Here is an 82547-nt window from a genome sequence, read left to right as displayed (position 1 = left end):
GACGGAGCTCACCGAGTGGCCGGACCTCGCCGCCGAGTTCCTCGAACGTGAGCACGTACACGGCGATGCGCGTCCTCGAGACCCGGGTCGGCGACGTCGGCGCGTTCGTCGCGGACCGCCTGTTCACGCCGCTCGGCGTCGACGGCGTCACCTGGGAGCGCTGCTCCCGCGGGTTCGTCGCCGGCGGGGCCGGCATCGCGCTCCGCACCGAGGAGGTCGCCCGCCTCGGCCGCCTGGTGCGCGACCGCGGCGTCGTGGACGGACGGCGCGTCGTCGGGGCGCGGTGGTGCGACGCGATGCACACGGACTGGGTCGTCCGACCCGACGCGGACCCCGGCTACGACCGGTACGCGATGGCGGGTTGGGGCGGGCCAGGGCGGCTCTGGCGCCTGCACGGCGCGTACGGCCAGATGGTCATGTCCGCCGACCACGCCGTTGTCACGGTCACCGCCGACGACCACGGCGGGGCGGACGCCTTCGCGGTCGCCGTGGACGCGGTGCTCGCCCCCTAGCGGCGCGGCCCGTCACCGGGGCGGGGACCACCGGACGGGAGGCACGTGGCGGGGCCGCACCGTGCCTCCCGTCCGGTGGGTGGTCGCGTCACGCGACGGGCGGGGCGAAGGCGGCCCCGGCGGACGCAGCCGAGCCGTCCCACCCGGTGGCACCGGCGGCGACCGCTGCACGGAGCAGGACCTCGCCCGTCCGCGAGCCGTCGCAGACCACGCGGACGCCGAGCGCGCGACCGACCCGGACGATCGACGCGACGGCGGCGGCGTCGCGGTCCGTGAGGGACGCGACCAGGAGCACGTCCGGGGCCGGCGCGAAGCCGCGGAGCGCGGATCCCCAGGTGTCCGCATGCAGGAGGGTGCTGCAATACTCCTCGGAGACGAGCCACCCGTACCGCTCGGCACGGTCGTGCGCGTCCAGGACCACCAGCGTGCCGTTCACGGGTGACCACCGTGGCGGGGGAGGGGGACTCCGTCGTGACGGACCCGGGACAGGAACGACGCGTCGCCGTCGTCATCGAGGACGACCTCGACATCCGCTACCTGCTCGAGCAGGTGCTCATGCAGGCCGGTTTCTCGACGGTCAGCACCGGCAACGGCGAGGACGGCGTGCGCGCGGTCCTCGCGCACGAGCCCGTCGTGACGACGCTCGACGTGTCGCTGCCGGGGATCGACGGCTTCGAGGTGGCGCGGCGCATCCGGGAGTCGAGCAGCACCTACATCGTGATGATCTCGGCGATGGGTGACGAGATCGACATCCTGCAGGGCCTCGAGGCCGGTGCGGACGACTACCTCGTCAAGCCCTTCCGGCCGCGGGAACTCCGGGCCAGGCTCGGGGCGATGCTCCGGCGTCCGCGCATCGCGGAGCCCGCGGCGCCCGAGGTCGGCGACCCGGACGGCACCGGTCCGCTCGCCGCGAGCGAGGTCCCGGTCGCGTCCGCCGCGCCCTCGGCCGTCCTGTCCGTCGCGACGGTCACGCCCGAGGTCCCCGCCCCTCCGGTGGCCGCGGACCCGCCGACCTCGCCCGACGGTCCGGCGTCGCCGGGCTCGCCGGCTTCGCCGGTCGGTCCGGCCGACGTCGACGGTGCGTGGGTGCACCACAACGGGCTCGCGATCGACCAGGAGGCCCGGCTCGTCCGGGTGGACGGCGTCCCGGTCGAGCTGACCAAGACCGAGTTCGACCTCATCGCGACGCTCGTCGAGACCCGTCGCCGCGTCCGGTCCAAGGCGGACCTGGCGCTGGCCGTCCGGAACGACGCGTACGTCACCACCCACTACATCGGCGACGCCGACCGGCGGAACAAGCTCGCCGACGACCCGAACGCGCCACGCTTCGTCGTGACGGTCCGGGGCGTCGGCTACCGGCTGACGGGGGAGGCGGCATCCCTCAGACCCGGTACCCGAACTGGCGGCGGAGCAGCTTGCCGACCATCCCGAGGGTCTGCATCGCCGTGATCACGGCGAGCACCGGCCAGCCGAACCACAGGATCGTGGACTGCGCGACGACGTCGAGCTGCAGCCATCCGTACACCGCGGCGGCCATCACGAGCAGGACGATCGCGACCGGCGCCAGGTGCGCGTTGCCCGAGCCGCGCTCGGCCTTCGCCTGCTCGGCCCAGTTGTCGGTCTGCTTCTTGCTCGCGAAGCGGGTCCACGCGCGCAGGAAGTGGCCGAGCCGGATCCACATGTAGACCTCGGCCGGGGCGATGAGCGCCGCGAACAGCACGTCGCGCCACGTGCGGTGCTTCATGGACGCGACGACCCGCAGGTTCAGCGCGACGGCGACCACCGGCGGGACCAGCCACAGCGGGCTGAACACGAACGCGTGGATCGACAGGGACGCGACGAGCAGCAGCACGAAGAGCACGCGCGTCAGGAAGTTCATCGCCATCGAGGCGTGCTCGACCCAGCGCAGGCGCAGGTTCGGGTGGAACGGCTGCCCCTTCGTGTCACCGCGCTGCCCGGGCCACATGAGCTAGGGTGTGCATCCCGCCGACGTCGGCGCGGGCGCGGGCGCTGATCTTGGTGAGGTACCCGGCGCTCTTCACCTGGAGCGAGAGCAGGGAGTCCTCGACCTCGCTGTCCTTCACCCACGGCGAGCCCTGGTGGTTCGCGTCCATGACCTCGTGCAGGGCGCGCATCGAGAAGATCGAGAACTGGCCGCCGAGGACCGCCATGTTCCGGCCCTTGAGCATGTTCTGCATGTTGAACGCGGCGAACCGATCGAGTAGATCGCGGAGATGCCGCCGATGCGCGCGTCGGAGACGATCTCCTGCGCCAGCCACTCCACGGCGTCCGGGTGCGCCGTGGTGTCGCCGTCGACGCCGAGCATGTAGTCGCAGCCCTCGATGAGGCTGAAGCCGTAGTTCAGGGCCCCGACCTTCTTGTCCGGGTTCTCGCCGATGTCGTGCACGTAGACCTCGGTGCGCTGCTCGACGCCGTCGCGCTCGACCACGTGCGGGCCGGCGAAGTCCGCGGCGACGTCGAAGGTCCGGTCCGTCGTGTTGTTGATCACGACGTGCACCACGTCCGGCAGCCGGGTCTGCTCGAGGAGCGAGGTGAGCACGGCGGCGATGCTCTCCTCCTCGTTGTAGGCCGGGATGACGCAGCCGATGGACGGGCGGTACTCCGGCAGCGCCTGCAGGTCGTCGAGGACCGACGCGGCCAGCTCGGGGTCGTGGCGGCGCGTGTAGCGGCTGCGGTCGGCGGCGGTCGAGGTGGTGGGGACCGTGCGGGGGGCCTCGGTGGGTCGGGTGGCGGACACGGGGTGCTCCTGATCGTTCGGGTCGATGCGGTTGCACCGAGTCTCCGGGCCACCGCTCTGCGCCGGCGCTACCATGGCGCAGCGGATCCTCAAGATCTGCTCTGGACGCAGGAGTGGGGGCGACGATGACGGTTCGGCGGGGGTCGGTCGTGGGGCGGCCGCCGACGGGGCGTCCGGTCGTGGCGCGGGCTGCAGCCGTGTCGGCGCTCGCGGTCGGTGCGGTGCTCGTGCTCGCCGGGTGCGGGACGCCGCCGTGGGAGGTCGCGGCATCGGCGTCCGCGTCGGCATCGGGGGCACCGTCCGCGTCGGCGTCCGGGGCGCCGTCTCGCACGCCGTCCGCGAAGCCGTCCGCCGTCGGTGGGGACCTGGCCTCCGGGGCGGCGAGCCGGACCCTGCAGGCCGGCGACCTGACGGTGGACGTCCGCTACTGGTCGACCCTGCCGATGGACGAGTGGACCCCGGGAGCGGACAAGCCCCTTTCGATGTCCGTGACGACCCGGTCCGGCGGCGATGCCGAGGTCCGGCTCGTGCGGGCCGCCGTCGCCGTGTCGTACCGGACGGGGTCGGGCGCCGACGTCGCGTCGGACGGCTCGCCCGCCGAGCAGGCGGACGGTCAGGGCTACGCGGTCGCCGCGCCGCAGTCGTGGTCCGGGACCTTCGTGCTCGGGGCGGCTCCCGCCGAGGCCGCGCGGCTCCGGGCGATCGTGACGCTCGTGTTCACCGAGACCACGGCGGGGAGCGGCGGCGCGACGGCACAGCAGACCGCGACCGACACGCTGTCGATCGACCTCGCACCGGCGGGCTGACCGCACCGGAGGACGGGCGGTCGCGGGGCGTCGTCAGTCGTCGGTCTCGAGGTCGTCGAGCCGGTAGCCGAGGTCGTCGGTCGAGGTCGTGCGCCAGGTCGCCGTCGGAACGGTCGGGACGCGGTCCGGCGAGACCGCCACGAGGGCCGTCTCGACCTCGGCGCGCCAGGCAGTCAGGTCGCACTCCTCCTGCCGGACGAGCGCCACGACCCGGTCGTGCTGCTCGGTCCACAGCGGGGCGTCCGGCGGGACGACGTCCCGGAGCGCCCGGGCCAGGGCAGCACGAGCGGCGTCGACCGTCTCGGAGCCGAACGCGGTCCCGAGCAGCGCGGCGTCGCCGACGGTCACCGCGAGGCGGACGACCGACACCTGGTGGTAGTCCGCGCGGTCGAGCATCCGCAGCGCCGCCGGGAGCGCCTCGGCCCGCTGCGGGACGCCGTCGCCCGCGGCCGCCGCCTTCCCCGGGCGGACCCGGAGCACCGTGCAGACGAGCCCGACCGTGAGCAGCACGACGAGCCACACGACCAGCACGCGGGTGGCCGACCCGGCGAAGAGCGCCGCGGCGATGCAGACCAGGAACGCCCCGACGATGCCGACCGCCGCGTCGAGGGCACTCCGGGGGACGTCCGGCCGTCGTGCGCCCGATCGACGGCTCACCAGCGCGGTGGCGAGCAGGACGAGGCCGCAGCCGACCGCGGTCCAGAGCAGGTAGGGGTTCACGCGACGGGCTCCGTCCGGTCAGGTCCCGCTGCCGGGATCGTCATCGTCGCGGTGGTGCCCTCGCCGAGCACGCTGAGAACCGTGAGGTCCCCGCCGTGCCGCCGGGCGATCTGCCGGCAGATGGCGAGGCCGAGCCCGGTGCCGTGGATCCCCGTGCTCCGGACGCTCTCGGCGCGGAAGAACCGCTCGAACAGCCGGTCCTGGTCGGCGTCGGCGATGCCGATCCCGTCGTCGCGCACGATGAGCCACACGAGGTCGCCGACCGCGTGCGCCCCGATCTCGACCCAGCCGCCGTCGTGGTTGTACTTGACGGCGTTGCTCACCAGGTTGTCGACGACCTGCCGGATCCGGAAGGCGTCGGCGACCACCGTCACGGGGGACGCCGCCGCGCTCGTCCGGAGCGTCACCCCGGCGGCGCGGGCGGCGGGCTCGGCGGCCTCGACCGCGGCGTCGACGACCTCGAGCAGGTCGCACGGTGCGAGCACGAGGTCGACACGTTCCTCGCGGGCCGCGTCGAGGATGCCGCCGACGAGCTCGACGAGTCGTTCGGCGTTGCGGGAAGCCACGTCGAGCAGGCGCTCGGCGTCCGCGGGCAGGCCGTCCACCTCGCGCGCGAGCTCCACGGAGCCGAGGACCGCCGTGGTCGGTGTGCGGAGCTCGTGCGACACCGAGGCGACCAGGTCGTCCCGGGCCTGCAGGGCACTCCGCTCGGCGGTGACGTCCCGCGCGACGAGGACGCCGCCCCCGCCGCCCTCGTCGGGCAGCAGGCGCGTGCTGACCGTGTACGTCCTGGCTCGACCGTCCTCGCGCCGGACCGGCACGAGCTCCTCCTCGAGCTCGGCGCCGTCCAGGGTCCGCCGCACGAGCGACCCGACCCCGTCCGCCGTGGTGCGGGCGGCGAGGTCCCGGGCGGCCGCGCCGCTGCGCCCGGCGTTCGTGACCGTGGTGTTCCCCTCGGCGTCGAAGGCGAGCACGTCGAAGTCCACCGACTCGAGCACCGCGCGGACGAGTTCCTCGCGCGCGGTGACCTCGCCGAGGCGCCGACGGAGCAGTTCGGCCTGGTCGTGCAGGAGCGCCTGCCGGGCTCGGGCACGGCGAGCCAGGGCGGCCGCGGTCCCGCTGACCGCGGCGATCACGAGGGGGAGTGACACCAGCCGGGCGGTGTCGCCGGAGTCGATCGTCACCCACTCGCCGGGCGCGCCGACCCAGAGCAGGCCGACCGTGAACGCCGTGGTGGTCGCCGCACCGGGGAAGCCGAATGCGTACCCGGACCACAGCGCGGGGAGTGTGAACAGCGCGCTGATCCCGACCGACGGCACGTCCCCGCGGATCAGGGCGATCGCGGCGACGTCGACGGCGAGCACGGCCGCGAACCACCGCGGGTCGACGGTCGTGGGGACCGCGGCCGCGACCGCGAGGGCCGCCAGCGGCAGCGCGGTCCCCAGGGCGGCGAGCACCCCGACCGACTCGCCACGGCGAGCTGGTTGCGGAACGCCCGCAGGCCAGCCCGCTCGTCCCGGTCCGTGCGCGTCCCCATGTGGACATGCTGGCACGCGCGCGGCGTGGGAGGATCGTCCGGTGCACCAGGAGTCCCGACCCGTCGCCGTCGTCATCGCGGCCATGAGCGAGGAGCTCGCCGCCGTCGCCGACCTGTTCGGCGGTGTGGTCCTGCAGGACGGCCCCGTCGGCGGACACGACGAGCACCACCTGCTCGACGTCGGCGGCCGGACGGTCGCCCTCCGCCGCAGCGGCATCGGCTTCACGAACGCCACCGCCGCCGTCGCCCACTGCTTCCACGACTTCGGCGCCGTCCCCGTGATCAGCGTCGGCACCGCCGGTGGGCTGATGCGCGGGATCGCCATCGGCGACGTCGTCGTCGGCGACCACTACGTCAACGTGAACGCGGACGCGACCGCCTTCGGGTACGCGCTCGGCCAGGTGCCGGGCATGCCGCCGGGCTACGCGCCGGACGCACGGATGGCCGACGTCGCCGCTGCCGCCGAGACACCGTACCGGGTGCGATCGGCCACGATCGGCTCGAGCGAGGTCTTCGTGACCGAGGGACGGGCGCGCGTCCTGCGCGAGGCGTTCCCCCAGGTCGCGGCCGTCGACATGGAGTCCGCGGCGATCGCCCAGTTCGCCCACGTGCACGACATGCCGTTCGTGTCGATCCGCGGGATCAGCGACCTCTGTGCGCCGGACGGCGACGAGTTCAAGGAGCACCTCGACGACGCGTCCGCGCGTGCGGCGCGCGTCGCGCACGACGTCGTCACCGACCTGACCGTCTGACGGGCCGACGTCCGCGCCGGACCGGGCCCCGTGCCTCCTGGCCGGTGGGGGATGCCGCGTCAGCGGCGGCGCCTGCTCGCGATCAGTCCGCCGAAGACCAGCACCACCGCGATGACGAAGACGATCAGCTGGGCCGGTTCGAAGCCGTCGAGGTTCATGGTGTGCTCCTCCCGCGCGTGTCCGCGCTCTGTTCGTCGCCGACGGTAGGACGCCGTTCCTGTACGCGTCGAGGTGTCGGGGTACAGCGAACGGCAGGCCGGTCTCCGCACGGCTGTCCACAGGTGGAGGTCGCCTGCGAACCGGAGGCGCCCGTCGGTGCGATGATGATCCGCGGTCGTCGCCCGGACGACCCTGACGGAAGAGACGCGCGTGACCGAGACCCGCTCACCGTCGCCCACCACGGACACCGTGGCCGACGACGGCCACGTCCCCGGCAAGGGCGTCGTCGCGCTGGCACTGGCGGCGCTCGGCGTCGTCTTCGGCGACATCGGCACCAGCCCGCTCTACGCGCTGCGCACCGTCTTCACGATCGACGGCGGCATCGTCAAGGCGACGCAGGAGGACGTCTACGGCGTCATCTCGATCATGTTCTGGAGCGTCACGGTCGTCGTGTCGATCAAGTACGTGCTCGTGCTCATGCGGGCCGACAACAACGGCGAGGGCGGGGTGATGGCGCTCGCCGCCCTCGCACGGCGGCTATACGCCGAGCGCCGCGGCGGGGCGACGATCTTCCTGGTGGCTGTTCTACGGCGACTCGGTGATCACACCGGCGGTCTCGGTGCTCTCCGCGGTCGAGGGCCTGTCCACCGCGGCGCCGTCGGTCGAGCATGATCCTCGTGCTGCTGTTCGCCGTCCAGCGGTTCGGCACGGGCAAGGTCGGCAACCTGTTCGGTCCCGTGATGCTCCTGTGGTTCGTGGTGATCGCGGTGGCCGGCGTGCCGCACATCATCGCGCACCCGGGCGTCCTGCAGGGGCTCTCGCCGACCTGGGCGGTCACGTTCCTCGTCGCGCACCCGTACATCACGTTCGTGGCGATGGGGGCGGTCGTCCTCGTCATCACCGGGGCCGAGGCGCTGTACGCCGACATGGGGCACTTCGGTCGCCCGGCGATCCTGCGCGCGTGGTTCTTCGTGGTGTTCCCGGCGCTCGTGCTCAACTACCTCGGCCAGGCGTCGCTCGTGCTCGAGGACCCCTCGGCGGCGAAGGACCCGTTCTTCCTGCTGTTCCCCGACGGTCTGCGGCTCCCCGTCGTGGTGCTCGCCACCGCGGCCACGGTGATCGCGAGCCAGGCGGTCATCAGCGGGGCGTTCTCGCTGACACGGCAGGCCGTGCAGCTCGGGCTGCTGCCGCCGCTGACGATCCGGCAGACCTCGCGTGAAGAAGGCGGCCAGATCTACCTGCCCGCCGTGAACCTGCTGCTGTTCATCGGCGTGATGGCGATCATGCTGGCGTTCCGGTCGTCCGCGAGCCTCGCGACCGCGTACGGGGTGTCCGTGACCGGCGCGCTCGTCGTCGACACCCTGCTGCTCCTGCTCGTCGTGAAGCCGCTCTGGCAGTGGAAGACGTGGAAGCTCGTGCTCGCCGCGGTCGTCTTCGGTGGGCTCGAGCTGACCTTCCTCGCCGGCAACCTGTCGAAGATCCTGCACGGCGGGTGGGTCCCGCTCCTGATCGCGCTGGCCGTAGGAGCGCGAGGGGTCCCTCGCCGAGTTCATCGAGCGCGTCAACACGAAGCACATCCCGCGGGTCGAGGGGATCGCGATCTTCCCGCACCCGAACAAGGAGACCACCCCGCTCGCGCTCCGGGCGAACGTCGAGCACAACCACGTGATGCACCGGACCGTGCTCATCGTGTCCGTGCTCACCGCCAACGTGCCGCACGTCCCGCACGCCAAGGCGTTCTTCCGCGACGACCTGGGATACGAGGACGACGGGATCGACCACATCACCGTGAAGTTCGGGTTCTCCGACGACCAGGACCTGCCCCGTGCCCTGCACGCCGCGTGCCTGGCCGAGGTGCTCGACATCGACCCGGACGAGATGCAGCACGCGTCGTACTTCATCTCCCGCGGCGCGCTCCGGCCGCAGCCGGGCAACCGGGGCATGGCGCGGTGGCGGAAGAAGCTGTTCGTGGGGCTCGCGCACAACGCCGCCGATCCCGCCGCGCGGTTCGGGCTGCCGGCGCAGCGCACCGTGACGATGGGCAGCGACGTCGAGATCTGACCGCGGCCGTGGGCTGCGTGCCGCGGTGCTGCTCGTTGCTCCGATGCTGAGCACCGTCCAGCCGGACGGCGTAGCGTCCGAGCAGTCGTTCCGCCATCCGGGCTCCTGCGGCACCGAGCGGAAGCCGCCCCCGATGGCACACGTGCACCCCCTCACCTGGCGACAGGACTCCGCGACGACGTGGTGTGCGCTCGAGGGGGACACCGTGCTCGGGACGATCGTGCTCGAACGGCAGTACGAGCTCGCGTCGGTGGACGGGGCCGTCCGGGGATCGCACAGTGCGCTCGGGAGTGCGCAGGCGCAGCTCGAGGCGTGGTACCAGTGGTCGACGTCGTCGCCGGGGGACGGCGGACGCTGACGCGCGCGCGTGCGATGTGCGGTGCGCGTGCGGCGCGCGGCGCGCGCGAGTCCACGTGCTCAGCGACACTTCACGTGCACTCGCGGCCGTGAGGTGTCGCTGAGCGCGTGAGGTCGCCGCCGCCGTCAGTGCGAGCGGCGCCGCAGCCGACCGACGCCGAGCACGATGCCCACGACGACCATGCCGAGCACGAGCCCGAGGACGGCGGACACGGCCGTGTCGACGATCCAGGTGACGACCGGTCCGGCAGCCTCCACCGCGTGTTCGACCACGTGCAGCAGGTCGTAGGGTCCGGACCAGAACGTCTCGGCGAGGTTCGCGATCACCAGGTGCCCGCCGACCCAGAGCATCGCCACGGTCCCGACGATGCTGATCACGCGGAACACCGTCGGCATCGCGGCGACGACCCGGGCGCCCACACGTCGGGTGCGGCGCGACTCCTGCTTCATCATCTGCAGGCCGATGTCGTCGACCTTGACCAGGAGCGCCACCGCGCCGTAGACGAGCGCGGTCATGCCGGCGCCGATGAGCGCGAGGGCCCCGACGGTCGGCCAGAACCCGAGGCTCGTGTCCAGGCTCGCGAGCGCGATGAGCATGATCTCGGTGCTCAGGATGAGGTCCGTGCGGATCGCGCCGAACACGAGCTTCGGCTCGGTCGTCGGCTGCTCGTCGCCGTGCGCCGCGTGGTGCACCCCGAACCACTCGGTGACCTTCTCGGCGCCCTCGAAGCACAGGTACGTGCCGCCGATCACCAGGAGCCACGGGAGCACCCACGGCGCGAAGGCCGACAGCAGCAGGGCCAGGGGGATGATGATGACGAACTTGTTGAACAGGCTGCCCAGGGCGATGCGCCCGACCACCGGCAGCTCACGCGCGGGCTCCAGGCCCTGCACGTACTGCGGGGTCACCGCCGCATCGTCGATCACCACGCCGGCGGTCTTCGCGCTGGCCTTGAGGGCCGCGGAGAGGATGTCGTCCACCACGGCGAGCAACCCGACTGACATGTTCCTCAGACTACTGGGCCGGAACCTGCGAACCCGTGGTGTCAGACCGTCGGCTCGGGCGTGATCGTCCCGGGTCCGAGGGGCAGGACGCCGCTGCGGTAGCGCAGGGTATCCGCGGTGCCCACCGTGGCGTGCGCGGCGCCGAACCGCCAGACCCGGTTGTACAGGTAGACGCCCACCTCGGTGTCGCCGGACTCGGCGACCGCCCACGTGCCGGTGCCCCACTGCGCGGGGTGCCCGACGCCGTCGATCGTCACCGTCGGGCGGGCGCCCCAGGTGCACCAGGGCCGGTCGATGGTGAGCGTGATCCGGCGCCTCGTCGTGCCGGACGGCTGCGGGGCGTCCATGCGTTCAGGCTAGGGGATGGCGTCGGGCGGAGGTGCTGTTCGAGAGCGCCCTCCGCCCGTCGCGCTGGTACGAGGTCAGTCGTTCAGGTGCGCCATGGCGTAGTCCGCTTCTGCAGGGAGGAACTTCTCCCCGAACTCGGACGTCAGCTGGTCGCGGATCGCGTCCGGCGACATCGACATCGATGACTGGTAGTCCTTCGCCTTGGCGAGTGCGTTCGCGTTCCAATCGACCTGGACGGTGTCGACGGCGTACTGCGCGGCCTCTGGCGAGAACTTCTCTCCGTACTCGGACGTGAGCTGGTCGTAGATGCCGGCCTTGCTCATGTGCATGAGTTCGGAGTAGCTCTCGGCCTTGTTCAGTGCTGAGGTGAAGTCAGCAGGGACGTCGGGCTGCGCCGGTGCGGCCTCGGCCGGAGCTGCTTCCTCCGACTCCGGAGCGGCGGGCTCACTCGACGGCGACTCCTGCTCCTGGACAGGTGTCGGGGATGCAGCCACGACCGCTGCCTGCCGCACCTCGTCCGAGCTGAAGAGCGCGCCGAGACCTGCGGCCGTGCCGACGGACGAGAGCGTCGCCAGGATGCCGAGGACCAGTCCGGTGACCGCGAGGCCCTTCGACTGCTGTCGTCGGATCGCGAGCACAGCGAGGATGATCGCCGCGATGCCGACGAGTGCCCCGAACACCGGGATGAGCCCGAAGAGGAAGGCCGCGATGCCGACGACGAGTGCAGCGATCGCCAGCCCAGCAGCGCGTTTCGGGGTCAGGCCGCCCGGCTGGGACGGCGGGAGCCCAGGGCCGTGACCCTGGTACTGGGGGAACGGGGGAGGCGTCTGCGACATGCCGGCTCCCTGCGGCTCGGGTGTTGTCATGCGAGGAGTATGCCTCAAGTCTGTGATTTCCCAGAGAATTGCGGCGAGTCTTGCGGTTCCCCACTCTTCGGTGATCGCGGGACGTCGACCTGAACGGCCGCAGGATCCCGTCCGTATGCTCGCGACATGGCTGACTTCTCCGCTGCACAGGCCGCCGTCGTCCGGATCGAACGCGCCGAGCCCGGTCGCTGGGACCTCTCCGTCATCGGCGACGCGGGAGTCGCGATGGGGCACGGCGTCTACCTGTTCGACGCCGCACAGGACGACGCCGAGGACGAGCAGGCCGCGGCCCTCGACTTCGTGCGCGAGTACGGCTTCCGGTTCGATCGGGACGCGGTCGTCGCCGACGGTCCGGACGCGTTCTGGGCCCCGCTGCTGCCCGCCGACGCCGCCTAGGAGGCAGGCGGGGCCGGGGTGATCGTGGGCGCGGTCGCCTCGAAGCCGATCAGCCACGTGACCCCGAAGGCGTCCCGGACGGTGCCGTCCCAGTCGCCCCACGGCCGCTGCTGCAGCGGGTCCACCACGGTGCCGTCGATCGCCAGGTCCCCGAACCACCGCCGGAGGACCTCGGGTTCCGCCGCGCCGAGCAGGGAGAAGAGCAGGCCCGACGCCGCGAAGGACTCGTCGTCGCCGCCGGCGTCCGCCGCGAACAGCCGGAGACCACCGACGAGCTCGCCGTGCGCCACGGCGTCGGCCGGACCGTCGTCGCGGGAGAAGTCGGCGTAGGTGGCGATCCGGAGCTTGCCGCCGAAGACCCGCTGCCACCGGGTGAGCGCTGCCCGTGCCGTCCCGGGGAGCAGGAAGTACGGTGCCGGTCCGCTGACGTCCATGCGCCGACGCTACGCCAGAGCGTCGCGGACCGCGAGCATCAGCCGAGCATCGAGAGGGCGCGGTCGACGGCGTCCTCGGGGCGTCCGTCGCCGTCGACCGCCCACCACGTGAGTGCGGCGCTCGCGGCCGCGACCAGGACGTTCGCCCGCACGACCACCTCGAGGTCGGTGTGCGATCGCCCGTCCCGCTCCGCGACGAACCGGACGACGGTCCTCGTCAGGGCCGCGATCGTCTCCGCGCCGACCAGGCCGAGCGTCGGCTCCGCGCGGATCACCCGGAGTCGGTGCCGAGTCGTCTCGACGACGTCGTCCGGGAAGGTCGCGCCGATCCGGTACGCGGCCCGCAGGGCGTCCGCGGACGTCTCGTTCGTCGGGCGTTCCCGCAGCGCGGCGGTGAAGCGGTCGGCGAACTCGTCGAGGCCGCCCCAGACCAGCGCGGCCTTGCTCGGGAACAGGCGGAACAACGAACGACGGCTGACCCCGGCGGCCGCCGCGACCTCGTCCATCGAGACGGCGTCGAAGCCCAGGTCGTCGAACATCCGGAGCGCGACGAGCGACACCGCATCCGGATCGATCGTGCGCGGGCGTCCGACGGTTCCCATGGCATCCTTTCGGCACTGAGTGCTACAACTAGGTGGTGGACACCGCGCACCTGCGCAGCTCGCGCACTGCGCACCTCGACGAGGAGACGACGTGAGCGACACCACCGCCGGACGGTTCGCCGGCAAGACCATCATCGTCACGGGAGCGGGGTCCGGCATCGGACGCGCCACGGCGACGCACATCGCGCACGAGGGTGGCCGCGTCGTCGCGACCGACGTCGTGCCCGAGCGGCTGGACACGCTCCGGGACGACCTCCCGGGGCGCGCCGTCGAGTCCGTCGTCGGCGACGTCGCCGACCCGGCGACGATCGACGCCCTGCTGGCCGCCGCGGGCCCGCGCATCGACGGACTCGCGAACGTCGCCGGGATCATGGACGCGTTCCTGCCGCCGGACGAGGTCGACGACGCCACCTGGGACCGCGTCTTCAGCGTCAACGTGACCGGTCCGATGCGGCTGACCCGGGCCGTCCTGCCGGTGATGATCGGGGCCGGTCGCGGTGCGGTCGTGAACGTCGCCTCCGAGGCGGCGCTCCGGGCCTCCGCCGCCGGGGCCGCCTACACGGCGTCCAAGCACGCGATCGCCGGCTTCACGAAGAGCGTGGCGTTCTTCCACGGCCCGCAGGGCATCCGCGCGAACGCGGTCGCGCCCGGTGCGGTCGCGACGAACATCGAGGCACCGATGCAGAGCGAGTACGCGGCCGGTCGGGTCGGACCGATCATGCAGGTCGGGCGAACGTCAACGGCGTCGTGCTGCCGTCCGACGGCGGGTGGTCGGTCGTCTGACCCGGTCCGCCGAGCGGGGACCCCCGGTGTCGACGACGACGACGTTGGCGCCGCCGACACGGGTTCCCGCCGACCGTGGTCGGCGGGACCGAGCATAGGGCGGTCCCGCGGCACCGGCGGCTGCATTACGGGAACCCGCACGCTGCTCGCGTGACCCCGCCGAGACGCCCCACGTGCCTCGAGACGCCTCGGCCCCGTCCAGACGGCTCCGGGAGCGGCGGTGTCTCGGCCACCCGGGGGCGTCTCGCCGAGCCAGCGGCAGCGGCAGCGGGTCCGCCCCGAGACGCGCCCTACGCCGAAGCCAGCGCGCCCATCTCCGCCACGACGACCCGGAGCCGCGCGTCGAGCTCATCACTGTCGCCCACGGTGTCCCGGTGTGCGACCTCGGACAGCGCGGACATCACCAGCCCGACCGCAGTCCGCGCGGTCTGCTCGTCGGTCCGGACACCGACGGTGGCGAGGAGCGACTGCCGCGACTCGGCCATCCACCGCATCACCATCGAGGCCATCTCGGGCCGGAGCACGAGCAGCTCCTTCATGCGCCGACGGTCGGGCGACAGCGGGACGGTCGAGGCGATGAGCGTGCAAAGGTCGTCGACCAGCCGCCCGTCGGCCTCGGCGAAGCGCGAGGCAGCCCACGCGGGGACCTCCACGGTGTCGAGGCCGAGCGCGGCGTGCGCCTTCGACGTGAAGTAGTTGAAGAAGGTCCGCGGGGAGACGTCGGCGTCGGCGCAGATCTGCTCGACGGTGACGCCGTCGAGACCGTGCTCGGACACGAGCGTGAGCGCGGCGTCGTGGAGCGCCTGCCGGGTCTGCTGCTTCTTCCGCTCGCGCAACGTGCACGGCGCGGTGGCCGGGTCCGGTGCTGCTGTGGTGGTCACGTGCACTCCTGGGTGGAGGGTGGGTGGGGCGGGAGCGGCCGGTCCCGGTGCGCGGTGCACCCGGACCGGCCGCGTGGTCACCGACGCTGGGTCGGCGTGGAGCCGGTCATCGGCCCCGTGAAGGACCCGGCCTCGGCGGCGGCGAGACCGGCCCGTTCGCCTCGTCGTGCTGCTCTTGCAGCGCCGAACGCTGGCGGAGCGGCGGCACCCGGAAGAACCAGGTGAGGACGAACGCGAGCAGGATCACCCCGAGTCCGACCCAGTAGATCGTCACGGACGAGGCGTTGAACCCCGCCATGAACGGCCGGGTCAGCCGGCTGTCCGCACCGGTCAGGAACGAGGTGTCGTTCGTGCTCGTGGCGTTCGAGTCGGTTACGTGCGCTGCGAGGCGTCCGACCAGTCGACGGTCACCGTGCCGTCCTGCACGCCCGCGTGGGCCTTCGTCGCCACGGCGTCGAGCGCGGCGGCCTCGGCAGCGGGCGTGGCGTCGGCGACCTGCTGGTCGATGACGGTCTGGGCGGCGGCCTCGGGCAGCGCCCCGGCGTCGACCTGGGCCTGGACGGCAGCGCTGACCTTCGACACGACCTGCGCGTCGGCGGCCTGCTTCGCCTGCGCGGTCGCGTCGTCGAGCTGTGACTGCACGGTCTTCGTGAGCGGCGCGGTGATCGGGGCCCAGATCTTGTCGATCGCGCCCTGGTTCTCGGCCTTGCCCGCCACGGTCGGGTCGAGTGCGGCGGAGAGCGCCGGCTTCAGGTCGGCCTTGCCGAGCGTGCCGCCGATCTGCCGGAAGAAGGTCGCCGACGAGGTCGCGACGCCCATGTCCCGGGCCTCGACCGAGCCCTGGGACGCCAGGGTCAGCGACTGCATGACCGAGCCGAGCCCGAGGCCGATGAGGAACATGCCGATCATCAGGAACCAGAGCGGCTTGTCGATCGTCATGAAGGTCAGGACGACGTAGCCGGCGGAGACCAGGAACGTGCCGATGACCGGGAAGATCCGGTAGCGACCGACGCGGGCGACGATCTGGCCGGAGGTGATCGACGCGATCATGAGCCCGCCGACCAGGGGCAGCGTCGCGAAGCCGGACTCGGTCGGGGTGAGGCCGACGACGATCTGCAGGTAGAGCGGGATGGTCAGCATGGCACCGAACATCGCGAAGCCGACCAGGAACCCGATGACCGTGGCCATCGAGAAGGTGCCGGACCGGAAGAGCTTGAGCGGGATGATCGCCGCGTCGCCCATCTTCGCCTCGACGAGCAGCAGCGCGACGAGACCGAGCGCGCCGATGACGTAGCTCGCGATCGCGGCGGGGGAGCCCCAGCCCCAGGTGCGGCCCTGCTCGGCGACGAGCAGCAGCGGCACGAGCGTGACGATCACCGCCGTGGCGCCCCACCAGTCGACCTTCGGCTTGTCGCCCTTGCCGTGCACCTTCGGCAGGTGCAGGAAGACGATCACCATGATGAGCGCGGCGACACCGATCGGGACGTTGATGAGGAGCACCCAGCGCCAGCCGGTGATCCACAGGATCTCGGAGGAGCCGGCGAGCAGGCCGCCGATGAGCGGGCCGATGACCGACGAGATGCCGAACACGGCCAGGAAGTAGCCCTGGTACTTGGCGCGCTCGCGCGGGGCGAGGATGTCGCCCATGATCGCGAGCGGCAGCGACATCAGGGCGCCGGCGCCGATGCCCTGCACCGCGCGGAACGCGGCGAGCATGAGCATCGAGGTGGACATCGACGAGAGCACGGCGCCGAGGATGAACACCACGATGCCGAAGATGTAGAGGGGTCGGCGGCCGAAGATGTCGGAGAGCTTGCCGTAGATCGGCGTCGCGATGGTCGACGTGATCAGGTACGCGGTCGTGACCCACGCCTGCTGGTCGAGCCCGTGCAGGTCGTCGCCGATGGTGCGGATGGCCGTGCCGAACACCGTCTGGCCGAGGGACGACAGGAACATGCCCGCCATCAGGCCGTAGATCACGAGGAGGATCTGGCGGTGCGTCATGAGCGGCTGCTGGCCGGGCGTGCCGGGCGCGGGCGCGGCGGTCGCCGCGGGCGCCTCGGCCGCGTGGCGGCCGTGCTGCACCGGGACGGGTGCGGTGGCGGTCATCGAACTCCTTTTTCTGGCTGTGTAACTTTGCAGACCGCGCAACGATACATCCATTGCTTCCAGCAAGCAACTAATTTGGGCGCCGGTACCCTGGCCGCGTGACCGAGGACCGCGCCGCCGCCGAGCGGCTCCTGCACGCGCAGCTCGACCGGCTCTGGGTCCGCCAGGCGCTCCGCTCGTCGCTCATCGAGTCGCGCGGCGGGCTCGACCCGACGGCGCGCGTGATCCTGCGGGCTGTCGACCACTTCGGTGCCGTCCGTTCGATGGCGATCGCCGACGCGACCGGGCTGTCCCGGCCGGTCGTCAGCCGTCGGGTCGCGTCGCTGGTCGAGGCCGGGTACCTCGACACCTCGCCCGACCCCGCGGACGGACGCGCGAGCCTGGTCGCGGTCGCCGACGCCGGTCGCCGGCTGCTCGACCGGCTCGACGTCGCCGGCGCCGAGGCCGTCGACGAGCTCACGCAGGCCTTCGCGACCGACGAGCTGCGCACGCTGGCCGGACTGCTGGCCCGCCTCAACGACCGTGCGGACACCGTCCTCGGCATCGGCGCGCCGGACCGCGACGACGCGGCCTGACCACGCGGCCCGCGTCGCGGACGAGACCGGGGACGGACCGGAGGCTCGTGGCGGGGCCCGCCACGAGCCTCCAGTCCGGTGCTCCGTCACCACGCGCGGTCGCCGCGCAGGTCGCAGCCGGGGTACCGTTTCCGCATGAGCACGGACACCGCCACCACCACCGAGACCACCGACGAGGGGCCCGTGGTGACCTTCGCCGACCTCGGCCTGAGCGACCCGGTGCTCAAGGCCGTCAAGGAGATCGGCTACGAGACCCCCTCCGCGATCCAGGAGGCGACCATCCCGACGCTGCTCGAGGGGCGCGACGTCGTCGGCCTCGCGCAGACCGGGACCGGCAAGACGGCGGCGTTCGCGCTGCCGATCCTGTCCCGCATGGAGTCGGGCGCGAAGGTGCCGCAGGCCCTGGTGCTGTCGCCCACCCGCGAGCTCGCGCTCCAGGTCTGCGAGGCGTTCGAGCAGTTCGCCTCCCACATGAAGCACGTGCACGTGCTGCCGGTCTACGGCGGCCAGGCGTACGGCGTGCAGCTGTCCGCCCTGCGCCGCGGCGTCGACGTCGTCGTCGGCACGCCCGGTCGCATCATGGACCACATCGCGAAGGGCACGCTCGACCTGTCCGAGCTGAAGTACCTCGTGCTCGACGAGGCCGACGAGATGCTCAAGATGGGCTTCGCCGAGGACGTCGAGACGATCCTCGCCGAGACCCCGGACGACAAGCAGGTCGCGCTGTTCTCGGCGACCATGCCCGCGCAGATCCGCCGCATCTCGCAGCAGTACCTGACGGACCCGGCCGAGATCACCGTCAAGACGAAGACCAAGACCGCGGCGAACATCACGCAGCGGTACCTGATGGTGTCGTACCCGCAGAAGGTCGACGCGCTCACCCGCATCCTCGAGGTCGAGGACTTCGAGGGCATGATCATCTTCGTCCGCACCAAGAGCGAGACCGAGACCCTCGCCGAGAAGCTCCGCGCCCGCGGGTACGCCGCCGCCGCGATCAGCGGTGACGTCGCCCAGGCGCAGCGCGAGCGGACGGTCAACCAGCTGAAGTCCGGCAAGCTCGACATCCTCGTCGCGACCGACGTCGCCGCCCGCGGTCTCGACGTCGACCGCATCACGCACGTCGTGAACTTCGACATCCCCGTCGACATCGAGTCCTACGTGCACCGCATCGGCCGCACCGGTCGCGCCGGACGCAAGGGCGACTCGATCAGCTTCGTCACGCCGCGCGAGCGCCGCCTGCTCTCGGCGATCGAACGCCACACCAAGCAACCGCTCACGCAGATGCAGCTCCCGACGATCGACGACGTCAACGAGACCCGCCTGACCCGCTTCGACGACGCGATCACCGCGGCGCTCGAGCAGCAGGACCGGATCACGGCGTTCCGCGACGTCATCGCCCACTACGTGCGGAACCACGACGTGCCGGCCGACGACGTCGCCGCCGCGCTCGCGGTGGTCGCGCAGGGGGAGTCGCCGCTGCTGCTCGACCCCGCCGACGACCAGCTGCGGAACCAGGTCGACCGCGACGGTGCCCGCGCCGCCCGGCCCGACCGGGACCGCGAGGACCGTGGTCCGCGTCGCTCGCAGCCGATGACCGCCTACCGCATCGAGGTCGGGCGTCGCCACCGCGTCGAGCCCCGGCAGATCGTCGGCGCGCTCGCGAACGAGGGCGGCCTGCGCCGTGACGACTTCGGCGCGATCCAGATCCGGCCGGACTTCTCCATCGTGGAGCTGCCGCGGGACATGGACGCCGGCGTGCTCGACCGGCTGTCGGACACCCGGATCAGCGGGAAGCTCATCGAGATCAAGCCGGACCGCCGGGGTGGTGGCGTGCGGCGTGACCGGGACCGGGACGACCGTGGGCCGCGTGGCGGGGGCCGGGATCGCGACCGCGACCGCGACGACCGCGGGTTCCGTGGTGGCGACCGGGAGCGCGCGCCGCGCAAGCCCCGGTACTGAGACGCGAGGTCGCCGGCTCGGCGCCGTTGCCGAGACGCCCTGCCGTTGCCGAGACGCCCCCGGATCCGGGGCGTCTCGCTCGTTCGGGGGCGTCTCGGTGCGTTCGGGGGCGTCTCGGTGCGTTCGGGGGCGTGTCGGTGCGTTCGGGGGCGCCGTTCGCTACGCCGTCACGAGTCCCGACAGGGTCCGGCGGCACACCTCGTCCCACGGCGTCGGCTCGATGCCGAAGTGCGCCCGCGCCTGCCGGTCGTCGAGCACGTACGGCGCGGTCCACTGGTACCCGAGCTGTGCGAGCTCGCGCATCAGGGGCGTGACCAGGCCGATGGCCCGGACCAGTCCCATCGGCAGCCCGCGCACGCGGACCGGCGGACGACCAGCGGCGTGGAGCACGTCGGTGAGCGCCTGCTCCTGGGTCCGGGGTGGGTTCGACGGGACGTTCCAGGTGCGCCCGTGCGACGAGGGGTCGCCGACCGCCGCGACGAGCGTCCGCGCGACGTCCTGCACGTCCGTGTAGGTGTGCGGCCGGTCGGTCCGGCCGATCACCGTCACGGCCTTCCCCTGCAGGGCGGCGGGCAACACCCGCGTCACGTGCCCGTTCTGGCCGATGCCGGGCCCGACGTAGTCCGAACCGCGGACCTCGACGGCCCGCAGGCGTCCGGCCTCGTGCGCGGCCCGGGCGTCCGCCCACATCCGTGCCCGCAGCACGCCCTTGTGGTCCGTCGCCGCGTCGGGCAGGTCCTCACGCATCGGTCCGTCGACGGGTCCGTACGGGTACAGGTTGCCGGTGATGCCGTACACGGCCCCGGTGCGCTCGGCGGTGGTCAGCAGGGCGTCCGCGAGCGGCGGCCACACCCGCTCCCACTGTGTGTAGTCGCCGGGGTTGGCGCAGTTGTAGAGCGCAGCGGCGCCCTCGGTGACGCGGGTCAGTGCACGGGCGTCGGACGCGTCGAGCGCCTCGTGCCGGACTCCGGGCAGGCCGGTGGCGCGGCCGGACCGCGTGACGACGACCACCTCCTCCCCGCGGTCGGCGAGGTGGGCGGCGACGTGCCGCCCGACGGGACCGGCGCCGACGACGACGTGGTGACGGGACATGGTGGCCTCCTGGATCGATTCGGAGAGCGGTGCTCTCGAAAGCAGTGTGGCGCGCATCGGCTCCGTTAGCAAGAGCAGTGCTCTTGTTTGTGTGCACTGCTCTCGCATGGCATCCTGACGAGATGTCCGACAAGGCCCCGACCGCCCGCGCCCTGGCGCGCGAGACCGTCCGCGCGCGGATCCTCGCTGCAGCTCGGGCGCGCCTGACCGAGGAGGGTCCCGCGCAGCTCAGCCTGCGTGCCGTCGCGCGGGACGTCGGACTCGTGTCCTCCGCCGTCTACCGGTACTTCCCGAGCCGGGACGACCTGCTCACGGCGCTGCTCGTCGCGGACTACGACGAGCTCGGCGCCGCTGTCGAGTCCGCCGAGGCGCCGGTCGACCGGGCCGACCACCTCGGCCGCTGGACGGCGGCGTGCCGGGCGATCCGCACGTGGGCGACCTCCCACCCCGGCGACTTCGCACTGCTCTACGGCTCACCCGTGCCCGGCTACGTCGCACCGCAGGACACGATCGAGCCGGCCTCGCGGGCGACGCACGTGCTCGTCCGGATCGTCACCGAGGTCTGGGACGACCCGGACGAGGGTCCGTCGCGGACCGGGACCGGCCCCGCGGTGGGTGACCCGGCGCGGACGGCCACCGCGATCGCCGACGCCGTCGCCTACACGCGACAGCGGGGCTTCCACACCGACCCGCACCCCGAAGCCGTGCTCCGCCTGCTCATGGCGTGGACCACGGTGTTCGGGGTCCTGTCCTTCGAGCTGTTCGGTCACGCCGTCGGATCGGTGTCCGATCCTGATGCCTACTTCGACGAGGTCGTCGTCCACCTCGCGTACGACCTGGGGCTCGCGGGCCGCTGAGCGTGGTCGGGCGGCGCTTCATCGGGGCGTCGGGCTGACAGGTCCTCGTGTCCTGCGGTAGACAGGCTGGTATGCAGCGCACTCACCAGCGCTGTCCGGCAGCAGCAGGGAAGGATGCCGATGACGGCGCTCGACGTCAGCCGCCAGGACCGGCGACGGCTCACGACCGGCACCCCGACCCGGCGGCTCGCCGTGGTCCGGACGGTCGCCCTGCTCGCCTCGATCGCCGGCGTGAACTACATCGTCTGGCGCTGGGCCGCCTCCGTGAACTGGCACTCGTGGTGGATCGCGGTGCCGCTGATCCTGGCGGAGACCTACAGCGTCATCGACTCGCTCCTGTTCGCCTTCGGAGCGTGGCGGCTGCGCGAGCGGGGGGAGCCGCCGACGAAGCCGGCCGGGGACGTCACGGTCGACGTCTTCGTCACGACGTACAACGAGCCCGTCGAGCTCGTCGTCCGCACCGCCCGCGCGGCGAAGGCGATCACACACCCGCACAGCACGTGGATCCTCGACGACGGCAACCGTCCGGAGATGCGCGCCGCCGCAGAGGCACTCGGGATCGGCGTCATCACCCGCGGTGCCGACTGGGTCGACCGTCCCCGCCACGCCAAGGCCGGCAACCTCAACAACGCGCTGCTCGCCACCCAGGGGGAGTTCCTGCTCATCCTGGACGCCGACCAGGTCCCGGAGCCGTCGATCCTCGACCGCACGCTCGGGTACTTCAAGGATGAGCGGATGGCGCTCGTGCAGACCCCGCAGTGGTTCGAGAACGTCCCGGACGCCGATCTCCTCGGAAGTCAGGCGCCCCTGTTCTACGGGCCGATCCAGCAGTCGAAGGACGGCTGGAACGCCGCGTTCTTCTGCGGCTCGAACGCGATCCTGCGCCGCGAGGCCCTCATGCAGCTCGGCGTCACCCGCTACGTGCGCGAGGTCGAGGAGTCCGTCGAGCGGACGATCAAGACCTCGCGGAAGCTCCTGGCCCGGGCGCGCGAGACCGAGACCGACCCGCGCGTGCTCGACGCGCTCGACGGGGCCGAGCAGGTCGTCGACCGCGCCCGTGACCAGATCGACCGGGGCGAGCCGCTCGGCGACGTCACGTACGACTTCCAGCGCGGCATCGACGCGATCGCCTTCCGGTTCGCCGCCGCCGACCTCGAGGCGGTCCGCCGCGACCTGCAGGAGCTGGCGGCGATGTCGACCGAGGCGGACACGTTCGCCGGGCTCGACGACGCCGCACTCGACGTCCTCGGTCGGCGCGAGGCCTCGCCCGTCGCGGCCATCGAGTCGATCGCCGTCCTGGCCCGCGCGCTCGACGTCAACCGCGACGACGAGGCGCAGCCGATCATGCCGCTCGCCACGATCTCGGTCACCGAGGACATGGCGACCGCGATGCGCCTGCACGGCCTCGGCTGGAAGTCGGCGTACCACGACGAGATCCTCGCCAAGGGCCTGGCGCCCGAGGACCTGCCGACCATGCTCGTGCAGCGCCTCCGGTGGGCACAGGGCACCATGCAGGTGTTCTTCCGCGAGAACCCCCTCGTGCAGAAGGGGCTCTCGTTCGGGCAGCGCCTCATGTACTTCTCGACGATGTGGAGCTACCTGTCCGGCTTCGCCGCGGTCGTCTACATCGCGGCCCCGGTGCTCTGCCTGTCGTTCGGGGTGGTCCCGGTCCAGGCGTACAGCGTCGACTTCTTCGTGCGGCTCATCCCGTTCCTCGTGCTCAACCAGGCACTGTTCTGGGTGGTCGCCGCGGGCAGACCGACGTGGCGCGGGCAGCAGTACTCGCTCGCGCTGTTCCCCGTGTGGATCGAGTCCGTGACGAGCGCGTTCGAGAACGTGTTCCGGGGCAAGCCGCTCGGCTTCCGGGTCACCCCGAAGGTCCGCGACGAGTCCGAGCAGAAGCCGCGGTGGGACCTCGTCAAGCCGCAGCTCATCGCGATGGCGGCCCTCGTCGCGTCGCTGGTGCTCATCGGCATCCGCTACCTGACCGGCCAGGCGGAGGGGATCGCCCCGCTCGTCAACTCCGCCTGGGTCGTCTTCGACCTCTTCATCTTCAGCATCGTGATCCGAGCGGTCCGCTACGGCGGTCCCGGCCCCGGCACGGTGCAGTCCGAACACGAGTCCTCGACCGCAGGAGGCCCGCTGTGACCACGCAGCACGTGACCTTCGAGGTGCCGGCCGTCGCCGCGTCCCTCGACGAGGTGCAGGACCGGTTCGCCGCCTGGTGGGAGACGCTCGACGTCGACGACGTGCGGCTCCGCTTCGCGCTCGAGACCGCGTTGGCCGAGGTCGCCGCGAACATCGTCGAGCACACCAAGCGCACCGACCGGATCGAGGGCCGCCGCTACACGGTCGAGCTCCTGGCGACCGACCGCGAGCTCCTCGCGGTGCTCACCGACAACGGGCAGCCGGCGGACGTCGACCTGTCCGCGGTGACGATGGCGGACGTCGACGAGGAGAGCGGCCGCGGGCTCGCGCTCTCCATCGCCGCGCTCGACCGGCTCGAGCACGGGGCGTCCTGGCCAAGGCCGTCGCGCTCCTCGTCGTGCTCGGGACGCTGCTGCTCGGCGGCGCGCTCCCGGCGTCCGCGGTCACGGCGACGCAGTCCCCAGCGACGGCGGCAGCCTCGGACCGCGGTGCGCTCCCGGCGTCCGACCGGGCGTGGTTCGGCCCGGACCTCGACTGGGGCGACGATGGCCCCGACGGCTACGCGGGCCGACTCGGTGCCGTGCCGTCGATGTACGGCGTCGAGATCGCGTACCCCTTCGACCGGAGCGCCCGGAAGGAGTTCCTCCGGGCGACCCGGGCCACGGCCGCCCAGGGAGCGGTCCTCGTCGTCAGCCTCGAGCCCTCGCAGTCGCTCGGCTCCCTGACCCGCGCCGACGCCGAGACCGCGAACCGCCTGTTCGAGGAGGTCCACCGGCAGTACGACACCCGGGTGCTCGTCCGCTTCGCGCCGCAGATGAACGGTACATGGGTCCGGTGGGGGCAGCAGCCGACCGCGTTCGTCGACGCCTTCCGCACGCTCGCCGGCGTCGTGCACGCCGGCGACTCGTCGGCCGCGATGGTGTGGTCGCCGTCGTACGGGGCCGGCTACCCCTTCGGGGAGTCCGCCGGCCGCCTGCAGGACCTGTCCGCGACCGACGTGTCGAAGCTCGACACGAACGGCGACGGACAGCTCACCGCGGCCGACGACCCGTACGCGCCGTACTGGCCCGGTGCGTCGAGCGTCGACTGGGTCGGCCCCGAGGCCGCCGGGCGCGAGGTCCCCCTCACCACCTTCGACGAGACCTGGGGCTACCAGCAGCCGCAGACCGAGGGCACCTTCACCCAGCGCTTCGCCGTCGACCAGGACCGTCCGATGCTCCTGGACACCGGGGCGCTCTACGACCACTCGCTCAAGGGAGCCGCGGAGTTCCCCGTCAAGCAGGAGTGGTGGCGGCAGGTGATCGCCGCCGTGCAGCAGCACCCCGAGGTCCGCGGCGTCACGTTCCTCGAGACGAACCGCCGCGAGCCCGAGGCCGGCAACCGGGTCGCGGACTGGCGGGACACGGCCGTCCCGGGGATCGCCGGGTCGTTCCGGACCGACCTGCAGGACGCCGACCACTTCGTCTTCGGGCCGGTCACCAAGCGGATCACACCGCAGGACGGCGCCGCCGCCGTCAGCCAGGAGTACGAGACCGGCGGCGACCAGATGGCGTGGATCGTCTGGTTGGCGGCCGGTCTGGCGGCGGTGTTCCTGCTCAGCGGCCTCGTCGGTCTCCTGCTGCCGAGCTGGCGCTACCCCGACGACGGCAAGCCCGGGCGCGACCTGCGGCTCGACCTGTTCCGCGGGTTCATCATCCTCGCCGTCGTCATCACGCACATCGAGATCGGCGGACCGTACTCGTACATCACGCTGCACGCGACCGGCGCGATCACCGGCGCCGAGATGTTCGTGTTCCTGTCCGGCATGGTCCTCGGCATGACCTACCCGTTCGCGATCAAGAAGTTCGGCGAGTGGGTCGCCGCCGTCGGCGCGTGGAAGCGTGCGCGGAAGCAGTACCTCGTGACCCTCGGGGTGATCCTGGTCGTCTTCGCGATGAGCTTCATCCCCTTCCTGAACACCGGGCCGAGGGACGCGTGTACGACCTGTACCCGAACGCGATGCAGCTGCTCGCGTACCCGCCGCCCTGGTACGCGATCCGGCAGTTCCTGCTGCTCGAGATGGGCCCGTGGCCGTTCAACATCATGGGACTCTTCGTGGTGCTGAGCCTGTTCATCCCGCTCTTCATGTGGGTGATCCGGCGCGGGTTCTGGTGGGCGCTGCTCGTCGTCAGCTGGGGTGTCTACGTCTTCCAGGCCCTCAACCCCGACTTCCGTCCGCTGAACTCGCAGTTCGAGGCGGTCTTCCCCCTCCTCACCTGGCAGGTCGTCTTCACGCACGGACTCGTGCTCGGCTACTACCGCCGACAGGTCATCGGCGCGCTCACCGGTCGGCTCGGCAAGGTGCTCATCGGCGTCGGCATCACCGGGTACGCGCTGTTCCTGGTCTACGTCTGGGCGGGCAACCAGTTCGGCTTCACCCCGACCCCGTTCCCCGCGACGATGTACGACCAGCTCTACAACACGGCCTACCAGCGCGTGGACCTGCAGTGGGGCCGGCTCGTCGACATCGCGTTCTTCGCGATCGTGTCGTACGCGATCCTCACGGTGTTCTGGAAGCCGATCGCGGCGGTGATCGGCTGGCTCTGGATCCCGATCGGGCAGGCGAGCCTCTACGTCTTCGTGTGGCAGGTGTTCTTCGCGCTGGCGATCGCGTCGATCCCCGGTGTCGACTGGTTCAACGGGTGGATCGGCTTCGCCGCCCACACCGCGCTGATCCTGCTGGTCTGGTACATGATCCGCAAGAAGTTCCTCTTCTCGGTCATCCCCCGCTGACCCCGCCCGCGCGGTCGTTCCCATCGCGCGTGACGTAGGAAGCCGATCCGCGCATACCTGGTCAGAACGAACGACCTGGTACGCGCGATTCGACCCAGTACGCGCGGATCGGCCTTCGTTGCACGGATCGGCCCGGCATCCGTGGATCCGGCAGCGCGAGCGCGGGTGGGCGGGTGCGCCGCGACCACGGACGGACGGGAGGCGCGGTGCCGGCCGGCACCGCGCCTCCCGTCCGTGGGGTGGTCGCGTGGGGCGGGTCAGGCGAGCGCGCCGCTGTCGGTCGCGAGCGCCTGCCGGACCGGACCCCACGCGGCGAGCCGCTCCCGGACCGCCTCGTCCCGCTCGGTCTCGAGGGCTGTCGCGTGCGCCTGCTCGAGCACCTCGTCGACGACCACGCGCTGCCCGGAGCGCGCCGACGCGATCGCCGCGTCGACCATCACCAGGCTCATCACGTTGCGGTGCACCTCGCCGTCGGGACGGTGTCCGGACCGGACCGCGCGGACGAACGAGGCGAGCGCTCCCGCGATCTCCGTCCCGACCCCGGCGGCGGGCTCGGGCGACCCCGCTCCGCCGTCGACGACGCTCGACGGGTCGTGGTCGCCGTCCCAGGCGGCCGAGCCGGTCGCGCCGGTGGCCCGCCAGTCGCCGTTCCAGGACGTCTCGTCGCCCGGCGCGCACCACGAACCGTCGTAGACGTAGCGGACGTCGTCCTCGAACGTGAACACCGCGGCGGCGTTCGCGTGCCCGCGGTACCAGGACCACGACGGGTTCCACGACTCGCAGTACACCGACACCGGCTCGCGTTCGAGCACGTAGCGGGCGGAGTCGAACGCGTGGATCGCCATGTCGAGGAGCAGGACGTCGTCCATCTCTTCGCGGAAGCCGCCGAAGCGCGGTGCCCTCGCGAACCGGGTGTTCAGGCTCCCGACCCCGCCGAGCGCGCGGACGTGCTGCCGGAAGGCGACGAGCTGGTCGTTGTAGCGGCGGGACTGGGACACCATGAACAGCTGCCCGGTGACCTCGGCCGCGGCGGCGAGGGACAGGGCCTCGGCGACGGTCTGGGCGGCGGGCTTCTCGCCGAGGACCGGCAGACCGGCGTGCAGGGCGTCCATCGTGACCTGGTGGTGGGCGACCGGCACGGTGATGTCGAGGACGGCCTCGGCACCGGTCTCCGCGAGGAGCGCCGTGAGGTCCCGGCCGACCGGGATCGACGGGGCGCCGGCCAGGTCGGCCCCGGTGCGTGCGGCGTCGAGGTCGAGGTCGACGACGCCGACGAGCTCGACGTCGGGGTCGGCGGCGACGGTGGCGAGCCACGCGCGGCCCATCCCGCCGGCGCCGACCTGCACGACCCGCAGCGGGGCGGTCACGCCGGGACCTCTTCGTCGGCCGGTGCGTCGTCGAACGGGCCCCGGTAGTGCTGGCCGTCGAAGTACTCGCCCAGGTCGTAGCGGCGGAGCGTCGGCAGCTCGCGCTCCCGGTCCGGCCGGGCCCACTCCGCGCCGTTCGCGACCACGCGACGGACGTCGGGGTGGTGGTACACGGGGAAGTCCTGGTCACCAGGCGAGAAGTAGAAGATCTTCCCGAGGCCGCGGCGGTAGGTCATGCCGCTCCGGAAGACCTCGCCGCCGGTGAACCCCGAGATGAAGATCAGCTCGTCGGGGGTCGGGACGTCGAAGTACTCGCCGTACATCTCCTGCTCGGGGATGACGATCGGGTTCGGGACGCCGCGGGTGATGGGGTGCTGCGGGTTCACGGTCCAGACGAGCTCCTGGTCGTGCTCGCTGCGCCACCGGAGCGTGCAGGTCGTGCCCATGAGCTTGCCGAAGATCTTCGACCAGTGGCCGGAGTGCAGGACGACGAGCCCCATGCCGGACAGGACGTGCTTGTGCACCCGGTCCACGACGGCGTCGTCGACGTCCGCGTGGGCGGCGTGCCCCCACCAGGTGAGGACGTCGGTCTCGGCGAGCACGGCGTCGGTCAGGCCGTGCTCGGGCTCCTGCATGGTCGCGGTGCGGACCACGGCCTCGGGCAGGTGCTCGCGGATGCCCGCGGCGATCGCCCCGTGCATGCCCTCGGGGTAGCGCTCGGCGACGTGTTGCTCGACCTGTTCGTGGACGTTCTCGCCCCAGACGGTGACGCGGAGGGGGGTGGTGGTCATGGTGTGTGCCTTCCTGGCTGTGGGAGCGCGGAGCGGGCCGTCGTCATTTGACGGCACCGCCGAGCGCACCGGCGGAGATGTAGCGCTGGGCGACGATGAGCAGGACCGCGGCCGGCAGCGAGGCCAGCACAGACGTCGCCATCACCGGCCCCCAGTCGGTCACGTTCGAGCCGATGTAGTTGTAGATGCCGAGCGTGATCGGTCGGACGGCGTCGGTCGACGTCAGGGTGAGCGCGATGAGGAAGTCGCCCCAGGCGCCGAGGAACGTGAAGAGCGCCGCGGTGACGATCGCGTTCCGGCTGATCGGCAGGACGATCGACACGAAGGCCCGCAGGTCGTTCGCGCCGTCGACGAGCGCGGCCTCGACCAGGCTCGGCGGGATCGACTCCATGAACGCGCGCATGAGCAGCACCGCGAAGGGGACCTGCACGGCGCTGTCCGCCAGGATCAGTCCGAGGTAGCTGTTGAGCAGTCCGACGTTGTTGAACAGCGCGTAGAGCGCGTTCGCGATCACGATCCCGGGGATCATCTGCGTGATGAGCAGCACGAGCAGGAACGCCTTCGTGCCGCGCATCCGGAAGCGTGCGAGTCCGTAGGCCGCCGGGGTGGCGATGACGAGCGTCAGCACGACGGTGCCGAGGCCGATGATCATGCTCGAGACGAAGTTCTGCCCCTGCTGGGCGAACGCCGCCTGGTAGCCGGCGAACGTCGGGTTCCAGGGGAACCAGGTCGCGGTGGCGGCACCGGACGTGGCCTGCAGCGACGTGTTCACCATCCAGTAGACGGGGAAGATCATGATCGCGAGGAACACGATGCCGAGGATCGTGAACGGGATCCCCTTGCGGCTCGAACGGGGTCGGCGGGCCCGGGTGCTCCGTGCCGTGGTGATCGCACGGGTCGCCGTGACGGTCCTGCCTGCGAGTCCGACGCTCATTCGTCGACCGCCTTCCTGGAGATCGCGATGTAGACCATCGCGAAGACGAACGAGACGACGATGAGCACGTTGCTCACCGCGGCTCCGATGCCGAACTGGAAGTTGATGAACGACTGGTGGTACGCGTTCGTGGCGAGCGTCTGCGTCGAGTTCGCGGGTCCGCCGCCGGTCAGGCCGAGGATGATGTCCACGACCTTCAGCGTGTAGACGACCCCGAGCACGATCACCACGCTGACCACCGACCGGATGCTCGGCCAGGTGATGTACCAGAAGGCCTTGAACCCGGTGGCGCCGTCGAGCGCGCCGGCCTCGTAGAGCTCCGGCGGCACGGACTGCAGACCGCTGTACAGGATCGTCGTGTTGAACGGGATGCCGAGCCAGACGTTGACGCCGATCACCGCGATGAGCGCGAGGCTCGGGCTGACCAGCCACGGCACCGGCCCGATGCCGACGACCCCGAGCAGCTGGTTCAGCGCGCCGCTGTCCTGGTCGAGCAGCCACTTCCACACCGCGCTCGAGGCGATCAGGGGGAGCAGCCACGGCAGCAGCAGCAGGCCGCGCAGGAACCCGGACAGCGGGAAGTGCCGCCGGAAGAACAGCGCGAGCCCGAGCCCGAGGACGAACTGCAGGACGATCGACCCCGCAGTGAAGAGGGCGGTGTTGACGACGCTCGTCGTGAAGACGGCGCTCGTGAACACCGAGACGTAGTTGCCGAAGCCCACCCACGGGGCCTCGCCGGTGAAGAAGGTCTTGGTCGTGTAGTCCTGGAACGACATCACGACGTTCTTGACCACCGGGTAGCCGAAGAACAGGGCCACGAAGACGGCGGCCGGGATGACGAACAGCCATCGGGTCAGGCCGGAACGGAGCCGCGCGCGGCGCTGTCCGGGTCGTACGGGGGCCGGGGACGTCGCTCGCGAACGGAGCTGGGTCGAGGCGCTCATGTCAGGTCCTTTGCGTCGAGGACGGGGAGCCGGTAGGGGGACCGGCTCCCCGGATCCGCTACTGGTTCTGTGACTGCGCCTGCTCGAGCGCCTGCTCGGGGTCGGCCTTCCCGGTCAGCGCGAGCTGCACGGCGGTGTAGATCTTCGTGGCGGCCTTGGGCCAGTCCGGGCCGAGCTCGCCGGTGCGGGCCCGAGCGGTCTGCACCGTGGTCACGAAGGACGCGACGTCCTGGTGGTCCTTCGCCCACGCGGCGCCGACCTCGGTGTTCGTCGGCACGTTGCCGGTGACGCCCGCGATGACGTTCTGCATCTTGTCGCTGTTCAGGCAGCCGACGAACTTGCCGGCGAGCTGCATCTTCTCCTCGTCGCCGGTCTGCGGGACGGTGAAGGCCTCGCCGCCGAGCGGGGCGACGGTCGCCGAGCCGGTGCGGGTCGGGATCGGGACGCTGTCGAACTCCAGGTTCTTCGCTTCCTTCAGCGCCGGCAGCTGCCACGGGCCGTTGATCATCATCGCGGCCTTGCCGGCGATGAACTGGTTGTTCACGTCGGCCTGCGCCCAGTTGATCGAGCTCTTCGACATCGAGCCGTCGTTCTGCAGGTCCTCGACGAGCTGCAGGGCCTGTTCCGCCTCGGGCGTCGCGATGTCCTTCTCGTCACCGCCGTTCGACCAGAAGAACGGCAGGAACTGCCAGGTGCCCTCGTAGGTGTTGATGTTGCTCATCGCGAAGCCGTACGTCGACCCGCTCGTGAGCTTCTTCGCGGCGGCCTTGAGCTCGTCCCACGTCTTCGGGGGCTGCACCCCGGCGTCCGACAGGAGCTTCTTGTTGTAGTACAGCGCGATCGAGTTCGTGACGGGCTGCAGACCGTAGAGCTTGCCCTCGTACGTGTCGCCGAGGTCGGACAGGGCGCCGGACGCGGCGATCTGCTGCACGTCCGGGTTGTCGAGCATGAGCACGTCGGGCAGCGTCCGCGACGACGCCTGCTGCAGCACCTTCGAGATGAGGCCGGCGCCGGCGACGTGGTTGATCTTCACCTGGGCGCCGACGGTCTTCGCGCACTGCTGGTAGATGGTGTCGTAGTTGGCGGCGTAGTAGTCCTCGATCGTGAGGGTCTTGGAGCCGCCGCCGGACGAGGCGGACCCGGAGCCGGAGCAGCCGGACAGGACGAGGGGGACCGTGGCGACCACGGCGACCGCGCCGACGAGGGCGCGGATCCGGCGGGACGAGGAGTGGAACCGGTGCTTCATTGCGTAGCTCTTCTCTTGGGCGGATGCATGAGGGGACGCCCGGCGACGGCTCCATCGACGTCGTCGTCGCGGTGGTCCTTGGGGCGAGAACGTAACAGCAAAGCGCTTTGCCTGTAAAGCGCTTTTTTCGGGAATCGGCGGGTCTATGCTGACCAGACAGCAGGCTGACGAGACAGCACGACCCGACCCGGAGGCGCCATGGCCACGATGCAGCAGGTCGCCGACCGCGCCGGCGTCTCGATCGCGACGGTGTCCTTCGTCGTCAACGGCACGAAGTACGTCACGCCGGCGACCACCGCCCGGGTCGAGGCGGCGATGCGCGAGCTGAAGTTCCGCGGCAACCTCGTGGCACGGGCGCTCGCGAGCCGGCGGACCCGGATCATCGCGCTGCTGTTCCCGACCGTCGGCAACCGGTTCAGCCCGACGACGTCGGAGTTCTTCATGAGCGCCGCCGAGCGGGCGTCCCAGCGCGGCTACCACCTGGTGCTCTGGCCGGTCGACCCCGCTGGCGAGGACCTCGACGACCTCGTGTCGGGCGGGCTCGTCGACGGGGTCGTGCTCATGGAGGTGCGGATGGACGACCCGCGCGTCCGGAAGCTCAGCGAGCTCGACGTGCCCTTCACGCTGATCGGCCGGACCCGGGACAGCAGCGACCTGCCGTTCGTCGACATCGACTTCGAGACCACCATCGAGGACTCCCTCGACCACCTGCAGGGCCTCGGCCACCGCCGGTTCGGGCTCGTGCTCGAGAACCTCGAGGGCACGCCGATGGCCGGGTACGCCCCGCACCTGCGTGTCGAGGACACCTTCCGACGGTCCGTCGCGGCCCGCGGCGCCGTCGGGACCGTGGTCTACGCCGGAGCCGGCAGCGAGGGCGGACGCGAGGCGGCCCGCGCACTGCTCGACGCCGACCCGGAGGTCTCGGGCGTGCTCGTCATGAAGGACGACTCGTCCGCCGGGCTCCTCGTCGCGGCGGGCGACCAGCACCACCCCCGCCTGACGACGATGGTCGCCCCGGGTCGCGAGCTCGGCGAGCGTGCGGCGGACGCCCTGATCGACCAGCTCGACGGCGCGAGCGAGGGCAAACCGCACTTCCTGCTGCCCTGCGTGCTCCGCCCCGCGGAGTCGGTGGCCGCGGCCCCCACCGGCGCGACCGCCTGACGGACGGGAGGCACGTGGCGGCGCCGCCACGTGCCTCCCGTCCGTCCGTGCCGGCCGCGCGCGGACGTGCGCCGAGCGCGACGACGGCACCGCCTGCACGCCCTCCCAGGGACGCTTGGTTGTGTGGACTCACAGGTTCGCAGCACCACACGTCGAGGAGGACGGATGGCCATCGACCGGAGACTGTTCCTGCTCGGGGGAGCGGGGGTGCTGCTGCTCGCCGGCTGCTCCACGCGACCCGAGCGCACCACCGTCCAGGACTGGCCGACGGACCCACCGGACGGTGACGTCACGATCAGCTGGTGGGCCGGACAGGTCGCCTCGAAGGACGGCGGCGACCTGCGACGGCGGCTCATCGCGGAGTTCCGGCGGGAGCACCCGAACATCCGCGTCCGGATCGTCAGCGCACCGAGCGACACCGACACGAACCGGACCTCGGCGACGTGGCCTGGCCGGGACAGTTCGCGAAGAACAAGCTCGCGACGCCCGTGAACGAGCTCGTCGGGGCGGACTTCTTCGAGCAGTTCCCCGAGGGACTGCGGCAGGCGGCGAGCGTCGACGGGACGTACTACATGTTCCCGCTCTACATCGACGAGTCGTTCTTCCTGTACCGCCAGGACCTGCTCGACAAGCACGGCTTCCAGGTGCCCCGGTCGTGGGAGGAGGTCAAGGACACCGCCGCGAAGCTCGTCGACACCGGTGACGTCAGCTACGGCCTGGCGTTCCAGGGCGACGTGTACGAGGGGCTGACGTGCAACGTGACCGAGTTCGTCGCGGACGCCGGCGGCTCGCTCCTGAACGACGACCTGACCCGGCCGGAGACCACGAGCTCGGAGACCAAGCGCGCCTTCGAGTTCATGCGCTCGCTCATCGCCGACGGCGCCGCACCCCGGGCGACCCTGACCTACCAGGAGCAGGACACGAACGACGCCTTCTCGGGTGGACGGGCGGCCTTCCTGCGGAACTGGTCGTACGCGTGGGGGATCGCGAACGGGCCGGACTCGGCCGTCGCGGGCAAGGTCGGGCTCGCCGCCCGACCGACGTTCGACGGCACGGACGAGCACCACTCGACGATCGGCGGGTGGGGGAACTCCATCAACCCGCACACCCAGCAGCCCGCCGCCGCGCTGACCTTCGCCCGGTGGATGTCGAGCGAGACCGCGCAGCAGTTCCTCACCCGCGAGGGCGGTGTCCTGCCGGCCCGCAGTGCGAGCCTGGTCAGCGAGGACGCGAAGCGCCAGAACCGGCCGACGTACGACACGGCCGCCGGCATCACGCTCGTGCCCCGCCCGACGTCGACCGCGTACTACCCGAAGGTCTCGCAGGGCGTCTACCAGAACGGCAACAGCATCCTCGGGGGCCAGGCGTCGGTGGACGGCGGCACCCGGGCGATGGCCTCGGCGATCTCGCTCGCCCTGTCGGGGGAGGCGCTGTGAGCGCCGGGACCGCCACCCGGCCCGCCGCACGGACCCCGGGCGCCGGACCGGACGGGTACCGCCGGACCCCGGCCCGGTCGCGCATGGAGCGCATCCGGGCGCGCGGGGCGTGGGGCTTCGCGGCCCCGGCGCTCCTCGTGGTCGCCGCGGTGACGATCTTCCCGGTCGTGTACTCGATCGTCCTGAGCTTCGCGGACGTCGAGATCGGCTACGACGGCTTCAGCATCCAGGGCTTCGGGCTCGGCAACTACGCGGCCCTGCTGCAGAGCGCCGACTGGTACCGGGCGCTCGGCTTCACGGTGCTGTACACGCTCGTGACCGTCTCGGTCGAGCTCGTCCTCGGCATGCTCGTCGCGCTCGTCCTCGAGCGGCTCGGGGTCACCCGCGGGTGGATGCTCGCGCTGATGCTCGTCCCGTCGACTCGACGTACGGCGTCGCGACGTGGTTCTTCGGGCTGTTCGGGGACGCCCCGGTCATCCTCGGCGAACCGGTCCCCGCGATCACCGGCCTGATGGTCGCCGACATCTGGAAGACGACGCCGTTCGTCGCGATCATCCTGCTCGCGGGGCTCGTGCAGATCTCCGAGGACCACTACGAGGCGGCAGAGCTCGACGGCGCGAACGGGTGGCAGACGTTCTGGCGCGTGGTGCTCCCGCAGCTCACGCCGACGCTGACGATCGCGGTGCTCTTCCGCGTCCTGCAGGCGTTCGGCGTCTTCGACCTGCCGTTCGTGCTGACGAACGGCGGCCCGGGCACCGCGACCCAGTCGCTCGCGATCATGGGCTACAAGGTGCTCTTCCAGGACATCAACATCGGACCGGGCGCGGCCATCGCGACGAGCACGGCGGTCATCGTCGCGGCGGGGTGCCTGCTGTTCCTCCGGGCGTTCCGGAACCAGGCGAAGGGAGGGGACGACTGATGCCCCGGACACGTGTGCGCAAGGGCTGGCGGCGGTGGGTCAACACGATCAACGTCAGCGGCGTCGTCATCGCGGTGCTCACCGCACTGCCGCTGTACTGGCTCGTCTCGACGTCCCTCAAGCCGTCGTCCGAGATCGCGCAGTCGCCGCCGACGGTCTGGCCGCGCTCCCTGACGTTCGACAACTTCGTCACGGCGTTCCGGGACAACGCGCTCGGGCAGTACATGGTGAACAGCGTCGTCGTGTCGGTCTCGACGACGGTGATCGTCCTCGCGCTGTCGTTCCTCGCCGGGTACGCGCTCGCCGGCCGGTGGATCGCGGGGCGGACGGCGATCATGACGTCGCTGCTGATGCTGTCGGTGTTCCCGGCGATCGCGGTGCTGACGCCGCTGTACCTGCTCGAGCGGAACCTCGGGCTGCTCAACTCGTACCCGGGGCTGATCGTGCCGTACGTGGCGTTCAACCTGCCGTTCGCCATCTGGATCATGCGGAACTACCTGCAGGGCATCCCCTCGACGATCGAGGAGGCCTCCGAGATCGACGGCGCCGGAGCCTGGCGCACGGTGCTGTCGGTGATCCTGCCGATGTCGAAGCCGGGGCTCTTCACGGTCGGCGTGTTCACGTTCACCGCGTCGTGGAGCGAGTTCCTGATGGCGCTGACGTTCAACAGCGAGAACTCGTTCCGCACGATCCCGGTCGGCATCGCGCTCTTCGGCACCCAGTTCACGGTGCCGTTCGCGCAGATCTTCGCGGCGAGCGTGGCGGCGACGATCCCGATCGTCATCCTCGTGCTGGTGTTCCGCCGGTCCATCGTGTCGGGGCTCACCTCGGGTGCCGTGAAGGGCTGATGCCGGGCGTGCCCAGGAGACGGACGGGAGGCCCGTGGCTGTCGAGCCACGGGCCTCCCGTCCGTCTGCCGGTCGCCCTGGGCGACCGTACGCCGCGCGGTCAGCCGCGCCGCGGGTCCCGAGCGGTGTCGGTGAAGAAGTCGGCGTACAGGCCGTTGCTGTCCTGCAGTTCCCCGTACTTCCAACGCTTGCGCATGCGACGGAACGTCTCGATGCGCACCGGGTCGATGCCCGGCTCGGACTGGTACGCGCCCATGGTGCCTCCCCGTCTCCCTGTGTTGCCCCCGATCGGGGGCTCCCACGGAGGACGCTACGGACGTGCGGCCGTCACGTCCGGCAAGATAGGTCGGGAAGTTACCTAGTTGCGCTTGTTGGACAAATGTTCGAGCAGTGTCCTCGCGCGCCCGTAGCCTGCGTCAGGGGGTCGGAGCGCCGTACTCGAGCGCCTCGATCACGCGGTTGATCACCCGCACGTACTTGACCCGGTCGCGTTCCGAGAAGGAGGACAACAGCTCGTGCAGATGCTCGTTGGTGCTGTCCATGGCGGACGCGTAGGCGCGCTGGGTCTCCGGGGTGAGCTCGATGAACCGGCTGCGGCCGTCGTCGGGGTTCGGGACGCGGCACAGGTGCCCGGCCCGCTCCAGGCGGTCGATCGTGCCCGTCACCGCGGGGCTCGTCAGGCCGAGGTGCGAGACCAGGTCCTTCACGCGGACCTTCCGCTCCGCGGCCTCCGCGCGAGCGACGAACTGCAGCACGGTCAGGTCCGAGCCGGAGACCGACAGGCGTTCACGGAGTCGTCCGCGCAGTGCGCCCATCGCGGCTTCGAGCCGGGTCAGGGCGGCGGTCAGGTCGATCTCGCTCACGTGGTGGTCGCCCCCTCGTCGCGTCGTGGTCCCGGGCGACGTTACGCCGCCCCTACCCCGGAAGCGTATCCAGATAACGAGATGTACCGCGCCATGTGGACAGTCGGAGGGAACCGTGGCGGTTCGAGGTCTCCGGCACCCGGAGCGACCACGCCGTCCGCGACCTCGGAGGCATCTACGCCGGCGACCGGTGGAGCGCGAGCGCGTCCGGCGGCCGGTTCGCCTACCGGTACACCGCGATCGGCGACAGCGAGGTGACGATCCGCCGGTCCCAGATGCACGGCGAGATCCGCGGCGTCGTGCAGGGCGGCGGCGACTACGTCGTCACGTGGATCAGCGCCGGCACCGGCGAGGTCGAGGTCCGCGGGGAGCGCTGGCCGATGGAGCGGGACGTCCCCGTGCTGTTCCCCGCGGACGAGGAGTTCTGGTTCACGAGCGCCGACTACGACCAGCGGCTCGTGCACTTCGACCGCGACTTCGTGCGTCGGGTCGCGGCCACCCGTGGCGAGGTCGGCGAGCAGGGGCTGCGCTTCGACGGGTTCCGCTCGCCCGAGGCGTCGATCGGGCAGCGGTGGCAGGGGGCGCTCACGGCGCTGTCCCGGGCGCTGCGTGTCGGCGGACCGGAGTCGGACGCGTGGCAGGACGCCAAGGTGTCGGCCGCCGAGGTCTTCCTCGACATGTTCCCCCCGCAGACCGACGACCTGCCCGACGTCCTGGCGGAGACCCGGAACGCCCGGCTGCGCGCCGCGGTGGAGTACATCCACGCGCACGCGGCCGAGGACGTCAGCATCACGGACCTGTCCGACGCCGCCGGCCTGAGCGTCCGGTCCGTGCAGGAGTCCTTCCGCCGGGTCTTCGACGTGTCGCCGCTGACGTACCTGCGCCAGGTCCGGCTCGACCACGTGCACGAGGAGCTGCTCGAGGCCGGGCCGCACGCCGGTGCCGTGGGGGACATCGCGCGGCGGTGGGGCTTCGCGCACCTCGGGCGGTTCTCGGCGTCGTACGCCGAGCGGTTCGGCGAGTACCCGAAGCAGACGCTCCGGCGCTGACGCGCGGCGCCGCCGCCTGCGTGGTGCGGTGTGCCCGCGCACAACCGGAAGCACACCGCGCCGTGGTCTCGCGTGGTGCGGCGTGCTTCCGGTTGTGCGGAGCGCACGGAGCGCACGGGGCGGTTCGAGGCACCTGCGGCGCCCGCGCCGCGTCAGCCGCGCGCGGCCGGCGGCGCCGCCGTGCTGCTGCGGACGCGCAGCGTCGTGCGGAGCCGCACGTGGTCGGTCGTCGGCTCGCCGCGGAGCATCGCGAGCAGCATCGACACCGCGCTCGCGCCGAGGTCGACCAGCGGCTGGGCGACGGTGGTCAGCGGCGGCGTGGTCGTCGACGCCTGCGGCACGTCGTCGAAGCCGACCACCGACAGGTCCTCGGGGACGCGGAGCCCCAGCGCCTCGGCCGCGTGCAGCACGCCGATCGCCGACGAGTCGTTCGCCGCGAAGACCGCGGTCGGCCGGTCCGGCAGGGTCAGGAGCTCGTGCGCGACCGCGGCGGAGCGCTCCTCCTGGTAGTCGCCGGGGCGGACGAGGTGCTCGTCCACCGGGACGCCCGCCGCGGCCATCGCCGCGCGGAAGCCCGCGTCACGGAGCTGGGACGACGCCAGGTCGCCGCGACCCTGCAGGTGCGCGATTCGGGTGTGCCCGAGCGCCAGGAGGTGCTCGACGGCCTCGCGGGCGCCGGCGGCGTTGTCGGTGTCGACGGTGGCGTGGCCCTCGGGTCCCGTGTGCGGGTCGATCGCGACGACCGGGATCGACGCGGCGGACATCGCCTCGGACGGGGTGACAACGATCGCGCCGTCGATGAGGGTGCCGGACAGGCGGGACAGCGACCGCCGCTCCCAGCCCGGTCGGCTCGACCCGGTGAGCAGGCCGGCGTAGGCGAGCAGCTCGTACCCGGTGCCCGTCGTCGCCGCGGAGATGCCGCGCAGCAGCTCGGTCGAGAACGGCTCGAACTCGGTGACCAGGATGCCGATCACGTTCGTCCGGGTGCTCCGCAGGCTCCGCGCGACGAGCGAGGTCTCGTACCCGAGTCGCTCGACGACCTCCTGCACGCGCACGATCGTCGCCGCAGCCACGCCGTCCCGGTTGTTGATCACCTTCGACACCGTCGGGATGGACACCCCGGCAGCCCGCGCGACGTCCGCGATCGTGACCCGGCCCGGTCCGGGCGGGGTGTCGAGGGCCGTCTGCATGTGCTCACCGTACAACCGCTCAGGACCCGGCACGGCTCGTGAGCCAGATAAAGAAAACGTTATCGATAACGATTGACAAGCCTGCTCGATGCCTGGCACGCTCTCCGCAGCGGCATCCGCTGCCGCACGTCAACGACGACACCGAGGAGTTCCACGATGACGAGGAAGATCCGTGCCGCGGCAGCCATCGCGCTGATCGGGGCGACCGCTCTCACAGCGGCAGGCTGCTCAGCGGGCAGCGATGCCTCCAGCGACGGCGGCAAGGTCACCATGACCTTCTGGCACAACTCGACGACCGGTCCGGGCAAGGCCTTCTGGGACCAGACCGTCAAGGACTTCGAGGCGAAGAACCCGAACGTCACGATCAAGGTCCAGGCCATCCAGAACGAGGACCTCGACGGCAAGCTGCAGACCGCCCTGAACTCCGGTTCGGCCCCGGACGTGTTCCTGCAGCGCGGCGGCGGCAAGATGGCGGCGATGGTCAACGCGGGCCAGCTGCTCGACATCTCCGACTCGATCGGTTCCACCGCGAAGTCCGAGATCAGCGAGGGCTCGTTCAAGGGCTACCAGCAGGACGGCAAGACGTGGGCCATGCCGGTCGACGTCAACCCCGAGGGCATCTGGTACAGCCAGGACCTCTTCAAGCAGGCCGGCATCGAGGGCACCCCCACCACGATGGAGGAGCTGAACGCCGACATCCAGAAGCTCAAGGACGCGGGCATCCAGCCGGTCGCCGTGGGTGCGAAGGACGCCTGGCCGGCCGCGCACTGGTACTACAACTTCGCGCTCCGGGCCTGCCCTGAGAGCGTCCTCAACAAGACCGCGCAGGACCTGAAGTTCACGAACTCGTGCTGGAAGCAGGCCGGTGACGACACCAAGGCCTTCTTCGACACGAAGCCCTTCAACGACGGCTACCTGACCACCGCCGCACAGCAGGGCGCCGGCAGCTCGGCCGGTCTCGTCGCGAACCACAAGGCGGCCATGGAGCTCATGGGCGCGTGGGACCCGGGTGTGATCTCCTCGCTCACCCCGGACGGCAAGCCGCTGTCCGACCTCGGCTTCTTCCCCTTCCCGGAGGTCTCCGGCGGCAAGGGCGCACCCGGCTCGATGATGGGCGCCGTCGACGGCTACTCCTGCTCGGCGAAGGCCCCGAAGAAGGCCTGCACCGACTTCCTCAACTACATGACCGAGAAGCCCGTGCAGGAGGCCTACTACAAGGCCTTCAACGCGATCCCCGCGAACAAGTCGGCCCAGTCGGTCGTGACGGAGCCCTACCTGAAGAGCGTGCTCGAGGCGTACAACAAGGCACCGTTCGTCTCGAACTACCTCGACACCGTCTACGGCCAGAACGTCGGCAACGCCCTCAACACGAGCGTCGTCGACCTGCTCGCCGGCAAGGGGTCCGTGTCGGACATCGTCTCGACCGTCAATCAGGCAGCAGCGAAGGGCTGACGAACCCATGACCACCTCCGTCACCAGTCGCTCCACGGACCAGTCCGGGGCAGCGCGGTCCGGGACGGGGCGTCGCACGGGCGGGGCCGACGGTTCGCCGTCGGCCCCGGCCCGCCGGGCCCGCAAGGGCAACGACGTCCGCACCCGGGTCGAGATCGCCGTCCTCGCCGGACCGGCCACCCTGATGTTCGTCGGGTTCGTGATCCTGCCCGTCGTGCTGGCCGCGTACTACGGCTTCTACAAGTGGCAGGGGTACGGCACCCCGACCGACTTCGTCGGCCTGCAGAACTACACCATCATCTTCACCGACCCGGACTTCCGGGGCGTGCTCTGGCACAACCTGTTCATCGTCGTCGGGTCGCTCGTCGTGCAGGGGCCGATCGCGATCATCCTCGCGCTGCTGCTCAACCAGCGCATCCGCGGGCGCGGCCTGATCCGCGTGCTCATCTTCGTGCCGTACGTCATCTCCGAGGTGATCGTCGGCACCGGCTGGAGCCTCATGCTCCAGTCCAGCGGCGCCGTGAACGACCTGCTCCAGGCCGTCGGGCTCGGGTCACTGCGGAACGACTGGCTGTCGAACCCGGACATCGCCATCTGGACGCTGCTCGCGATCATCTCGTGGAAGTACATCGGCTTCGCGGTCATCCTGTTCCTCGCCGGCCTGCAGAGCATCCCGGAGGAGCTGTTCGAGGCCGCGCAGCTCGACGGTGCGAGCTACTGGCAGATCCAGCGGCGCATCACGCTCCCGCTCCTCGGCCCGACCATCCGGATCTGGGCGTTCCTGTCGATCATCGGCTCGCTCCAGCTGTTCGACCTCGTCTACATCATCTGGGGTCAGTACATCGCTGCCACCGCCGGGACCTCGACGATGGCGACGTACATGGTCGCCAACGGTCGGCTCTCCGGCAACTACGGGTACGGCAACGCCGTGGCCGTGGTCATCTTCCTCATCTCGCTGGTCGTCGCCCTCGTCTACCAGCGGTTCGTCCTGCGCCGCGACACCGCCGGCGCCCTGACCGAGAAGGGCGACCGATGACCGCCACCGCCTCCATCGTCGCGCCGAACCGCCGCCGGTCCCGTGACCACGGTCCGGTCCGCAAGGAACGCAACCTCTCATCGCGGTGTGCATCGCGCCGGTCGCGTACATCATCCTGGGCGGCTTCCGCACGAACTCGCAGATCACCGCGAGCCCCGCCGGCCTGCCGAACCCGTGGCAACTCCGTCGTCGCCGGCGTCACCACCACGGTCGGTGTCGTCGTCCTCGGGCTCATGGTGAGCTTCGTGCTCGCCCGGTACCGGTTCCGCGGTCGCGGTGCGCTGTACTCGCTGTTCGCCGCCGGCCTGATGTTCCCGATCACCGTCGCGATCACCCCGCTGTACCTGCTCGTCAAGGACCTCGGTCTGACGAACAGCTTGGCCGGCGTGATCCTGCCGCAGATCGCGTTCGCCCTGCCGACGACGGTCATCATCCTCGTGCCGTTCCTGCGGGCGATCCCGGACGAGCTCGAGGAGGCCGCCGCGATCGACGGGGCGAGCCGGCTCGGGTTCTTCTTCCGCATGGTCGTGCCGCTGTCCCTGCCCGGCGTCGTGACGGTCGGCATCCTCGCGTTCATCGGCAGCTGGAACAGCTACATCCTGCCGCTGTTCATCCTCAACGACTCGTCGGCGTACACGCTGCCCCTCGGGGTCCAGGCGTTCTCGTCGCAGTACTCGGTGGACACCGCGCGCGTGCTCGCGTTCACCTCGCTCTCGATGATCCCCGCACTCGTGTTCTTCGCGATCTTCCAGCGCCGCATCGTCGGTGGCCTGACCGGGGCGGTGAAGGGGTGACGACGCTCGACACGTCCACGCACCCGACGGACGGACGCCAGCCGACGGACGGACGCCAGGCGCGTGGCGGCGCCGCCACGCGCCCGCGATGACGCTCGAGGAGAAGACGGCGCAGCTCGTCGGCTACTGGCTCGACCAGAACGGTGTCGTCGCGCCGATGCAGGGCGAGATGGCGGCCGCGCAGGGCGGCGAGACGCTCGCCGACGTGACCCGGCACGGGCTCGGGCAGTACACCCGCGTGTACGGCACCCGCCCCGTCGAGCCCGACGAGCGCGCGGCCTGGTTGTGGGCGGAGCAGCGTCGGCTCAAGCGCGAGACGCGCCTCGGCATCCCGGCGCTCGTGCACGAGGAGTGCCTCACCGGGCTCGCCGCGTGGCGCGCCGCGACCTTCCCGACGCCGCTCGCGTGGGGTGCCGCGTTCAACCCGGAGCTCGTCGAGCAGGTCGGCGCGGTGATCGGCCGGTCGATGCGCGAACTCGGGGTGCACCAGGGCCTCGCGCCCGTGCTCGACGTCGTGCGGGACCCCCGGTGGGGCCGCGTCGACGAGTGCATCGGCGAGGACCCGTACCTGGTCGGCACCGTCGGCACCGCGTACGTGCGCGGGGTGCAGAGCGCCGGCGTCGATGCGACGCTCAAGCACTTCCTCGGCTACTCGGCCTCGCGTGCCGGACGCAACCACGCGCCCGTGCACGCCGGACCGCGTGAGGTGGCGGACGTGTTCCTGCCGCCGTTCGAGATGGCGCTCCTCGACGGAGGCGCCCGCAGCGTCATGAACTCGTACGCCGAGGTCGACGGCGTGCCCGTGGCGGCCGACCCCGAGCTCCTGACCGGGCTCCTGCGCGACCGGCTCGGCTTCGACGGGACGGTCGTCGCGGACTACTTCTCGGTCGCGTTCCTCGAGGTGATGCACGGCGTCGCCCGGGACCGCGGCGAGGCGGCCGCACTCGCGCTCACCGCGGGCATCGACGTCGAGCTGCCGACGGGTGACGCGTACCTCGCGCCCCTCGTCGAGCGGGTCCGGAGCGGGCTCGTCGACGAGGCGCTCGTCGACCGTGCGGTGCTGCGGGTCCTCCGACAGAAGGAGCGGCTCGGACTGCTCGACCCCGATGCCTTCGAGGACGAGCCCCCGACGGGCATCGACCTCGACTCGCCGGAGCACCGGGCGCTCGCCCGTCGGCTCGCGGCGGAGTCGCTCGTCCTGCTCGCGAACGACGGCGTGCTCCCGCTCGGCGACGCGGCCTCCGGCACCGCGGTCGACGGCGCCGCGGCCGACGGCGCCGCGGCCGACGGCGCCGCGGCGGGCGCAGACCTGCGGGGCCCGGTCGCGGTGATCGGCCCGAACGCCCACCGTGCCGAGGCCCTGCAGGGCTGCTACTCGTTCGCGAACCACGTGCTCGCGACGCACCCGGGCCTGCCGCTCGGGTTCGCGATCCCGACCGTGCTCGAGGCCCTGCAGGACGCCCTCGGGGCCGACGCCGTGCGGTACGCCTCCGGCGCCGAGGTCGAGGGCGACGACCGCTCCGGCTTCGCCGAGGCCGTCGCCACGGCACGCGACGCGGCGGTCGCGGTCGTCGTCGTCGGTGACCAGGCGGGCCTGTTCGGCCGCGGCACCGTCGGCGAGGGCAACGACTCCGAGACGCTCGACCTGCCGGGCGTGCAGCGCGAGCTGGTCGAGGCCGTCGTCGCGACCGGCACCCCGACCGTCGTGGTGCTGCTGACCGGCCGGCCGTACGCGATCGGCTGGATGCTCGACGGCGACCACGCGAAGCCGTCCGCCGTCGTGCAGGCGTTCTTCCCGGGGGAGGGCGGCGGCCTCGCGATCGCCGACCTGCTGACCGGGACTGCGTCGCCGTCCGGTCGTCTGCCGGTCTCGCTGCCCCGGTCCGCCGGTGCGCAGCCGTACTCGTACCTGCACCCGCGGCTCGGGGGCCCGTCGGACGTCACCGCGACCGACTCGACGCCCGTGCGGCCCTTCGGCTTCGGCCTGACGTACACGAGCATCGCGTACGAGGACCTGCAGGTCGACGACGCCGTCGCCACCGACGGCGCGTTCACGGCGTCCGTCACGATCAGGAACACGGGGGACCGGGACGGGATCGAGGTCGTGCAGCTCTACGGGCACGACGTCGCCGCGTCGGTCACCCGTCCGGTCGCCCAGCTGCTCGGCTACGCCCGGGTCGCGCTCCCCGCCGGCGGGTCGGTGCGGGTGCGCTTCGACGTGCCGGTGCAGCGGTTCGCGTTCACGGACCGGGCGATGCGGAAGGTCGTCGAGCCGGGGGACGTGCAGGTCTGGGTCGCGTCCGACGCGGCGGCGTCCCGGCCGGGAGGCCCGGTGCCGACGGGTGGGATCGTCGCCTCCGGGGACGGTCCGGTCCGGCACGAGGTGCCCGGGTCCGCCACGGACCGTGCGGTCGTGCGCGTGACCGGTGCGGTGCACGAGGTGTCGCTCGCCGACCGGCGGACGGTCACCTGGTCGCTCGTCTGAGGGCGCGGGTGCGCTCGCGCACCGCGCGGTGCGCCCGCGCGAGACTCGGCTCTGCGGACACGTTCGCGGCCCCACGGCCGCGAACGTGCCCGCCTGGCCGAGTCTCGGCCTGCCCGGTCTCCGTGGTGCCGCCAACCGTGCGCCCTGGCGCGTACGGTCGACGCATGGCGGGGCGTGTGGTCGGGTGGGTGGCCTTCGCGGTCGGGGCCGTCCTCGTCGCCCTGTTCTTCGGCGTGGCCTTCCAGGCGACCAGCTGCGCGGACGCGATCCCCGGCGGCGCCAGTGTCTGCACGAGCGGGCCCGCGGTCGGCTGGCCGCTCGTCTGGGTCTTCGTCGGGATCGCGGTCGTCTCGGTGGCGCTCGCCGCCTGGCAGGTCCTGCGGGAGCTGCGCCGACAGCAGCGCTGACCGGGGGAGACCCCGCTCGGGATCAGCGGCGCAGCGGCTCGAGCGCGGGGTGGGTGCGGAGCGCCTCGTGTCCGTGCGTCAGCATGACCGAGAGGGTGCTCACCGCGGGTGCCATCGGGCCGGTGAGGGACAGTGGAGACGTGTCGCCGAACTCGAGGACGACGTTGAAGTGCTCGGGGTCCGGGTACACCGCCGTCACCGCAGTGAAGGGGAAGCTCAACCAGCCCCGGCCGACGACGTTGCACACGATGCGCTCGTTGCTCACCAGGACCTCGGCCTGCTGGTGCTCCCGCCACTGCGTCACCGCCGCGGACCGTGCACGGGACCGGGCGACCGAGTTGCCGATCGCGTTCCCGATGACCGCTCCGGCGACCCAGGCCGGACGGCCGAAGGCGACGACCGACGACTGGCCGTACACGACGTCCGTGCCGTAGTACCGCGAGTACTGGAGCGGCCCCGCGAGGAAGAAGTGCTCGCCCGCCCACGGCACGACGCCCCACACCTCGACCTCGGGTGGGAGCTCTCGCTGCTCCAGGACCGACCGGAGCCAGCGCGCGTGCTGCCATCCGGCGGCGTGGGCGTCCTCGTGCTGCCGGACGATCGCTTCCCGCTTGGTGAAGTGCCCGTGCCGACGTCGCCACGATCGGAACGCGCGGTACCCGTTGCGGAGTGCGATCACCAGGAAGACGATCGGTGCGACCATCGCGCAGAGCAGCACCAGGAGCCCGAGCAGCGACCAGCCGACATGGTCGGAGTCGTTCCCGAGGGCGCCGAGGCTGCTTCCGGCGACGACGAGCACAAGGTACGACACCGGGACGAGTGCGGCCGGGATCACCCACGCACGGTGCCGCCGCCACCACGACCGTCGTTCCGTCGTGTCGTTCCCTGCTGACATCGGTCCCCCTCCGGACACGGCGCCCCCGGCGCCGCTCGGTGCAGTTCGAACATCACGATCAAACCGCACCCACGCCGTGCCGTCCACCGGACGAGACCACGACACGCCCCGGTGGGACGATGGCCGGGTGCCGCTCGATCCCGACCCCGCCCTGGTGCCCGAACTCCTGGTCACCGACCTCGACCGCAGCCTGGCGTTCTGGCGGGACCGCTGCGGCTTCGTCGTCCGGTACGCCCGCCCCGAGGAGCGCTTCGCGGCCATCGCCCTCGGCTCGGCGCACCTGCTGCTCGAGCAGGTCGGCGTCGGGCGCAACTGGCTCGCCGGCCCCCTCGAACGCCCGTTCGGCCGCGGTCTGAACCTGCAGGTCGCCGTCCCCGACGCCAGAGCGCTCGCGGCCCGCCTGACCGACGCCGGCATCGCGCTGTTCATGCCGGTGGAACACCGGTGGTACCGCGTCGACGACGAGGAGACCGGGGTCGAGCAGTTCGTCGTCGCCGATCCCGACGGGTGGCTCGTCCGCTTCCAGTCGTCCCTCGGCCGACGGGCGAGGCCGGCCGGTTGACGGGTCCGGTCGACTGACGAGCCCGCCTTCAGGAGACGTGCACACCCGTCGCGAGCAAGCTCGCGAGGGCACCGAGCGCCGACACGACGAGCGCCGGCAACAGGGCGACCCCGCCGAGCAGGAGTGCGAACCAGCCGATCGCCCGACCGCGCACGGCACCACGGCGGACGCCCCGCACGCCGAGCAGGGTCACGACGACGGCGACCGGGAGCGCGGTCGCCAGCACCAGACCGATCGCGATCTGCTCGCGGGCGGCGGGCGCGAGGTCCTCCGGGCCGAGGCCGGGCTCCGCCGCGGCGACGGCGAGGTACACCGTCGTCCACACGAAGGCCACCAGCACGCCGACCCACCCCGCCGCGCTCCTGCCGGCCCGTTCCCTGGTCAGCGGCGCCCACGGCCCGTCCCGGTGCCACAGGTCGTCCGTCACGGTCGCATCCTACGAGCACGCCGTCGAACTCCCGTGGAGCGCGCGTACCGTCACGTTCCTCACGACCCTCGAAGGAGCAGGCCATGTCCGACGCCCACGACCCCCGCGACACCACGAACGACCCCGAGGGCACGCCGAAGCCCGACGGCCTCGGCGAGGACGGGACCATCCCCGACCACCCCGAGGGCGTCGCCGCCGGCTTCGCCGGGGACGACTCGCACTTCAACCACGAAGAGGACGAGGACGCCCAGTAGGCGGACGCAACTGCAGGACGGACGGGAGGCCCGTGGCGACGCCGCCACGGGCCTCCCGTTGCGTCGCCCGGTCACCACGTCGCGACGGCGACCGTCCGTCGGGTCGGTACCGTGGTCGCATGGCCCGCTTCACGCCCCCTGCCGCCGACGCGATGCGCGCGCGCATCCTGGACGCCGCCCGCGACGAGTTCGCCGCCCACGGGCTGACGGGGGCGCGCGTCGAGCGCCTCGCCGCGGCGGCGGACAGCAACAAGGCGCAGGTCTTCCACTACTTCGGGGGCAAGGAGGGGCTCTTCGACGCGCTCCTCGTGCAGGAGCTCGGCGGGTTGCACGACGCCGTCCCGCTCGACACGGACGACCTGCCCGCATGGGCCGGACGTCTGCACGACGCGGTCGTCGAGCGGCCGTGGGTCGCGCGCCTGGCGACCTGGCAGCGCCTCGAGCGTGCGGACGCGCCGGTCCCCGCGCTCGTCGAGCGGTACGAGTCCAGCGTCGCCGAGGTCGAGCGGGCGCAGCGCGCGGGAGTCCTGCCGCGGTCGTTCCGGCCGGCGGTGCTCCTGGCCCTCGTGCAGCAGCTCGCCGGGGTGTGGACCGCGCTGCCCGCCGAGGCGACGGGCTCCGTGTCCGCCGTGGTGGCCGCGCGCCGCCGGCAGGTCGTCGTGGACGCGGTCGCCCAGCTGCTCGGCCGCTGAACCGCCCAGGACGCGCGACCCGTTAGAGCCGCTCGCGCAGGAACGCCACCTGGCGCTCCCAGTGCCGGAAGCCGCCGCCCTCGTGCCCGTTGTACGGGTACACGGCGATCTCGTGGTCGGCCGAGCCCAGGGCGTTGTACGCCGCGAAGGTCGTCCGCGGCGGCACGACGTCGTCCATCAGCGCCACGGAGAACAGCGCCGGCGCGCTGATGCGCTCGGCGAAGTGCACGCCGTCGAAGTAGGCCACCGTGTCCCACACCCGGTCGACGTCGTCGCGGTGGACCGACAGGTGCGTGGCGAGCTCGAGGTACGGGCCGCCGACGGCGACGGCCGTGCCGTGCTCCCAGTCACACAGGAACGCGACGTCCTTGATCCCGCCGCCCTGGCTGCCGCCGGTGAGGGCAATCCGGTCGACGTCGACGCCGGGGAGCGTGCGGACCGCCTCGACGAGCCGCACCGCGTCCGTGAACACGCGGCGGTAGTAGTGGTTCGCCGGGGCGTCGACGCCGCTCGCCATCCACCCGCCGACGTGCGGCACGGAGCCGTGCGGGTCGGGGGTGTCCCCGCCGGAACCCCAGCCACTGCCCTGCCCGCGGGTGTCCATCACGACGTGCACGAAGCCCGCGAGCGCCCACGACACGCGTTCCCCGGGGAGTCCGCGGCCACCGCCGTACCCGAGGAACTCGACCACGACGGGCAGGTCCTGGTCGGCCGTGCCCGCGGGGCGGGAGACCCAGGCGCGGACCGGGTCGCCGCCGAAGCCGGGGAACGTCAGGTCCTGCACGTCGAGGGCGGGCGCGGTGCCGGCACCGGCTGTCCGGGCCGCGGCGATCGTGTCGGCCCAGAAGGCGTCGAGGTCGGCCGGACGCCGCACCTCGGGGCGGTACGCCCGGAGCTGGTCGAGGGGCAGGCCGCGCGTGGGATGGCGTTCCGCGCATTGGGTTGGGGGTCGTTCCGCGCGTCGGAGGACGAATCTTCCGACCTCCGACGCGCAGAACGTCTTCCTACACCGTGCGCGATCGGATCGATCGCTCGCGGGCGGGGTCAGCGCGCGGGGCGCGGGTCCGCGGGGACGACCGTGGCGGAGACCTCCCACGACGGTAGGCTCCCCGTCAGCACCCACGCGGCCTGTCGAGCGGCACCGGACGCCACGTACTCGCCCGGCTGCGCGGCGACGGCCCGGACTGCCTCGTTCCGCGCCGCCCCGCCGATGAGCAGCAGTCGGGACACCGTGACGCCGGTGCCCTCGACCGCGGCGAGCCCGTCGGCGAGGGCGCACATGGTCGCCGGGGTCATCCCGAGCAGCGAGGCGGTCGCGTCCGGTCGGTTCGGGGTGCGCTCGCCGACGAAGTACGGCACGAGCACGAGCCCGTCCGCGCCGGCCGGCGCCTGCAGCGCCAGCTCGCCGAGGCCGTCGTGGTCGACGGCGAGGAGCCCGCCGATCACCTCGAGCACGCGGGCCGCGTTGAGCGTCGTCACGATCGGGAGGCGCGACCCGGTCCCGTCGGCGAAGCCCGCCACGGTCCCGCTCGGGTCCGTCACCTCGGTGTCGGTGACCCCGAAGACCGTCCCGCTCGTGCCGAGGGACACCGCGACGTCGCCGGGACCGAGGCCGAGGCCGAGCGCGGCCCCGGCGTTGTCGCCGAGTCCCGGGCCGACCACGAGTCCGGCGCGGGCGGTCGCGCCGCCCGGCAGCGCGACGTCGGACCCCAGCGTGCCCATCGCCTCGTCCGGTGCGACCACCCGCGGCACCACGACCGCGTCGTCGTCACCGGCTGCGGCTGCGGTTGCGCCACCCGCGACCCGGAGGCCACGACCGAGGGCGGCCGCGAACAGCTCCGCGTCGTACTCGCGGCGCACCGGGTCCCAGTACGCCGTGCCGCTGGCGTCGGAGCCGTCGGTCGCGAGCGCGTCGAGGTCCGGACCGAGCGGACTCTCGTCCGCCGGGCCGTACCCGCGCAGCCGCCACGACAGCCAGTCGTGGGGGAGCGCGACCGCGGCGACCCGCGCCGCGTTCTCGGGCTCCGCGTCCCGCAGCCAGCGCAGCTTGGTCCCGGTGAACGAGGCCACCGGGACCAGACCCGTCCGGGCGACCCATGCCTGTCGGCCGAGCTCCTCGACCATCTGCGCGGCCGCGTCGGCGCTGCGGACGTCGTTCCAGAGGAGCGCGTCGCGGACCACGCGACCGTCCGCGTCCAGTGCGACCATGCCGTGCTGCTGTCCTGCGACCGCGACCGCGGCGACGTCGTCGAACCCACCGGCGTCCGCGATCGCGGTGCCGAGCGCGTCCCACCAGTGGCGGGGGTCGACGGAGGTGCCGTCCGGGTGGGACGCACGCCCCTCCCGGACGACGACCCCGGCGACCAGGGTCACCCCTTCGGCGGCAGGCCGCCTCAGCGCGCGGAATGCAGCCGCTGGCGCGTCTGCCTTCAATTCCGCGCGCCCATCAGGTGCTCGATCGCGAGCTGCTGCAGGCGCACGAAGCCGAAGCCCTTGCCGCCGAAGTACGCGTCGGCGTCGAAGTCCTCGAACGCCGAGCGGTCGGCGAGGAAGTCGTCGTACGACTCGCCGCTGTGCAGCGTCGGGGTGCTCAGCTCGTCGACCTTCGCGGCGGACAGGGCCTCCTGCACCTCGGGGTCGGCGCGGAACGCCTGCGCGCGCTCCTTGAGGAGCAGGTACATGCGCATGTTCGCCTTCGCGGAGTCCCAGACACCCGTGATGTCCTCCGTGCGCGACGGCTTGTAGTCGAAGTGCCGCGGGCCGTCGTACGCCTGACCGCCCTGCGGGGCGCCGTGCTCGAGCAGGTCGACGAGCGAGAACGCGTTCTGCAGGTCGCCGTGGCCGAACACCAGGTCCTGGTCGTACTTGATGCCGCGCTGGCCGTTCAGGTCGATGTGGAAGAGCTTGCCCTGGTACAGCGCCTGGGCGATGCCGGCCGTGAAGTTCAGGCCCGCCATCTGCTCGTGGCCGACCTCGGGGTTGATGCCGAACAGCTCCGGGCGCTCGAGCGTCTCGGTGAAGGCGATCGCGTGGCCCAGGGTCGGCAGGAGGATGTCGCCGCGGGGCTCGTTCGGCTTCGGCTCGATGGCGAAGCGGATGTCGTAGCCCTTGTCCGTGACGTACTGGGCGAGCAGGTTGACGGCCTCGCGGTAGCGCTCGAGCGCGGCCTGCACGTCCTTGGCGGAGTCGTACTCCGAGCCCTCGCGGCCGCCCCACATGACGAAGGTCTTCGCACCGAGCTCGGCGGCCAGGTCGATGTTGCGGAGCACCTTGCGGAGCGCGAACCGGCGGACCTGGCGGTCGTTCGAGGTGCCGTCCTTGAACACCGGGGCCGAGAACAGGTTCGTCGTGACCATCGGCACGATGATCCCGGTCGACTCGAGGGCGCCCGTGAGGCGGTCGATCTGGCCCTGGCGCTCGGCGTCGGTCGAACCGAACGCGAACAGGTCGTCGTCGTGGAAGGTCAGGCCGTAGGCGCCGATCTCGTCGAGCTTCTCGACCGCCTCGACCACGTCCAGCGCGGGACGGGTGGGGCCGCCGAACGGGTCGGAGCCGTTGTAGCCGATGGTCCAGAGACCGAAGGAGAACTTGTCGTCACGGGTGGGCGTCGTTGCCATGGTGGGTCACCGTTCGTCGTCGAAACAAAATGTTGCCGCGCCCAACATAAGCGGTAGGGTGGATCCTGGCAACACCGGATCGCAAAGGAGCGAGTGGATGGCACAGGACGGACACGGACCGGGGCGACTGCGGGTCGCGATGGTCGGGCACGGCTTCATGGGGGCGGCGCACTCCCAGGCGTGGCGGACCGCCCCGCGGTTCTTCGACCTCGGCGTGGAGCCCGAGATGGCGGTCGTCGTCGGGCGGGACGCCGAGCGCACCGAGGCCGCGCGCCGGCAGTACGGCTGGCAGGCCGCGTCGACCGACTGGCGCCGGGTGGTCGCCGACCCGGACATCGACGTCGTCGACGTGGTGTCGCCCGGCTCCTCGCACGTCGAGGTCGCGATCGCCGCGCTCGAGGCCGGCAAGCACGTGCTGTGCGAGAAGCCCCTCGCCAACACCGTGGCCGAGGCCGAGGCGATGACCGCCGCCGCCGAGTCCGCCGCTGCGCGCGGCGTCCGCGCCATGGTCGGGTTCACCGCCAGGTCCGCGCGCTCTACCTGCAGGACTGGTTGGCCGACGCCGAGGGCCCGATGACGTGGCGCCTCGACAAGGCGCTCGCCGGTTCCGGCTCGCTCGGCGACATCGGCGCGCACGCGATCGACCTCGTCGAGCACGTCACGGGCGCACAGCTGTCCACCGTGTCCGGCACGCTCGAGACCTTCGTGCACGAACGCCCGCTGATGGCCGAGGGCGTCGGCCTGTCGGGCACCGCGTCGAGCGAACGCGGACAGGTCACCGTCGACGACGCCGCGTTCTTCCTCGGGCGGCTCAGCGGTGGCGCTGCCGACGGCGCGATCGGGACGTTCGAGGCCACGCGCTACGCCACCGGTCGGAAGAACGGCCTGACGCTCGAGGTCAGCGGGTCCGAGGGCGCGATCCAGTTCGACCTCGAGTCGATGAACGAGCTGCGGCTGTACGAGTCGTCGGCGCCCGCGGGGGAGCAGGGCTTCCGCCGCATCCTCGTCACCGAGCCGGAGCACCCGTGGATGGCCGCGTGGTGGCCGACCGGGCACCTCATCGGCTACGAGCACACCTTCAGCCACCAGGTCACGGACTTCGTGCGGGCGATCGTCGCCGGCACCGACCCGCAGCCGTCGTTCGCGGACGGCCTGCACGTGCAGCGGGTCCTCGAGGCAGTCGAGCGCAGCGCGGCCGACGGCAGCGCCTGGACGGCGATCCGATGACCGGCGGGAAGCAGGCGCTGGTCGTCCGGGGCGGGTGGGACGGGCACATGCCGGTCGAGACCACCGACCTCTTCGTCCCGTTCCTGCGGGACAACGGGTTCGACGTCCACGTCTCCGACTCGACGGCGGTGTACGCCGACGAGTCCGTGATGGCCGACGTCGACCTGATCGTGCAGGTCGTCACCATGTCGACCATCGCGGACGACGAGTTCGCCGGACTGCAGAAGGCGGTGCTCGGCGGTGCCGGGCTCGCGGGGTGGCACGGCGGGATCGCGGACGCGTTCCGGAACACCGCCGACTACCTGCACATGATCGGCGGGCAGTTCGCGCACCACGCGAGCAAGCACCCCTCCGAGCGCACCGGCGAGCAGTCCGACAACTACATCCCGTACACGGTGCACATCACCGAGGCCGGGCACGAGCACCCGATCACGCAGGGCATCGAGGACTTCGACCTGGTGACCGAGCAGTACTGGGTGCTCTCCGACGAGTACAACGACGTGCTGGCGACCACGACGCAGGAGGCCCGGGACTTCGACGCCTGGAACCGTCCGGTCACGGCGCCGGCGATCTGGACCCGGCAGTGGGGGCAGGGGCGCGTGTTCGTCTCGGCGCCCGGGCACCGGCTCGAGGTCGTCGAGTCGCAGCCGCTCCGCACGATCATCGAGAGGGGACTCCTGTGGGCAGCGCGATGAGGGTCGGTGTCGTCGGGGTCGGCGTCATCAGCCAGCAGTACTTCGAGCACTTCCCGGCGCTGCCCGGGCTCGAGCTCACCGCCGTCGCGGACATCGACGTCGCCCGGGCTCAGTCGGTCGGCGAGGCACAGGGCGTCCGCGGGACGAGCGTCGACGAGCTCATCGCGGCGGACGACGTCGACGTCGTGCTCAACCTGACGATCCCGGCCGCGCACGCCGAGATCGCCACCCGGGCGCTCGAGGCCGGCAAGCACGTCTACGGCGAGAAGCCGCTCGCGATGTCGACGGCCGAGGCGCAACCCGTGCTCGACCTCGCCCGGCGCTCGGGGCTGCGGGTCGGCAGCGCGCCGGACACCGTGCTCGGCACCGGGATCCAGACGGCCCGGCAGGCGCTCGACAGCGGTGCGATCGGCACGCCCGTCGGTGCCGCCGTGTCCTGGTCGGCGCCCGGGCACGAGCTGTGGCACCCGGCGCCCGCGTTCTACTACCAGCCGGGTGGTGGACCGCTGCTCGACATGGGGCCGTACTACCTGACGAGCCTGGTCTCGTTCTTCGGTCCGGTCGTCCGGGTGAGCGGCGCCTCGACCCGCTCCGACCGCGAGCGCACGATCGCCACCGGGCCCGCCGCGGGCACCCCGCTCCGGGTCGACATCGACACGCACGTGGTCGCCGTCCTCGAGCACGCGAACGGCGTCGTCTCCACGGTCACGGTGTCCTTCGAGGTCTGGGCCACCCGGGCACCACTGTTCGAGGTGTACGGCACCGCGGGCACGCTCGGGGTCCCCGACCCGAACCGGTTCTCCGACCCGGTGTCGATCGCCGACGCCCACGGGGGAACAGCACAGCCCCGCGAGTGGCGGGACCTGCCGACGAGCGCCGGGTACGCCGACGCCGGACGCGGGTACGGCCTCGCCGACATGGCACACGCGATCGCGACGGACCGGCCACACCGGGCGTCCGGCGACCTCGCGTTCCACGTGCTCGAGGTGATGGAGGCGGTCTCGACCGCCGCCCGCGAGCACACCGTGGTCGACGTGCGGTCGCGCGTCGACCGACCGGACACCGTGCCCGCCGGAGCCGAGCCGAGCACCTGGTGAACCAGCAGCAGGAGGAAGGAAGCAGCATGACGGAGACGACCCGTGCCTCCCGGCCGAGCGCGTCGACGCGACCGGTCACCCTGTTCACCGGCCAGTGGGCGGACCTGCCGTTCGAGGAGGTCGCCCGCCTGGCGGGGGAGTGGGGCTACGACGGGCTCGAGATCGCCTGCTGGGGCGACCACCTGGACGTCCGTCGCGCCGCGACGGATCCCGACTACGTGGCGGACCGGAAGGCGGTCCTGGAGCGGAACGGCCTGCAGGTCTGGACGATCGCGAACCACCTGACCGGTCAGGCCGTGTGCGACGACCCGATCGACCAGCGGCACGAGGACATCCTCGCGCCGCACGTCTGGGGCGACGGCGACCCCGAGGGCGTCCGCCAGCGGGCGGCCGAGGAGCTGCAGTGGACGGCCCGCGCGGCCGCGGCGCTCGGCGTCACGACCGTCACCGGGTTCTCCGGGTCGTCGATCTGGAAGACCGTCGCCGGGTTCCCGCCGGTGCCGCCCTCGATGATCGACGCCGGCTACCAGGACTTCCACGACCGGTGGTCGCCGATCCTCGACGTGTTCGAGGAGGTCGGCGTCCGCTTTGCGCTCGAGGTGCACCCGTCCGAGATCGCCTACGACTACTGGACGGCGAAGCGGGCGCTGGAGGTGTTCCAGGACCGGCCGGCGTTCGGCTTCAACTTCGACCCGTCGCACTTCGTCTGGCAGGACCTGGACCCCGCCGCGTTCCTGCTCGACTTCGCCGACCGGGTGTACCACGTGCACTGCAAGGAGTCGGTGAAGCAGCTCGACGGCCGCAACGGACGCCTGTCGTCGCACCTGCCGTGGGGCGACCCGCGGCGCGGGTGGGACTTCGTCACCGCCGGGCACGGGGACGTGCCGTGGGAGCGGGTGTTCCGCGTGCTGAACCACATCGGCTACGGCGGTCCGACGAGCGTCGAGTGGGAGGACGCGGGCATGGACCGGCTCCTCGGCGGCCCGGAGGCGCTGGCGTTCGTCCGGCAGCTCGGGACCATCGCGCCGCCGGACGCCGCCTTCGACGCCGCGTTCTCGCGCTCGCGCTAGCCGCCAGCGACGGCGGGCCCCGCGCCGGCGGGCCCCGCGCCGGCGGGCGCCGCGCCGGCGCGGGGCCGAGTCTCGGCCAGGCGGACAGTTCCGCGGCGCTCGGCCTGCGAAGGTGTCCGCGGAGCCGAGCCTCGGCACCGCCCGACCTGCACCACCACCCCACGAGGAGGACCCATGGCCCGACCGGCCACGACCACGCCCGGCAACGCCGCGCGCGTCCTCCGCATCGTGCACGAGGGCGGGCCGCTCCCGCGCGCCGAGCTCACCCGGCGCACGGGCCTGAACCGCTCGACGGTCCTGGCGATCGTCGGCGAGCTCGTCGAGCAGGGACTCGTGCACGAGGAGTCCCCCGCCCCCGGCGGCCCCGGTGCCGATCGCCCCACAGCCGGCGTCGGACGTCCCAGCGCGATCGTCCGCGCGTCGCCGGACGTCGTGGCCGCCGCCGTCACGGTCGAGATCGACGCCGTCGGGGTGGCCCTCGTCGCGCTCGACGGCACCGTGCGCGACCGGCTCGTCGAACCCCAGCCCAGCGTCCCGAGCGCGGCCGTGGCGATCGACGCCGTCGCCCGCGTGCTCGGCACCCTCACCACCCGGGCGGCACCGGGCCTGCGGCTCGTCGGGGTCGGCGTCGCGGTCCCCGGCATCGTCCGCGTCGAGGACGGGGTCGTCCGGGACGCCCCGCACCTCGGATGGCGGGACGAGCCGTTCGCGGGACCGCTCGCCGATCGCCTCGGCCTGCCCGTCCGCGCCGCGAACGACGCGAACGTCGGCGCCTGGGCCGAACGGCTGTACGGCAGCGCCCGCGGCGTCGACGACCTGGTCTACCTCAACGGCGGCGCGAGCGGCATCGGCGGCGGCATCGTCAGCGCCGGCCGACCGTTCAGCGGCGCCGACGGGTACGCGGGCGAGCTCGGGCACACCTTCGTCGCCGCGAACGGCGTCCGCTGCCACTGCGGGGCCGTCGGGTGCCTGGAGACCGAGGCCTCGCGCGAGTCCCTGACCGCGGTCACCGGGACACCCCCGGACGACCTCGACGCCCTCGCCGCGGCGCTCGCCGAGGGCCGGGACGAGGTCGAGCGGGTCGTCGACCGGCAGGTCACGGCGCTCGCCACCGCGATCCGGAACGCCGTCCACACGGTCGACCCCGAGGTCGTCGTCCTCGGCGGGTTCCTCGGCGAGCTGCTCGGGCACGTCGGGGACCGCGTCGAGGACGAGGTCCGGGCGCAGACGATGGCGGCCATGACCGACCGGCTCCGGGTCGTGCCGGCTGCGCTCGGGCGGGACGTCCTGGTGCGCGGGGCCGCCGAGCTCGGGTTCACCGACCTGCTCCGCGACGGCCAGGCGACCCAGGCCCAGGCGACCCCGGCCCAGGCGACCCCGGCCCAGGCGACCCCGGCCCAGGCGACCCCGGCCCACACACCGACCACCCCGTCCGACCGCGACGACGCGGTCGAGGAAGCGAGATCCGCATGACCGACACCGCCACCACCCAGCGCGCGAGCGTCCTGCTCGGCACCCAGGACCTCACCGTCGAGGACCGCCCCGTCCCCGAGGTCGCCGCCGGGGACGTGCTCGTCCGCGTCGCCGCCGTCGGCGTGTGCGGCTCCGACGTGCACTACTACCGCCACGGCCGCATCGGGGACTTCGTCGTCGAGGAGCCCCTCGTCCTCGGCCACGAGCTCTCCGGCACGATCGCCGCCGTCGGCGAGGGCGTCGACCCCGCCCGCGTCGGGGAGCGCGTCGCCGTCGAACCGCAGCGCCCCTGCCACCGCTGCGCGCAGTGCCTGGCCGGTCGCTACAACCTCTGCCCGCACATGCGCTTCTACGCGACGCCGCCGGTCGACGGCGCGTTCGCCGAGTACGTCACGATCGAGGCCGAGTTCGCCCACACCCTGCCCGACACCGTCTCGTTCGAGGCCGGCGCACTCCTCGAACCCCTGTCCGTCGGCATCGCCGCCGCACGGAAGGCCGGGATCGTCCCCGGATCGAGCGTCCTCATCGCCGGCGCCGGTCCGATCGGCGTCATCTGCGCGCAGGTCGCCCGCGCGTTCGGTGCGACGCGCGTCGTCGTCAGCGACCTCGTCCCCGAGCGCCGCGAGCGGGCGCTGTCCTTCGGCGCGACGGAGGTCGTCGACCCCGTCGCGGTGGACGTCACCTCGGACATCGTCCCCGTCGACGCCTTCATCGACGCCAGCGGCGCACCGCGCGCGGTCTCCGACGGCATCAAGGCGGTCGGACCGGCCGGCGCCGCCGTCCTGGTCGGGCTCGGCAACTCCGAGATGGTGCTGCCCGTCGAGCACATCCAGAACCTCGAGGTGACGGTCACCGGCATCTTCCGCTACACGAACACCTGGCCGGTCGCGATCGGGCTGGTCGCGTCCGGACAGGTCGACCTGGACGCACTCGTCACGGGACGCTTCGGGCTCGACGACGTCCGCGAGGCCCTCGAGAGCGACACCGACCCGGCCTCCCTCAAGTCGGTCGTCTACCCGAACGGGGTCCCGTCCGCCTCGTGACCCGGGACCGGACTGGAGGCACGTGGCGGGCCCGCCACGTGCCTCCAGTCCGTCCTGCGGTCGTGTCCGGCGACCGCACCTGCCGGTGCACCCGGACCGGGGGCACCGGTGCGACACCGCGACGCGCTACGGTTCGGCCATGACGGCGACACCGGCGGCCGCAGTGCCGCAGCGCACCGACCGACGGGCCCTCGTGTCCTGGGCCCTCTGGGACTGGGGGTCCGCGGCGTTCAACGCCGTCGTCACCACCTTCGTGTTCAGCACCTACCTGGCGAGCCGCGCGTTCGTCGACCCGCGGCTCGTCGCGGCCGAGGGCACCTCGGCTGCCGCCACCCGCGCGGTCGAGCGGGAGCTCGCGCAGAACGCGGCGACCGTCTCGACCGCCCTGACCGTCGCCGGGATCGTCGTGGCGCTGGTCGCCCCCGCGGTCGGACGGCTCGCGGACTCCTCCGGGCACCGGCGCCGTTCGGTGCTCGTCGCGACCATCGGCATCGCGCTGTCGATCGGGGCGATGGTGTTCGTCGCACCGAGCCAGCCGTACCTCGTGCTCGGCGCGGCCCTGCTCGGGATCGGGACGGTCGCGTACGAGATCGCCACGGTCGGGTACAACGCGATGCTCGGCCAGGTCGCCTCCGGGCCGGAGACCGGCCGGGTCTCGGCGATCGGCTGGGCGGCCGGGTACTTCGGCGGCATCGTGCTGCTGGTCGTGCTGCTCGTCCTGTGCATCCAGGACTTCGGGACGCCCGGCGTGGCCGGGGTCCTGCAGCTGCCGGCGACCGTGGCGACCGGGCAGTGGGACGTCCGCGTCGCGATCGGCATCGCCGCCGTGTGGCTCGCCGTCAGCTCGGTGCCGCTGTTCCTGACCGTCCCCGAGGCCGCGCCGGACCGGACGCAGACCGGCGGCCTGCTCGGCGCCTACCGGGACCTCGGCCGCCACGTCGCCCGGCTGTGGCGCGAGCGGCGGAACGTCCTGGCGTTCCTGGTCGCGAGCGCGGTGTTCCGCGACGGGGTCGGGGCGGTGTTCACGTTCGGCGGGATCATCGCCGCGCAGGTGTTCGGCTTCAGTGCGTCCGAGGTGATCCTGTTCGCCATCGTCGCGAACGTCGTCGCCGGGGTCGCGACGTTCCTGTCCGGGCGGCTCGCGGTGCTCGCGGTCGGGACGGCCCAGATCGGGTTCTGGGTGCTCGGGCTCGCGCTGTGCGTGTTCGTCGGCCCGGTGCAGTCGTCGTCGCGGGCGTACCTGGCGCGGCTCGCGACGCCGGGCCGCGAGGGGGAGCTCTTCGGCCTGTACGCCACGACCGGGCGGGCGGCGTCGTTCCTGGCGCCGGCGCTGTTCGGGGTCGCCGTGACCCTGACCGGCTCGACGCGCTTCGGCATCCTCGGCATCGTGGTGGTGCTCGTCGCGGGGCTCGTGCTCATGGCGTTCGTCAAGCGGGAGGACGGGGCGGCGGCCGTCCCGCGCGTCGGGGGCTGATCCGCGCGTCGGGTGCCGTTCCGCGCGTCGGAGGCGTTTCCGCTCGTCGGGTGCCGATCCGCGCGTGGTGTGTCGTTCCTTCCGGCACCCCTCGCGCGATCCTGCCTCCCACGTCACCTGCTATGGGCCGGATCGTCCACGGTGACGGCCCCGCGGCACCCGCTCGGCTCCCGTGCGCCAGGATGGAGGGCATGACCGACCAGCGGATCGCCGTCGTCGTCCTCGCCGCCGGGCAGGGCACGCGCATGAAGTCGTCCACCCCCAAGGTGCGAGCCCGAGCACGTCGCCGTGGTGGTCCGGCACGAGCGGGAGCGCGTCGCCGCCGAGGTCGCCGAGCGCGCACCCGGCGCGATCGTCGTCGACCAGGACGACGTCCCCGGCACCGGGCGCGCCGTCGAGGTCGCGGTCCAGGCGCTCCCCGCCGACTTCGAGGGCGCCGTGGTCGTGCTCTCCGGCGACGTCCCGCTGCTCGACGCAGCGTCGCTCCGCATGCTCGTGGACGCCCACGCCGGGAACGCCGCGACCCTGGTCAGTGCGATCGCCCCCGACCCGACCGGCCTCGACAAGGACGCGACCGACGAGCAGCGCACCATCACCGAGGCGAACGCCGGGATCTACGCGTTCGACGTCGCGCACCTCCGTGCTGTGCTCCCCGGTCTCACGACGGCCACGTCGTGACCCTCACCGACCCGTGGCTCGTGGCGGGGATCAACGACCGCGCGCAGCTCGCCGACGCCGCCCGCGAGCTCAACGCCCGGATCGTCCGTCGGCACCAGCTCGCCGGCGTCACCGTCCAGGACCCCGCGACGACGTGGATCGACCTGGACGTCACCATCGAGGCCGACGCCGAGGTGCTCCCGGGCACCCAGCTGATCGGCGCCACCGCGATCGCGGCCGGGGCCGTCGTCGGACCGGACACGACCCTGCGCGACACCGAGGTCGGCGCCGGCGCGACCGTGAACCGGGTCGACGCGACGCTCGCCGTGATCGGGGACGGTGCCTCGGTCGGCCCGTTCGCGTACCTGCGGCCGGGCACGATCCTGGGCGACCAGGGCAAGATCGGCACGTTCGTCGAGACCAAGAACGCCGTGATCGGGCGGGGCAGCAAGGTGCCGCACCTGTCCTACATCGGCGACACCGAGGTCGGCGAGGACTCCAACATCGGGGCGAACACCATCACCGCGAACTACGACGGCGTGCACAAGCACCGCACCGAGGTCGGGTCGAACGTGCGGACGGGCTCGCACAACGTGTTCGTCGCCCCGGTTAGGATTGGCGACGGGGCGTACACCGGCGCGGGTACGACCGTCCGCAAGGACGTACCGGCCGGGTCGCTCGCGATCAGCTACGCCCCGCAGCGCAACACCGACGGATGGGTCGAGGAACACCGACCCGGTACGCCGGCGGCCGAGGCGGCTCGGCGCGCGCACGGCGAACAGAACACGGCGACCTGACCCGGCCGTCGGCAGCGACCCCGAGCGGGTCAGGGAGTGAGCACCGCACTTGTCCGGAATCAAGACAACCGGCCAGAAACGACTCGTCCTCGTCTCGGGACGAGCGCACCCGGAGCTCTCGGCGCAGATCGCCGACGAACTCGGGGTCGAGCTGGTCCCGACCGACGCCCGCACCTTCGCGAACGGTGAGCTCTACGCCCGCTTCGACGAGTCGGTCCGCGGCTGCGACGCGTTCGTCATCCAGTCGCACACCGCGCCGATCAACGAGTGGCTCATGGAGCAGCTCATCATGGTCGACGCGCTCAAGCGTGCCTCGGCGAAGCGCATCACGGTCGTGGCGCCGTTCTACCCCTACGCCCGACAGGACAAGAAGGGCCGCGGCCGCGAGCCGATCTCGGCCCGACTGGTCGCCGACCTGTTCAAGGCCGCCGGTGCGCACCGCATCATGAGCGTCGACCTGCACGCCGCCCAGATCCAGGGCTTCTTCGACGGCCCCGTCGACCACCTGTTCGCCATGCCCGTGCTGCTCGAGCGCTTCCAGCAGATCCTCGACCCGGAGACGCTCACCGTCGTGTCGCCGGACATGGGCCGCGTGCGCGTCGCCGACATCTGGTCCGAGAAGCTCGGCGCCCCGCTCGCCATCATCCACAAGCGGCGTGACCCGCTCGTCCCGAACCAGGTCTCCGCGCACGAGATCGTCGGTGACGTCTCCGGCCGCGTCTGCCTGCTCGTCGACGACCTCATCGACACCGGTCGCACGATCGCCAAGGCCGCCGAGGCCCTGAAGGCGAACGGTGCCACCGGCGTCGTCGTCGCGGCGACCCACGCGGTGTTCTCGGACCCGGCGAAGGACCTGCTGCAGAGCGAGTTCATCGACCGCGTCGTCGTCACGGACACCCTGCCGCTGCCGGAGGAGAAGCGCTGGGACCGCCTCGAGGTCCTGCCGATCGCCCCGCTCATCGCCCGCGCGATCCACGAGGTCTTCGACGACGGTTCCGTCACGTCGATGTTCGACGGCGCGGCTTGACCACAGCGCGGGACGCGCTCGCCGCCCGGCTTCGGGCGGCGGGCAGCGTGTTCGCCGAGGACGAGGCCGACCTGCTGCTCGAGGCAGGCGACGGCGATCCGGTCCGCCTGCGTGCCCTGGTGCAGCGGCGCCTCGCCGGTGAGCCGCTCGAGGTCGTCCTCGGCTGGGCGGCCTTCGACGGACACCGGGTCCGCGTCGCCGCAGGGGTCTTCGTGCCCCGGGCACGCACCGCGGTCGTCGTCGAGCAGACGGCGCGGCGGCTCCACCGCTACGACCGGGTCGTCGACCTGTGCTGCGGGGTCGGCGCGATCTCCGTCGCGCTGCTCGGCCGGGTCGGTGCGCTCGACCTCGTCGCGGCTGACGTGGACCCCGACGCGACCGACGTGGCCGCCGAGAACATCGGGGACCGGGGGATCGTCGTCACGGGCGACCTGTTCGCGCCGCTGCCCGAGCGGTTCCGGGAGGCCGTCGACGTCATCGCCGTGAACGCCCCGTACGTGCCGTCCGGCGAGGTCGCGACGATGCCGTCGGAGGCCCGCGACCACGAGCGGCTCGTCGCCCTCGACGGGGGAGCGGACGGCCTCGACGTGCACCGCCGCATCGCCGACGGGGCCGGGGCGTGGTTGTGCCCGGGCGGGGCGGTCGTCATCGAGGTCTCGGAGGCCCAGTCCGCGGCGTCGGCGGCACTGTTCGCCGCCGCCGGGTTCACCGTCGCGGTCGAGCGCGACGACGAGGTCGACGGGACGTGCGTCGTGGCGGTCCGACCGGCCTGACGTCCGGCTGCCGTCCGCGGACCGCCGTCAGTCCGCGCTGACCTGCACGGTGTGCCATCCCGTTGCGCCGTTCGGCGCCGGAGGCCGCTCGACGCTCGTCTGCACCTGCCCGTCGGTCCCCGTGGCGCGGACCTGCAGCCGGTGCGACCCGGCCGTCGGGGTCCACCGCCACACCCACTGCCGCCAGGTGTCGGCGGACGCCGAGTCGGCCAGGGTCGCGTCCTGCCACTCGCCGTCGTCGACCCGGACCTGCACGCCCTTCACCCCGTGGTGCGGCTGCCAGGCGACACCCGCAACGGCGACGGTCTTCCCCGCCGTGAGCGATGCCCCATCCCGAGGCGTGTCGATCCGCGACTCGAGCTTCACCGGACCGCGCTCCGACCAGCCACGCGGGGTCCAGTACCCCTGCGCGTCCGAGAATCGGGTGACCTCGAGCTCGTTCACCCACTTCGTCGCGGAGACGTACCCGAACAGGCCGGGCACGACCATCCGGACCGGGAACCCGTGCTCGGGCGGGAGCGGCTCGCCGTTCATCCCGACGGCGAGCATCGCGGCGGTGTCGGGGTCCTGCAGCACGTCGAGGGGCGTCCCGGCCGAGAAGCCGTCGACGCTCCGGGACAGCACCATGTCGGCGCCGTCGCGGACCCCCGCCCGCGCCAGGAGTTCGCGGATCGGGTACCCGAGCCACAGCGCGTTGCCGATCAGGTCCCCGCCGACCTCGTTCGAGACGCAGCTCAGGGTCGCCATGTGTTCCTCGAGCGGGAGCGCCAGCAGTTCGTCCCAGGTCAGCTCGACCTCACGCTCGACAGCGCCGTGGATCCGCAGCTTCCACTGCGCGGGGTCGACCGACGGCACGCGCAGGGCGGTGTCGATCCGGTAGAAGTCGGCGTTGGGGGTGACGTACGGCGTGATCCCGGACACGTCGAGGGACGCCCCGGCGGGGACGGGCGTCGCCGTGGTCGCGGGCTGCGGCAGGCGGATCGCCCGCCGTGCAGCCGCGGCCGCCTGCATCGCCGAGGTCCCGAGGCGGGACGCGCCACCGACCACGACCGCGGCGACGGCGGTCGCCGCACCCCACACCAGGAATGTGCGACGTTCGGTCGCCGCCGGTCTGGGCGAGGCCGACGGGACGGCTGCTGCGGCTTCCCACCGCCGGAGCCGACGGAGGAGCATGCGCAGTACGACGATCGCCGCGACCACGCCGAGGACGCTCGGCAGCCCGTCCCACGTGCCGCTGCCCGACCGCGTGGTGACGGCTGCGAGCGACAGCGCACCACCGACCGCGAACACGAGCGCCCCGAACGGCGGACGTCGACGTTCGAGGACGCCCGCGCCGGCGCTGATGCCCGCCGTGACGACGGCCATCAGGACGAAGAGCGCGGCCTTGTCCCCGGTGCCGAACAGCCCGACCATGAGGTCCTTCGCATCGGGCGGAGCGAGGTCGATGACGGCGGAACCGACGGCGACGAGCGGACTGCCGGCGCCGCCGAGCAGCAGCGCGCCGAACTCGGCGACGGCCAGGAACGCGACGACGGCCACGATCCCGCACGCGGCGGCCCACCCGGCCGGGCGGCGGACGGACGTCCCCGGCGGGAGCGGCTCGGCAGCGGGTGCGGAGGAGGTGGAGGGTGGTGCGGTGCTCACCCGTGCAGCGTAGGTCGGCAGGCCGCCGACGGGCTGACAGGCGGCCGGACGGTGGACGGGCGCCGGCGGCCGACCTGCTGTGGAGGAGCGGGGCTTCCCCGGGCGTTCATCGCCTCGTTCCCCGGAACGGGCCAGCGCGGCGACGCAGCAGCGGGCCCAGCAGCGAGCTCAGCGACGTGCACAGCAACGTGCGCAGCGACGTGCGCAGCGGCGGTCCCGCCCGACGATGTCGGTCGCTCGACGCTTCGCCGCCCTGCGCTGGACGATCGTGGGGATCTGGGTCGCCCTGCTCGTCACCCGCATCGTGGTGTCCACGACCGCGCCGGAGTCCGACCTGTCGTACTTCGGGGTGCTCGAGGCGGTCGCGATCACCGGCGGCCTGGCGCTCATCGCCGTCGCGGTCCTCCGGGCCCGGGCGATCCGACGGCGCCGCGCCGACGAGGCGCTCGCCCCAGGAGCTCCGCGACGCCGTGCACGAAGCCCGTCCCGAGACGGCGCTCGGGCAGCGGGTCACCTGGGCGTTCGGTGCCACCGAGGCGTCGCTCTGGGAACTCGAGGAGCGCCGCGCGACCCGGCTGCTCGTGATCCGCTGGAGCCGGATGGTGCACGTCGGACTCGAGGACGTGGTCGGGGAACGGAACGCCGCGGCGGTTGCCTTGCACTACGTCCGGCCGGACGACACGACCGCGGTCGCCACGTTCTTCGTCCGCTCGGCTCCGGGGTCGCAGCGCCTGCTCGGCCGTGGCCCGCGGCTCGAGCGGCTCGTCGCCGACCTGGCCCGCGAGCGCATCGTCGCCTGAACGACCGGGAACGGGAACGGGCGAGGAGCCTGCGCTCCTCGCCCGTCGGCCGGTCCGGACCCGTCAGTGCCCCTCGGTCAGTGCGTCGACGGCTCCTGTTCGACCTCGCGCCGGTCGTCGTCGGACCACAGGGTGTGGAACGTGCCGTCCTTGTCGATGCGCTGGTAGGTGTGCGCCCCGAAGAAGTCACGCTGCCCCTGGATCAGCGCCGCGGGGAGCCGGTCCGAGGCGAGGGAGTCGTAGTAGGCCAGCGCGGACGAGAAGCCCGGCGCCGGGATCCCGGACGCGACCGCGATGCCGACGATCCGTCGCCAGGCCGCTTCGCCCTCCGCGACGGCGTCCGCGAAGTACGGGTCGACCAGCAGCGACTCGAGCGCCGGGTTCTTGTCGTACGCCTCGACGATGCGGTTGAGGAACTGCGCCCGGATGATGCAGCCACCGCGCCAGATCTTCGCGACCGCGCCCAGGTCGATGTCCCAGTCGTACTCCTTCGCCCCGGCGATGATGAGGTCGAAGCCCTGCGCGTACGCGACGACCTTCGATGCGTACAGCGCCGCACGGACGTCGTCGGCCGCGGCACGCTGGGTCGGCTTCGACGACACCGCACGGGCGAAGACCGCCTCGCCGATGCCCGACACCGGGATGCCCAGACCGACGGCGTTCTGCACGGTCCAGACGCCGGTGCCCTTGGAGCCGGCCTCGTCGCGGATGACGTCGACGAGCGGCTTCCCGGTGTCGGCGTCCTGCTGCTTGAGGACCTCGCCGGTGATCTCGATCAGGTACGACTCCAGGTCGCCCTTGTTCCACTCGTCGAACACCTGCACGAGCTGCTCGACGGAGTACCCGCCGACGCGGCGGAGCAGGTCGTAGGACTCCGCGATGAGCTGCATGTCGGCGTACTCGATGCCGTTGTGCACCATCTTCACGAAGTGGCCGGCGCCGTCGGAGCCGATGTGCGTCACACACGGCTCGCCCTCGGCCACGGCGGCGATCGACTTGAGGATCGGTCCGAGGGTCTCCCAGGCCTCCTTCGAGCCGCCGGGCATGATCGACGGGCCGTTGAGCGCGCCTTCTTCGCCGCCGGAGATGCCGGTGCCGACGAAGTTCAGGCCCTTCTCGCGCAGGTCGTGCTCGCGACGGATGGTGTCGTGGAAGTTCGCGTTGCCGCCGTCCACGATGATGTCGCCCTCCTCGAACCGCTCCGCGAGCTGGTCGATGACGGCGTCGGTGCCCTTGCCGGCCTGCACCATGATGATCGCGGTCCGGGGCTTCGACAGCGACGCGACGAACCCGTCGATGTCCTCTGATGCGATGAACCCGGCGTCGCCGTGTTCCTGCATGAGTTCCTCGGTCCGGGCGTAGGTGCGGTTGTAGACCGCGACCGTGTTGCCCTCGCGTGAGGCGAGGTTGCGTGCGAGGTTCGAGCCCATCACCGCGAGGCCGATGACCCCGATGTTCGCCTGTCCGTCGTGCTCTGCCACCTGGGTCTCCTTCGTCCTGGATGTTCGGTGCCCAACCTACGAGCCGGACCCTGGGGTCGCACGAGTGTGACGGCAACTGGGGACGGGAACCGGACGCTCTCCTACTGTGGAGGGATGAACGACGTCGCCGTCCTCCCGCCCGTGCTCGTGATGGGGGTCTCCGGCTCCGGCAAGTCGACGATCGGACAGGCGCTCGCCGACGCCCTCGCCGACCAGGGTCAGCCGAGCGAGTTCGTCGACGCGGACGACCTGCACCCCGCCGCGAACAAGGAGAAGATGCGGCAGGGCATGCCGCTGACCGACGAGGACCGCTGGCCGTGGCTCGACGCCTGCGCGGCCAGGATCGCGGCGGTGCAGGCCTCGGGTCGCCGCTGCGTGATGGCGAACTCGGCGCTCAAGCGCGTGTACCGGGACCGGCTCCGGTCCGCCGCCCCGGACCTGGTCATCGCCTTCCTCGACGGCTCGCACGACCTCATCGCCGAGCGGCAGTCGCACCGGCACCACGAGTACATGCCGACGTCGCTGCTCGACTCGCAGTTCGCGACGCTCGAGCGGCCGGAGCCCGACGAGGCCGCCGTCGCGGTGTCGATCGACGGCTCCGTCGACGACACCGTGGCGACGATCAGGTCGGCGCTGTCGGTCACCTCCGGCTGAGCTCGGCGAGCCGCCCGCGGTACTCCTCGGCGTCGATGTCGCCCCGGGCGAAACGGTCCGCGAGCACGGACCGGGCATCGGAGCGCGCCCGCCAGGACCCGCGGCGGAGGACGCCGAAGACGACGCCGAGCGCCACGAGCGCCAGGAAGAAGAACAGCGGGAGCGCGAGGAACGGGAAGCCGGGTCCGTGGGCGTACGGACCGACGGCGGCGATGGACGAGAGTGCGGGGATCACGATGGCCTCCTGTGGTTCCGCCGACCGGGCCCACTTCCGGCTGCTCCCGCAGTCGCGACGACGCCACTCCTGCACAGGCGACTCCGCCCGGGGGAGTAGTCCACAGATGGTGCGGCGGCCCGACGCCCCGGCGCGCTGCCGCCCCTAGGCTCGCCCCGTGACCACCGACGCCCCCGCTCCGACCACCGGCGATCGCCGCCGGTCCTCGGGGAGCCCGCGGTTCGCCCGCGTCGGTCGGGTGCTCCCCGTCGCGGTCGTGCAGGTCGCCGGGACCCTGCTCGCGTCGCGCATCAGCGGCGGACCCCCGCGAGGGCAACGTCCCCCCTGGGCGGGCGCCGGCGTCGTGCTCGAGCCCGTGGACGTCGTCCCGCTCGCGGCGATGGTCGTTCCCGCGGAGCGTCCTCGCCGTCACGCTCGCGACGACCGCGGGGTACGCCCTGCTGGTGTCGCCCCGCGGCCCGTTCGTGGCGGCGCTGACGATGGCGATGGCGAACGCCTGGTTCCGCCGTCCGCCGACCTGCTGACGGCTCGATCGCCCCTGTACAGCATCGACGCCGCCGTCCTCGCGCTCGCCTGGGTGACCGTGACGATCGTCGTCACCGAACTCGCCCGTGTCCGTCTCGAACGGGTCGCCGAGCGTCGGCGTGCCCGGGCCGAGGCCGAGCAGCAGCGCGCCAGGGACGAGCGCGTCCGGATCGCGCGGGAGCTGCACGACTCGGTCGCGCACAGCATGTCGCTCATCAACCTGCAGGCAGGGGTGGCGCTGCACCTCGGCGCGACCCTGCCTCCGGGGACGCGGGACTCACTGACGAGCATCCGGGATCGGCGGACGGCGCCGGTCCCGACCCCGACGGCCGGGTCGTGCCGGAGCGGAACCCGGTGCCGGGGCTCGACCGGGTCCCGGACCTCGTCGACCGTGCGCGGGCGGCGGGCATCGACGTGACCGCACGGGTCGAGGGCGACCCGACGACCGTCGGCGGCGTGGTGGACCGCAACGCCTTCCGGATCGTGCAGGAGTCCGTGACGAACGTGATGAAGCACGCGCCGGGCCACCGCGTCGACGTCACCGTCTCGGTGGGCGCCGAGGTGCTCGACCTCGTCGTCCAGGACCACCCGCTGCCCGGAGCCGTCCAGCGGTCGACCCGGCTCGGGGAGTCGGGCAACGGGCTCATCGGGATGCGCGAGCGCGCCGACGCGGTGGGCGGCACGATGACGGCCGGACCGACCCCGGACGGCGGGTGGCGGGTGGCCGCGCGCCTGCCCGTGCCGACGAACCGGCCACCAGACCGATCCGAGGAGCCAGCATGACCGACCCGAGCCCCGCAGGCCCGAGCCCCGCAGGCCCGACTTCCGCAGGTTCGACCTCCGCAGGCCCGACCCCTGCCGACGATGGGGGCGAGCAGATCCGCGTCCTGCTCGTCGACGACCAGGTGCTCGTCCGGGCTGGGCTCCGCGCGCTCGTCGACGCCGAACCGGGCATGACGGTGGTCGGCGACGCGGGCGACGGCGACGCCGCGGTCGACGCCGTCCGTCGGGAGCGTCCGGACGTGGTCCTCATGGACATCCGCATGCCGGGCTCCGACGGCCTCGAGGCGACGAGACGCATCGCCGCGGACCCGGAGCTCGACAGCGTTCACGTCGTCGTCCTCACCACCTTCGAGGAGGACGCCTACGTGTTCGAGAGCTCCTCCGGGCGATCCGCACCGTGCAGGCGGGGGAGTCCCTGCTGTCCCCGGGGGCGACCCGGTCCCTCGTCGCCGCCTACGCCGCGCACGCGAAGCCGAGCGCCCTCGCCCCGTCGCTCGACGTGCTGACGGAGCGGGAACGCGAGGTCATGCAGCTCGTCGCCCTCGGACTCACCAACACCGAGATCGCCGAGCGCCTGTTCGTCAGCCCGATGACCACGAAGACCCATGTGTCCCGCGCGATGATCAAGCTCGGCGCCCGCGACCGCGCTCAGCTCGTCGTCTTCGCCTACGAGACCGGCCTGGCCACCCCCGGCTGGCAGCCCTGACGACCACCTGCCGCGACGGCGGGCGACATCACCCCGCCCGCACCGCGCTGCCTCGCGCTCCCGCACGTCGACGACGGTGAACCCCGCGTCCTCGACCGCCGCGACCACGTCGTCACCGCGTGGTCGAACGGCTCCAGGACGGCACCGGCGAAGGCGCCGACGAGCAGCCCGCCACCGGCGTCGAGCACCCGGTGGAACTCCGCGAGGGCGACCGGGACGGCATCCGGCTCGTGGTGCACGAGCGAGTACCACGAGAGCACCCCGCCCACGCTCCCGGCCGGCAGCCCGGTCGACTCGAGCGTGGCCCGGCGCACCTCCACGCCCGGTGCCGTCCGCCGTGCGATCGCGACGAACTCCGGGACCACGTCGAGCCCGACGACCCGGTGTCCGAGCCCGGCCAGGTGTGCGGTCCAGTGCCCGGGCCCGCATCCGGCGTCGACCACGACGCCGTGGCAGCCGGCCGCCCACTGCTCGACGTGGGTCCGGTCCGCCACGTGCACGGCCTCCATCGACCCGAGCACGGCCGCGTACTCGTCCGCCCGGGCGGCGTACGCCCGCTGCACCCGCTCGTCCGCCCGCTGCACCCGCTCGTCCGCCCGCTGCACCCGCTCGTCCGCCCGCTGCACCCGCGAAGCCGCCCGCTCGACCATCCGACGACCGTACCCGTCGGCCGCCGGATCGGCCGGCGACGAGCACCGGGTCAGAGCTTGAACGTCGCCCGCGGGATGTCCGACACGATCCGGTGGGCGGTGCGCACCGCGTCCTCCTCGCTGAGCTGGTGCGACACGACGAGCGAGGCCAGGTACGCCGCGTCCGCCCGCCGCGCCATGTCGTGCCGCGCCGGGATCACGACGCCGAGTCGGTGACCGCGGCGCGGTACCGGCCGATCGCCGCCGGGGTGTCGATGAACCACCACGGCGCTCCGGCGTAGACGGCCGGGTAGAAGCCCGAGGTGGAACCCGGGGGCGGTGCCGAAGGCCTCGAGGAGCGGCCGGAGCGGCTCGGTGAAGGACCCGACCGCGGGCAGGTCGTGCCCGGTGTCCGGCCCGAAGCGCTCGAGCGTCGGCCGGTGGTGGTTTCGGTGCACGCCGGGGTGCAGCTGCATGACCAGCCCGTCCTCGACGCTCATCTCCGCCCAGCGGTAGAGCATGTCGTGCCGGTAGGCGACGGCGTCCGCCTCGGTCAGGGACGCCGGGCCGAGCAGCGCCGTGGTGTGGATGCGCTCCCGTGCCGCCGTGGAGAGCGGGGTCGAACCCGCGTCGAGCACGCCGGTGTCCGTCGCGGTCGCGCCGTGCTCGATGAAGTACCGCCGTCGCGCGCGCAGCGCGGCGAGCAGGCCCGCGTGGGTGCCCGTGTCGATGCCCGCGGCCTGACCGATGGACGTGACCACGTGCCTCCAGTCCGGTCGGGACGGGTCGAAGACCGCGTCCGCGCGGAAGGTGGGCAGCACCCGTCCACGGAAGGACGGGTCGGCGGCGAGCCGCGCGTGCGCGGCGAGGTCCGCGGTCGGGTCGTCGGTGGTGGCGAGGACCTCGATGCGGAAGGTGTCGAAGAGCGCCCGCGGACGGAACGCGGGCGTGGTCAGCAGCTCCGCCAGGTGGTCGTACTGCGCGTCGGCGTTCTCGGCCGACGGCTGCTCCGTCAGACCGAAGACGTCGTGCAGCTCCGTCTCGAACCAGTACCGGACGGGCGTGCCGGCGAAGTCGTCCCAGTGCGCGGCCAGCCGGTGCCAGATCTGTCGACCGTCGGGGACGGACCCGTCGCCGGAGCGGTCCGGTCGTCCCAGTTCGTCGAGGCCGACGCCGTTGGCGTGGAGCAGCCGCAGCACGTAGTGGTCGGGCGTGACGAGCAGCGACGCGGGGTCGGCGAACGGCTGGTCGTCCGCGATCAGGGCCGCGTCGACGTGCCCGTGGGGGGAGATGATCGGCGCGTCCGCGACGGCCTGGTACACGGTCCGGGCGACGGTCCGCGCGGCGGGGTCGGCGGCGAACAGCCGGTCGGGGTGCGGGGCGAGCGGGGTGGCGGTGCTGGTCCGGGTCATCGTCGACTCCTTCAGGACGGACGGCGGGCGGTGGCCGGTGCGGGGCCGGTGGACTCCCGCACGGTCAGGTGGGTGGGCAGGGCGACGGCGCTCGCCGGGTGGTCGCCGACCGGGTCGCCGAGCGGATCGTCGGACGGGGACGCGCCGAGCCGACCGAGCAGCATCCGGATGGCGACCTGTCCGGCACGCTCGATCGGCGACGTCATCGTGGTGAGCGGTGGGTTGCAGAAGTCGGCACCGAAGATGTCGTCGCACCCGACGACGGACATGTCGTCCGGGACGCGGACGCCGCGCTCCCGCAGTCGGGTGAGCATGCCGATGGCGATGAGGTCGTTGAACGCGACGCAGGCCGTCGCGCCCGCGTGGACGGCGGCGTCGGCAGCGGCGGCACCGGAGTCGACGAACGGCGCGTGCGGGCCGAGTTCGACCACGAGCTGTCCGGACCGGCGACGTACAGCACGTCCCGGTGACCGAGCGACACGAGGTGCTGCACGGCCTGCTCGACCCCGCCGGGGGTGTCGATGAGCACCGAGGGGACCCCCGCCGGTCGGCGGTTCACGACGACGAGCGGCGTCCGCTCCGCGAACCGGGCGATCTGCGCGTCGGACAGGCGGGACGCGGTGAGCACCGCGCCGTCGGCCTTCGTCGCGATCGCGCTCAGGGCCGCGAGCTCCGCCTCGGCCGACTCCTCGGTGTCGACGAGCAGCTGCGTCCACCCGGCGGCGGCGAGCTGGTGCTGCGTGCCACGGATGACGTCGAAGTAGAAGGGGTTCGTGATGTCCGAGACGAGCACGGCGACGGCCCGGGTGCGACCGGACGTCAGGGCCCGTGCCTGCTGGTTCGGGACGTAGCCGAGCTCCCGCGCCGCGTCCTGGATCCGCTGCTGCGTGGCGCGGTTCACCCGGTCGGGCAGGGACAGTGCACGGGACACCGTCGACGGGGCCACACCGGTCGCGTCGGCGATGTCCCGGATCGTCACCCGCCGAGCGGTGTCGGTGTCTGCGCTGCTCACGGTGGTGACGCTAAGCCGCCGTGGCAACAAGTGGCAACCGGTTGCCGCATGTTGCCACGGAGCGGGACAGTGGGGCGCACAGCCGGCAGCGCCGCCGGTCGGCCGGGCTCAGCCCGGTGGAGGCTTCGAGGAGGAAACCCCCGCATGAGCACAGGAAGACGCAGGACCCGCGCCCTCGTCGGTGCCGCCGTCGTCGCAGTCGCCGCCCTCACGCTCCAGGGCTGCGCGATCGTGAACGGCAGCGGCGACGACCCGAACACCCTCCGCGTGATGATGGGCGCGGACACCACCTACCCCAAGGAGCGCAAGCAGTGGCAGCAGGAGACCGCTGCCGAGTTCGAGCGCACCACGGGCGCCCGGATCCAGTGGGAGACGTACTCCTCCGCGCAGGAGGAGCTGACCGCCATCCAGACGAGCGTCATCTCCGGACAGGGCCCCGACGTCTACGCGATCGGCACGACGTTCACCCCCACCGCGTACGCCACCGGCGCCTTCGTCGAGATGGGCAGCAAGGAGTGGCGGGCGGTCGGCGGCAAGGACCAGTTCGACGCCGCCTCGCTCGGCATCTCCGGGCCGAGCGCGTCGAAGCAGATCGGCATCCCGTTCGCCAGCCGGCCGTTCGTGATGGCGGTCAACAAGGACCTGCTCGCCCAGGCGGGCATCACCGACCTGCCGACCACCTGGGACGAGCTCACCGCGGACGCGAAGGCGACCACCCGTGACGGCCACTTCGGCATGGCGATCGCCTACGCCGACGGGTTTCGTCGACGGCTCGAAGGCGGAGATCTCCGCGGACGCCGTCGAGAACGCCTACCGCACCTACTTCGACTGGGTGACGAAGGACGGCGTCGTCGACCAGGCCGCGATCGGCTGGAACAACGCCCAGGCCCTCGCCCAGTTCGCGGACGGCAAGGCCGCGTTCTTCCCGATGACGACCACGACGTCGCTGAACACCCTCAAGGGCTCGGCGGTCGACGGCAAGTACGAGTACGCGCGAGCATCCTGTCCGGCGACAACCTCGTCGTCGCCGACTACGGCAAGAAGCAGGACCTGTCCTTCGACTTCGTCAAGCAGGTCTCGTCACCGGCGGCCCAGGAGCGCTACTTCGAGCTGTTCGGGCAGCTGCCGACCAACACGCAGGCCGCGCAGACCATCGGGCCGGCAAGCTCTCGAAGCCCACCGCCTTCACCGGCGCGTGGTCCGACATCCAGCTCTCGCTCGTCGACGTCGTCGTGCAGTCCATCCCGTCGCTGAAGAGCGGCGAGGTGACCGACGACCAGCTCCGGAAGCGGCTCGACGCCGCACAACGGGACGCCCAGGCAACCCTGGACCGGCAGAAGAACGGAGGCCTGTGATGACGCAGGTCCGGCCACACGGCAAGACACCCCTCTACAAGCGCGAGCGCCCCCTGTGGATGCTCCTGCCCGGCGGTGTCCTCATGCTCGTCGTCATCGTCGTGCCGCTCCTGGTGGGCGTGTACATCGCGATGCTCGACCTCGACCAGTACACCCTCCGCGAGTGGTTCAGCGCCCCGTTCGTCGGCCTCGCCAACTTCGCCGAGGCGTTCACGGACTCGCCGCTCCTGCACTCGGTCTGGATCTCGGTGTCGCTGTCCGTGCTCGTCACGGCCGTCACCGTCCCGATCGGCGTCGCCGCGGCGATCTCCACGCAGAACCGGTTCCCCGGACGCGGACTCGTCCGCTCGGTCTACCTCATCCCGTACGTGCTCCCGGCCTTCGTCGTCGGCACGTTCTTCCGCACGATGCTCCAACCGCAGGGCGTCGTGAACACGGTGCTCGGCACGGACGTGCTGTGGCTGAACGGCTCGGCGTCCTACTGGGCCCTGGCCGGCGTGATGATCTGGACGAGCTGGCCCTTCGTCTACCTGCTCTCGCTCGCGGGGCTGCAGGCGGTCGACAACGAGGTGCACGAGGCCGCGGCACTCGACGGCGTCACGTGGTGGGCGAAGCTGCGGTACATCGTCTTCCCGTACCTCCGCGGACCGCTCAGCCTCGCGGTGATCATCTCGATCCTCCACAACATCAACAACTTCACGCTGCCGTTCGTGCTGTTCGGCATCCCGCTGCCCTCGAGCGTCGAGGTCATGCCCGTCCTGACGTACATCGCGAGCTTCCAGTCGTTCCGCTTCGGGCTCTCCGCGGCGATGGCGATCTGCTCGCTCGTGATCGTCGCCATCCCGCTGTTCGTGTACCTGCGGGCCGTCAAGCTCGACACCGGTGACGACGCCGACCCCAGCCGCAAGCAGCGCCGCAGCGACCGGCTGACCCTCGCAGCAGCGACCCCGGCCGCCGCCGCCGACCTCGACGGAGCCCGCGCATGAGCGCCTTCAGCACCACCCGCACCCGGCCCACCGCGACGCTCACCGAGAGCATCACCACCGGGGGCGCCCGGAAGCGCACCAAGCGCCCGTACGACACCGACGTCACCCGGCTCCTGCCCCGGTGGCTCCTGGTCGTCGTGATCGCCGTCATCATCGCGTTCATCGCCGCGCCGGTGCTCTACATCCTGTTCGGCTCGGTCAACTCGGACGTCGCGGTCGCCCGCGGCGAGTACTTCCCGTCCGAGTTCACGCTGGCGAACTACGTCGAGATCTGGAACACCGTCGCCCTCGGCCAGGGGCTGGTGAACTCGCTCCTGACCGCCGGGGCCGTGGCTGTCGACCGCCTACGTCCTGGTCCGGTTCCGGTTCCCTGCAGTCCATCCCCGGGACCCTCCTGCTCCTGCCGGTGTTCGTCGTCTTCGCGAACATCGCGAGCGCGACCGGTGTGCAGGTCATCGGCACCCGCTGGGGCCTCTTCGTCACCTACCTGACGTTCGCGCTGCCGTTCTCGACGTGGGTCATGGTGACCTACCTCCGCGGTCTGCCGAAGGAACTCGAAGAGGCGGCGCGCATCGACGGCGCCTCGAGCGGACGCATCCTGCGGAGCGTCGTCCTGCCGCTGTCGTGGCCCGGGATCGTCGTGTCGGCGATCTTCGCCTTCCTGCTCGGCTGGAACGACTGCAGGTGCTCGGCACCACGCAGGAGGGCGGCGCCGTCCCGATCTACGGCCAGATGATGGCCGCCTCGATCGTGTGCGCCGTGCCGGTCGTCGCGCTCTACCTGATCTTCCAGCGCTACCTGGTCGGCGGCCTGACGGCCGGCTCCGTCAAGTAGCGAACGCAACCAGACGACGGACAGGAGGCGCGGTGCCAGCCCGCCCCGCGCCTCCCGTCCGGTCTCACGAAGGGAACGCAATGACCGACCAACCAACGTGGGAGCTCTCCGGCTTCGGCGACGAGATCGACGCCGACCCCACGATCCAGGTCGCCGTGCTGCAGGCGCTCGGCGCCTCCGCGATCGAGGTGCGGAGCGCCTGGGGGGTGAACGTCGTCGACCTCGACGAGGACCAGCTCGCCGGCCTGCACCGCCTGTTCCACGAGCGCGGTCAGACCGTCTCCGCCATCGCCTCACCGATCGGCAAGGTCGCCGTCGACGAACCCGTCGAGCACGAGGTGGGCCGGCTCGGCCGGGCGATCGCCGCCGCGCACGCCCTCGGCACGACGAACGTCCGGATCTTCTCGTTCTACTTCCCGGACCGTGCACCGGAGGACGTCCGCGACGACGTCCTCGTCCGGATGCGGGCGCTCGCCGACCTCGCCGAGCGCGAGGGCGTCACGCTCCTGCACGAGAACGAGAAGGACATCTACGGCGACGTGCCCGACCGTGTGCTCGACGTCGTCGAGAGCGTCGCGTCACCCGCGCTGCGGCTCGCCTGGGACAACGCGAACTACGTGCAGTGCGGGGTCCGCCCGTTCACCGACGGGTGGGCGCAGCTCGCCCCGTACGTCGACTACCTGCAGGTCAAGGACGCGCTCGCCGCGGACGCGTCCGTGCTCCCCGCGGGTGAGGGCGATGGCGAACTGCTCGACACCCTGACCGCACTCCGCGACGCCGGGTACGCCGGCTACGCGTCGCTCGAACCGCACCTCAGCGACTTCACCCACCTCGGCGGGTTCTCCGGCCCCGCGGCCTTCGGTCGCGCCGGTCGCGCCTTCCGCACCCTCACCGAGCAGATCGGAGTCACCCTGCGATGACCACACCACTCAAGCTGGCAGTCGTCGGTGCCGGCGTCATCGGTCGCCACCACGCCCGCGTCGCCGTCCAGCACCCGGACCTGCAGGTCGTGGCGCTCGTCGACGCCGTCCCCGCCGCGGCCACGAGCGCCGCCGACGAACTCGAGTCGACGGGAGCCACCCGTCCGATCACGACGTCCACGATCGAGGAGGCCATCGAACAGACCGACATCGACGTCGTCGCGATCTGCTCGCCGTCGGGCATGCACGTGCAGCTGGCCGAGGCGGCCCTCGCCGCGGGCAAGCACGTCGTCATCGAGAAGCCCCTCGACACGACCATGCCGCGAGCCCGGCAGATCGCGGCGCTCGCCGCGGACGCTCGCGAGCGCGGACTCGTCACGAGCGTCATCAGCCAGCACCGGTTCGACCCGGCGTCGGTCGCCGTCGCCGGTGCGGCACATGGCGGCGACTTCGGGACCGTGACCTCGGGGGTCGCGAGCGTGGCGTGGTACCGGTCGCAGGGGTACTACGACTCGGGCGACTGGCGGGGCACCTGGGAGCTCGACGGCGGCGGCGCCGTGATGAACCAGGGCGTGCACACCGTCGACCTGCTCGTGTGGGCCCTCGGTCGTCCGGAGGAGATCTCCGCCCAGGTCGGGCTGCTCGCGCACGACCGCATCGAGGTCGAGGACACCGCCGTCGCCACCGTCCGGTTCCGCGGCGGGGCGCTCGGCGTGGTCCACTGCACGACGGCCGCCTACCCGGGCCTCTCCGCGCGCTGGGCCGTGTACGGCACGCACGGTTCCGCGATCGTCGACGACGACCGGCTCGCGTACTTCCACGTCGCCCCCGACACCGCGACGCTCGAGTCCGCGGCGACGACGGCGAACACCACCGCGGTGGCCGACGCCGCCGACCAGAAGGACCGGGTCGTCCCGCCCGAGCACGTCGTCGGCGGGCCGGTCGAGCCGGACCACTTCGCCGCCGGGCACGCCCGGCAGTACACCGACATCGTCGCCGCGATCCGCGAGGGCCGGGACCCCGGCGTCACGGTCGACGCCGCCCTCGTCTCGCTCGCGACCGTCCGCGGGCTGTACGTCAGCGCCACGCTCGGCAAGCCGGTCCGGATCGACGACGTGATCGAAGGCCTGTACGACGACGTCGTGCCGGTCGTCGGAGCGCCGTCCCGCACCGTCGCCACCGCCACCACCGCCACCACCGCCGCCAGTGAAGGAGCAGGCCTATGAAGTTCTCCGTGTTCACGGCGTCCACCCCGGACTGGACCCCGTCGCAGGCCGCCGAGACCCTCGCCGAGCAGGGCTGGGACGGCATCGAGTGGCGCATCGTCGACGACCGCACCGAGGACGGCTCGTCCGGCTTCTGGGCCGGCAACCGGTCGACCTGGCAGTACAGCGGCATCACCGAGCAGGTCGGCGAGATCGCCCGGACCACCGACGCCGCCGGGCTCGAGTACTCGGGCATCGGCGGGTACCAGCCCGTGTCCGACCGTGCCGGCGTCGAGACGATGCTCCGGGTGACGAGCGAACTCGGAGCCCGTCAGGTCCGCGTCACGATGCCCTGGTACCGGCGCGAGCGCGAGCGCACGCACGAGACGTACGGGCAGATGTTCGACCGCACCCGGGCCGACCTCGAGTGGACGGCCGGTCGCGCGGCGGAGCTCGGGGTGAAGGCCCTGGTTGAGCTGCATCACATGACGATCACCCCGTCGGCCTCGGCGGCCCTGCGACTCGTCGACGGCCTCGACCCCGCGCACGTCGGTGTCATCCACGACCTCGGCAACCTGGTCATCGAGGGACACGAGGACCACCTCGCGGCCTTCGAGCTCCTCGGCCCGTACCTCGCCCACGCGCACGTCAAGAACGCCCGGTGGGTCGACACCGGCGACACCCGTGCCGACGGCAGCCGGGTCTGGCAGCACGAGTGGGCGCCGCTGCGTGACGGGCAGGCGTCCGTGTCCGAGTACCTCGATGCGCTCCGCCAGGTCGGCTACGACGGCTGGGTCACGATCGAGGACTTCTCGACCGACCTCCCGCTCGCCGAGCGCACCGCGGACAACCTCGCCTACCTCCGCTCCCTGGTCCCGGTGGCGGCATGACCGACCGTCGACCCGGCATCGTGCACCTGGGGGTGGGTGCGTTCGCCCGCGCACACCTCGCCTGGTACACGCAGCACGCCACCGGCGAACCGTGGGGGATCACCGCCTTCACGGGACGCTCGCCCGCGGCCGCCGACGCGCTCGCCGCGCAGGACTGTCGGTACACCCTGGTCACGCGGGCAGCGGACGGCGACGTCGCCGAGGTGGTCGACACGATCGTGGCCGCTCACCCCGGCACCGACGACACGGCCTGGAGGCGCGCGGTCGCGTCCCCGACGACGAGCATCGTCACGCTGACGGTCACCGAGGCCGGGTACCGCGCCGGTTCCGACGTCCCCGCCCGGTTGGTCGACGGGCTCGCCGCCCGGCGGGCGGCGGACGGCGGACGGATCGCCCTGGTGTCGCTCGACAACCTGACGCACAACGGCGACGTCCTCCGGGACGCCGTGCACGCCGCGACGGCGGACCCCGACCTCCGAGCCTGGATCGACGACCACGTGACCTTCCCATCGTCGATGGTCGACCGGATCACCCCGGCGACGACCGACGACGACGTGGCCGGGCTCGCCGACCTGCCGGGCGCCCTGCCCGGCGACCGTGTCCCCGTCGTCGCCGAGCCCTTCGTCGAGTGGGTGCTCGAGGACGCCTTCGACGGGGTCGACCGCCCCGCGTGGGAGACCGCCGGGGTGCGCCTCGTGCCCGACGTCACCCCGTTCGAGCAGCGGAAGCTCTGGCTCCTCAACGGTTCGCACTCGCTCCTGGCGTCCCTCGGACTCCTGCTCGGGCACGAGACCGTCGCCGAGGCGATGGCCGACCCCCGCTGCCGCGCAGCGGTCGAGCAGCTCTGGGACGAGGCCGCCGCCGAGCTCCCGCTGCCCGCTGCCGAGGTCGACGACGCCCGGGCCGCCCTCGTCGAACGCTTCGCGAACCCGCGGATCCGCCACACCCTGCGGCAGATCGTCGCCGGGAGCGCGGCGAAGCTGCCGGTCCGGGTGGTCGACGTCCTGCGCCGACGACTCGACCGCGACCCGGCCGCCGGCGTCGGACCCGGCGCCGCGACCGCCCTCGCGGCCTGGTGGCTGCACTGCACCGAGCAACCGGAGCTGGTGGACGACCCCGGGGCGCCCGGGCCAGACTCGGACGTGCACGACGTCCTCGCCGTGGTCGCGCCCGACCTCGACACCACCCCCGTGGTCGACGCCGTCACCGCGGCGGCCGACCGCATCCGCACCGCCGCGGCACCTGCTCGCGGCACCGTCGACGAAGGAGTCCTCCGATGAGCACGAGCACCACGAACCCGGCCGCGCCCGTGCCCGGCGCCGGCGACGGGGGAGCGGCGACCGACCCGACCGCCGGCCGCCCGGACACCTGGGCCTCGGCCGACCGCGGGCAGCTCATCGACCGGGCCGAGGTCGTCGTCACGAGTCCGAACCGCAACTTCGTCACGCTGAAGCTCACCACCGCCGACGGTGTCACGGGGCTCGGGGACGCGACGCTGAACGGCCGTGAGCTCGCCGTCGCCGCGTACCTGACCGAGCACGTCGTCCCGCTGCTCGTCGGACGGGACGCGAGCCGCATCGAGGACGCCTGGCAGTTCCTCTACCGCTCGTCCTACTGGCGCCGCGGCCCGGTGACGATGGCCGCGATCGCCGCCGTCGACATGGCACTCTGGGACATCAAGGGCAAGGTCGCGGGGATGCCCGTCTACCAGCTGCTCGGCGGTGCTTCGCGGACCGGGCTCATGGCGTACGGGCACGCTTCGGGCAAGGAGCTCCCGGAGCTGTTCGACTCCATCCGCGAGCACCAGGAGGAGGGCTACCGGTCGATCCGCGTCCAGACGGGGGTCCCCGGACTCGAGAGCATCTACGGCATCGCGTCGAACAAGACCACCGAGGGCAACGCCGGCGTCCGGTACGACTTCGAGCCGGCGCAGCGCGGGGCCTTCCCCGCGATGGAGGACTGGGACACCCGGGCGTACCTGCGCCACGTGCCGACCGTGTTCGAGGCCGTCCGGAACGAGTTCGGCCCCGAGCTGCCGCTGCTCCACGACGGCCACCACCGGATGACCCCGCTGCAGGCCGCGAAGCTCGGCAAGTCCCTCGAGCCCTACGACCTCTTCTGGCTCGAGGACTGCACCCCCGCCGAGAACCAGGAGGCGCTCAAGCTCGTCCGCCAGCACACCACGACGCCGCTCGCGATCGGCGAGGTGTTCAACACGATCTGGGACTTCAAGGACATCATCCGCGACCAGCTCATCGACTACGTCCGCGGTGCAGTGACGCACATGGGCGGCATCTCCCCGCTCCGGAAGACGATGGACTACGCCGCGATGTACCAGATCAAGTCCGGGTTCCACGGGCCGACGGACATCTCCCCGGTGGGACTCGCGGCGCAGATGCACCTCGGGATGGCGATCCACAACTTCGGCATCCAGGAGTACATGCAGCACGGGCCGCAGACGAACCAGGTGTTCCGGCAGACGTTCACCTTCACGGACGGCTACCTGCACCCGGGCGACGAGCCGGGCCTCGGCGTGACGCTCGACGTCGACGAGGCCGGCAAGTACCCGTACGAGCAGGCGTACCTGCCGTTCAACCGGCTGGCCGACGGCACCGTCCACGACTGGTAGCGCGCCCGCCCTGCCCGTGCATGCTGGGGGCGTGGAGTTCGCGGACGTGGCGAGGGAACTGCTCCTCGTCGCGCCCGCGGACTTCGTGCGGGAGCGCACCGCCCGGCAGCGTGCGGTCCGCGGGGACGACCGTGCGCTCGCGACCCGGATCGGCGGGCTCCGGAAGCCCGCCCCGGCCGCCTGGGTGGTCGACCTGCTCGCGCACGAGGGCGCCCTCGACGAGGCGGTCGCCCTCGGACCGACGATCCGGCAGGCCCAGGCGGACGCCGACCCGGACGCGATCCGACAGCTCCGACGCCAGCGGTCCGCGGTCGTCGCCGCACTCGCCGAGACCGGAGCCGACCGGGCCGCCGACGCCGGGCACCCGGTGACCCCGGCGGTCCTCGAGCAGGTCCGGGCAACCGTCGAGGCCGCGATGGCCGATCCGCACGCGGGCGCCGCGGTCCGGTCGGGGTTGCTCGTCCGTCCCCTCGAGAGCGCCGGGTTCGACGCCGTCGACCTGGACGGCGCGCTCGCCGACCCCGACGCGGTCCCGGAGGCCTGGTCCGGCAGCGGTGCGGAACCGGTCCCGATCGCGAGCGCGAGGAGCGCGCGGAAGCCGAGCCGCGCCTCCAGGCCGGCGAAGCCGTCGCAGCCGAAGACCGAGTTGAAGCCGA

83 protein-coding genes and 9 pseudogenes (1 of these 92 cut by a window edge) are annotated in these 82547 nt (G+C 72.3%); 58 read left to right on the top strand and 34 right to left on the bottom strand.

The genetic code is table 11. The features are described from left to right. Window positions 1-512: pseudogene (locus HUN58_RS12065) on the top strand (hydrolase); the annotation flags it as partial. Between the two features lie 88 nt (window positions 513-600). Here HUN58_RS12065 and HUN58_RS12060 read toward each other — a convergent pair. Beyond that, complete coding sequence (locus HUN58_RS12060; RefSeq protein WP_058741171.1) at window positions 601-948, bottom strand: hypothetical protein; 348 nt, start codon at window positions 946-948, stop codon at window positions 601-603. Window positions 949-950: 2 nt separating this feature from the next. Here HUN58_RS12060 and HUN58_RS12055 point away from each other — a divergent pair, with 2 nt between their 5' ends. Further along, window positions 951-1961 (top strand): response regulator transcription factor, encoded by a 1011-nt coding sequence (locus HUN58_RS12055; RefSeq protein ID WP_254631474.1) that lies wholly within the window; start codon window positions 951-953, stop codon window positions 1959-1961. Here HUN58_RS12055 and HUN58_RS20950 read toward each other — a convergent pair. From HUN58_RS20950 to HUN58_RS20940, 3 genes are read right to left on the bottom strand one after another with little or no spacing between them, the layout of a single operon-like run. Beyond that, on the bottom strand, window positions 1894-2478 hold the full coding sequence (locus HUN58_RS20950) for a hypothetical protein (protein ID WP_302694570.1): 585 nt from the start codon (window positions 2476-2478) through the stop codon (window positions 1894-1896). The two genes, HUN58_RS12055 and HUN58_RS20950, sit on opposite strands and share 68 nt — an antisense overlap. Further along, on the bottom strand, window positions 2456-2626 hold the full coding sequence (locus HUN58_RS20945) for a hypothetical protein (RefSeq protein ID WP_302694569.1): 171 nt from the start codon (window positions 2624-2626) through the stop codon (window positions 2456-2458). Before HUN58_RS20945 ends, HUN58_RS20950 begins: the two co-directional genes overlap by 23 nt. After that, window positions 2593-3270 (bottom strand): glycosyltransferase family 2 protein, encoded by a 678-nt coding sequence (locus tag HUN58_RS20940; RefSeq protein WP_302694568.1) that lies wholly within the window; start codon window positions 3268-3270, stop codon window positions 2593-2595. The genes HUN58_RS20945 and HUN58_RS20940 overlap by 34 nt, the downstream gene beginning before the upstream one ends. A 125-nt stretch (window positions 3271-3395) precedes the next feature. Here HUN58_RS20940 and HUN58_RS12045 point away from each other — a divergent pair, with 125 nt between their 5' ends. Further along, window positions 3396-4076 (top strand): hypothetical protein, encoded by a 681-nt coding sequence (locus HUN58_RS12045; RefSeq protein WP_208745458.1) that lies wholly within the window; start codon window positions 3396-3398, stop codon window positions 4074-4076. 33 nt (window positions 4077-4109) lie between these two features. Here the strand turns inward: HUN58_RS12045 and HUN58_RS12040 are convergent, their stop codons facing one another. Both HUN58_RS12040 and HUN58_RS12035 read right to left on the bottom strand, forming a co-directional pair. After that, a complete protein-coding gene (locus HUN58_RS12040) occupies window positions 4110-4796 on the bottom strand; it encodes a hypothetical protein (RefSeq protein ID WP_114848840.1) in 687 nt (228 codons plus the stop codon). Then, the gene (locus tag HUN58_RS12035) at window positions 4793-6253 is read right to left on the bottom strand and encodes a cell wall metabolism sensor histidine kinase WalK (protein WP_208745531.1); all 1461 of its coding nucleotides are present in this window, start codon (window positions 6251-6253) and stop codon (window positions 4793-4795) included. Before HUN58_RS12035 ends, HUN58_RS12040 begins: the two co-directional genes overlap by 4 nt. Before the next feature lie 121 nt (window positions 6254-6374). Here HUN58_RS12035 and mtnN point away from each other — a divergent pair, with 121 nt between their 5' ends. From mtnN to HUN58_RS12020, 5 genes and pseudogenes are all read left to right on the top strand, one after another. Continuing rightward, a complete protein-coding gene (mtnN, locus tag HUN58_RS12030) occupies window positions 6375-7085 on the top strand; it encodes a 5'-methylthioadenosine/S-adenosylhomocysteine nucleosidase (RefSeq protein WP_114848842.1) in 711 nt (236 codons plus the stop codon). A 369-nt stretch (window positions 7086-7454) separates the two neighbouring features. Continuing rightward, window positions 7455-7811: pseudogene (locus tag HUN58_RS20580) on the top strand (KUP/HAK/KT family potassium transporter); the annotation flags it as partial. 31 nt (window positions 7812-7842) lie between these two features. After that, a pseudogene (locus tag HUN58_RS20575) lies at window positions 7843-8707 on the top strand (KUP/HAK/KT family potassium transporter); the annotation flags it as partial. Window positions 8708-8795: 88 nt separating this feature from the next. Continuing rightward, a complete protein-coding gene (locus tag HUN58_RS20570) occupies window positions 8796-9305 on the top strand; it encodes a KUP/HAK/KT family potassium transporter (protein ID WP_368075805.1) in 510 nt (169 codons plus the stop codon). A gap of 133 nt (window positions 9306-9438) precedes the next feature. Further along, the gene (locus HUN58_RS12020) at window positions 9439-9663 is read left to right on the top strand and encodes a hypothetical protein (protein ID WP_141860408.1); all 225 of its coding nucleotides are present in this window, start codon (window positions 9439-9441) and stop codon (window positions 9661-9663) included. Window positions 9664-9788: 125 nt separating this feature from the next. On the opposite strand, the gene HUN58_RS12015 is transcribed toward HUN58_RS12020, so the two are convergent. From HUN58_RS12015 to HUN58_RS12005, 3 genes are all read right to left on the bottom strand, one after another. Beyond that, a complete protein-coding gene (locus HUN58_RS12015; RefSeq protein WP_141860410.1) occupies window positions 9789-10667 on the bottom strand; it encodes a DUF808 domain-containing protein in 879 nt (292 codons plus the stop codon). A 41-nt stretch (window positions 10668-10708) separates the two neighbouring features. Next, entirely contained in the window at window positions 10709-11014 is a 306-nt protein-coding gene (locus HUN58_RS12010) for a hypothetical protein (protein ID WP_114848846.1), read from the bottom strand. Window positions 11015-11089: 75 nt separating this feature from the next. After that, the gene (locus tag HUN58_RS12005) at window positions 11090-11881 is read right to left on the bottom strand and encodes an Ltp family lipoprotein (RefSeq protein ID WP_254631473.1); all 792 of its coding nucleotides are present in this window, start codon (window positions 11879-11881) and stop codon (window positions 11090-11092) included. A 126-nt stretch (window positions 11882-12007) separates the two neighbouring features. On the opposite strand from HUN58_RS12005, the gene HUN58_RS12000 reads away from it, so the two are divergent. Continuing rightward, a complete protein-coding gene (locus HUN58_RS12000) occupies window positions 12008-12277 on the top strand; it encodes a hypothetical protein (protein ID WP_180225644.1) in 270 nt (89 codons plus the stop codon). Here the strand turns inward: HUN58_RS12000 and HUN58_RS11995 are convergent. Further along, a complete protein-coding gene (locus HUN58_RS11995) occupies window positions 12274-12711 on the bottom strand; it encodes a VOC family protein (protein WP_180225643.1) in 438 nt (145 codons plus the stop codon). The two genes, HUN58_RS12000 and HUN58_RS11995, sit on opposite strands and share 4 nt — an antisense overlap. 38 nt (window positions 12712-12749) lie before the next feature. After that, window positions 12750-13313: a TetR family transcriptional regulator gene (locus HUN58_RS11990; protein ID WP_180225642.1), complete on the bottom strand. Its 564-nt coding sequence runs from the start codon at window positions 13311-13313 to the stop codon at window positions 12750-12752. A 91-nt stretch (window positions 13314-13404) separates the two neighbouring features. On the opposite strand from HUN58_RS11990, the gene HUN58_RS11985 reads away from it, so the two are divergent. Beyond that, window positions 13405-14250, top strand: a complete 846-nt coding sequence (locus HUN58_RS11985) for an SDR family NAD(P)-dependent oxidoreductase (protein WP_368075745.1) — start codon at window positions 13405-13407, stop codon at window positions 14248-14250. A 136-nt stretch (window positions 14251-14386) separates the two neighbouring features. Here HUN58_RS11985 and HUN58_RS11980 read toward each other — a convergent pair whose 3' ends face one another. From HUN58_RS11980 to HUN58_RS11975, 3 genes are all read right to left on the bottom strand, one after another. Further along, the gene (locus HUN58_RS11980; protein WP_114848851.1) at window positions 14387-14977 is read right to left on the bottom strand and encodes a TetR/AcrR family transcriptional regulator; all 591 of its coding nucleotides are present in this window, start codon (window positions 14975-14977) and stop codon (window positions 14387-14389) included. A gap of 106 nt (window positions 14978-15083) precedes the next feature. Beyond that, window positions 15084-15275: a hypothetical protein gene (locus tag HUN58_RS20565; protein ID WP_254631472.1), complete on the bottom strand. Its 192-nt coding sequence runs from the start codon at window positions 15273-15275 to the stop codon at window positions 15084-15086. A gap of 74 nt (window positions 15276-15349) precedes the next feature. Continuing rightward, on the bottom strand, window positions 15350-17086 hold the full coding sequence (locus HUN58_RS11975) for an MDR family MFS transporter (RefSeq protein ID WP_254631471.1): 1737 nt from the start codon (window positions 17084-17086) through the stop codon (window positions 15350-15352). A gap of 98 nt (window positions 17087-17184) precedes the next feature. On the opposite strand from HUN58_RS11975, the gene HUN58_RS11970 reads away from it, so the two are divergent. Beyond that, entirely contained in the window at window positions 17185-17661 is a 477-nt protein-coding gene (locus HUN58_RS11970; protein ID WP_114848853.1) for a MarR family winged helix-turn-helix transcriptional regulator, read from the top strand. A 135-nt stretch (window positions 17662-17796) separates the two neighbouring features. Beyond that, window positions 17797-19620, top strand: a complete 1824-nt coding sequence (locus HUN58_RS11965; protein ID WP_229666783.1) for a DEAD/DEAH box helicase — start codon at window positions 17797-17799, stop codon at window positions 19618-19620. Window positions 19621-19779: 159 nt separating this feature from the next. Here the strand turns inward: HUN58_RS11965 and HUN58_RS11960 are convergent, their stop codons facing one another. Then, on the bottom strand, window positions 19780-20712 hold the full coding sequence (locus HUN58_RS11960; RefSeq protein ID WP_141860418.1) for an NAD-dependent epimerase/dehydratase family protein: 933 nt from the start codon (window positions 20710-20712) through the stop codon (window positions 19780-19782). A 122-nt stretch (window positions 20713-20834) separates the two neighbouring features. Here HUN58_RS11960 and HUN58_RS11955 point away from each other — a divergent pair, with 122 nt between their 5' ends. The 5 genes and pseudogenes from HUN58_RS11955 (at window position 20835) to opgC (HUN58_RS11935) (ending at window position 26489) form a co-directional block, all read left to right on the top strand. Then, window positions 20835-21569: a TetR/AcrR family transcriptional regulator gene (locus HUN58_RS11955; RefSeq protein WP_141860420.1), complete on the top strand. Its 735-nt coding sequence runs from the start codon at window positions 20835-20837 to the stop codon at window positions 21567-21569. Window positions 21570-21689: 120 nt separating this feature from the next. Continuing rightward, on the top strand, window positions 21690-23717 hold the full coding sequence (locus HUN58_RS11950; protein WP_229666782.1) for a glycosyltransferase: 2028 nt from the start codon (window positions 21690-21692) through the stop codon (window positions 23715-23717). Beyond that, window positions 23714-24016: pseudogene (locus tag HUN58_RS21070) on the top strand (ATP-binding protein); the annotation flags it as partial. The gene HUN58_RS11950 and the pseudogene HUN58_RS21070, both read left to right, overlap by 4 nt. 98 nt (window positions 24017-24114) lie before the next feature. Then, window positions 24115-25821 (top strand): OpgC domain-containing protein, encoded by a 1707-nt coding sequence (gene opgC, locus HUN58_RS11940; protein WP_254631470.1) that lies wholly within the window; start codon window positions 24115-24117, stop codon window positions 25819-25821. Then, entirely contained in the window at window positions 25716-26489 is a 774-nt protein-coding gene (gene opgC / locus HUN58_RS11935; protein WP_208745529.1) for an OpgC domain-containing protein, read from the top strand. Before opgC (HUN58_RS11940) ends, opgC (HUN58_RS11935) begins: the two co-directional genes overlap by 106 nt. A gap of 257 nt (window positions 26490-26746) precedes the next feature. Here opgC (HUN58_RS11935) and HUN58_RS11930 read toward each other — a convergent pair whose 3' ends face one another. Genes HUN58_RS11930 through HUN58_RS11910 form a run of 5 tightly spaced genes read right to left on the bottom strand, consistent with a single transcriptional unit; the run spans window position 26747 to window position 31771 of the window. Further along, window positions 26747-27856: a Gfo/Idh/MocA family protein gene (locus HUN58_RS11930; RefSeq protein WP_257222143.1), complete on the bottom strand. Its 1110-nt coding sequence runs from the start codon at window positions 27854-27856 to the stop codon at window positions 26747-26749. Then, window positions 27853-28647, bottom strand: coding sequence for a ThuA domain-containing protein (locus HUN58_RS11925; RefSeq protein WP_058743272.1), 795 nt, complete (start codon window positions 28645-28647; stop codon window positions 27853-27855). Before HUN58_RS11925 ends, HUN58_RS11930 begins: the two co-directional genes overlap by 4 nt. A 43-nt stretch (window positions 28648-28690) precedes the next feature. Next, entirely contained in the window at window positions 28691-29581 is an 891-nt protein-coding gene (locus HUN58_RS11920; protein WP_180225639.1) for a carbohydrate ABC transporter permease, read from the bottom strand. After that, window positions 29578-30525 carry a carbohydrate ABC transporter permease gene (locus HUN58_RS11915; RefSeq protein WP_058743274.1) on the bottom strand — a complete coding sequence of 316 codons (948 nt, stop codon included), beginning with the start codon at window positions 30523-30525 and terminating at the stop codon, window positions 29578-29580. Before HUN58_RS11915 ends, HUN58_RS11920 begins: the two co-directional genes overlap by 4 nt. A gap of 58 nt (window positions 30526-30583) precedes the next feature. Next, window positions 30584-31771: a sugar ABC transporter substrate-binding protein gene (locus HUN58_RS11910; protein WP_208745528.1), complete on the bottom strand. Its 1188-nt coding sequence runs from the start codon at window positions 31769-31771 to the stop codon at window positions 30584-30586. Window positions 31772-31969: 198 nt separating this feature from the next. Here HUN58_RS11910 and HUN58_RS11905 point away from each other — a divergent pair, with 198 nt between their 5' ends. From HUN58_RS11905 to HUN58_RS11885, 6 genes are all read left to right on the top strand, one after another. Next, window positions 31970-32932, top strand: a complete 963-nt coding sequence (locus tag HUN58_RS11905; RefSeq protein WP_208745527.1) for a LacI family DNA-binding transcriptional regulator — start codon at window positions 31970-31972, stop codon at window positions 32930-32932. Between the two features lie 165 nt (window positions 32933-33097). Next, complete coding sequence (locus HUN58_RS11900) at window positions 33098-33424, top strand: hypothetical protein (RefSeq protein ID WP_208745526.1); 327 nt, start codon at window positions 33098-33100, stop codon at window positions 33422-33424. Then, window positions 33376-34368: an extracellular solute-binding protein gene (locus HUN58_RS11895; RefSeq protein WP_208745525.1), complete on the top strand. Its 993-nt coding sequence runs from the start codon at window positions 33376-33378 to the stop codon at window positions 34366-34368. Before HUN58_RS11900 ends, HUN58_RS11895 begins: the two co-directional genes overlap by 49 nt. Next, entirely contained in the window at window positions 34365-34880 is a 516-nt protein-coding gene (locus HUN58_RS20275; RefSeq protein ID WP_217488523.1) for a carbohydrate ABC transporter permease, read from the top strand. Before HUN58_RS11895 ends, HUN58_RS20275 begins: the two co-directional genes overlap by 4 nt. Then, window positions 34880-35287, top strand: coding sequence for a carbohydrate ABC transporter permease (locus tag HUN58_RS20270; protein ID WP_217488522.1), 408 nt, complete (start codon window positions 34880-34882; stop codon window positions 35285-35287). The genes HUN58_RS20275 and HUN58_RS20270 overlap by 1 nt, the downstream gene beginning before the upstream one ends. Further along, window positions 35287-36135: a carbohydrate ABC transporter permease gene (locus HUN58_RS11885; protein WP_229666778.1), complete on the top strand. Its 849-nt coding sequence runs from the start codon at window positions 35287-35289 to the stop codon at window positions 36133-36135. The genes HUN58_RS20270 and HUN58_RS11885 overlap by 1 nt, the downstream gene beginning before the upstream one ends. A 100-nt stretch (window positions 36136-36235) precedes the next feature. Here HUN58_RS11885 and HUN58_RS11880 read toward each other — a convergent pair whose 3' ends face one another. Next, complete coding sequence (locus HUN58_RS11880) at window positions 36236-36391, bottom strand: hypothetical protein (RefSeq protein ID WP_167510011.1); 156 nt, start codon at window positions 36389-36391, stop codon at window positions 36236-36238. Between the two features lie 160 nt (window positions 36392-36551). Further along, the gene (locus HUN58_RS11875; protein ID WP_058743118.1) at window positions 36552-36998 is read right to left on the bottom strand and encodes a MarR family winged helix-turn-helix transcriptional regulator; all 447 of its coding nucleotides are present in this window, start codon (window positions 36996-36998) and stop codon (window positions 36552-36554) included. Window positions 36999-37093: 95 nt separating this feature from the next. Between HUN58_RS11875 and HUN58_RS11870 the strand changes: the two genes are divergently transcribed. Further along, the gene (locus HUN58_RS11870) at window positions 37094-38047 is read left to right on the top strand and encodes a helix-turn-helix domain-containing protein (RefSeq protein WP_208745524.1); all 954 of its coding nucleotides are present in this window, start codon (window positions 37094-37096) and stop codon (window positions 38045-38047) included. A 152-nt stretch (window positions 38048-38199) separates the two neighbouring features. On the opposite strand, the gene HUN58_RS11865 is transcribed toward HUN58_RS11870, so the two are convergent. Continuing rightward, window positions 38200-39237 (bottom strand): LacI family DNA-binding transcriptional regulator, encoded by a 1038-nt coding sequence (locus HUN58_RS11865; protein WP_175326994.1) that lies wholly within the window; start codon window positions 39235-39237, stop codon window positions 38200-38202. Between the two features lie 156 nt (window positions 39238-39393). On the opposite strand from HUN58_RS11865, the gene HUN58_RS11860 reads away from it, so the two are divergent. From HUN58_RS11860 to HUN58_RS11840, 5 genes and pseudogenes are all read left to right on the top strand, one after another. Beyond that, window positions 39394-40689, top strand: coding sequence for an ABC transporter substrate-binding protein (locus tag HUN58_RS11860; RefSeq protein ID WP_180225633.1), 1296 nt, complete (start codon window positions 39394-39396; stop codon window positions 40687-40689). A 7-nt stretch (window positions 40690-40696) separates the two neighbouring features. Continuing rightward, window positions 40697-41725: a carbohydrate ABC transporter permease gene (locus HUN58_RS11855; RefSeq protein WP_114848864.1), complete on the top strand. Its 1029-nt coding sequence runs from the start codon at window positions 40697-40699 to the stop codon at window positions 41723-41725. Between the two features lie 76 nt (window positions 41726-41801). Continuing rightward, window positions 41802-42519: pseudogene (locus tag HUN58_RS11850) on the top strand (carbohydrate ABC transporter permease); the annotation flags it as partial. A gap of 88 nt (window positions 42520-42607) precedes the next feature. Then, complete coding sequence (locus HUN58_RS11845) at window positions 42608-45004, top strand: beta-glucosidase (RefSeq protein WP_180226052.1); 2397 nt, start codon at window positions 42608-42610, stop codon at window positions 45002-45004. 164 nt (window positions 45005-45168) lie between these two features. After that, the gene (locus HUN58_RS11840; protein ID WP_180225632.1) at window positions 45169-45411 is read left to right on the top strand and encodes a hypothetical protein; all 243 of its coding nucleotides are present in this window, start codon (window positions 45169-45171) and stop codon (window positions 45409-45411) included. Window positions 45412-45433: 22 nt separating this feature from the next. Here the strand turns inward: HUN58_RS11840 and HUN58_RS11835 are convergent, their stop codons facing one another. Further along, window positions 45434-46306, bottom strand: a complete 873-nt coding sequence (locus tag HUN58_RS11835; protein ID WP_180225631.1) for a hypothetical protein — start codon at window positions 46304-46306, stop codon at window positions 45434-45436. Between the two features lie 127 nt (window positions 46307-46433). Between HUN58_RS11835 and HUN58_RS11830 the strand changes: the two genes are divergently transcribed. Beyond that, a complete protein-coding gene (locus tag HUN58_RS11830; protein ID WP_180225630.1) occupies window positions 46434-46868 on the top strand; it encodes a VOC family protein in 435 nt (144 codons plus the stop codon). A 28-nt stretch (window positions 46869-46896) separates the two neighbouring features. Here HUN58_RS11830 and HUN58_RS11825 read toward each other — a convergent pair whose 3' ends face one another. After that, window positions 46897-47295, bottom strand: coding sequence for a hypothetical protein (locus tag HUN58_RS11825; RefSeq protein ID WP_180225629.1), 399 nt, complete (start codon window positions 47293-47295; stop codon window positions 46897-46899). Window positions 47296-47378: 83 nt separating this feature from the next. Between HUN58_RS11825 and HUN58_RS11820 the strand changes: the two genes are divergently transcribed. Then, window positions 47379-47549, top strand: a complete 171-nt coding sequence (locus HUN58_RS11820; protein ID WP_180225628.1) for a hypothetical protein — start codon at window positions 47379-47381, stop codon at window positions 47547-47549. A 119-nt stretch (window positions 47550-47668) separates the two neighbouring features. Further along, a complete protein-coding gene (locus tag HUN58_RS11815; RefSeq protein ID WP_180225627.1) occupies window positions 47669-48241 on the top strand; it encodes a TetR/AcrR family transcriptional regulator in 573 nt (190 codons plus the stop codon). 22 nt (window positions 48242-48263) lie between these two features. Here HUN58_RS11815 and HUN58_RS11810 read toward each other — a convergent pair whose 3' ends face one another. From HUN58_RS11810 to xylA, 3 genes are all read right to left on the bottom strand, one after another. Continuing rightward, window positions 48264-49151, bottom strand: coding sequence for an acetylxylan esterase (locus tag HUN58_RS11810; RefSeq protein WP_208745732.1), 888 nt, complete (start codon window positions 49149-49151; stop codon window positions 48264-48266). A gap of 134 nt (window positions 49152-49285) precedes the next feature. Beyond that, complete coding sequence (locus tag HUN58_RS11805; protein WP_254631468.1) at window positions 49286-50614, bottom strand: FGGY family carbohydrate kinase; 1329 nt, start codon at window positions 50612-50614, stop codon at window positions 49286-49288. A 56-nt stretch (window positions 50615-50670) separates the two neighbouring features. Then, a complete protein-coding gene (xylA, locus tag HUN58_RS11800) occupies window positions 50671-51858 on the bottom strand; it encodes a xylose isomerase (RefSeq protein ID WP_208745523.1) in 1188 nt (395 codons plus the stop codon). Between the two features lie 139 nt (window positions 51859-51997). On the opposite strand from xylA, the pseudogene HUN58_RS11795 reads away from it, so the two are divergent. The 10 genes and pseudogenes from HUN58_RS11795 to HUN58_RS11750 all read left to right on the top strand — a co-directional run bounded on the left by HUN58_RS11795 (window position 51998) and on the right by HUN58_RS11750 (window position 63191). Next, window positions 51998-53085 (top strand): annotated as a pseudogene (locus HUN58_RS11795) (Gfo/Idh/MocA family protein). Continuing rightward, window positions 53082-53780, top strand: coding sequence for a ThuA domain-containing protein (locus tag HUN58_RS11790; protein WP_180225624.1), 699 nt, complete (start codon window positions 53082-53084; stop codon window positions 53778-53780). Before HUN58_RS11795 ends, HUN58_RS11790 begins: the two are co-directional and overlap by 4 nt. Further along, window positions 53777-54877, top strand: a complete 1101-nt coding sequence (locus HUN58_RS11785; RefSeq protein ID WP_167510014.1) for a Gfo/Idh/MocA family protein — start codon at window positions 53777-53779, stop codon at window positions 54875-54877. The genes HUN58_RS11790 and HUN58_RS11785 overlap by 4 nt, the downstream gene beginning before the upstream one ends. A 26-nt stretch (window positions 54878-54903) precedes the next feature. Further along, window positions 54904-55947: a sugar phosphate isomerase/epimerase gene (locus tag HUN58_RS11780; RefSeq protein ID WP_180225623.1), complete on the top strand. Its 1044-nt coding sequence runs from the start codon at window positions 54904-54906 to the stop codon at window positions 55945-55947. A 174-nt stretch (window positions 55948-56121) separates the two neighbouring features. Then, window positions 56122-57420, top strand: coding sequence for an ROK family transcriptional regulator (locus tag HUN58_RS11775; RefSeq protein ID WP_180225622.1), 1299 nt, complete (start codon window positions 56122-56124; stop codon window positions 57418-57420). Next, window positions 57417-58463, top strand: a complete 1047-nt coding sequence (locus HUN58_RS11770) for an NAD(P)-dependent alcohol dehydrogenase (protein WP_114848875.1) — start codon at window positions 57417-57419, stop codon at window positions 58461-58463. Before HUN58_RS11775 ends, HUN58_RS11770 begins: the two co-directional genes overlap by 4 nt. A gap of 139 nt (window positions 58464-58602) precedes the next feature. Then, window positions 58603-59937 (top strand): MFS transporter, encoded by a 1335-nt coding sequence (locus HUN58_RS11765; RefSeq protein ID WP_208745522.1) that lies wholly within the window; start codon window positions 58603-58605, stop codon window positions 59935-59937. A 191-nt stretch (window positions 59938-60128) separates the two neighbouring features. Beyond that, window positions 60129-61391: pseudogene (glmU, locus tag HUN58_RS11760) on the top strand (bifunctional UDP-N-acetylglucosamine diphosphorylase/glucosamine-1-phosphate N-acetyltransferase GlmU). Window positions 61392-61440: 49 nt separating this feature from the next. Next, window positions 61441-62418: a ribose-phosphate diphosphokinase gene (locus HUN58_RS11755; protein ID WP_180225620.1), complete on the top strand. Its 978-nt coding sequence runs from the start codon at window positions 61441-61443 to the stop codon at window positions 62416-62418. Continuing rightward, complete coding sequence (locus HUN58_RS11750; protein WP_180225619.1) at window positions 62415-63191, top strand: putative protein N(5)-glutamine methyltransferase; 777 nt, start codon at window positions 62415-62417, stop codon at window positions 63189-63191. The genes HUN58_RS11755 and HUN58_RS11750 overlap by 4 nt, the downstream gene beginning before the upstream one ends. A gap of 27 nt (window positions 63192-63218) precedes the next feature. Here HUN58_RS11750 and HUN58_RS11745 read toward each other — a convergent pair whose 3' ends face one another. Then, a complete protein-coding gene (locus HUN58_RS11745; RefSeq protein WP_254631679.1) occupies window positions 63219-64730 on the bottom strand; it encodes a molybdopterin-dependent oxidoreductase in 1512 nt (503 codons plus the stop codon). Between the two features lie 575 nt (window positions 64731-65305). On the opposite strand from HUN58_RS11745, the gene HUN58_RS11740 reads away from it, so the two are divergent. Next, on the top strand, window positions 65306-65635 hold the full coding sequence (locus tag HUN58_RS11740) for a hypothetical protein (protein WP_208745521.1): 330 nt from the start codon (window positions 65306-65308) through the stop codon (window positions 65633-65635). 77 nt (window positions 65636-65712) lie between these two features. On the opposite strand, the gene gndA is transcribed toward HUN58_RS11740, so the two are convergent. Then, on the bottom strand, window positions 65713-67116 hold the full coding sequence (gene gndA / locus HUN58_RS11735) for an NADP-dependent phosphogluconate dehydrogenase (protein WP_208745520.1): 1404 nt from the start codon (window positions 67114-67116) through the stop codon (window positions 65713-65715). 114 nt (window positions 67117-67230) lie between these two features. Here gndA and HUN58_RS11730 point away from each other — a divergent pair, with 114 nt between their 5' ends. Beyond that, window positions 67231-67770, top strand: a complete 540-nt coding sequence (locus tag HUN58_RS11730; protein ID WP_180225615.1) for a gluconokinase — start codon at window positions 67231-67233, stop codon at window positions 67768-67770. On the opposite strand, the gene HUN58_RS11725 is transcribed toward HUN58_RS11730, so the two are convergent. Continuing rightward, window positions 67757-68005: an SHOCT domain-containing protein gene (locus HUN58_RS11725; RefSeq protein ID WP_254631467.1), complete on the bottom strand. Its 249-nt coding sequence runs from the start codon at window positions 68003-68005 to the stop codon at window positions 67757-67759. The two genes, HUN58_RS11730 and HUN58_RS11725, sit on opposite strands and share 14 nt — an antisense overlap. 157 nt (window positions 68006-68162) lie before the next feature. Between HUN58_RS11725 and HUN58_RS11720 the strand changes: the two genes are divergently transcribed. The 3 genes and pseudogenes from HUN58_RS11720 to HUN58_RS11710 all read left to right on the top strand — a co-directional run bounded on the left by HUN58_RS11720 (window position 68163) and on the right by HUN58_RS11710 (window position 70019). Next, window positions 68163-68948 carry a histidine kinase dimerization/phosphoacceptor domain-containing protein gene (locus HUN58_RS11720; RefSeq protein WP_217488521.1) on the top strand — a complete coding sequence of 262 codons (786 nt, stop codon included), beginning with the start codon at window positions 68163-68165 and terminating at the stop codon, window positions 68946-68948. Then, window positions 68945-69313 carry a sensor histidine kinase gene (locus HUN58_RS11715; protein ID WP_208745519.1) on the top strand — a complete coding sequence of 123 codons (369 nt, stop codon included), beginning with the start codon at window positions 68945-68947 and terminating at the stop codon, window positions 69311-69313. The genes HUN58_RS11720 and HUN58_RS11715 overlap by 4 nt, the downstream gene beginning before the upstream one ends. Continuing rightward, window positions 69310-70019 (top strand): annotated as a pseudogene (locus HUN58_RS11710) (response regulator transcription factor). The gene HUN58_RS11715 and the pseudogene HUN58_RS11710 overlap by 4 nt, the downstream one beginning before the upstream one ends. On the opposite strand, the gene HUN58_RS11700 reads toward HUN58_RS11710, so the two are convergent. The 3 genes and pseudogenes from HUN58_RS11700 to HUN58_RS11690 form a co-directional block, all read right to left on the bottom strand. Next, window positions 69980-70669 (bottom strand): class I SAM-dependent methyltransferase, encoded by a 690-nt coding sequence (locus tag HUN58_RS11700; RefSeq protein ID WP_208745516.1) that lies wholly within the window; start codon window positions 70667-70669, stop codon window positions 69980-69982. The pseudogene HUN58_RS11710 and the gene HUN58_RS11700 sit on opposite strands and share 40 nt — an antisense overlap. Before the next feature lie 50 nt (window positions 70670-70719). Further along, window positions 70720-72060, bottom strand: coding sequence for a glucuronate isomerase (gene uxaC, locus HUN58_RS11695; protein ID WP_368075743.1), 1341 nt, complete (start codon window positions 72058-72060; stop codon window positions 70720-70722). Window positions 72061-72071: 11 nt separating this feature from the next. Beyond that, window positions 72072-73072: pseudogene (locus tag HUN58_RS11690) on the bottom strand (LacI family DNA-binding transcriptional regulator). A gap of 144 nt (window positions 73073-73216) precedes the next feature. Between HUN58_RS11690 and HUN58_RS11685 the strand changes: the two are divergent. From HUN58_RS11685 to HUN58_RS11645, 11 genes are all read left to right on the top strand, one after another. Further along, complete coding sequence (locus HUN58_RS11685) at window positions 73217-74326, top strand: ABC transporter substrate-binding protein (protein ID WP_254631466.1); 1110 nt, start codon at window positions 73217-73219, stop codon at window positions 74324-74326. Between the two features lie 100 nt (window positions 74327-74426). Then, the gene (locus tag HUN58_RS11680; RefSeq protein ID WP_180225610.1) at window positions 74427-75413 is read left to right on the top strand and encodes a carbohydrate ABC transporter permease; all 987 of its coding nucleotides are present in this window, start codon (window positions 74427-74429) and stop codon (window positions 75411-75413) included. Continuing rightward, on the top strand, window positions 75410-75904 hold the full coding sequence (locus tag HUN58_RS20560) for a hypothetical protein (RefSeq protein ID WP_254631465.1): 495 nt from the start codon (window positions 75410-75412) through the stop codon (window positions 75902-75904). The genes HUN58_RS11680 and HUN58_RS20560 overlap by 4 nt, the downstream gene beginning before the upstream one ends. Further along, window positions 75820-76149, top strand: coding sequence for an ABC transporter permease subunit (locus HUN58_RS20555; RefSeq protein WP_254631464.1), 330 nt, complete (start codon window positions 75820-75822; stop codon window positions 76147-76149). The genes HUN58_RS20560 and HUN58_RS20555 overlap by 85 nt, the downstream gene beginning before the upstream one ends. Then, entirely contained in the window at window positions 76098-76247 is a 150-nt protein-coding gene (locus HUN58_RS20550) for a hypothetical protein (RefSeq protein WP_254631463.1), read from the top strand. Before HUN58_RS20555 ends, HUN58_RS20550 begins: the two co-directional genes overlap by 52 nt. Window positions 76248-76327: 80 nt before the next feature. Continuing rightward, entirely contained in the window at window positions 76328-77167 is an 840-nt protein-coding gene (locus HUN58_RS11670) for a sugar phosphate isomerase/epimerase (RefSeq protein WP_180225609.1), read from the top strand. After that, window positions 77164-78393, top strand: coding sequence for a Gfo/Idh/MocA family protein (locus tag HUN58_RS11665; protein WP_254631462.1), 1230 nt, complete (start codon window positions 77164-77166; stop codon window positions 78391-78393). The genes HUN58_RS11670 and HUN58_RS11665 overlap by 4 nt, the downstream gene beginning before the upstream one ends. Further along, window positions 78390-79262 carry a sugar phosphate isomerase/epimerase gene (locus tag HUN58_RS11660; RefSeq protein WP_114848891.1) on the top strand — a complete coding sequence of 291 codons (873 nt, stop codon included), beginning with the start codon at window positions 78390-78392 and terminating at the stop codon, window positions 79260-79262. The genes HUN58_RS11665 and HUN58_RS11660 overlap by 4 nt, the downstream gene beginning before the upstream one ends. Beyond that, window positions 79259-80542: a mannitol dehydrogenase family protein gene (locus HUN58_RS11655; RefSeq protein ID WP_180225608.1), complete on the top strand. Its 1284-nt coding sequence runs from the start codon at window positions 79259-79261 to the stop codon at window positions 80540-80542. Before HUN58_RS11660 ends, HUN58_RS11655 begins: the two co-directional genes overlap by 4 nt. Further along, window positions 80539-81891: a D-mannonate dehydratase ManD gene (gene manD / locus HUN58_RS11650; protein WP_229666765.1), complete on the top strand. Its 1353-nt coding sequence runs from the start codon at window positions 80539-80541 to the stop codon at window positions 81889-81891. Before HUN58_RS11655 ends, manD begins: the two co-directional genes overlap by 4 nt. 31 nt (window positions 81892-81922) lie before the next feature. Continuing rightward, window positions 81923-82547: the 5' portion of a hypothetical protein gene (locus tag HUN58_RS11645; protein ID WP_180225607.1), read on the top strand. 296 nt of this gene lie beyond the right edge of the window; the window shows 625 of its 921 coding nt (coding positions 1-625); the start codon lies at window positions 81923-81925; its stop codon lies beyond the right edge, outside the window.

The organism is Curtobacterium sp. Csp1, assembly GCF_013347185.1.
Note: the sequence above shows the minus strand (reverse complement) of the source record. Positions and strands in the feature narration are given on the sequence as shown.

What these genes read in the sequence shown, in the direction of transcription:
- HUN58_RS11815 (WP_180225627.1), top strand. Translation starts at nt 47,669, where the DNA reads ATGGCCCGCTTCACGCCCCCTGCCGCCGACGCGATGCGCGCGCGCATC.
- HUN58_RS11685 (WP_254631466.1), top strand. Translation starts at nt 73,217, where the DNA reads ATGAGCACAGGAAGACGCAGGACCCGCGCCCTCGTCGGTGCCGCCGTC.
- HUN58_RS20270 (WP_217488522.1), top strand. Translation starts at nt 34,880, where the DNA reads ATGGTCGCCGACATCTGGAAGACGACGCCGTTCGTCGCGATCATCCTG.
- HUN58_RS11910 (WP_208745528.1), bottom strand. Translation starts at nt 31,771, where the DNA reads ATGAAGCACCGGTTCCACTCCTCGTCCCGCCGGATCCGCGCCCTCGTC.
- HUN58_RS11835 (WP_180225631.1), bottom strand. Translation starts at nt 46,306, where the DNA reads ATGTCAGCAGGGAACGACACGACGGAACGACGGTCGTGGTGGCGGCGG.
- uxaC (WP_368075743.1), bottom strand. Translation starts at nt 72,060, where the DNA reads ATGACCCGGACCAGCACCGCCACCCCGCTCGCCCCGCACCCCGACCGG.
- HUN58_RS11965 (WP_229666783.1), top strand. Translation starts at nt 17,797, where the DNA reads ATGAGCACGGACACCGCCACCACCACCGAGACCACCGACGAGGGGCCC.
- HUN58_RS20565 (WP_254631472.1), bottom strand. Translation starts at nt 15,275, where the DNA reads ATGGCGGGGTTCAACGCCTCGTCCGTGACGATCTACTGGGTCGGACTC.
- HUN58_RS11655 (WP_180225608.1), top strand. Translation starts at nt 79,259, where the DNA reads ATGACCGACCGTCGACCCGGCATCGTGCACCTGGGGGTGGGTGCGTTC.
- HUN58_RS11845 (WP_180226052.1), top strand. Translation starts at nt 42,608, where the DNA reads ATGACGCTCGAGGAGAAGACGGCGCAGCTCGTCGGCTACTGGCTCGAC.
- HUN58_RS12015 (WP_141860410.1), bottom strand. Translation starts at nt 10,667, where the DNA reads ATGTCAGTCGGGTTGCTCGCCGTGGTGGACGACATCCTCTCCGCGGCC.
- HUN58_RS11995 (WP_180225643.1), bottom strand. Translation starts at nt 12,711, where the DNA reads ATGGACGTCAGCGGACCGGCACCGTACTTCCTGCTCCCCGGGACGGCA.
- HUN58_RS11790 (WP_180225624.1), top strand. Translation starts at nt 53,082, where the DNA reads ATGACCGGCGGGAAGCAGGCGCTGGTCGTCCGGGGCGGGTGGGACGGG.
- HUN58_RS11905 (WP_208745527.1), top strand. Translation starts at nt 31,970, where the DNA reads ATGGCCACGATGCAGCAGGTCGCCGACCGCGCCGGCGTCTCGATCGCG.
- HUN58_RS11990 (WP_180225642.1), bottom strand. Translation starts at nt 13,313, where the DNA reads ATGGGAACCGTCGGACGCCCGCGCACGATCGATCCGGATGCGGTGTCG.
- HUN58_RS11920 (WP_180225639.1), bottom strand. Translation starts at nt 29,581, where the DNA reads ATGAGCGTCGGACTCGCAGGCAGGACCGTCACGGCGACCCGTGCGATC.
- HUN58_RS11785 (WP_167510014.1), top strand. Translation starts at nt 53,777, where the DNA reads ATGAGGGTCGGTGTCGTCGGGGTCGGCGTCATCAGCCAGCAGTACTTC.
- HUN58_RS11955 (WP_141860420.1), top strand. Translation starts at nt 20,835, where the DNA reads ATGTCCGACAAGGCCCCGACCGCCCGCGCCCTGGCGCGCGAGACCGTC.
- HUN58_RS11925 (WP_058743272.1), bottom strand. Translation starts at nt 28,647, where the DNA reads ATGACCACCACCCCCCTCCGCGTCACCGTCTGGGGCGAGAACGTCCAC.
- HUN58_RS12020 (WP_141860408.1), top strand. Translation starts at nt 9,439, where the DNA reads ATGGCACACGTGCACCCCCTCACCTGGCGACAGGACTCCGCGACGACG.
- HUN58_RS11900 (WP_208745526.1), top strand. Translation starts at nt 33,098, where the DNA reads ATGGCCATCGACCGGAGACTGTTCCTGCTCGGGGGAGCGGGGGTGCTG.
- opgC (WP_208745529.1), top strand. Translation starts at nt 25,716, where the DNA reads ATGCAGCTGCTCGCGTACCCGCCGCCCTGGTACGCGATCCGGCAGTTC.
- HUN58_RS11770 (WP_114848875.1), top strand. Translation starts at nt 57,417, where the DNA reads ATGACCGACACCGCCACCACCCAGCGCGCGAGCGTCCTGCTCGGCACC.
- HUN58_RS11775 (WP_180225622.1), top strand. Translation starts at nt 56,122, where the DNA reads ATGGCCCGACCGGCCACGACCACGCCCGGCAACGCCGCGCGCGTCCTC.
- HUN58_RS11885 (WP_229666778.1), top strand. Translation starts at nt 35,287, where the DNA reads ATGCCCCGGACACGTGTGCGCAAGGGCTGGCGGCGGTGGGTCAACACG.
- HUN58_RS12000 (WP_180225644.1), top strand. Translation starts at nt 12,008, where the DNA reads ATGGCTGACTTCTCCGCTGCACAGGCCGCCGTCGTCCGGATCGAACGC.
- HUN58_RS20945 (WP_302694569.1), bottom strand. Translation starts at nt 2,626, where the DNA reads ATGGACGCGAACCACCAGGGCTCGCCGTGGGTGAAGGACAGCGAGGTC.
- HUN58_RS11665 (WP_254631462.1), top strand. Translation starts at nt 77,164, where the DNA reads ATGACCACACCACTCAAGCTGGCAGTCGTCGGTGCCGGCGTCATCGGT.
- HUN58_RS11860 (WP_180225633.1), top strand. Translation starts at nt 39,394, where the DNA reads ATGACGAGGAAGATCCGTGCCGCGGCAGCCATCGCGCTGATCGGGGCG.
- HUN58_RS11975 (WP_254631471.1), bottom strand. Translation starts at nt 17,086, where the DNA reads ATGACCGCCACCGCACCCGTCCCGGTGCAGCACGGCCGCCACGCGGCC.
- manD (WP_229666765.1), top strand. Translation starts at nt 80,539, where the DNA reads ATGAGCACGAGCACCACGAACCCGGCCGCGCCCGTGCCCGGCGCCGGC.
- HUN58_RS11820 (WP_180225628.1), top strand. Translation starts at nt 47,379, where the DNA reads ATGTCCGACGCCCACGACCCCCGCGACACCACGAACGACCCCGAGGGC.
- HUN58_RS11730 (WP_180225615.1), top strand. Translation starts at nt 67,231, where the DNA reads ATGAACGACGTCGCCGTCCTCCCGCCCGTGCTCGTGATGGGGGTCTCC.
- HUN58_RS11855 (WP_114848864.1), top strand. Translation starts at nt 40,697, where the DNA reads ATGACCACCTCCGTCACCAGTCGCTCCACGGACCAGTCCGGGGCAGCG.
- HUN58_RS12045 (WP_208745458.1), top strand. Translation starts at nt 3,396, where the DNA reads ATGACGGTTCGGCGGGGGTCGGTCGTGGGGCGGCCGCCGACGGGGCGT.
- HUN58_RS11765 (WP_208745522.1), top strand. Translation starts at nt 58,603, where the DNA reads ATGACGGCGACACCGGCGGCCGCAGTGCCGCAGCGCACCGACCGACGG.
- HUN58_RS11660 (WP_114848891.1), top strand. Translation starts at nt 78,390, where the DNA reads ATGAAGTTCTCCGTGTTCACGGCGTCCACCCCGGACTGGACCCCGTCG.
- HUN58_RS11880 (WP_167510011.1), bottom strand. Translation starts at nt 36,391, where the DNA reads ATGGGCGCGTACCAGTCCGAGCCGGGCATCGACCCGGTGCGCATCGAG.
- HUN58_RS11670 (WP_180225609.1), top strand. Translation starts at nt 76,328, where the DNA reads ATGACCGACCAACCAACGTGGGAGCTCTCCGGCTTCGGCGACGAGATC.
- HUN58_RS11960 (WP_141860418.1), bottom strand. Translation starts at nt 20,712, where the DNA reads ATGTCCCGTCACCACGTCGTCGTCGGCGCCGGTCCCGTCGGGCGGCAC.
- HUN58_RS11915 (WP_058743274.1), bottom strand. Translation starts at nt 30,525, where the DNA reads ATGAGCGCCTCGACCCAGCTCCGTTCGCGAGCGACGTCCCCGGCCCCC.
- HUN58_RS12010 (WP_114848846.1), bottom strand. Translation starts at nt 11,014, where the DNA reads ATGGACGCCCCGCAGCCGTCCGGCACGACGAGGCGCCGGATCACGCTC.
- HUN58_RS20560 (WP_254631465.1), top strand. Translation starts at nt 75,410, where the DNA reads ATGAGCGCCTTCAGCACCACCCGCACCCGGCCCACCGCGACGCTCACC.
- HUN58_RS11680 (WP_180225610.1), top strand. Translation starts at nt 74,427, where the DNA reads ATGACGCAGGTCCGGCCACACGGCAAGACACCCCTCTACAAGCGCGAG.
- HUN58_RS20950 (WP_302694570.1), bottom strand. Translation starts at nt 2,478, where the DNA reads ATGTGGCCCGGGCAGCGCGGTGACACGAAGGGGCAGCCGTTCCACCCG.
- HUN58_RS12005 (WP_254631473.1), bottom strand. Translation starts at nt 11,881, where the DNA reads ATGACAACACCCGAGCCGCAGGGAGCCGGCATGTCGCAGACGCCTCCC.
- HUN58_RS11840 (WP_180225632.1), top strand. Translation starts at nt 45,169, where the DNA reads ATGGCGGGGCGTGTGGTCGGGTGGGTGGCCTTCGCGGTCGGGGCCGTC.
- HUN58_RS11865 (WP_175326994.1), bottom strand. Translation starts at nt 39,237, where the DNA reads ATGCAGACGGCCCTCGACACCCCGCCCGGACCGGGCCGGGTCACGATC.
- HUN58_RS11700 (WP_208745516.1), bottom strand. Translation starts at nt 70,669, where the DNA reads ATGGTCGAGCGGGCGGCTTCGCGGGTGCAGCGGGCGGACGAGCGGGTG.
- xylA (WP_208745523.1), bottom strand. Translation starts at nt 51,858, where the DNA reads ATGGCAACGACGCCCACCCGTGACGACAAGTTCTCCTTCGGTCTCTGG.
- HUN58_RS11950 (WP_229666782.1), top strand. Translation starts at nt 21,690, where the DNA reads ATGACGGCGCTCGACGTCAGCCGCCAGGACCGGCGACGGCTCACGACC.
- HUN58_RS11780 (WP_180225623.1), top strand. Translation starts at nt 54,904, where the DNA reads ATGACGGAGACGACCCGTGCCTCCCGGCCGAGCGCGTCGACGCGACCG.